The 115,343-nt window shown below is 36.5% G+C and carries 108 protein-coding genes and 1 riboswitch (1 of these 109 running past the window's edge); of the genes, 54 read left to right on the forward strand and 54 right to left on the reverse strand.

Translation table 11 applies throughout. From position 1 onward, the window contains the following. Positions 1 to 55 precede the first annotated feature (55 nt). Complete coding sequence (locus tag IO90_RS01260) at positions 56 to 1,105, reverse strand: acyltransferase family protein (protein ID WP_034963190.1); 1,050 nt, start codon at positions 1,103 to 1,105, stop codon at positions 56 to 58. Between the two features lie 327 nt (positions 1,106 to 1,432). On the opposite strand from IO90_RS01260, the gene IO90_RS01265 reads away from it, so the two are divergent. Continuing rightward, the gene (locus IO90_RS01265) at positions 1,433 to 3,682 is read left to right on the forward strand and encodes a TonB-dependent receptor domain-containing protein (protein ID WP_034963192.1); all 2,250 of its coding nucleotides are present in this window, start codon (positions 1,433 to 1,435) and stop codon (positions 3,680 to 3,682) included. Between the two features lie 61 nt (positions 3,683 to 3,743). Here the strand turns inward: IO90_RS01265 and IO90_RS01270 are convergent, their stop codons facing one another. From IO90_RS01270 to IO90_RS01325, 12 genes are all read right to left on the reverse strand, one after another. Continuing rightward, positions 3,744 to 4,754, reverse strand: coding sequence for a hypothetical protein (locus IO90_RS01270; RefSeq protein ID WP_228374630.1), 1,011 nt, complete (start codon positions 4,752 to 4,754; stop codon positions 3,744 to 3,746). Positions 4,755 to 4,761: 7 nt separating this feature from the next. Then, a complete protein-coding gene (locus tag IO90_RS01275) occupies positions 4,762 to 6,363 on the reverse strand; it encodes an NAD(P)/FAD-dependent oxidoreductase (RefSeq protein WP_228374631.1) in 1,602 nt (533 codons plus the stop codon). A 15-nt stretch (positions 6,364 to 6,378) separates the two neighbouring features. Next, the gene (locus IO90_RS01280) at positions 6,379 to 7,893 is read right to left on the reverse strand and encodes a polyamine aminopropyltransferase (protein WP_034963195.1); all 1,515 of its coding nucleotides are present in this window, start codon (positions 7,891 to 7,893) and stop codon (positions 6,379 to 6,381) included. Beyond that, positions 7,886 to 8,101, reverse strand: a complete 216-nt coding sequence (locus IO90_RS01285) for a DUF350 domain-containing protein (protein ID WP_034963198.1) — start codon at positions 8,099 to 8,101, stop codon at positions 7,886 to 7,888. The genes IO90_RS01280 and IO90_RS01285 overlap by 8 nt, the downstream gene beginning before the upstream one ends. Before the next feature lie 24 nt (positions 8,102 to 8,125). Next, complete coding sequence (locus tag IO90_RS01290; protein WP_228374632.1) at positions 8,126 to 8,320, reverse strand: hypothetical protein; 195 nt, start codon at positions 8,318 to 8,320, stop codon at positions 8,126 to 8,128. Beyond that, a complete protein-coding gene (locus tag IO90_RS01295; RefSeq protein WP_228374633.1) occupies positions 8,320 to 9,759 on the reverse strand; it encodes a DUF4178 domain-containing protein in 1,440 nt (479 codons plus the stop codon). Before IO90_RS01295 ends, IO90_RS01290 begins: the two co-directional genes overlap by 1 nt. Next, a complete protein-coding gene (locus IO90_RS01300) occupies positions 9,756 to 10,118 on the reverse strand; it encodes an S-adenosylmethionine decarboxylase family protein (RefSeq protein WP_034963200.1) in 363 nt (120 codons plus the stop codon). Before IO90_RS01300 ends, IO90_RS01295 begins: the two co-directional genes overlap by 4 nt. A 94-nt stretch (positions 10,119 to 10,212) precedes the next feature. Further along, entirely contained in the window at positions 10,213 to 11,130 is a 918-nt protein-coding gene (ctlX, locus tag IO90_RS01305; RefSeq protein WP_034963202.1) for a citrulline utilization hydrolase CtlX, read from the reverse strand. Positions 11,131 to 11,236: 106 nt separating this feature from the next. Further along, positions 11,237 to 12,151, reverse strand: a complete 915-nt coding sequence (locus tag IO90_RS01310; RefSeq protein ID WP_034964167.1) for a dimethylarginine dimethylaminohydrolase family protein — start codon at positions 12,149 to 12,151, stop codon at positions 11,237 to 11,239. Between the two features lie 179 nt (positions 12,152 to 12,330). Next, on the reverse strand, positions 12,331 to 13,617 hold the full coding sequence (locus IO90_RS01315; RefSeq protein ID WP_034963203.1) for a citrate synthase: 1,287 nt from the start codon (positions 13,615 to 13,617) through the stop codon (positions 12,331 to 12,333). Between the two features lie 219 nt (positions 13,618 to 13,836). Further along, positions 13,837 to 15,129 (reverse strand): phosphopyruvate hydratase, encoded by a 1,293-nt coding sequence (gene eno / locus IO90_RS01320; protein ID WP_034963205.1) that lies wholly within the window; start codon positions 15,127 to 15,129, stop codon positions 13,837 to 13,839. Between the two features lie 120 nt (positions 15,130 to 15,249). Next, positions 15,250 to 15,645, reverse strand: coding sequence for a septal ring lytic transglycosylase RlpA family protein (locus tag IO90_RS01325; RefSeq protein WP_051878165.1), 396 nt, complete (start codon positions 15,643 to 15,645; stop codon positions 15,250 to 15,252). A 133-nt stretch (positions 15,646 to 15,778) separates the two neighbouring features. Here IO90_RS01325 and IO90_RS01330 point away from each other — a divergent pair, with 133 nt between their 5' ends. The 4 genes from IO90_RS01330 (at position 15,779) to IO90_RS01345 (ending at position 18,546) form a co-directional block, all read left to right on the forward strand. Continuing rightward, positions 15,779 to 16,546, forward strand: coding sequence for an enoyl-CoA hydratase/isomerase family protein (locus IO90_RS01330; protein ID WP_034963207.1), 768 nt, complete (start codon positions 15,779 to 15,781; stop codon positions 16,544 to 16,546). 9 nt (positions 16,547 to 16,555) lie between these two features. Beyond that, entirely contained in the window at positions 16,556 to 16,987 is a 432-nt protein-coding gene (locus IO90_RS01335) for a deoxycytidylate deaminase (RefSeq protein ID WP_034963210.1), read from the forward strand. Positions 16,988 to 17,029: 42 nt separating this feature from the next. Beyond that, positions 17,030 to 17,941, forward strand: coding sequence for a site-specific tyrosine recombinase XerD (gene xerD, locus IO90_RS01340; RefSeq protein ID WP_034963212.1), 912 nt, complete (start codon positions 17,030 to 17,032; stop codon positions 17,939 to 17,941). Between the two features lie 89 nt (positions 17,942 to 18,030). Then, the gene (locus IO90_RS01345; RefSeq protein ID WP_034963215.1) at positions 18,031 to 18,546 is read left to right on the forward strand and encodes an NUDIX hydrolase; all 516 of its coding nucleotides are present in this window, start codon (positions 18,031 to 18,033) and stop codon (positions 18,544 to 18,546) included. A 78-nt stretch (positions 18,547 to 18,624) separates the two neighbouring features. Here IO90_RS01345 and IO90_RS01350 read toward each other — a convergent pair whose 3' ends face one another. Both IO90_RS01350 and miaA read right to left on the reverse strand, forming a co-directional pair. Continuing rightward, the gene (locus IO90_RS01350) at positions 18,625 to 19,179 is read right to left on the reverse strand and encodes a thioredoxin family protein (protein ID WP_034963216.1); all 555 of its coding nucleotides are present in this window, start codon (positions 19,177 to 19,179) and stop codon (positions 18,625 to 18,627) included. 108 nt (positions 19,180 to 19,287) lie between these two features. Beyond that, a complete protein-coding gene (gene miaA, locus IO90_RS01355) occupies positions 19,288 to 20,190 on the reverse strand; it encodes a tRNA (adenosine(37)-N6)-dimethylallyltransferase MiaA (RefSeq protein ID WP_034963217.1) in 903 nt (300 codons plus the stop codon). Positions 20,191 to 20,425: 235 nt separating this feature from the next. Between miaA and IO90_RS01360 the strand changes: the two genes are divergently transcribed. Together IO90_RS01360 and IO90_RS01365 are read left to right on the forward strand one after the other, a co-directional pair. Continuing rightward, a complete protein-coding gene (locus IO90_RS01360) occupies positions 20,426 to 21,580 on the forward strand; it encodes a methionine aminotransferase (protein WP_034963218.1) in 1,155 nt (384 codons plus the stop codon). 3 nt (positions 21,581 to 21,583) lie between these two features. Then, complete coding sequence (locus IO90_RS01365; protein WP_034963219.1) at positions 21,584 to 22,150, forward strand: DUF2911 domain-containing protein; 567 nt, start codon at positions 21,584 to 21,586, stop codon at positions 22,148 to 22,150. Between the two features lie 59 nt (positions 22,151 to 22,209). On the opposite strand, the gene IO90_RS01370 is transcribed toward IO90_RS01365, so the two are convergent. The 8 genes from IO90_RS01370 to IO90_RS01405 all read right to left on the reverse strand — a co-directional run bounded on the left by IO90_RS01370 (position 22,210) and on the right by IO90_RS01405 (position 32,979). Further along, the gene (locus IO90_RS01370; protein ID WP_034963220.1) at positions 22,210 to 22,833 is read right to left on the reverse strand and encodes an HAD family hydrolase; all 624 of its coding nucleotides are present in this window, start codon (positions 22,831 to 22,833) and stop codon (positions 22,210 to 22,212) included. After that, on the reverse strand, positions 22,830 to 24,056 hold the full coding sequence (gene hutI, locus IO90_RS01375) for an imidazolonepropionase (protein ID WP_034963221.1): 1,227 nt from the start codon (positions 24,054 to 24,056) through the stop codon (positions 22,830 to 22,832). The genes IO90_RS01370 and hutI overlap by 4 nt, the downstream gene beginning before the upstream one ends. Positions 24,057 to 24,199: 143 nt before the next feature. Further along, a complete protein-coding gene (gene metF / locus IO90_RS01380) occupies positions 24,200 to 25,159 on the reverse strand; it encodes a methylenetetrahydrofolate reductase [NAD(P)H] (RefSeq protein WP_034963222.1) in 960 nt (319 codons plus the stop codon). A 38-nt stretch (positions 25,160 to 25,197) separates the two neighbouring features. Next, a complete protein-coding gene (metH, locus tag IO90_RS01385; RefSeq protein ID WP_051878167.1) occupies positions 25,198 to 27,861 on the reverse strand; it encodes a methionine synthase in 2,664 nt (887 codons plus the stop codon). 76 nt (positions 27,862 to 27,937) lie between these two features. Next, on the reverse strand, positions 27,938 to 28,948 hold the full coding sequence (locus IO90_RS01390; protein WP_034963223.1) for a homocysteine S-methyltransferase family protein: 1,011 nt from the start codon (positions 28,946 to 28,948) through the stop codon (positions 27,938 to 27,940). Positions 28,949 to 29,248: 300 nt separating this feature from the next. Next, positions 29,249 to 30,409: an O-succinylhomoserine sulfhydrylase gene (locus tag IO90_RS01395; RefSeq protein ID WP_034963225.1), complete on the reverse strand. Its 1,161-nt coding sequence runs from the start codon at positions 30,407 to 30,409 to the stop codon at positions 29,249 to 29,251. An 84-nt stretch (positions 30,410 to 30,493) separates the two neighbouring features. Continuing rightward, positions 30,494 to 32,032, reverse strand: coding sequence for an ACT domain-containing protein (locus IO90_RS01400; RefSeq protein ID WP_034963227.1), 1,539 nt, complete (start codon positions 32,030 to 32,032; stop codon positions 30,494 to 30,496). Further along, positions 32,032 to 32,979, reverse strand: coding sequence for an alpha/beta fold hydrolase (locus IO90_RS01405; RefSeq protein WP_034963229.1), 948 nt, complete (start codon positions 32,977 to 32,979; stop codon positions 32,032 to 32,034). The genes IO90_RS01400 and IO90_RS01405 overlap by 1 nt, the downstream gene beginning before the upstream one ends. Before the next feature lie 51 nt (positions 32,980 to 33,030). Then, a riboswitch (SAM riboswitch) is annotated at positions 33,031 to 33,138 on the reverse strand. A gap of 162 nt (positions 33,139 to 33,300) precedes the next feature. Here IO90_RS01405 and IO90_RS01410 point away from each other — a divergent pair. Further along, on the forward strand, positions 33,301 to 34,107 hold the full coding sequence (locus IO90_RS01410; RefSeq protein ID WP_034963231.1) for a glucose 1-dehydrogenase: 807 nt from the start codon (positions 33,301 to 33,303) through the stop codon (positions 34,105 to 34,107). A 425-nt stretch (positions 34,108 to 34,532) separates the two neighbouring features. After that, positions 34,533 to 37,139 carry an MGH1-like glycoside hydrolase domain-containing protein gene (locus IO90_RS01415; RefSeq protein WP_034963233.1) on the forward strand — a complete coding sequence of 869 codons (2,607 nt, stop codon included), beginning with the start codon at positions 34,533 to 34,535 and terminating at the stop codon, positions 37,137 to 37,139. Positions 37,140 to 37,147: 8 nt separating this feature from the next. Here the strand turns inward: IO90_RS01415 and IO90_RS01420 are convergent, their stop codons facing one another. From IO90_RS01420 to IO90_RS01455, 8 genes are all read right to left on the reverse strand, one after another. Then, positions 37,148 to 37,666, reverse strand: a complete 519-nt coding sequence (locus IO90_RS01420) for a hypothetical protein (protein WP_034963234.1) — start codon at positions 37,664 to 37,666, stop codon at positions 37,148 to 37,150. 27 nt (positions 37,667 to 37,693) lie between these two features. After that, a complete protein-coding gene (locus IO90_RS01425) occupies positions 37,694 to 38,113 on the reverse strand; it encodes an OsmC family protein (RefSeq protein WP_034963236.1) in 420 nt (139 codons plus the stop codon). Positions 38,114 to 38,134: 21 nt separating this feature from the next. Continuing rightward, complete coding sequence (locus IO90_RS01430) at positions 38,135 to 39,466, reverse strand: DUF58 domain-containing protein (protein ID WP_034963238.1); 1,332 nt, start codon at positions 39,464 to 39,466, stop codon at positions 38,135 to 38,137. 18 nt (positions 39,467 to 39,484) lie between these two features. Beyond that, positions 39,485 to 40,429, reverse strand: a complete 945-nt coding sequence (locus tag IO90_RS01435) for an AAA family ATPase (protein ID WP_410492583.1) — start codon at positions 40,427 to 40,429, stop codon at positions 39,485 to 39,487. A gap of 244 nt (positions 40,430 to 40,673) precedes the next feature. Beyond that, the gene (gene tnpA / locus IO90_RS01440) at positions 40,674 to 41,141 is read right to left on the reverse strand and encodes an IS200/IS605 family transposase (RefSeq protein WP_034963243.1); all 468 of its coding nucleotides are present in this window, start codon (positions 41,139 to 41,141) and stop codon (positions 40,674 to 40,676) included. 918 nt (positions 41,142 to 42,059) lie between these two features. Then, entirely contained in the window at positions 42,060 to 43,229 is a 1,170-nt protein-coding gene (locus IO90_RS01445) for a hypothetical protein (RefSeq protein WP_034963245.1), read from the reverse strand. A gap of 24 nt (positions 43,230 to 43,253) precedes the next feature. Further along, positions 43,254 to 44,024 (reverse strand): hypothetical protein, encoded by a 771-nt coding sequence (locus IO90_RS01450; protein WP_034963247.1) that lies wholly within the window; start codon positions 44,022 to 44,024, stop codon positions 43,254 to 43,256. Positions 44,025 to 44,050: 26 nt separating this feature from the next. Beyond that, positions 44,051 to 45,043, reverse strand: a complete 993-nt coding sequence (locus tag IO90_RS01455) for a stage II sporulation protein M (protein WP_034963249.1) — start codon at positions 45,041 to 45,043, stop codon at positions 44,051 to 44,053. Positions 45,044 to 45,063: 20 nt separating this feature from the next. On the opposite strand from IO90_RS01455, the gene IO90_RS01460 reads away from it, so the two are divergent. The 9 genes from IO90_RS01460 to IO90_RS01500 all read left to right on the forward strand — a co-directional run bounded on the left by IO90_RS01460 (position 45,064) and on the right by IO90_RS01500 (position 53,845). Then, a complete protein-coding gene (locus tag IO90_RS01460) occupies positions 45,064 to 45,816 on the forward strand; it encodes an RDD family protein (protein ID WP_034963251.1) in 753 nt (250 codons plus the stop codon). A gap of 105 nt (positions 45,817 to 45,921) precedes the next feature. Then, a complete protein-coding gene (locus IO90_RS01465; protein WP_131450800.1) occupies positions 45,922 to 46,329 on the forward strand; it encodes a hypothetical protein in 408 nt (135 codons plus the stop codon). A 172-nt stretch (positions 46,330 to 46,501) separates the two neighbouring features. Beyond that, entirely contained in the window at positions 46,502 to 47,944 is a 1,443-nt protein-coding gene (gene miaB, locus IO90_RS01470; protein ID WP_034963255.1) for a tRNA (N6-isopentenyl adenosine(37)-C2)-methylthiotransferase MiaB, read from the forward strand. A 4-nt stretch (positions 47,945 to 47,948) separates the two neighbouring features. Continuing rightward, on the forward strand, positions 47,949 to 48,725 hold the full coding sequence (locus IO90_RS01475; protein WP_051878171.1) for a Fic family protein: 777 nt from the start codon (positions 47,949 to 47,951) through the stop codon (positions 48,723 to 48,725). Positions 48,726 to 48,732: 7 nt separating this feature from the next. Then, positions 48,733 to 49,224 (forward strand): hypothetical protein, encoded by a 492-nt coding sequence (locus tag IO90_RS01480; protein ID WP_034963256.1) that lies wholly within the window; start codon positions 48,733 to 48,735, stop codon positions 49,222 to 49,224. After that, a complete protein-coding gene (locus tag IO90_RS01485; RefSeq protein WP_034963258.1) occupies positions 49,196 to 50,020 on the forward strand; it encodes a tetratricopeptide repeat protein in 825 nt (274 codons plus the stop codon). Before IO90_RS01480 ends, IO90_RS01485 begins: the two co-directional genes overlap by 29 nt. 73 nt (positions 50,021 to 50,093) lie before the next feature. Next, positions 50,094 to 51,389, forward strand: coding sequence for a sigma-54 interaction domain-containing protein (locus IO90_RS01490; protein ID WP_034963260.1), 1,296 nt, complete (start codon positions 50,094 to 50,096; stop codon positions 51,387 to 51,389). Positions 51,390 to 51,399: 10 nt separating this feature from the next. After that, positions 51,400 to 51,951, forward strand: a complete 552-nt coding sequence (locus IO90_RS01495) for an LptE family protein (protein ID WP_081871771.1) — start codon at positions 51,400 to 51,402, stop codon at positions 51,949 to 51,951. A 4-nt stretch (positions 51,952 to 51,955) separates the two neighbouring features. Next, positions 51,956 to 53,845, forward strand: a complete 1,890-nt coding sequence (locus IO90_RS01500) for a hypothetical protein (protein ID WP_034963262.1) — start codon at positions 51,956 to 51,958, stop codon at positions 53,843 to 53,845. Positions 53,846 to 53,881: 36 nt separating this feature from the next. On the opposite strand, the gene IO90_RS01505 is transcribed toward IO90_RS01500, so the two are convergent. Further along, positions 53,882 to 54,703, reverse strand: a complete 822-nt coding sequence (locus tag IO90_RS01505) for a GLPGLI family protein (protein ID WP_034963264.1) — start codon at positions 54,701 to 54,703, stop codon at positions 53,882 to 53,884. 47 nt (positions 54,704 to 54,750) lie between these two features. Beyond that, a complete protein-coding gene (locus IO90_RS18235; RefSeq protein WP_076768748.1) occupies positions 54,751 to 55,689 on the reverse strand; it encodes a GLPGLI family protein in 939 nt (312 codons plus the stop codon). A gap of 230 nt (positions 55,690 to 55,919) precedes the next feature. Here IO90_RS18235 and IO90_RS01515 point away from each other — a divergent pair, with 230 nt between their 5' ends. From IO90_RS01515 to IO90_RS01550, 8 genes are all read left to right on the forward strand, one after another. Continuing rightward, complete coding sequence (locus IO90_RS01515; protein ID WP_034963266.1) at positions 55,920 to 56,249, forward strand: HesB/IscA family protein; 330 nt, start codon at positions 55,920 to 55,922, stop codon at positions 56,247 to 56,249. A 96-nt stretch (positions 56,250 to 56,345) separates the two neighbouring features. Beyond that, positions 56,346 to 57,794 carry a Fe-S cluster assembly protein SufB gene (gene sufB, locus IO90_RS01520; protein WP_034963268.1) on the forward strand — a complete coding sequence of 483 codons (1,449 nt, stop codon included), beginning with the start codon at positions 56,346 to 56,348 and terminating at the stop codon, positions 57,792 to 57,794. Between the two features lie 28 nt (positions 57,795 to 57,822). Continuing rightward, positions 57,823 to 58,035, forward strand: a complete 213-nt coding sequence (locus IO90_RS01525; protein WP_034963270.1) for a DUF2281 domain-containing protein — start codon at positions 57,823 to 57,825, stop codon at positions 58,033 to 58,035. Next, positions 58,025 to 58,411, forward strand: coding sequence for a type II toxin-antitoxin system VapC family toxin (locus tag IO90_RS01530; protein ID WP_034963272.1), 387 nt, complete (start codon positions 58,025 to 58,027; stop codon positions 58,409 to 58,411). The genes IO90_RS01525 and IO90_RS01530 overlap by 11 nt, the downstream gene beginning before the upstream one ends. A 39-nt stretch (positions 58,412 to 58,450) precedes the next feature. Further along, positions 58,451 to 59,194 carry a Fe-S cluster assembly ATPase SufC gene (sufC, locus tag IO90_RS01535; RefSeq protein WP_034963274.1) on the forward strand — a complete coding sequence of 248 codons (744 nt, stop codon included), beginning with the start codon at positions 58,451 to 58,453 and terminating at the stop codon, positions 59,192 to 59,194. A gap of 49 nt (positions 59,195 to 59,243) precedes the next feature. Next, a complete protein-coding gene (gene sufD, locus IO90_RS01540; protein WP_034964174.1) occupies positions 59,244 to 60,551 on the forward strand; it encodes a Fe-S cluster assembly protein SufD in 1,308 nt (435 codons plus the stop codon). A 251-nt stretch (positions 60,552 to 60,802) separates the two neighbouring features. Then, positions 60,803 to 61,324 carry a hypothetical protein gene (locus IO90_RS01545; RefSeq protein WP_034964175.1) on the forward strand — a complete coding sequence of 174 codons (522 nt, stop codon included), beginning with the start codon at positions 60,803 to 60,805 and terminating at the stop codon, positions 61,322 to 61,324. Between the two features lies 1 nt (position 61,325). After that, entirely contained in the window at positions 61,326 to 61,670 is a 345-nt protein-coding gene (locus IO90_RS01550) for a tRNA-binding protein (RefSeq protein WP_034963275.1), read from the forward strand. A 9-nt stretch (positions 61,671 to 61,679) separates the two neighbouring features. On the opposite strand, the gene IO90_RS01555 is transcribed toward IO90_RS01550, so the two are convergent. From IO90_RS01555 to IO90_RS01570, 4 genes are all read right to left on the reverse strand, one after another. Further along, positions 61,680 to 62,024: a DUF1801 domain-containing protein gene (locus IO90_RS01555; protein ID WP_034963277.1), complete on the reverse strand. Its 345-nt coding sequence runs from the start codon at positions 62,022 to 62,024 to the stop codon at positions 61,680 to 61,682. Then, positions 62,024 to 63,862, reverse strand: a complete 1,839-nt coding sequence (locus tag IO90_RS01560) for an ABC transporter ATP-binding protein (protein ID WP_034963279.1) — start codon at positions 63,860 to 63,862, stop codon at positions 62,024 to 62,026. The genes IO90_RS01555 and IO90_RS01560 overlap by 1 nt, the downstream gene beginning before the upstream one ends. A 218-nt stretch (positions 63,863 to 64,080) precedes the next feature. Beyond that, positions 64,081 to 65,007: a M28 family peptidase gene (locus IO90_RS01565; RefSeq protein WP_034963281.1), complete on the reverse strand. Its 927-nt coding sequence runs from the start codon at positions 65,005 to 65,007 to the stop codon at positions 64,081 to 64,083. A gap of 140 nt (positions 65,008 to 65,147) precedes the next feature. After that, positions 65,148 to 65,537 (reverse strand): DUF4293 family protein, encoded by a 390-nt coding sequence (locus tag IO90_RS01570; protein ID WP_034963283.1) that lies wholly within the window; start codon positions 65,535 to 65,537, stop codon positions 65,148 to 65,150. A 173-nt stretch (positions 65,538 to 65,710) separates the two neighbouring features. On the opposite strand from IO90_RS01570, the gene rho reads away from it, so the two are divergent. Further along, positions 65,711 to 67,498 carry a transcription termination factor Rho gene (gene rho, locus IO90_RS01575; RefSeq protein ID WP_034963285.1) on the forward strand — a complete coding sequence of 596 codons (1,788 nt, stop codon included), beginning with the start codon at positions 65,711 to 65,713 and terminating at the stop codon, positions 67,496 to 67,498. Between the two features lie 76 nt (positions 67,499 to 67,574). Here the strand turns inward: rho and IO90_RS01580 are convergent, their stop codons facing one another. After that, complete coding sequence (locus tag IO90_RS01580; protein WP_034963287.1) at positions 67,575 to 67,868, reverse strand: GNAT family N-acetyltransferase; 294 nt, start codon at positions 67,866 to 67,868, stop codon at positions 67,575 to 67,577. Between the two features lie 75 nt (positions 67,869 to 67,943). Continuing rightward, positions 67,944 to 69,155, reverse strand: a complete 1,212-nt coding sequence (locus IO90_RS01585) for a DUF5103 domain-containing protein (RefSeq protein ID WP_034963289.1) — start codon at positions 69,153 to 69,155, stop codon at positions 67,944 to 67,946. 44 nt (positions 69,156 to 69,199) lie between these two features. On the opposite strand from IO90_RS01585, the gene IO90_RS01590 reads away from it, so the two are divergent. Then, positions 69,200 to 69,838 (forward strand): MBL fold metallo-hydrolase, encoded by a 639-nt coding sequence (locus tag IO90_RS01590; RefSeq protein ID WP_034963291.1) that lies wholly within the window; start codon positions 69,200 to 69,202, stop codon positions 69,836 to 69,838. Positions 69,839 to 69,847: 9 nt separating this feature from the next. Beyond that, the gene (locus tag IO90_RS01595; protein WP_034963293.1) at positions 69,848 to 70,600 is read left to right on the forward strand and encodes a hypothetical protein; all 753 of its coding nucleotides are present in this window, start codon (positions 69,848 to 69,850) and stop codon (positions 70,598 to 70,600) included. Between the two features lie 49 nt (positions 70,601 to 70,649). Here the strand turns inward: IO90_RS01595 and pckA are convergent, their stop codons facing one another. The 10 genes from pckA to IO90_RS01645 all read right to left on the reverse strand — a co-directional run bounded on the left by pckA (position 70,650) and on the right by IO90_RS01645 (position 85,102). Further along, positions 70,650 to 72,263 carry a phosphoenolpyruvate carboxykinase (ATP) gene (gene pckA / locus IO90_RS01600; RefSeq protein ID WP_034963295.1) on the reverse strand — a complete coding sequence of 538 codons (1,614 nt, stop codon included), beginning with the start codon at positions 72,261 to 72,263 and terminating at the stop codon, positions 70,650 to 70,652. Positions 72,264 to 72,381: 118 nt separating this feature from the next. Further along, positions 72,382 to 73,284, reverse strand: a complete 903-nt coding sequence (locus tag IO90_RS01605; RefSeq protein WP_034963297.1) for a GYDIA family GHMP kinase — start codon at positions 73,282 to 73,284, stop codon at positions 72,382 to 72,384. A 42-nt stretch (positions 73,285 to 73,326) separates the two neighbouring features. Continuing rightward, entirely contained in the window at positions 73,327 to 74,202 is an 876-nt protein-coding gene (fabD, locus tag IO90_RS01610) for an ACP S-malonyltransferase (RefSeq protein ID WP_034963299.1), read from the reverse strand. A 129-nt stretch (positions 74,203 to 74,331) separates the two neighbouring features. Further along, positions 74,332 to 76,317 carry a LysM peptidoglycan-binding domain-containing protein gene (locus IO90_RS01615; RefSeq protein ID WP_051878176.1) on the reverse strand — a complete coding sequence of 662 codons (1,986 nt, stop codon included), beginning with the start codon at positions 76,315 to 76,317 and terminating at the stop codon, positions 74,332 to 74,334. 58 nt (positions 76,318 to 76,375) lie between these two features. Continuing rightward, a complete protein-coding gene (locus IO90_RS01620) occupies positions 76,376 to 76,648 on the reverse strand; it encodes a type II toxin-antitoxin system YafQ family toxin (protein WP_034963301.1) in 273 nt (90 codons plus the stop codon). Beyond that, positions 76,648 to 76,860, reverse strand: coding sequence for a hypothetical protein (locus tag IO90_RS01625; RefSeq protein ID WP_034963303.1), 213 nt, complete (start codon positions 76,858 to 76,860; stop codon positions 76,648 to 76,650). Before IO90_RS01625 ends, IO90_RS01620 begins: the two co-directional genes overlap by 1 nt. A 71-nt stretch (positions 76,861 to 76,931) precedes the next feature. Beyond that, positions 76,932 to 78,554 (reverse strand): bacillithiol biosynthesis cysteine-adding enzyme BshC, encoded by a 1,623-nt coding sequence (gene bshC, locus IO90_RS01630; RefSeq protein WP_316931161.1) that lies wholly within the window; start codon positions 78,552 to 78,554, stop codon positions 76,932 to 76,934. Between the two features lie 116 nt (positions 78,555 to 78,670). Then, the gene (locus tag IO90_RS01635) at positions 78,671 to 80,593 is read right to left on the reverse strand and encodes a putative porin (protein WP_034963304.1); all 1,923 of its coding nucleotides are present in this window, start codon (positions 80,591 to 80,593) and stop codon (positions 78,671 to 78,673) included. Positions 80,594 to 80,682: 89 nt separating this feature from the next. Continuing rightward, a complete protein-coding gene (locus IO90_RS01640; protein ID WP_034963305.1) occupies positions 80,683 to 82,242 on the reverse strand; it encodes a RagB/SusD family nutrient uptake outer membrane protein in 1,560 nt (519 codons plus the stop codon). Then, complete coding sequence (locus tag IO90_RS01645) at positions 82,229 to 85,102, reverse strand: SusC/RagA family TonB-linked outer membrane protein (protein ID WP_051878178.1); 2,874 nt, start codon at positions 85,100 to 85,102, stop codon at positions 82,229 to 82,231. Before IO90_RS01645 ends, IO90_RS01640 begins: the two co-directional genes overlap by 14 nt. Before the next feature lie 221 nt (positions 85,103 to 85,323). On the opposite strand from IO90_RS01645, the gene IO90_RS01650 reads away from it, so the two are divergent. After that, positions 85,324 to 85,995, forward strand: coding sequence for a hypothetical protein (locus IO90_RS01650; protein WP_034963308.1), 672 nt, complete (start codon positions 85,324 to 85,326; stop codon positions 85,993 to 85,995). 69 nt (positions 85,996 to 86,064) lie between these two features. Here IO90_RS01650 and infB read toward each other — a convergent pair whose 3' ends face one another. The 3 genes from infB to rimP form a co-directional block, all read right to left on the reverse strand. After that, a complete protein-coding gene (gene infB / locus IO90_RS01655; protein WP_034963310.1) occupies positions 86,065 to 88,929 on the reverse strand; it encodes a translation initiation factor IF-2 in 2,865 nt (954 codons plus the stop codon). A gap of 109 nt (positions 88,930 to 89,038) precedes the next feature. Next, a complete protein-coding gene (gene nusA, locus IO90_RS01660; protein WP_034963312.1) occupies positions 89,039 to 90,274 on the reverse strand; it encodes a transcription termination factor NusA in 1,236 nt (411 codons plus the stop codon). Positions 90,275 to 90,345: 71 nt separating this feature from the next. After that, positions 90,346 to 90,813 carry a ribosome assembly cofactor RimP gene (rimP, locus tag IO90_RS01665; RefSeq protein WP_034963314.1) on the reverse strand — a complete coding sequence of 156 codons (468 nt, stop codon included), beginning with the start codon at positions 90,811 to 90,813 and terminating at the stop codon, positions 90,346 to 90,348. A gap of 178 nt (positions 90,814 to 90,991) precedes the next feature. Here rimP and IO90_RS01670 point away from each other — a divergent pair, with 178 nt between their 5' ends. From IO90_RS01670 to IO90_RS01760, 19 genes are all read left to right on the forward strand, one after another. Then, positions 90,992 to 92,158: a nucleotide sugar dehydrogenase gene (locus IO90_RS01670; protein WP_034963316.1), complete on the forward strand. Its 1,167-nt coding sequence runs from the start codon at positions 90,992 to 90,994 to the stop codon at positions 92,156 to 92,158. A gap of 33 nt (positions 92,159 to 92,191) precedes the next feature. Further along, complete coding sequence (rfbB, locus tag IO90_RS01675; protein ID WP_034963317.1) at positions 92,192 to 93,271, forward strand: dTDP-glucose 4,6-dehydratase; 1,080 nt, start codon at positions 92,192 to 92,194, stop codon at positions 93,269 to 93,271. A 15-nt stretch (positions 93,272 to 93,286) separates the two neighbouring features. After that, a complete protein-coding gene (rfbA, locus tag IO90_RS01680; protein WP_034963319.1) occupies positions 93,287 to 94,147 on the forward strand; it encodes a glucose-1-phosphate thymidylyltransferase RfbA in 861 nt (286 codons plus the stop codon). Positions 94,148 to 94,171: 24 nt separating this feature from the next. After that, positions 94,172 to 95,008 (forward strand): ABC transporter permease, encoded by an 837-nt coding sequence (locus IO90_RS01685; RefSeq protein ID WP_076768749.1) that lies wholly within the window; start codon positions 94,172 to 94,174, stop codon positions 95,006 to 95,008. Between the two features lie 6 nt (positions 95,009 to 95,014). Continuing rightward, the gene (locus tag IO90_RS01690; RefSeq protein ID WP_034963321.1) at positions 95,015 to 96,259 is read left to right on the forward strand and encodes an ABC transporter ATP-binding protein; all 1,245 of its coding nucleotides are present in this window, start codon (positions 95,015 to 95,017) and stop codon (positions 96,257 to 96,259) included. Continuing rightward, positions 96,252 to 97,160 (forward strand): hypothetical protein, encoded by a 909-nt coding sequence (locus IO90_RS01695; RefSeq protein WP_034963323.1) that lies wholly within the window; start codon positions 96,252 to 96,254, stop codon positions 97,158 to 97,160. The genes IO90_RS01690 and IO90_RS01695 overlap by 8 nt, the downstream gene beginning before the upstream one ends. A gap of 2 nt (positions 97,161 to 97,162) precedes the next feature. Further along, positions 97,163 to 98,014, forward strand: a complete 852-nt coding sequence (locus tag IO90_RS01700) for a polysaccharide pyruvyl transferase family protein (RefSeq protein WP_051878181.1) — start codon at positions 97,163 to 97,165, stop codon at positions 98,012 to 98,014. An 11-nt stretch (positions 98,015 to 98,025) separates the two neighbouring features. After that, complete coding sequence (locus IO90_RS01705) at positions 98,026 to 99,291, forward strand: glycosyltransferase (RefSeq protein ID WP_034963325.1); 1,266 nt, start codon at positions 98,026 to 98,028, stop codon at positions 99,289 to 99,291. Beyond that, positions 99,284 to 100,162 (forward strand): glycosyltransferase family 2 protein, encoded by an 879-nt coding sequence (locus tag IO90_RS01710; RefSeq protein ID WP_051878183.1) that lies wholly within the window; start codon positions 99,284 to 99,286, stop codon positions 100,160 to 100,162. Before IO90_RS01705 ends, IO90_RS01710 begins: the two co-directional genes overlap by 8 nt. Before the next feature lie 3 nt (positions 100,163 to 100,165). Beyond that, positions 100,166 to 101,068 carry a glycosyltransferase family 2 protein gene (locus IO90_RS18240; protein ID WP_051878185.1) on the forward strand — a complete coding sequence of 301 codons (903 nt, stop codon included), beginning with the start codon at positions 100,166 to 100,168 and terminating at the stop codon, positions 101,066 to 101,068. Positions 101,069 to 101,102: 34 nt separating this feature from the next. Beyond that, positions 101,103 to 101,936: a glycosyltransferase gene (locus IO90_RS01720; RefSeq protein WP_034963327.1), complete on the forward strand. Its 834-nt coding sequence runs from the start codon at positions 101,103 to 101,105 to the stop codon at positions 101,934 to 101,936. A 4-nt stretch (positions 101,937 to 101,940) separates the two neighbouring features. Beyond that, positions 101,941 to 102,867 carry a glycosyltransferase gene (locus tag IO90_RS18245; protein WP_051878187.1) on the forward strand — a complete coding sequence of 309 codons (927 nt, stop codon included), beginning with the start codon at positions 101,941 to 101,943 and terminating at the stop codon, positions 102,865 to 102,867. Between the two features lie 142 nt (positions 102,868 to 103,009). Next, complete coding sequence (locus tag IO90_RS01730) at positions 103,010 to 103,687, forward strand: alpha-1,2-fucosyltransferase (protein ID WP_165570233.1); 678 nt, start codon at positions 103,010 to 103,012, stop codon at positions 103,685 to 103,687. Beyond that, positions 103,687 to 104,523, forward strand: a complete 837-nt coding sequence (locus tag IO90_RS01735) for a glycosyltransferase (protein WP_051878189.1) — start codon at positions 103,687 to 103,689, stop codon at positions 104,521 to 104,523. Before IO90_RS01730 ends, IO90_RS01735 begins: the two co-directional genes overlap by 1 nt. A 7-nt stretch (positions 104,524 to 104,530) precedes the next feature. Then, the gene (locus IO90_RS01740; protein ID WP_034963331.1) at positions 104,531 to 105,313 is read left to right on the forward strand and encodes a glycosyltransferase family 32 protein; all 783 of its coding nucleotides are present in this window, start codon (positions 104,531 to 104,533) and stop codon (positions 105,311 to 105,313) included. Between the two features lie 29 nt (positions 105,314 to 105,342). Continuing rightward, entirely contained in the window at positions 105,343 to 106,422 is a 1,080-nt protein-coding gene (wecB, locus tag IO90_RS01745) for a non-hydrolyzing UDP-N-acetylglucosamine 2-epimerase (protein ID WP_034963333.1), read from the forward strand. Continuing rightward, the gene (locus IO90_RS01750) at positions 106,419 to 107,102 is read left to right on the forward strand and encodes an NAD-dependent epimerase/dehydratase family protein (RefSeq protein WP_034963336.1); all 684 of its coding nucleotides are present in this window, start codon (positions 106,419 to 106,421) and stop codon (positions 107,100 to 107,102) included. Before wecB ends, IO90_RS01750 begins: the two co-directional genes overlap by 4 nt. A 6-nt stretch (positions 107,103 to 107,108) precedes the next feature. Then, positions 107,109 to 108,395 (forward strand): nucleotide sugar dehydrogenase, encoded by a 1,287-nt coding sequence (locus IO90_RS01755; protein ID WP_034963339.1) that lies wholly within the window; start codon positions 107,109 to 107,111, stop codon positions 108,393 to 108,395. Next, positions 108,396 to 109,406 (forward strand): glycosyltransferase family 2 protein, encoded by a 1,011-nt coding sequence (locus tag IO90_RS01760; RefSeq protein ID WP_034963341.1) that lies wholly within the window; start codon positions 108,396 to 108,398, stop codon positions 109,404 to 109,406. 2 nt (positions 109,407 to 109,408) lie between these two features. On the opposite strand, the gene IO90_RS01765 is transcribed toward IO90_RS01760, so the two are convergent. Further along, positions 109,409 to 110,416, reverse strand: coding sequence for a glycosyltransferase family 2 protein (locus IO90_RS01765; RefSeq protein WP_034963344.1), 1,008 nt, complete (start codon positions 110,414 to 110,416; stop codon positions 109,409 to 109,411). 75 nt (positions 110,417 to 110,491) lie between these two features. On the opposite strand from IO90_RS01765, the gene IO90_RS01770 reads away from it, so the two are divergent. The 3 genes from IO90_RS01770 to IO90_RS01780 are packed head-to-tail and all read left to right on the forward strand — an operon-like array spanning position 110,492 to position 112,992. Further along, on the forward strand, positions 110,492 to 111,055 hold the full coding sequence (locus IO90_RS01770; RefSeq protein WP_034963346.1) for an acyltransferase: 564 nt from the start codon (positions 110,492 to 110,494) through the stop codon (positions 111,053 to 111,055). 11 nt (positions 111,056 to 111,066) lie between these two features. Continuing rightward, complete coding sequence (locus tag IO90_RS01775) at positions 111,067 to 112,185, forward strand: glycosyltransferase family 4 protein (RefSeq protein WP_034963349.1); 1,119 nt, start codon at positions 111,067 to 111,069, stop codon at positions 112,183 to 112,185. A gap of 3 nt (positions 112,186 to 112,188) precedes the next feature. Continuing rightward, on the forward strand, positions 112,189 to 112,992 hold the full coding sequence (locus IO90_RS01780; protein ID WP_051878191.1) for a glycosyltransferase family 2 protein: 804 nt from the start codon (positions 112,189 to 112,191) through the stop codon (positions 112,990 to 112,992). A 36-nt stretch (positions 112,993 to 113,028) separates the two neighbouring features. On the opposite strand, the gene IO90_RS01785 is transcribed toward IO90_RS01780, so the two are convergent. Continuing rightward, complete coding sequence (locus tag IO90_RS01785) at positions 113,029 to 113,805, reverse strand: class I SAM-dependent methyltransferase (RefSeq protein WP_034963351.1); 777 nt, start codon at positions 113,803 to 113,805, stop codon at positions 113,029 to 113,031. A gap of 82 nt (positions 113,806 to 113,887) precedes the next feature. On the opposite strand from IO90_RS01785, the gene IO90_RS01790 reads away from it, so the two are divergent. Both IO90_RS01790 and IO90_RS01795 read left to right on the forward strand, forming a co-directional pair. Next, entirely contained in the window at positions 113,888 to 115,039 is a 1,152-nt protein-coding gene (locus IO90_RS01790) for a glycosyltransferase (RefSeq protein ID WP_034963354.1), read from the forward strand. Continuing rightward, positions 115,039 to 115,343, forward strand: the beginning of a protein-coding gene (locus IO90_RS01795; RefSeq protein ID WP_034963356.1) for a glycosyltransferase family A protein. Its footprint extends 595 nt past the window's final position; only the first 305 of its 900 coding nucleotides appear in the window; its start codon is at positions 115,039 to 115,041; its stop codon lies off the right edge, out of view. The genes IO90_RS01790 and IO90_RS01795 overlap by 1 nt, the downstream gene beginning before the upstream one ends.

Raw genomic sequence — 115,343 nt, forward strand, 5'->3', positions numbered from 1 at the left:
AAAACAACACAGTTACAGGAGTGATAGACTTGCACGAATTAATAGTTAAAATTAATTAAATTTTCTTTGCAAAATCCATTAATGGTTTCTCAATATGGCGAAAGCTAAATTTGGAAAAAACGATTGTGAAAATTGTGCCAGATGTAATTGTTAGAACTGAAAAGAGAAGTGGGTCTTCAATATTAAATTTCAACAAAATAAAAATTACTATATAAAAAACGATAAGGTGAATACAATACATTGAGTAAGAAATTTTACCAAGATCGATGAGAAATTTACTGCTAAAAATCTTGTGAAATTTATGATTTGCCTGCATCAATAAAACCATTGAGAATATAGCTATCATAATAGAAATTTGAAAATCAATAAAACAAAGACCTAATGTTACCAGCGATAAAAAATAGAAAACATAATATTTACCAGTCTCCAGATACATCTTAAAAAAATAGTAGGCAATGTAACCAATTAAGAAGTATTGAATCATATAGGGTAGAAATGATTTTTGAGGCATGTGTAAATGAGAGTAAACTATTAATGGCATCATCAATATTAATGGAATCACTGACAGTATATTTTTTTCTTTAAAATACTTCCAGATGAAGGGAATGAATAGATAAAACTGCCATTCCAACGTCAAAGACCAAGACTGACCCATTAGTGTGTAAGTAAAGGGATATTTGTTATCGGGAAACACTCCGTGCAACAACAATACATGACTTATGATGTTAATCCAAAAATGGTCATTAAATGCAGTTTCAATAAGTTTTATTCTTGTTTTAATATTTGGATTTTCAAAAGGTAGTTGAGTAAGAATATCTAAAGAAAAATTGAGAGCAAAAATACTGATGCCTAGCGCTACAAGATATATAGGAAATAATCTGAAAGCTCGTCTGATAATGTATCTGGTGAATATTTCTCCTTTATCAAGTAAAATATGAGTGACAAAGCCACTCAGAATAATAAAAGCTACAACAGGAAGATATCCATTGTAAAAGAAGTCAGTCAAGAAGTTCTTAGGCAATAAAGGCAAAAACCCGAATCCGTGTAGTAGCACTACCCATAATGCCATCAATCCTCGAAATGATTCTAAGTAATTGTACTTCATTAATTAGTTTTCAGCAAAAATAGCAAAAACCCTTTAAACATTCTTTAAAGGGCTTTTTTTTGGACATTCAGTTTGGAATCTGTGGACGTTCAGTTTTTGCGATTATACAGAGGCTTTTTTTATTAATTTATTTTTTGATGTAACAAAATATTGCGTTTGGTTGTCTAGTATATAAATTCCTAATAAAAAATTTTGTTTCTGAAAATCAACACTTTAAAGACAATAATAAAATTTATTTACTACTTTGTATTGCATAATACTAATTTAATTATATATCTTTGCAATATCAAATAGTAAGAAAAACAAACTACTCTAATAAAATAAATTATGAAAGCTCAAATACTAATCGCAGGTCTCTTCTTCTCCGGAATGATTTCTGCCCAGCAGATCACAACAGATTCTACTGCTACAAAAAATATAGAAGCGGTTACAATTACGAAACAAGTTTTTAAAAAAGAGAGCGACCGTTTTGTTTATGATGTTGCCAACTCCCCTGTTGCAAAAGGAAACACTACTTTTGAAATTTTGAAACAAACACCATTGCTCTCTTCCACAGACGATAAAACTTTGAGAATCGCAGGAAAAAACAACGCTTTGATTTTCATCAACGGAAGAAAAACGAATATGGATGCTGAATCTTTGGCTCAGTTTCTAAAAAATACGCCAGCGGAAAACATTCAGAAAATCGAGGTGATCACAACACCAGGAAGTGAATATCAAGTTGAATCTTCCGACGGGATCATCAACATCATTCTAAAGAAAAAAATGACCGACGGAACGAACGGAAACTTGAGAATGTCCAACTCTCAAAACAAATACAACGCAAGCTCTGCAAGTGCCTCTGTCAATTACCGAAAAGATAAATTGGGAATCTCTGGAAATATTAGTACAAGTGACAATATCCAAGCGCAAGATTACACCCTGAGAAACAGAAACGGCGAATACTCCAACGAATCAACGGGAAGCATAGACGATCCGAACAAAAATCTTGGTGGCTACATCAACATTGATTATCAATTGAATGACAACAGCAACTTGGCTTTGACTTGGAATTCTTGGGCAAACAGAAGTCATGATTCAAGGGTTGATCTTTTCAACATCTCGGAGGGTCCAAATGTGGAAACCGGATTGTTGGAAAAAAGATACACCCTCTCCAGAAACCGCGAAAATGCAAGGTCATACAACAATTCATTAAACCTGAATTATGAATTGAAAACCGATACGTTGGGCAGCAAATTGAATTTGAATGCGGCCTATCTCAATTACAGGAGATTTCAAGTGACAGACAACAGAACGATTTTCTCCGATGTTTTTAGAAACGACCTAGGACTTAGTAAACAAACCATTCAGGATTTGCCACAATACATCAACAATTTTTCTGGAATGGTAGATTATATCAAGAAATTCAAGAACGATTTTACCGTTTCAGTTGGTGGGAATTATAATAAAACAAAAACCGATAATGATACAAAAAATGACACCTATTTTGTAGATCCGGCTAGACCAACTAAAAATGAACCTAACCATTTTGTATATGATGAAAACATCTATGGTGCATATTTGACTTTAGAAAAGAAACTTTCGGAAAAATTTTCTGGGAAAGTTGGAGCACGATATGAGATTACGAACAGTCTTGGAACATCCGACAATTCATCGAATCCAGCTTATGCAAAAATCGAAAGAAACTTCAATAATTTCTTGCCTTATCTAAGTTTGAACTACGCCATCAATGACAAGAATAACATTTCCTACGCCTTCTCCAGCAGAATGAGAAGACCAAGTTTCTGGGAAATCAATCCTGTGAGAAACATCTTGACGGATGACAATTACACTCAGAATGATCCTTTTGTAAAAGCGTCTTCCGTTTATAATCAAGAGATGACCTATATGTTCAAAAACTCTTACTTCTTGGTGGTGAATCACTCTTTTGTGAAAGACCAAATCACGCAGGTTCCGTTGCAAGGGATTGTTCAATATGCGAATGGACAAATAGGAACTAAAAACGAGTTGCGATACATCAGAACCAACTTTGGAGACAGACACGAACTATCCGCAATGCTAGGACTGCAAAAATCATTTTTCAAACAATATTGGAGCACCAATTTCAACATCGGAATCCAATATAATAAGAACAAAGGAAGCTTGAGTATGGACCCAACGACTGGCGATATTTTCCCAACTTATGAGAATAACATCAGCTCCACAAGTCTTCTAATTCAGATGAACAACAACATCCGACTAGACAAAAAGAAAACCTGGTTCCTTGGTGTCAACGGATTCTATGTGGACAAACAACAGATTGAATTAGGTTTGTTAAAAGACTTAATGAGCCTTGACCTTAACCTTAAAAAAATCTGGAACAGCTGGACTTTTGCAGTCGATGTGAGAGATGTATTGAGAACAAATGTTGTAGAAATCGAGGATTATCAAGCGAATGGAAACTACAACTACATCAAAAATGACCAATTCCGAAGAGGCGTGATGGTGAGCTTGACTTACAACTTCGGAAACAATAAAGTGAAGAAAGTGAGAGACATAGAAAGTGCTTCCGACGCTATTAAAAACCGCACCAGATAACTACATTATATATCACGTTAAATTTTTTCAAAGGAAACTCCTAATGCAATTTGGGAGTTTTTTATTTTTTCTGATTTCGCCAAATGAAGCCATCCAGCAAATAATGCGTCAATTGAGGCACGACCAAAAGCGGAACCAGAAACTGTTGCCAAGATATGGAAACTTCGAAGTTTTGAATTGAAAAATGTTCGCGCCAAACCAAGATTTCCCACATCAATTCTTCGAAAAAAGCAAAGCCCAGAAGAATCAAAACAAACAAGAAAATCCCAAAGCTGGTTTTAAAAATAGAAAGTTTTTTTAAGCTTAAATTATCTTTCTGCTCAATTTCACGAATGTAGATCAAAGCGATGTACGGAATGCCGTGAGAAATGACATTAAGCAAGGTGAAAATCAAATCATTATTAAAATAGACAATCCCGAAATACCAAGACAGATAAGTTCCAACAATGATAGTATTTTTCGGAATGTTAAATGATTTTTCATTAATGAAAAAATAAATGGTTTTCAAAATCCAAATCGCAAGAATCACAAAATAAATCACCGTAATCGCAGGCACATAATTGGGAATCGAGCTCGTCCAACTGAACTCATTTTCCACAAACCAATTGAACGCTCTGGGCGTCTTAATCCAATAAAGCATCGGAAAAATCGTGGCGGAATAAATCGCTAAGCCGTCCCAAAATTTTGAAAAACCTTTTTTCTCAAATCTAGCGTAAAGCCTCATAAAACCATATTGCTGACGCACAAAATGAAACACTGCGACCAACGCCAAACCTGACCAGAAAAACAAACTCCCAAGCTGATAGAAAATCAAACCGAGAATCAAACTGATTGCCGGAATTCCCAAATACAAAAGTTTCCTTTTATGGAATTCGTCCTTAATGAAATAAGTTTTGAATAATGTTGAGTAAACGTGCGCCACATCCACGAAAACGATGAGAATCAACCAAGTGTAGAACGAGTAATGATTTTCCAGATTTTGAATCTGACTTTGAAACAAATCACCACCGCCAACACCAAAAATGGCGGAGACAAGATGAAACGCCAATCCGTTTTCGCATTGTGAATCCAAGGCTGTCTCATCGTTTTAGCATTTCTTTTACCGCATTGATGCCTTGATGAAAAGCCTCTTCGAAAATGGAAATTCCTGATAAATCTGAGTGCGCAAAGAACACTTTCCCATCGATATTTTGTTTCGCCAAAGCTCTTTCCACTCCGAAAATAAAATCCGGAACCGGCGAAATCATCCCGTGACCCAACTTATGAAACTGAATATCAAGGATGAAATCTTCAATCTCGGGATGAGCGACTTTCAAATCTGCAAGAACCAGTTTTTTCAAATCTTCATCTTTCTGATAGTATAACTTTTTTCGTGCTTTTTTGCAGTCGTCGGTAGAAAAACTTCGGTAATAGGTGATGACTTTTTTGCCCATATTTTGATTGAGGTTTTGATGTTGGTCATTGATGTAACCCAAACCTTCCGTTCCAAAAATCACGTTGTCCCAAGCCAATTCTTCTCCTCCACCAAATTCATTTTTCAATGTTAAAGTCGCCAATAGCCAAGGCACATAATTGAAATTCTTCAGTTTTCTGTCTTTGAAAATATGTTGATTCACGAATTGTGGCGTTGCAAAAAGCACTTTTTCGGCAATAATTTCTTTAGAGATTTTAGTTTGATTATCAAAAACCAAAACCTCCACATTTTCCGCATTCCAAGAGACATCATAAACCAAATGTTGTGATAGATTTTTGCCTTCCACAAACTTCGAAAGATGCTTCGCTAATCGCGCATTTCCTTCTGGCCAAGTGAAAACCTGGTCGTGGCGGTTGGTCGCCCAATTGTTTTTTCGTCCGGCGAAATAATGGATTCCCGCCCACGCAGAAACGTATTTCATTCCCAAACCATAGTCGTCTTTGCAGGAATAATCCATTAGCCAAAGCAATTCTTCGGATTCAAAATGGTTGGATTGAAGCCAGCTTTCAAACGTGATTTTATCAAGATTTTTTGCTTCAGTTTCTTGGCTGGATTTGTCCAATGGAATATCAAACCAATACTTTCCAGACGCATCTTTTCTGGTTCGGAATTCGTCCATTAATTTGAAAAAACGCTCGAATTCTTTTTTAGTTTTTAGTGAAATTCCATTTTGTGGTGTGAGGTCATTTTGCCATTCATTTTTGAAGAAAAGTCGCTCTTCTTTTGGGAACGTGAGTTGCTCGACATCGAAGGTTGGCAATCCATTTTCGTCATCGCCGAGGTAGATTTTGCATTCCTTCAAAAACTCAATCAACTCCAAATCTTCTTTGTTGGGAATCGGCAGATAATGGGCGCCGAGCGGGAATTTTGAGAATTTGTTTTCGCCGTTGGAAGCATTTCCTCCCAAATGATTTTCCATCTCGACCAGAAGAAAATCCGTTTCGTTGTTCTTGGTCAAATGTCTGCAAGCGGATAGTCCGGAGATTCCGCTTCCGACAATCAGGAATTTGACTTTAATTTCTTCCGTAGATTTAGGAAAATCCTTTGCCCAAAGTTGATGTCCCAAAACATAATTGGTTCCTGTAATCTTCAATAAAATCGATTTTGATTTTTGCTTGCAATACTGCAGAAAAGGCAACATCGCGCCAGCCCACAACATTGTCGTAAGAAAAGATTTTCGCGAAATTTGGTTTGGGCTTTGAGACAATTTTAAGGATTTAAATTACTGAATTTTGCCCCATTCTTCATCAAAATATCGAACTAAAATCTGATTATCCAAACGATTAACTTCCGGATTTTCAGCCTTCATATCTTTGCTGAAGTAGGACATTTGCTTAAAATTATAATCATAAAATTTCAAATCAGGAATTTTTCTAACGATTTTATTATCAATCGGTTGGAACGATGCGAAACAAAATCCCCATTCTCCAAAACTCGGAACATAAGTGTGATAAGCCGTTGTGAAAGGGAAAATTTGATTGATGGTTTTCTCGATGCACCAAAAAGATTTCGGCGCGAAATAAGGCGAAGTTGTTTGCACTACGATTTTGGTATCCGGCGTGGTGACTTTCTCCAATTCATTGTAAAACTGAACCGAATATAATTTCCCCAAACTGTAATTGGAAGGGTCCGGAAAATCGATGATGATGACGTCGTACTTCTTCTTGTTTTCCTTAATCCAAATGTACGCGTCCTTGTTGACGATTTGTAATTTCGGATTGGAAAGTGCGCTGTGATTCAATTTTTTCATTGTTTCGTTGTCTTTGAAAAAATTGGTCATCTGCCCGTCCAAATCTACGAGTGTGATATTCTTAACGTCTTTATATTTTAAAACTTCTCTCACCGCAAAACCGTCGCCTCCGCCCAAAATCAAAACGTTGGAAATATTCTTGGCCATTGACATTGCTGGATGAACCAATGCCTCGTGATAACGGTATTCGTCGGCGGAAGAGAACTGCAGATTGTTGTTAAGATAAAGCCTGAAATCCTTGTCGTTCCGCGTCAAAACGATTCTTTGATATGGAGAATTGTTTGCGTAAACAATATTTTCACCGTACAATTTCTCTTCAGAAAACGCCAAGAGTTTATCAGAAAAAATGAATAAAGCGACCAATCCTAAAAAGGCGACAATGGATTTGGCCTTCAAAGCGATTGGATTTTTCAGTTCTTTTTCCAGATAGAATGAAAGGAAAATGGCAATTGAAATATTAATCAAACCAAAAAAAAGTGGCGTTTTGATAATCCCCAAACTTGGAATCAAAACCAATGGAAAAAGGATTGATGCTAATAAAGCACCAATATAATCAAAGGCAAAAACGTTGGAAACCAAATCCTTGAAAGCAACTTTATCCTTCAAGATATTCATCAGCAATGGAATTTCCAATCCGACCAAACATCCCGTGACGAAAACGAAAAGGTACAAAACCGGCTCAAAATGCTGAATTGTATTAAACAAAAAGAACAAAACCACAGAACTAATTCCGCCAATCACGCCAACGAGAATCTCAATCTCAACAAATTTGTTCAACAAATCCTTGTGAATAAACTTGGCAAAATACGACCCAACGCCCATCGAAAATAGGTAAACGCCGATGATGAAAGAAAACTGCTTGACAGAATCTCCCAAAAGATAACTCGCCAAAGCGCCTGCAACCAACTCATAAATCAGTCCGCAAGTCGCAATGACGAACACCGAAAAAAGCAGAAGCAATTCAAAAGAAATGCGTTTTTTATCCATGAATCGCTCCGCTGATAATGATGGAAATCCCGATGATAAACGCGCCCAGGATAATTGCCAAAGCGGTATTGTTGTTTTTTGAAATCTCGTGCCACGTTTTTTCCGGCGTCAATTTCTCGATGATGAGGTAGCAAACCAAAAGAATGGCGACTCCCAAAAAAGCGTATAATATTGAATTGACTATCGGTAAATAATTAAATTCTCCCATTGTTTTTTATTTTTTTAATCAAAGTTATTTGTGATAATATCTGTAAACGGACGTTCCGTGTGAGCGATATCTCGAGGTTCCGTCCCTGTATTTTTCGGTCTTTGCGCAATCGCAGAACTGATTTCCCGTGTAGGTCAAATAGAGAAACCAACCAAGAAAAAACACGCCTGCGAAGACTACAAGTTTATATTTCTTGATGTAATTAATGATTTTTTCCATCAGCTTGTGTAATCGTTAAAAGGTGAATAGTTGCTGTTCTCCCATTTGGTCTTATCAAAAAGATATTTTCCCCAATAATTGAGTCCAACAAGTAAGGTCATAATTCCAAGAATGATAAAGTAATTCCAGAAACTGACCGGTTTCCAAAACGCCTGAATGGCGAAATTGGGATTGGCAGAATCCGTGTCTGGAATGTTTGTCGAGAAATTTGGATTTTTCAGTTTGAAAGCCTTCGCCTGTTCCAATTCTGCGTAGGTTGTTGAATCATTTTGTTGAAGATTTTCGAGATTCACCGCTGTTTTTTCTCCCGATGGCAGGATGACATCTACAAAGCCATCGCCTGTGTAAGCAAACGTCTTTTTGCCATCTGGCGCATAGAATGTTTCTCCCGCTGGTTGTTCAAAGCCTTGTTTTTGGGCGCTGATTGAAAAGTGATATTTTCCGGGCGCAACACCACAGAAATTGAATTCTTTTTCCTTACCACCTTCCGACCAGCTTTCGCCACTTTCGTAGCCGTGGTATTGTTCGATGTCTTGGGATGTGCATTCGATTTCGTTGGAATTTTCATTAATCAAACTCAACTCTATATTCGCCCAAGAATTATCGACGTTGGAAGACAATTTGACATTAAGCGGAGCCGACGCGCCACTCAAATCAAATGATTTGGAAATCAATTCCTTACTTCGGACAGAATCAAATCTAATATTATCGCTGAAAACCTCATAATTGCTTCTGGAAACCGTGTTATAAAACTGAAACAGACTCATTATCAACGCCACAACGACGAAGACATTCAATAGCTGTCTTGAATTCACATAATAAGGCTGAACAATACCAATCCCCGAATAATTGGGCAGAGACGACAGCTTGAACGCTTTCTTGACTTCACTTTTCGGAACGTGTTTTCCCCAGAGAAAAGTTTTTTCTGTTCCAACCTGTTCCATAGAAACCATCTCGGTTCCGTTGACAAACTCCTTGTAAGTCGCTAAGCTGAACTTCAGTTTATCTTCGAAGAAACCCGTTGCCGAGTCAATGTTATTGGGTGTGGATTCGTACCAGCGGTATTTTTTGCCTTCAAACTCTGCGTGGAATTTGAATTCTTTGTTAGGCATTGCCTTTGGAAACATTATCACCCAATGACCGTTGCTCTCGCTGAGGAATGCTTCGTTGAGATTTTTATCTCTTAGGTGATACTCGCGCCAGAAAACAGAATTTCCATATTTCTTAACCACAATGGCAACCACTGTATATTCTGTTCCGTCTAATTTCCCTTTTTGACCAACTTCCAAAACCACATTCTCAGTTGGTTTTCTGACATTTTTGATGATTTTCCCTTGCTCGCTCAACATCGAGCAAGACTTACAGATGTAGCTCTCAACAGTGAAATCGAGGTCTAAGGTATTTTCTTTTTTGCAACTTGGACAGGTGTAAATCATCATCTTCGGATTTTGTGTTCTTTGATGATTTGTCCCGAGAAATAGTCGGTCACAGCCTTGGCAATCGTTTCGGTCTTGTGAGAATTGTCGCCGAAGTAATTGCACAACAAAATATCGAAAGTCAGTTGCGAAAATTCTGGCCAAGTATGGATGCACAAATGAGATTCTTTGAGAATGACAGCCGACGTGAAACTGCCGTTTGAGAAGATGTGATGCGTCTCACCAACCACTTCTGTTTCATTTTCCGATAAGATTTCCTTTACTCTTTTGATGAAAGAATCGTAGTCTAATAATAGATTCGCCTCGCTTACTTTTAACGTTAATAAGATGTGTAAACCTTCGCTATAAGTTTCTAATTCCATTTGTGCTAAATAATGACAGCAATATCTTATTTTTTTGGAAGATTTACAATAGAAAAATAAAAAAGCTACAAAAATCTGTAGCTTTCATTGAATTTTATTTCTTCGGTAAGAAAACCTCCGCCAACATACAGCGGGCGCTTCCGCCACCGTTGGTTTCTATGGTTTCCAAATCTGAGTAAATGATTTCTGAATATTTTTCAATTGCTGAAACTTGTTCTGGTTTCAAAGATTTGTAAGCACTTTGGCTCATTATCAAGAATTTTTCTCTATTTTCATTCTGAACTTGAAGCATATTTCCAGCGAAATTCTGCATTTGGTCTTCGGAGATTTCTATCAATTCTTTCCCGGAATTTTTGATGGAATCGATGACGTTTTGTCTTTCAGTTTCATCATCGATACAATCTAAACAGATGACAACAAATTTGTCCGCCACACACATCATAACATTCGTATGGTAGATTGGCAATCTTTCTTCGCCAGCAGTTTGATAAGAATGAAAAACGACGGGCGTAAATCCAAAATCAGCACAGAATTTCCTGAAAAGTTTCTCATCCAACCTCAACGAAACCGAGCCATAGGCAATCTTGTTGTCGTGGTCGAAAATCATACTTCCGGTACCTTCCAGATATTTGTCCTCGTTTTCAATCTTGGAATAATCGATGATTTCTGTGACGTCAAATTGTTCTTTGATTTGATTGATGATATCCTCACGTCTCTCCAAACGTCTGTTTTCAGCAAACATTGGATACAAAACGATTTTTCCATCAGCGTGAAAACTCACCCAGTTATTTGGGAAAATAGAATCTGGCGTTTTTGGTTCAATCGTATCTTTGATGGTAATGACGTTGATGCTTTTCGCTCTCAGTTTCTCAACAAAAGAATGGAATTCCTGCAAGGCTTTTTCCTGCACATTTCCTTCCTGCTGTACTTGGAAATAATTGTTGACTGCCGTTTGCTCGTTGAATCCGAAAGCAATTGGCTCTATCATTAGAACTGTATTGGTTGTCTGCATTTCTATTTAAAATATAAATTTTATTGCTCTCGCAGATTTTTCAGATTTAGCAAATTATCTTAAAGAATCAGCACAATTTGCTTTATTTGCGAGAGATTATTTTTCATTACTCTCTTACCAACGGCAATGTCGAACATCTCAAAAGTCCACCCATTTTGGAAATTTCTCTATATGGAATTTCTTCTACCGTAATTCCCCATTCGTTGCGGAAATGGTCATTCATTCTGGTGAAAGCTTTGTCGGAAACTACAACGTCTGGTGCAATTGAGAAGACATTCGGGAACATTTGGAACATCTCTTCGTCATTGACATTGAAGCAATTTTCTTCACCAAAAATATCGAGAACCAATTGGTAATCATCTTCGTCCACAAATCCATTTTTGTAAATCACACATTTGTCCTCCCCAATCGGGTTGAAAGTACAATCTAAATGCAGAATTCCTTCGTAAGGTTTGGTATCACTTTTCTTCAAATCCAAATCGATGATTCTCTTTTTAGGGAAATATTCTTTTAGGATTTCAATCGCATATTCGTTGGTTCTGGCGGTTTTCAGATTTCTGTAATCTGGACTATAACTGGTTCCTATAAAAAGGAATTCGTCCCAAACAATCACGTCACCACCTTCGATGTGCGCTTTTTCTGGCAAGTTGATAACATTTCTCCAAGAGACTTTATCGATGATGTGTCGGTAAGCTTCCTGCTCATCTGCACGGTCTGGGATGATATTCGAAATAATCATTTTATCCTCAATCACAAAAGCGACGTCGCGGGCAAAAACCTGGTTGTAATCTTTGATGATTTTCGGACGGAAAACCTCAACATCATATTTCTTCAGAACTCTCTCGAATTCTGACATTTCGAAGACAATATCTTCCTCTTTCGGATAGATATCATTTTCGATGGTGTTATATGATTTGGCGTCGTAGCTTTCTGCAAGCGTAGGAATTGGTCCGTTGGATTTTGGTTGGCCCAGAACCACAGACTTCAGTTTTCCCGTTTCGTTTTTAATATTGAGGTTGATTCCCATAAAAATGTAAGTGTCGCAAATATAATTAAAGCTATGCAATAACCGAAAATTCAGGAATAATATCTGTTTTAAAAATTTATTAAATCGTTTTGCATTACGGTTATCAGTTGTCACCAAAAAATAATCCCCAAAACCAGAGTTTCAGGGATTATTAATTTTATTAAAAAAAGATATTATCTGCTTTTGATGTCAAGATAATCTCTTTCTGTAGCACCTTGGTAGATCTGTCTTGGTCTTCCGATAGGATCACCTTTCAATCTCATTTCTCTCCACTGAGCGATCCATCCTGGCAATCTTCCTAATGCGAACATTACGGTGAACATTTCTGTAGGGATTCCCAAAGCTCTGTAGATGATTCCTGAGTAGAAATCTACGTTTGGATATAATTTTCTTTCGATGAAGTATTCGTCTTCCAAAGCTACTTTTTCCAACTGCATTGCAATATCAAGCGCTTTGTCTTGGATTCCTAATGAATTTAAGATATCATCAGCTGCTTTCTTAATGATCTTCGCTCTTGGGTCAAAGTTTTTGTAAACTCTGTGTCCAAAGCCCATCAATCTGAAACTATCGTTTTTATCTTTTGCTTTTGCTACCCATTTGTTAACATCACCACCATCTTTCTCGATCAATTCCAACATTTCGATAACTGCTTGGTTTGCACCACCGTGAAGTGGACCCCAAAGTGCAGAAACCCCAGAAGAGATAGACGCAAAAAGACCTGTGTGAGCAGAACCTACCATTCTCACTGTAGAAGTAGAACAGTTTTGCTCGTGATCTGCGTGAAGGATTAATAATTTATCTAGCGCTGCAACCACAACTGGATCCATTACAAACTCCTGATTAGGAAGTTTGAAAGCCATTTTGTAGAAATTCTCTACATAGCTAAGGCTGTTATCTCCGTGGTTGATTGGCAAACCTTGAGTCTTTCTGTAAGTCCAAGCACATAAGTGAGAGAATTTTGCGATCATTAATTCTGATGCGTAATCCAATTCTTCTTTAGATTTCACATCTACCGCTTTCGGGTTGAAAGCTGTAAGCGCAGAAGTCAAAGAAGATAGAACACCCATAGGATGCGCAGAACGTGGGAAAACATCAATTAATTTCTTAAGCTCGTCTGCTACAAAATTATATTTTTTGATGTTGTTGTCGAAGTTGGTGAACTGTTCTGCTTTCGGTAATTCGCCGTGAAGTAAAAGGTACATTACCTCCGTGAAATTTGATTTTTCAGCAATTTGATCTATCGGATAACCTCTGTAGAACAATTCTCCTTTATCACCATCTAGGTAAGTAATTTCACTAATTGTAGCACCTGTGTTTTTGTAACCAAGATCCAAAGTGATCAATCCCGTTTGGTCTCTCAATTTGGAAATATCAATTCCTCTGTCTCCGATTGTACTATCTACGATAGGATATTCGAAACTCTTCCCATCGTAATTCAATATAACTTTGTTATCTGACATATTAAAAAATATTTATGTGTTAAATATAACACTTTACTTGGAAATGGTCAACTGACAAAAGTCATATCACCTGATTGATTTGATTGATGCTGATAATTTAACAAATGAAATAATTTTTTATTGATAATTAACCAAAATAAAACATTGATTTACAATTACATAAAAAAAAAAGCATCTGAATTTCTTTCAGATGCTTCTAATTATAAATTTTTGTTAAAATTATCTCTTGATTTTAAAAGCGTCCAATCCTGGGAAAACCGCAGTTTCTCCAAGAGCTTCTTCAATTCTCAAAAGCTGGTTGTACTTCGCCATTCTGTCTGATCTTGAAGCTGAACCAGTTTTGATCTGTCCACAGTTTTGAGCCACCGCAAGATCTGCGATTGTAGAATCTTCAGTTTCTCCAGATCTGTGAGACATCACTGTTGTATATCTGTTTTGTTGAGCCATTTGAACAGCCGCCATAGTTTCAGAAAGAGAACCGATCTGGTTTACTTTTACAAGAATTGAGTTCGCTGTATTTTCCGCAATACCTCTAGAAAGTCTTTCAACGTTTGTCACGAACAAATCATCTCCTACCAACTGCACTCTGTCTCCAATTTTATCTGTAAGTTCTTTCCAACCTGCCCAGTCGTTTTCCTGCATTCCGTCCTCGATAGAGATAATTGGATATTTGTTTGCAAGATCAGCCAAGTAAGAAACCTGCTCGCTGCTTGTAAATTTAGGTGCGTCCGGAGTTTGGAACTTTGTATAATCGTAGATTCCGTCTTTGTAGAATTCTGAAGCTGCACAATCCAAAGCGATCATAATATCATCACCTGGTTTGTAACCTGCTTTCTCGATTGCTTGTAGCAAAGTGTCCAAAGCATCTTCAGTTCCTTTGAAAGTTGGAGCAAATCCACCTTCGTCTCCAACAGCGGTTGACAAACCTCTCCCGTGAAGAATAGATTTCAGGCTGTGGAAGATCTCAGTTCCTTTTCTCAATGCGTGAGAGAAAGAATCTGCTTTTACCGGCATCACCATAAACTCCTGGAAAGCGATTGGCGCATCTGAGTGAGAACCACCGTTGATCACGTTCATCATTGGAACAGGAAGTGTGTTTGCGTTTACACCACCTACATATTTATACAATGGCAATCTAAGTTCGTTTGCCGCCGCTTTTGCAACAGCCAAAGAAACACCTAAGATCGCGTTTGCCCCTAGTTTCCCTTTGTTTGGCGTTCCATCAAGGTCGATCATTACAGCATCGATTAGATTTTGTTCAAAAACCGGAAGACCGATTAATTCTGGAGCGATGATCTCTTTCACATTTTCAACCGCCTTCAAAACACCTTTTCCAAGATATTCTGGCGCGCCGTCTCTTAGTTCAACTGCCTCGTGCTCGCCTGTAGATGCACCAGAAGGTACAGCCGCACGACCCATTGCTCCACTCTCTGTGAAAACATCTACTTCAATTGTTGGATTCCCTCTAGAATCTAATATTTGTCTTGCTTCGATAAATGAAATGTAACTCATTGTCTTGATGTTATTTTTAAGATTTTTATTTGTTTACTTTTTTTAAAGCATTGCAAATTTAAACATTTTAAATATATTATGTATTGAATCCTATGATACTTAATCTATGTTTTGTAGGATTTATTTCAAAATCTTGTATTTCACTTTTATGATGCCATCATTCAGCTTGCCGATTTTTTTGAAAGCACCTTGGCTAAGGTCAAATTCCCGCGAAGGCTTCAGAGGACCCCTGTCATTGACTGTGATAATGACTGATTTGTCATTTTCGATATTTATGATTTCCACCCTGGTTCCGAATGAAAGCGATTTGTGCGCACCTGTCATTTTGGAATGCCTGTAAGTTTCACCGCTGGCAGTTCTATTTCCATTAAATTTATTAGCATAATAAGAAACGTTGGTCGTCCTGTAGCCGGAACTATTTGATGAATTTCTGCTTCCACAGGAAATAACAAAAAGCGCAAGTAGGAATATGTATATTTTAAACGTAGTTCCTATTATTTTTAATAAAGTTTTCATTGTTATAATTTACATAGGTTAATAAATAGCTTGTAAAAATGTTAAATATTCATTAATATTTTGTTTATTTTACAAAAACGTCTATATTAGATTCGAAATTAATTTAGAAATCAAAACATAACCTTCTTTTTGAATGAATTACGAAAGTATAAAATTATCAATAGAAAGAAAAATTGCCATAGTGACAATCAACAGACCGGAGAGTTTGAACGCGCTTAACACTCAAGTCTTTAACGATCTGGAAAAAGTGTTTGATTTTTTAGAAAATGAAAAAACTGTAAATTGTGTCATCATAACAGGAAGCGGAGAGAAAGCTTTCATAGCTGGTGCAGACATCAAAGAATTTTCATCTTTTAGCCAAAACCAGGCTACGGACTTATCAAAAAGGGGACATTTTGTTTTCGAAAAAATTGAAAATTTCAGCAAACCTGTCATTGCAGCTGTCAATGGTTTTGCATTAGGTGGCGGATTGGAATTAGCAATGGCTTGTCACATTAGATACGCTTCTGAGAATGCCAAATTAGGTCTACCCGAAGTGACTTTGGGATTAATTCCTGGTTACGGCGGAACACAAAGATTACCTAAATTAGTAGGCAAAGGCATTGCAAACGAAATGATTTTCTCTGCTAAAATGATTTCTGCTGAGAAAGCCAAATCAATTGGTCTGGTAAATGAAGTTTTTACTTTGGAAGAATTGCTTCCGAAAACGCAAGAATTGGCTGAGCAAATTGTAAAAAACTCACCGCTAGGGATTACAAAAGCGATAACAGCTGTCAATGCAAGCGACTCCGAAAAAGGAATGGAGAGCGAGATCAATTCTTTTGGGGAATTGTTCGCAGAAGGAGATTTTAAAGAAGGCGTTTCGGCTTTTCTTGAAAAGAGAAAACCGGCTTTCAACTAGATATTACAAATGAATTATAACAAATTCGACATTGCATATCTCAAGATGGCTTCCGAATGGGGAAATCTGTCATATTGCAAGAGAAAAAAAGTGGGAGCGCTTATCGTGAAAGACAGAATGATAATCTCCGACGGATACAACGGAACGCCTTCTGGTTTTGAAAACAACTGTGAAGACGAAGACGGAAAAACAAATTGGTTTGTGCTTCACGCAGAGGCAAACGCCATTTTGAAAATAGCAAGCAGTACACAATCCTGCAAGGGCGCAACATTATACATCACAATGTCGCCTTGCAAGGAATGCAGCAAATTGATTTTGCAGGCAGGCATTCAAAAAGTAGTGTATATGACGGATTACTCCGACAATAGTGGGTTGGAGTTTTTGAGAAATGCTGGGATAGAGACATTAAATATAACCGAACAAGAATTATATATTTTATGATGAAATAATACTTATTAAGAAACAATTTTTAAAAACACAAATATGAACTGGTCCGAAAAAATTACAGACTTCTCGAATTTTCTAAAATTTGAGAAAAACTTCTCTGACAACACGCTTGATGCGTACCTCAGAGACATCAAAAAGTTGGAAAGCTTTGCGACTAATGATTTAGGAGAGATTGCTCCACACATCATCAGCTACGAAAATCTTCAGGAATTCATCTATCAACTTTCGAAAAAGAAAATTAGCGAACGTTCGCAAGCAAGAAGCGTATCGTCCATCAAAGCTTTCTTCAAATTCCTTTTGGAAGAAGAATACAGAGCAGACAATCCCGCATCTTTATTAGAAGGCCCGAAACTTGGCCTCTATCTGCCAGATACGCTGAGCATAGAAGATATCGATAGAATCATAGAGCACATAGACAAGAAAACCGATATGGGCAAAAGAAACCAATGCATCTTGGAAGTTTTGTACGGATGTGGCTTGCGCGTGTCTGAATTGGTTGATCTTAAGATTTCTAACATCAATTTCAAAGAAAACTTCATCATCGTAGAAGGAAAAGGTGATAAGACAAGACTTGTCCCGCTAGCAAAATCAACAGCTGAATACATTTTAGAATATATTACTACTGTGAGAATTAATGCGAAAGTCAACAAGAAATTTGAAGATATTCTTTTCCTAAACAGCAGAGGAACGAATATGTCACGAGTGATCGTCTTCATCATCATCAAGGAAATGACACAGAAAGCAGGCATCAACAAGAGTATTTCTCCACACACATTCCGTCATTCTTTTGCTACGCATTTGTTGCAGAATGGTGCAGATCTCAGATTCATTCAGGAAATGTTGGGTCACAGCAGTATTACGACAACTCAGATTTACACGCATTTGAAAACCGAGGAATTGAGAGACGTCATCATTCAGTTCCATCCTAGAAATAGAAAAGCAGTTTAATCGAAGGCTTAATATAATCCCTAAAACCATCTTGAAATTTCAGGATGGTTTCGTTTTTGAAATTGACCTTATTTCATTAATTTTATCCAATGGAAATTCTAAAATTCTGCCCAAAATGCGGACACGAAACTTTGACATGGAATAATATAACTAAGTTTAGTTGTAGTAACTGCGATTTCGTTTTGTATCACAATACGGCCGCCGCCGTTGCAGTCATCATCAAACATGAAAATGAATTATTTTTCACAGTCAGAAATCAGGAACCAGGAAAAGGAAAATTGGATTTGCCAGGCGGTTTTTGTGACCCGAAAGAAAGTGCCGAAGAAACCTGCGCCAGAGAACTTTTTGAAGAATTAGAATTGAGAATTAATGTAGAAAAACTGAAATATCTCGGAAGCCGACCGAACATTTATCCATACAAAAACATCAGTTACAATACAATGGATTTGTTTTATGAATATGAAGTCAATGAAAAATTTGAAGTCAAAATAGAAGAATCCGAAATCTCTGAAGGCATTTGGATTCCCATTTCTGAAATTGATATCGACAAAATCGCTTTCGAATCCCAGAAAAATTTTATTAGGAATAATATTGAAAAACTTTAGTTAAAAAACCCAGAAAATAATTTCTGGGTTTTTTATATCAATAAAGCAATTTGCGAAAAGCAAACCGCCAAAAGCCAATTATTTCCACTTGATGTTACAGCCCAAACTTGGTCTTTGGAAATCTTCCTGGTCTTGTCCGGCCAAATGATTTTCAAAAGCAATCACCAAATCCTCGCCTGTAATCTCCTTTTGATTTCCAGGTCTTGAATCGTCCATTTGACCACGATAGATTAATTTTAAATTCTCATCAAAGAAATAAAAATCTGGCGTACAAGCGGCGTCGAAAGCTTTTGCGACGTCTTGACTTTCGTCGTAGAGATAAGGGAATTTCAAAGTTTTTTCTTCTACAAATTCTACCATCATCTCTGGAGAATCAGCTGGATATCTGTCAACGTCGTTTGAATTAATCCCGATAAACTCGATGCCTTGAGACTTGTAATCTTCATACAATTCCTCCAAAACATCGATGATGTGAAGCACAAACGGACAATGATTGCACATAAAAACCACCAAAGTTCCTTTTTTCCCTTTCAAAGATTCCAGAATTTGAACTTTATTAGTAACAGGATTTAGAAGGCTGAAGTCTGGTGCTTTCGTTCCTAAAGCCAACATATTTGATTGTGTATCTGACATATTTATTTTTTAATTAAATGATTAAAAGATTTGATAATTAAAAGATTAGCATTCCCAAAGTCAGGAAATTCAATAAAGACAAAAATAATTTTTTAATCTTTGAATCCTTTAATTTTTTAATGTTTTCAGCAAAGATAATGCTTCTTCTACAGAATTATCATAATTTACCCAATTCACATTTTCCAATTTTCTGTTCCAGGTCATTTGGCGTTTTGCGTATCGGCGGGAATTTTTTTTGATTTCAGAAACTGCAAAATCCAAATCCCATTCGCCATCAAAATATTTGAACAACTCCGAATAACCAACTGTTTGAAGCGCAACTTTATCTTTATGAACTATCAATCCTTTGGCTTCTTCCAACAGACCATTTTCCATCATTATATCAACACGTCGATTGATTCTTTCATAAATCACTTCTCTCGGTGCCTCAATTCCAATTCTAAACGTCTCAAAATGACGCTGGGATTTTGGTAAACTAAGATTTTCGGTGTAGGTTTTTCCAGTCTGCCAAATGATGTCGATTGCTCTCAACAAACGCCTTGAATTGTCTTTATCAACAACTGAAAAATATTCAGGGTCAAGTTCTGACAATAATTTTTGTAACGGTTCAATTCCTTGAGTTTCAAAAATTTCAATCAGTTTTTTCTGATTTTCTTCGTCGGCTTCTGGTAAATCATTCAATCCTTCTACTACTGCTTTCTCGTACATTCCGCTTCCGCCAACCATTATGGCAATATCTTTTTCGGCGAAAATCTCATCCAGCTTTTCAATCGCTTCGTGCTCGTACAAACCAATGGAATAATAATCATCGATGCTGAGATTCCCGACAAAATGATGTTTTGCCTCGGCCAATTCGGATTCCGTCGGCATTGCAGTTCCGATTTTCATCTCACGATAGAACTGACGAGAATCGCAGGAAATAATTTCCGTATCAAGATGATTTGCCAAATCGATTGCCAATCTGGTTTTCCCGATTCCTGTAGTTCCGACGATTGAGATAAGACGTTTCAAAAAATTATTTTTGCAAATTTACGAAATGTGAAATTCTTCGCGCATTATATTTCAACGCAAAGGCGCAAAATTGTTATCAACCTACCTGTTGCAAGTCGCAAATCAAATCGCTTTAAGAATAACAGAATACTCAAAATTGGCGACTTGTAGCATTTGATTTTAAAAATAGATTTGCGCCTTTGCGATAAAATTTCTTTTAGATTTAAAATAATTATTACTTAATTTTACCATCATTATGGCTTTAAGATTATCTGCATCCAAACTTCCGGACGTGAAAACCACGATTTTCACAGAAATGTCTTTGTTGGCGCAACAGGAAAATGCCGTCAATCTTTCGCAAGGTTTTCCCGATTATCAAGCTGATGAAAATCTTCTGAAATACTTGGGCGATTTTGCAAAAGAAGGTTACAATCAATATGCACCGTTGTTTGGAATCAAGGAACTTCGGGAAGAGATTTCGAGGAAGTTCAGTTCTCAATATCAGGTTGATTATCATCCGGATTCTGAAATTAATATCACAGCTGGTGCAACGCAAGGAATTTTCACCGTCATTTCTGCTTTCGTTGAAAAAGATGATGAAGTGATTATCTTCGAACCTGCCTACGATTGCTACGAGCCAGCGATTATTCTGAATGGTGGAATCGTGAAAAATGTCAAAATGCTTTATCCGGATTACAAAATCAATTGGAATGAAGTGAAAAATCTGGTTTCCGAAAAGACCAAAATGATTATCATCAACAATCCCAATAATCCTTCTGGGAAAATCTTGAAACAATCCGATATTGATGAATTAATCAAGATTGTAAAAGACACTAACATTATTATTCTAAGCGATGAAGTTTATGAAAACATTACTTTTGACGGAAAATCTCATTTGACGTTAGCCAAATATTCAGAATTGAAGGAACGCACTTTTGTTGTTGGCTCATTTGGAAAACTGCTTCACATCACGGGTTGGAAAATCGGTTATATTCTCGCGCCCGAACAACTGATGAATGAGTTCCGAAAAGTCCATCAATACAATGTTTTCTGCATAAATACGCCTGCTCAATTTGCGATTGCAAAATATCTTCAAAACATTCAGGATTTTTCTCAAACCTCCACATTCTTTGAAGAGAAAAGAAATTATTTGAAAAGTGCTTTGTCAGAAACACCATTTGAATTGTTGGATTGTGAAGGCACCTATTTTCTGTCCGCCAATTTTGGTTCGATTTATGATATGCAAGACAAGGATTTTTGCTATTGGCTCACAAAAGAATACAAAGTCGCAACAATTCCATTTTCAGCATTTTACAAAGATAAAACTGATGAAAAGGTCATCCGATTTTGTTTCGCCAAAAAACAGGAAACTTTGGACAAAGCCATTGAACAATTAATAAAATTGAAATAATAAATGAAAAATTTAATCGTAACCGCTTCTTTATTAATCGGTATCAGCGCATTTTCACAAGCTAAAATTGACCCGACAAAACTAAACTTTTCGTCTGTAGATGTGAGTCCGTTGGATGTGGTTTATTATCCGCTTCAGGTCGCTTCTTCCAAATCGGAAACTCCGAAAGTAAAAGTGGTTTATTCGCGTCCGCAAAAGAAAAATCGCGTGGTTTTCAACAATCTTGTGAAGTTTGGAGAAATCTGGCGCTTTGGGGCGAATGAAAATACAGAAATCAAATTCTATACGCCGGTAATGATTGGTGGAAAAGAAATTCCCGCAGGAACTTACAGCCTTTTTGCGATTCCAAGTGAGAAAGAATGGACTATCATTCTGAACTCAGATGTTGACAAATGGGGCGCATACGCTTATGACAAAACGAAAGATGTTGGAAGATTTACGGTAGCTGTAGAAAAAACCTCGGCTCCGATAGAATATTTTTCAATCACTTTTGTACAGACCAAATCTGGCGCAGATTTCTACGCTGGCTGGGACAATTCTCAAATCAAATTCCCGATTGAGTTTAAGTAATCAACGAGATTTATAAAAAATTGAAGCCTTATCAAAATTTGATAAGGCTTTTTTGTGGACTAATATTTTAATAAATCTTCGAAGTTTCCTATTTGAAATTCAGCGTTATCTATTTTTCCAAAACCATAAGTGGCATAAATAAAATCGACCCCAGCTTTCTCACTTGACTCTTTGTCCCATATTGTATCGCCGACATAGACTGGATTTTGAAGGTCATTTCTTGTGACAATCAACTGAATGTTTTCATCTTTTGGCAAACCACGATTTCCAAAACATTCGAAATCCTCGAAATATGGATTGAGGTCGTAATAGTCCAGAAAACTCTCGATGTAGCCCGAAAGACAATTGCTGACAATGAAAAGACGATGTGTCTTGCTGAGTTTTTCTAAAGTTTCTCTGACTTTTGGGAATAATCTTCCGCCCGACTCATTTAGATATTTCTTCTCTCGCGTGCTGTAAATAGTTTCAAAATTCTGAAGTTTTTCTTTTGGAACAAAATTGAAATGCTGAGCGAAAATATCACCCATCTTCATCCCGGAAAAATTTCTGATATCCAAAGCATTCAAATTAATATCAAAACCAATTTCTACAATGCTGTCATTGAAGGCTCTGACAACGGTTTCCGAAGCGTCCCAAAGCGTTCCGTCCAGGTCAAAAATAATACTGTCTCTTTCTTCTATCATAAAATTTGTTCTCCGTTGATGTAAACTTTTTTTGGTTTCAAGCTTCCTTGATGATAAAGGATATTGTGAAAATTATCTGTTTCATAAGTGATGAAATCTGCCTTTTTTCCCTCTGCGATAATTCCTCTGTCGTACAAATCCAAGGCAAAAGCACTTCGAAAAGTGATGGCTGACAAAACTTCTGCGGTTGATAATTTTTGATAAGTTGCTAAGATTGAGGCTTGCGTTACGAGATTTCCCATCGGTGCAGAACCTGGATTCCAGTCTGTTGCGATGGCAAGAATTCCGCCTTTGTCGAGGATTTTTCTGGCTGGTGAAAATGGTTCGCCCAAACCTAAACTTGCGCCTGGAAGTGCAATCGCAACGGTTTCTGAATTGGCAAGAAACTCAATATCTTCATCAATTGTTGCTTCCAAATGGTCGGCAGACTTGGCACCAACTTCCACCGCAATTCTTGAACTTCCGACCGTGAATTGGTCTGCGTGAACGGTGATTTGAAATCCTAATTCTTTAGCTTTCAAAAGGAAATTTTTACTTTCTTCCAGCTGAAAAGCTGATTTCTCAATGAAGATATCAACTCTGTTTGCGAGGTTTTCTTCTTTTACTTTTGGCAAGATTTCATCAAGAATATAATTAAGATAATCCTCGGAAGAACCTTCAAAATCTCGTGGCTTCAGGTGAGCTGAAAGGCAAGTTGGAATCAAGGTGGCTTTGGTTTTTGTCTGAGCTTTTTTAATTGCTCTCAACATTTTCAGTTCCTCGTCAACATTCAGTCCGTAACCGCTTTTAATCTCGATGGTTGTGATGCCTTGATTTAATAAAATATTGATGCGTTCCAAGATTCCATCAATCAAATCTTCCTCAGAAGCTTTTCTGGTGTGTTGCACGGAACTCCAGATTCCACCGCCAGATTCTGCGATTTCTAGATAGGTTTTTCCTGCATTTCGCATTGCAAAATCATTAGCCCGATTTCCTCCAAAACAAATATGCGTGTGTGCATCCACAAAAGCAGGAAGTGCAATTTGTTCATTTTCAATCAAATCGATTTCTGAATCGGGGAATTTTTGTTTTAAAACTTCGAAATTACCAACCGCGATAATTTTTCCATTTTCAGTTAGAATTCCTCCATTGGAAATTATTTCTAAAGAGTCGTCGTTTAATTTTCCTTTGAGTGGAAGATTGTCGAGCGTGACGATTTGCTTGAAAGGACCAGATAATTTCACTTGTAGATATTTATTGTTTTTTAAATGACAAATGCAATCGCTTCTTTTCTATTGACTTATTTGTTTCCAGATGATAGCGATTTCATAAAAATGCTTGAATCGTAAAATTAAAAAAAGAGATGCAAACTACATCCCTTTTTGTCTTAAAATACTTCTCTTCCAATTTTCAAAATGTTATCGCTTTTCCCCATCGAGTAAAAATGCAGAACCGGAATTCCAAAATCCAACAATTCTTTGCATTGATTGATGGCCCATTCTATCCCGACTTCGCGAACATCGCTGTTGGTTTTGCATTTCAAAACTTCAGAAATTAAATTCTCAGGCAAATCGATTTTGAAAACTTGTGGCAACATTTGCAAATGACCTTTGGTAGCAATTGGTTTGATGCCCGGAATGATTGGAACATCAATCCCGATTTCTCTGGCTTGTTTTACGAAATCAAAGAATTTTTGGTTGTCAAAGAACATCTGAGTGACGATGTAATCTGCTCCGGCTTCCACTTTTTTCTTCAACATCTGGAGGTCGTAATTCATAGAAGGTGCTTCGATATGTTTCTCCGGATAACCTGCGACGCCGATGCAGAAACTGCTATTTTCCTCGCATTGCACGATTTCCTCGTGAAGGTATTTTCCGGTTCCTAAATCGTGAATTTGTTTTACCAAATCCGAAGCATATTTGTGTCCACCTTTTGACTGCTCAAAGTATTTTTCACCTTTCATCGCATCGCCCCGAAGAGCAACAATATTATTGATTCCCAAATACATACAATCCACCAGAAGATATTCGGTTTCTTCTTTCGTAAATCCTCCGCACAACACGTGTGGAACTGTATCTACGTTATATTTATTTTGAATCGCGGAACAAATCCCCAAAGTTCCAGGACGCATCCTCGTGATTTTGCGCTCCATCAAACCATTTCCTCTTTCCAGAAAAATATATTCTTCGCGAGACGTAGTCACATCAATAAAAGGCGGATTGAACTCCATCAACGGGTCAATATTTTTGTATAAATCTGCGATTCCGACGCCTTTTTGTGGCGGAACAATTTCGAAAGAGAAAAGTGTTTTTCCGTTGGCGTTTTTTATATGGTCAGTAATTTTCATTATTTTAATTCAAAAATTCAAGGTTTAAAATTCAAGGTCTAATCAGCTAAATTCGGGCTCAGCCATTTTCTCGCATATTCCAAATCGACATCTTTTCTGTCGGCATAATCTTTCAATTGGTCTTCATCGATTTTTCCAACACCGAAATATTTTGATTTTTCATTTCCGAAATAATAACCGGAAACCGCCGCGGTTGGCCACATTGCTAAACTTTCGGTTAAAGTCACGCCTATTTTTTCATCAACTTTAAGCAAATCCCAAATCGTCAATTTATCCAAATGGTCAGGACAAGCCGGATAACCAGGAGCGGGACGAATTCCTAAATATTTTTCCTTAATCAAATCATCGTTGGTCAAAGTCTCATTTTCTGAATAACCCCAATATTCGGTTCTGACTTTTTTGTGGAGAAATTCTGCGAAAGCCTCTGCAAAACGGTCGGCCAAAGCTTTTACCATAATTGCATTGTAATCGTCCATTTTATCTTCGTATTCTTTCGCCAATTCATCCGCACCAAAACCTGTACAAACACAAAAAACACCGATATAATCTTCTTTCCCAGAATTTTCAGGAGCAATGAAATCTGACAATGCGAAATATTCTTTGCCCTCAGATTTTTTATGTTGCTGTCTCAAAGTTCTGAAAGTCGAAATCACATTTTGATTGTCATCATAAACCAAAATATCATCACGTTCAGTCGCATTCGCAGGGAAGATTCCGAAAATACCTTTTGCTTTGAAACTTTTTTCTCGAAGGATTTTTTTAAGCATTGCTTTGGCTTCATTAAACAAAATTGTCGCTTGCTCGCCAACCACATTGTCCGTCAAAATATCAGGAAATTTTCCGAACAATTGCCAGCTTCTGAAAAATGGTGACCAGTCGATAAATTCTACCAATTCGTCTAAATCTTGGTCCTCGATAATGGTGATTCCTAATTTATTTGGCTTGTGAATCTGTTCATTTTCCCAATCGATTTTAAACTTCTGCTTTCTCGCTTCATCAATTGTCACGTATTCTTTATCAACTTGTCGGTTCAGGAATTTCTCACGGAAATCGTCGTAATCTTTTTTTAATTCCAAAGAATAAACGCTGGATTTATCTTTATTTAAAAGCGAACTTACCACACCAACAGCTCTGGAAGCATCGTTCACGTGAACAACTGTATTTGCATATTTCGGAGCGATTTTAACAGCTGTGTGCGCTTTGGAAGTTGTTGCGCCTCCAATTAATAATGGAAAACTAAGATTTCGTCTTTCCAATTCTGAAGCGAGGTGAACCATTTCGTCCAAACTTGGAGTAATCAATCCGCTTAAACCGATGATATCCACTTTTTCATCAATCGCAGTTTGGATAATTTTATCAGCCGGAACCATCACGCCGAGGTCGACGATGTCATAATTGTTGCAACCCAAAACCACACTCACAATATTTTTTCCAATGTCGTGAACGTCGCCTTTTACGGTTGCCATTAAGATTTTTCCGTTAGCTGGTCTAGTTCCATCCTTTTCAGCTTCGATGAAAGGTTGCAGGTAAGCCACAGCTTTTTTCATTACTCTCGCCGATTTTACAACTTGAGGCAAGAACATTTTTCCGCTTCCAAAAAGGTCACCGACAACGCCCATTCCGGTCATCAAATTAATTTCTATGACGTGAAGCGGTTTTTCTGCCTGCAATCTTGCTTCTTCCGTATCTTCCTCAATAAAACGGTCAAGTCCTTTGACCAAAGAATGTGTGATTCTTTCTTGCAAAGGCATATCGCGCCAAGCCAAATCTTCGGCTTTTTCTTTTTTGGTGGATTTTACTCTTTCGGAATAATCGAGCAATCTTTCGGTTGCATCGTCTTTTCTGTCGAGCATCACGTCCTCGACCAGTTCTAAAAGTTCTTTCGGGATTTCGTCGTAAACTTCCAGCATCGTTGGGTTTACGATTCCCATATTCATTCCCGCTTTTATCGCGTGATAAAGAAAAACGGAATGCATCGCTTCACGCACAGAATCATTGCCTCGGAAAGAAAATGAAACATTTGAAACGCCACCGCTAACCGATGCGTAAGGAAGATTAGTACGAACCCAACGCGTTGCCTCGATAAAATCGATGGCATTTCTGCGGTGTTCTTCCATCCCAGTTGCAACAGGGAAAATATTTAAGTCGAAAATAATATCTTCTGCCGGAAAATCCAGTTGATTGACCAGAATATCATAAGAACGTTTGGTAATTTCCAGCCTTCTTTCAAAATTATCAGCTTGCCCAACCTCATCAAAAGCCATCACAATCACCGCGGCGCCGTAACGTTTGATTGCTCTGGCGTGCTTGATGAACTCTTCTTCGCCTTCTTTTAAACTAATTGAATTAACAACCGCTTTTCCCTGAACGACCTGTAATCCGGCTTCCAAAATTTCCCATTTTGAGGAATCAATCATAATCGGGATTCTGGAAATATCTGGTTCCGAAGCAATTAAGTTTAGGAATTTTATCATTGATGCTTTCCCGTCAATCAATCCGTCATCGAAATTGACATCCAGGATTTGTGCGCCACCATCTACCTGATGACGGGCGATATCAAGCGCTTCGGAAAATTTTTCTTCCTTAATTAATCGAAGAAATTTTTTGGAACCGGCCACATTGGTTCTTTCCCCAACATTGATGAAGTTGGATTCTGGGGTTATAATTAGAGGTTCTAAACCTGATAATTTTAAGTATTTCATAAGTTAATTTACCAATATATCAGTTTACCAATGTAACAATCTTGAGCTCGCAACTTATTGGTAAAGTGACACATTGTTATATTGTTACATTGATTGTCCTAGGTTCGTAGTTATTTGCCAAATCAGCAATCGCTTTAATATGTTCCGGCGTTGTTCCGCAACAACCACCAATAATATTGATTAGTCCTTTTTCCAGATATTCTTGCACTTGCTCTGCCATTTGACTCGCTGTTTCGTCGTATTGACCGAAAGCGTTCGGTAAGCCGGCATTTGGATAAGCGGAAATCCCAAATTCTGACTGGGAAGAAATCGCTTCCAAATAAGGCGTCAGCTGTTTTGCACCCAAAGCACAGTTGAATCCGACACTCAATAAGTTAAGGTGAGAAACTGAAATCAGGAAAGCTTCGGCGGTTTGTCCGCTCAAAGTTCTTCCGGAAGCATCGGTAATTGTTCCGGAAACCATAATGGGGATTTTAATATTTCTTTCTTCCTGAATCTGGTCGATGGCGAAAAGTCCGGCTTTTGCGTTCAATGTGTCGAAGATGGTTTCTACTAACAAAATGTCGGAACCGCCGTCCAGCAAAGCTTCTGCCTGTTGTTTGTACGCAATTCTCAGTTCGTCGAAAGTGATTGCGCGATAGCCCGGGTCATTCACATCTGGGCTAAGACTTGCGGTTCTGTTGGTTGGTCCGATGGAGCCGGCAACAAATCTTGGTTTGTCGGGATTCTGAGCGGTAAATTCATCGCAGACTTTGCGGGCGATTTTGGCTGACTCGTAATTGAGTTCGTAAACCAAATCTTCCATATGATAATCGGCCATCGCAATCGTGGTTCCGGAGAATGTGTTGGTTTCGATGATGTCTGCGCCTGCTAAAAGATATTTTTTGTGGATTTCTTCAATTGCTTCGGGTTGCGTCAAAGAGAGCAAATCGTTGTTTCCTTTGAGTGAGGATTCCCAATTTTTGAAACGCTCACCGCGATAATCTTCTTCCGAGAAATTGTAGCGCTGAATCATTGTTCCCATTGCGCCGTCCAAAATCAGGATGCGTTCGGAAATGGCTTTATATAATTGTTCTGAATTTTTCATTATTTCATTTTTTCGTTAACGTGTCAGAATGGATTCCAACGTTTGTTATCTATTTTTCGTTAATCGTTAGAATAAATTCTAACGCTAGAATATCGGTCGTTCCTTAGGAACTTGTTTTCTAATCGTCGATTGAAAGAGTAAACCTCAACATAGCCCCGATGGGAACGGCATCCTTTTTTTGCTTTGACTTAATTTTCTTTTTGACGACCAATCGTCGTAGCAAAAAAAGATATAGTGGACAGCGGGTTGGAATCGTGATTCGAAGACGAAAACTTGTTGCTCCAAATTCCTTCGATTCTGCTAGTCCAAAGCCTGTTTCAAATCATTGATAATGTCATCAATATTTTCCAATCCGACGGAGCAACGCACCAATCCGGCGGTGATTCCAACCTCGTTTCGCTCGTCATCGGAAAGCTTGGAATGCGTTGTGGAAGCGGGATGCGTGACAATCGTCCGCGTGTCGCCAAGGTTTGCGGAAAGGGAACACATCTTGATTCGGTTGAGGAAATTGCGACCGCCCTCGATGCCGTTTTTGACCTCGAAAGCGACGATGTTTCCGCCTAACTTCATTTGTTTTTTGGCGATTTCGTAGCTTGGGTGGGACTTCAGGAAAGGATATTTTACCAATTCGACATTCGGATGATTTTCCAGAAACTCGGCAACTTTCAAGGCATTTTCGCAATGTTTCTCGACACGAATCGCCAAAGTTTCCAGACTCTTGCTCAAAACCCACGCGTTGAACGGCGACATCGCAGGGCCTGTGTTTCTTGCGAAAAGGTAAATCTCACGAATCAAATCTGCCTTCCCAACGGCAACGCCACCGAGCACACGACCTTGACCGTCAATGAGTTTCGTCGCGGAATGTACGACAATATCTGCGCCGTATTTAATCGGCTGTTGTAAGTAAGGTGTTGCGAAACAGTTGTCTACAACGAAAATCAAATCGTGTTTTTTGGCGATTTGTCCAAAAAATTCCAAATCTAAAATTTCGATTGCGGGATTTGTCGGCGTTTCCAAGTACAATATTTTTGTATTTGGTTTGATATATTTTTCAATATTCTCGGCGTCTTCTGCTTTGAAATAGGTGGTTTCGATGTTCCATTTTGGGAAATATTTCGTGAACAATGTGTGCGTGGAACCAAACACAGACTGACAGCTCACGATGTGGTCGCCAGCGTTGAGCAAAGTCGCAAAGGTGGAATAAATCGAAGCCATTCCCGTTGCGAAAGCGTAACCGGATTCTGCACCTTCCATTTTCACTATTTTATCTACGAATTCTGTGACGTTCGGATTGCTGAAACGGCTGTAAAGATTCTTGTCTTTTTCCTCCGCAAAGCTCGCGCGCATATCTTCCGCATCTTCGAAAACGAAGCTTGAAGTGAGGTATAAAGGCGTAGAATGCTCATCAAACTGAGTTCTTTCGGTTTGGGATCTGATGGCTAATGTTTCGAAATTTTCCATAATTTAATGTAACAATGTATCAGTTTAGCAATTTACCAATGTCATTGTTACATTCTTTACATTGGTAGATTGGTACATTAAAATTTATTTTGTTTCGCTCAGTCTTAAAATATCTCCGAAAACGCCTCGGGCAGTCACTTTTGCTCCGGCTCCGGCGCCCATAATGACGATTGGATTTTCTCCGTAACTTTCGGTATAGATTTCGAAGATAGAATCGGAGCCTTTTAATTGTCCGAGTGCGGAGTTTGCTGGAACTGAGATTAATTTGACATCCAGTTCTCCTTTTTCTTCCTGAAGGTTTCCGTGCAAATCGCCGACGTAACGTAGAACGTGGTCAGGCTTTTGGTTTTCTTTGATGTTTTGATATTCTGAATCTAATTCTTCCAATCTGGAAATGAATTCATCTTTGTTGATATCCAAAAGATTTTGTGGAACGAGATTCTGGATATTAATATCTTGGAATTCATTAATCAAATCTAATTCTCTTGCCAGAATCAACAATTTTCTCGCGACATCATTTCCAGATAAATCTTCGCGTGGGTCTGGTTCTGTAAAACCTTTTTCCATCGCTTCTCGGATGATGACGGAATATTTGTCATTTCGGAGGGAGAAATTATTGAAAACATAACTCAAAGTTCCGGAGAAGACACCTTTGATTCTGGTGATATTTTCGCCTGAAAGATGGAGAAGTTTTATCGTGTCAATCAAAGGCAAACCTGCACCGACATTGGTTTCGTACAAATATTTCTTTTTGTTTTTTTCTAATAATTTTCTGAAATCACGGTATTCTGAAATTGGAAGCGTATTGTAAATTTTGTTAGAGCCTACGACATCAAAACCATTTTCTACAAATGTTGGATAATGTTTTACGAAATCTTTGCTCGCTGTATTGTCCACCATTACAAGATTTTCCAAGTGATGTTCTTTTGCGAATTCAACCAATTTTTCTATGCTGGATTCTGTTTGGGAAAACTTGATTTTCTGTCTCCAGTCGCTTCCGAATCCGGCTTGGTTGAAAGCTATTTTTTTGGAATTCGCAATTGCAACGATTTTCAAATCCACTCTTTTTCTTTTCAGAATGTCATAAGCCGAATCTAAAATTTGCTCTACCAAAGTTCCACCGACATTTCCGTGGCCAATCAAAGCGAGATGAACGGTTTTTGGTTTTCCGTAGATTTCGGTTTCGATGATGTTTTTGGTGATTTCGGTCTGGTTTTCGGTCACAACAATGTTCACTCTTCCGGCAGATGCGATTTGACTTAATAATAAAGGAAAAATCTTATTTCGCTGAAGTTCTGATAAAATCTTATTGTAATTATCCGAAACAAATCCGATAACACTAAGATTATCAATACTATAAATATTATTAACGTGACCTTCCTTCGTTTCCTGTTCGAATTCTTTTTTCAAAAACTTCACCGCATCTTCGGCATCAACTTCGTCGACAAGAACAGAAATTCCGTTTTCTATCGCCTGCTGGGAAATGACGCCAACGCTAATTCCGCCTCCATTTAAAGCTTGGAAGATGCGTGAATCCACACCGATTTGTCCAAGGAAATTTTTCCCTTCGAAGTTGACCAAAGCTTTGTTTCTATAAATATTAATTGCGTTCTTGTCTGTCATCAGTTCAAAAATAGGGGTGTTAAAATTGTGTTCAGCTGTTCATATTCCATCAGGAAAGCGTCGTGTCCGTGGATGGATTTGATTTCGTGGTAGTGAACGTTTTTGTTTTTATGTTGTAAAAAATCATAAGTGTTTTTAATCTCAAAGGCTGGATAAAAAAGGTCTGAGTCAACCGAAACCAAATGGATTTCTGAATTGATGTTTTCCAGTTCATTTTCCTTTCCGTTGATGTTCATCAGAAGATGATTGACGAGTTTGTAAGCTTTTAAACTAAATCTTTCGTTTAATCGATTTCCGTGGAAGTTTAGCCAGTCGTGGGACTTTAAAATCTGCTTTTCAGAATCGGTTTCTCTTTTGAATCTTGAGTTAAGCGATTCTGGTGTTCTGTAGCACAACATTGCGTGAACTCTGGCTTTTTCCAATGGTTTTTCTTCAGATTCCAAAAGATATTTCTGAACCAGACATTGAGAATGCAACCAATCCGAAGTTTTAAAATCTGTAGCAATGGGGATGAATCTTTCTGCTAAATTATTCTCCAAAGCCAACATTTCCCAACCTATTGAACCACCGACTGAACCGCCAACTAAAGCGAACAGTTTTTCAATTTTTAAGAGCTTTAAACCTTCAATGAAGATTTTGGCGATGTCCTGAACGATAAAGTTTTCATAATCATCAATGAAAAATCCGTCAAAACCATTTCCTGGAATGTTGAAACAGATGATTGTAAATCGGTTTGTGTCGATTACTTTTTCGTCTCCGACCAAGGTTTTCCACCAGCCGTTTTCGCCCGCAACATCGGAGTTTCCTGTGAGCGCGTGGTTTATCAGAATGATGGGAGCAGAATACAATTCTCTTCCAAAAAGCTGATAGCTTAATGGAATATCATAAACCTTTCCGGCTTGTGTCGTGAAATGTAATGTCTGAAGATGTTGTAACTTATTTTCCAATTTTATCTGATAAAAAATTGAAAATGCTACGGGAAATGTAGAATAAATGTTTGGTTATCTTTTCCCGAATAAATTGGGATAGAATTTAGCACCTTCTTCGTTTCCGAAGGGTTGCCAAGGTTTCACAGAGTCTAATCTCTCCACCTTTCTCGATAACATTTTCAATATGTAAATGAACAATTCTGACTGCAAATATACTTCACAAAGTTTACTTTTTCCAAATTTCGCTTGAAATTTCTAAAATAATTATTTGTTAATATTCTATTTTCCCAGAACTTGCGTATAATATTTGTATTAAAAATTTCTTTTTACAAATAAATTATGGAAATCAATCTAAATAAACAAGTCGCCATCGTAACGGGTTCCAGCAGTGGAATCGGGAAAGGAATTGCTGTTAGTTTGGCAAAATCCGGCGCCATCACCATCATAAATCATTCATCTGAACATTCTCGTCCGGAAGCGGAGGAAACTTTAAAAACCATTGAGGAAAATGGTGGCGAAGGTTTCATTATTCAGTGTGATGTGAGCAAGGAAGACCAGGTTCAGGATATGTTCAAAACAACTATTGAGAAATTTGGAACTGTTGACATCCTTGTAAATAATGCTGGTTTGCAACAAGATGCCTCTTTCATTGATATGACTTTGGCGCAATGGCAAAAAGTGATTGATGTGAATCTGACCGGACAATTTCTTTGTTCGAGAGAAGCCATTAGAGAATTTTTGAAGCGTGGAATGAATGACAAATCTAAAGCTTTGGGAAAAATTATCAACATCAGCAGTGTTCATGAGACGATTCCGTGGGCTGGACACGCGAATTATGCTTCCAGCAAAGGGGCGCTGAGAATGCTGATGCAGACTTTGGCTCAGGAATATGGGAAGGATAAAATCAGAGTTAATAATATTTGTCCGGGCGCAATTCAAACGCCAATCAACAAGCCGGCTTGGGACAACAAAGAGTCTCTGGATGCGCTGATGACGCTGATTCCGTACGACAGAATTGGGCAACCGGAAGACATTGGAAATTTAGCCGTATTTTTGGCGAGTGATTATTCGGATTACATTACAGGAGCGAGTATTTATGTGGATGGTGGAATGACGACGTTGGAGAGTTTTGCGGACAACGGGTGATTATGAATGATAAATGATTGGTGATAAATGATTTTTTTTACTTGAAAATAATTTTTGTGGGATTTTAAGCGCAAAGATTTTTAAGAGCGAAGGAATTTTTTAAGTGAGCAAAGTTTCGATGAATCGATTTTTGGAGCGGATGGAAATTTTTGTGAATCTTTAATTTGAGGCATTAAAAGTTTCAATTTCATTTATATCATTTATCGACTATCATTTATATCGTCGGAGAATGACAAAACCTCAACATAGCCCCGATGGGAACGGCATCCTTTTTTTGCTTTTGAGAAAGTTTTCTTTTGGATGACCAATCGTCTGAGCAAAAAAAGATATAGTGGACAGCGGGTTGGAAACGTGGAACGAAGGTAGAAACGTGATGCTCCTAAATAAGAAAAACGAATAATTATCCAAAAAATAATTAGAAACATATGAACGAGGAAGAAAAATTGAGGAATCCGCGTTGGAAGAAATGGGGACCTTATGTGAGCCATCGCCAATGGGGAAATGTGCGGGAAGATTACAGTACAAACGGCGATGCGTGGGGATTTACAGGCCACGACACAGCAGAAGCTTGGACCTACAGATGGGCCGAGGAAGGCATCGCAGGAATCTCGGATGAGAAGCAACAGATGTGTTTTGCCTTCTCATTTTGGAACAAAAAAGATATTAGAATTAAAGAACGTTTTTTCGGGCTGAGCAATCATCAGGGAAATCACGGGGAAGATATAAAGGAGATTTTTTATTATTTGGACAACACGCCGTCTCATAGCTATATGAAGATGGTTTACAAATATCCAATCAATGAATTTCCGTACGAGGAAATCATCAATGTGAATGGCCAACGTTCCAAAAATGAGATGGAATATGAAATCATCGACACGGGAATCTTCGACAACGATGAATATTTTGATATTTTCATTGAATATGCAAAAGCTGGTGAGGATGATTTTTTAATTAGGATTGATGTTCATAACCGAAGTGATAAACCTGCGCCAATCGTGGTTTTGCCAACGGTTTGGTACCGAAACAACTGGGTTTGGGGCTATAATGATTATAAAGCGAATCTTGGTTTTTCCAAGCAAGGTGAGATTGATATTCACCACGATAGCATCAGCATCAAGAAGTTATATTCCAGAAACAGAAATGTGGACGCTTTGTTTTGTGAAAATGAGACGAACAGAGCGCGACTTTTCAATCTTCCTAAGACGGAAGGTTTCTTCAAAGATGGAATCAATCAATATATTACGAAAGGTTTAGACACCATCAATCCTAAGAAAACCGGAACCAAAGCGTCTTTGCATTGCGAAGAAATCGTGGAAGCGCACAGCAACAAGGTTTTCGAATTCCGATTGTCGCCTCATATTATGGAGGATGCGTTTTGGGATTTTGATGAAATCATCAACCACAGAAAGCAGGATTCGGATGATTTCTATGCGAACATCCAAAAAGATATTGAAAACGAGGACGAGAAAAATGTACAAAGACAGGCTTTTGCAGGTTTGCTTTGGAACAAACAATTTTATCATTACAATGTTGGAAAATGGCTGAAAGGCGACCCGAATTTCCCGATTCAAAGAAAAGGCTACGTCCGAAACAGCGATTGGGAGCATCTTCACAACAAAGACATCATCTCGATGCCCGACAAATGGGAATATCCTTGGTATGCGACTTGGGATTTGGCGTTCCATTGCGTGAGCTTCTGTGTGATTGATTCGGAATTTGCTAAAAACCAATTGATTACACTAACGAAAGAATGGTATATGCACCCGAACGGGCAAGTTCCTGCGTACGAATGGAACTTCGATGACGTGAATCCACCAGTTCACGCGTGGGCAACTTTCCGGGTTTTCAAAATCGATGAAAAAAATAATGGAAAGCCTGATTTGGCTTTCTTGGAACGGGTTTTCCAAAAATTATTATTGAATTTCACTTGGTGGGTCAACCGAAAAGATTACAACGGAAATAACATTTTTGGTGGCGGATTCTTGGGTCTTGATAATATCGGAGCCTTTGACCGAAATATGGAATTCAATGAAGGTGAGCACTTGGAACAAGCCGACGGAACAAGCTGGATGGCGATGTATGCATTGAATATGATGCGTATCTCAATGGAATTGGCAATCCACAATCCAGTCTATGAAGATATGGCCATCAAGTTTTTCGAGCATTATCTTTACATTGCAGAAGCGATGGAAAATATTGGTGACGGCAAACAAGGACTTTGGAATGAGGAAGATGGATTTTTCTACGATGTGCTTCAGCTTTCCAATGGAGACAGTGTGAGTTTGAAACTTCGAAGCATCGTTGGATTGATTCCAATGTTTGCGGTAGAAGTTGTGGAACACAGTATGTTGGAGAAATTGCCAGAGTTCAAAAAACGAATGGAATGGATTCTGAAAAACAAGCAAGACCTGACAAAACTCGTTTCCCAATGGTACGTGGAAGGCGAAGGAAACAAGCATCTTTTGAGTATTCTCAGAAAAACCAGATTGACTAAAGTTTTAACAAGATTGGTAGATGAATCCGAATTTTTAAGTGATTATGGAATTCGTGCGATGTCCAAATTCTATGAAGAAAATCCGTTCCGATTTACCGTTCACGACCAGGAACACATTGTTTATTACACGCCTGCAGAAAGCGACAGTCGAATGTTCGGAGGAAACAGCAACTGGCGCGGACCGATTTGGTTTCCGATTAACTTCCTGATTGTCGAAAGTTTACAGCGTTTCCATTTCTTTTTCGGTGATGCGTTGACGATTGAATATCCGAAAGGAAGTGGTGTTCAGAAAAATCTGGAAGAAGTTTCCAAAGACATCAGCGACAGACTTTGTGGTATTTTCCTGAAAGACGAAAACGGAAACAGAGCGTTCAACGGTGGTGTTGATAAATTCAATAACGACCCGCATTTCAAAGATTACATTATGTTCTTCGAATATTTCCACGGTGACAATGGTCGGGGCGTTGGTGCTTCCCATCAAACCGGATGGACTTCTACGGTAGCTAAGTTGATTCAACCGAGGTTGACGCATAGATAAAATAAATCTTACTTATTTAGAGTTATCAAGGGAAATATATCCTTGATAACTTTAAATCCTAAGTTTCCTTCGGACTCTATAGTTTTTATGTCTGTTATATCATTTATATAACTTTCTTGTCCTGTGGTTAGAAATAAGGTTTTGTTTTTATGCTTTGTCAATTTTAAATCCACAATGGCTACAAATTCTCCAGTTATTAGTTTATGAATATTTTTCTTTGATACTATTTTATAAACTCTAGTCTTTGTTTTAGTATCTGTAAAACTATTATTTATAGAAAAGAAACTAAAAACGATAATATTTCCAGCAATAAGATAAGTGAAAAAATAAAATAGATAATTTTGTTTTAATAATGATTTAATACTTCTATTAAATACATTACCTAATATTATTCCTACTAAAAATAAAGTTAAGATAAAAGTAATAGGTACGATTGTTCTAAGATGTAACCGAAAATTAACTAAAGCCAGGATACTAAATAACAATGAGAATACAAGCAATATTAAGATTTCCTTTTTGTTACTCATCTTGCAATTTATTTTCCAAAATTAGAATTAAACTTTTTCTCCATTAACGTGGACTTCGTAAGTAATCTCAACATTTGGTTCAAGCGTTTTGGAAACCGAGCAATATTTTTCGAAAGATAATTCTCCTGCCTTCTTGGCTTTTTTCGGGTCGATTTCGCCTTCGAGGAAAAATTTTACTTTGATGGATTTAAAAGGTTTGGCTTCGTCCATCTGAACTCTTTCGCCTTCGACTTCTGCTTTGAAATCGGTGATGGTTTGGCGTTGTTTTTTTAATATTGAAACGACATCAATTCCGCTACAACCAGCCACTGCCATTAATAAAGATTGCATTGGCGAAACACCTTTTGCGCCAGGCAAAGTTGTATTGTCAAGCAAAATTGAGTTTCCTTGTTCATTGGAACATTCGAAAAGGAAATCGTCGTTGATTCTATTGAGTGTAATTTTCATTATGTTAAATTAAGTTCAAATTTACAAAATTCCTCTTGCTTTTATCTCCAGATATTTATTGATGACATCTATGTTGAGGTTTTCCGGCAATGTATAAATACTGTAAATTCCGTATTTTCTGAGTTCCTGAATAATCAGCTTTTTCTCGAACTCGAATTTTTCTGCAATGATTTCGTCATAGATTTCCTGCATATTTTCAGGATTCTTATTAAGCAGATTATGAACTTCGGAATTTTTAAAAAATATAACTACGAGAAGATGATTTTTGGCAATTCCTCTCAGATATTTCATCTGTCGATTCAGTCCATCCAGCGTTTCAAAATTTGTGAATAACAAGACTAAGCTTCTTTGATTCAGATGAAATTTCGTTTCCTGATAAAGCCTTCCAAAATCACTTTCGAAGAAATTGGTTTGAACATTATAAAGCGCTTCGGAAATTTTTTTCAGTTGACCGGATTTGTTGTCTGCAACGACTTTGTTCTCAGTTTTTTTTGAAAACGTCATCATTCCGGCACGGTCACCTTTTTTCAGAATGATGTGGGAAAGCGCCATTGTTGCATTAATGGAATAATCCAACAAACTCAATCCATTGAAAGGCATTTTCATCGTTCTGCCTTTATCGATGAGCATCATAATTCGCTGAGATTTCTCGTCTTGAAACTGATTGACCATCAATTTGCTGGATTTTGAAGTCGCTTTCCAGTTGATGCTTCGAATGTCATCGCCCTGAACATAATCACGAATTTGCTCAAATTCCATCGTGTGCCCCAATTTTCGGATTTTCTTGATTCCGCCCAGCATAAATTCGTTTTGAAGCGCCATCAATTCATATTTTCTGAGATGAATGAACGAGGGATAACTTGCCAATTTCGCATCTTTCTGAAAAGTAAATCTTCTGGAAACGAAACCAATAGGAGAATTGACGTAAATATTCAAATTTCCAAAACTGTATTCGCCACGTTCTTTCGGCTCGAGAATATATTCGAAAAAAGTGTTATTTCCGCTTTCAATCTCTTTCTTAATCAGGAAATCCCGCTTTTGAAATTGAAAGGGAATTTCGTCTATGATTTTTGTGTTAATATTAAAATTATAATTATTTCTAATCTCAATTTTCACTGAGTTTTCATCGCCGTTTGATAATTTTTCCGGTAAAATTCTTTGAGCGTTGATGCCTTCTTTATTAATGAAAAGAATCAAACCATCAATCGCCATCAACAGTAAAACAAAAATCAATAATGAATTGGCAATCCACATCATCATAGGAAAGAAAAACGCCAAAACATAGCAGATTCCAACGCCGAAGAGGGCGAAGAAGAATTTGTTATTGATATATAATTGTTTTAGTATTTTCATTTCTAACTAAGTCAAATATTACCTTGGAACCTCGATGCTTTCTAAGATTTGGCGAATGATTTCGTCTGCAGTCAAACCTTCCATTTCGCGCTCTGGAGAAACAATAATTCTGTGTCTCAAAACTGCAAATGATGCTTCCTTGATATCTTCCGGCGTCACAAAATCACGACCACGAATTGCGGAAAAAGCCTTACTAGCCGTCAACAAAGCCAAACTTGCTCTTGGTGAAGCTCCGAGATATAAAAACTGATTTTCTCTTGTATTGACAATGATTTTCGCAATATATTCCAGAAGATTTTGTTCTACGACGATTTCTTTTACCAATTGCTGATATTGTTTCAATTGCTGGCCGGAAATTACGGTTTCAACCACGTCGGTTTTATCTTCTAGTCTATTGTTGTGTTGGTTTTTGATGATTTCAATTTCCTGCTCCAGATTTGGATAACCAACTTCAATTTTGAAAAGGAATCGGTCAAGTTGCGCTTCCGGTAATCTGTATGTTCCCTCGTGTTCGATTGGATTTTGAGTCGCAACAACCAAGAATGGTTCTTCCATTTGATATTTTACGCCATCCATCGTGATTTGTTGTTCTTCCATTACTTCGAACAAAGCGGATTGCGTTTTTGCTGGCGAACGGTTGATTTCATCAATCAAAATAAAATTTGAGAAAATCGGTCCTTTTTTAAATTTGAAATCCGCTTCTTTTACATTGAAAACGGAAGTTCCCAAAATGTCGGAAGGCATCAAATCCGGCGTAAACTGGATTCTGCCGAAATCCACAGAAATTGTTTTGGCTAATAATTTTGCCGTAATAGTTTTCGCTACGCCCGGAACGCCTTCGATTAAAACGTGTCCGTTGGATAAAAGTGCCACCAACAAATGCTCAATCATATTTTCCTGACCGATGATGACTTTTCCTATTTCTGCTTTTACGCGTTCCAGACTATTTCGCAAGTCCGTCATATCCAGCCTTGACTGGAATTCGGGGGCTTTGTCTTGATATTCTTCTTCCATAGTTTTTCTAATATTTTATGACCTCAAAGGTGTATTCTGTTTAATCAATTTGGCGAAGCTCCGTAGGAGCAATATGTCTTTAGTTAATCCGAAGCCTAATTCATCTGAATGTCGTAGGCGGAGCTCCGTAGGAGCGGTATGTTTGTAGCAAAGTTTGAATCTACCCCCAACAGAGCTCCGTAGGAGCGACACATCACCCATCATAAAACTCAAACAAATATTTCTCATCAAATTGAATTTCAAATTTATTCAAAAGCTCAAGATATTCCTCTCGAAAACTTTTCTTTTTGTGATGCTCTTCTTGATTATTAATATAATTAATGACCTTATCAATCTGACTTTTCGAATATGAAAATGCACCATAACCTTCTTGCCAATTGAATTTCCCATCAAACCAATTCTCCTCATTGATAAATTTTGAAGAATTTGATTTTATATCACGAACCAAATCCGGAATTTTAAAATTCAAACTATTGAAGCCAATCAAAAGATGAACGTGGTCTGTATTGGCATAAATTGACAATAGTTTTTGGTTATTATTTTTAACAATTCCCGCAATATATTTTTGCAATGATTCTCTCTTTGTGGGATGTATCAGATTTTGTCGTCCTTGCACTGCGAAGACAAATTGAATGTAAATCTGAATGTATGTGTTCGCCATTTTGTTTTGTGTTTTTGTGTCGCTCCTCCGGAGCTTTGATTAGAAATCTTGTTTTTTCTACAAACATTTCGTTCCTACGGAACTTTTCAAAATATTTTTTTTAATTGTTTTTCTTTTTCCAAATTTTCCTTCTGCGGAACTCTGAAATTATGTTGTAAATCTTTGTACAAACTTTTTGCTCATCGGAGTGTTTTTTCTAAAAACATTTCGTTCCTGCGGAATTTTTCAATATTATTTTTTCTTTTTTTTCTTTTCCAATTTCCCTTCTGCGGAACTCTGAAATTGTGTTGTGAATCTTTGTACAAACTTTTTACTCCTCGGAGTGTTTTTTCTAAAAACATTTCGTTCCTACGGAACTTTTCAAATATTATTTTTTAATTTTTTTTCCTTTCCAATTTCCCTTCTGCGGAACTCTGAAATTATGTTGTGAATCTTTGTACAAACTTTTTATTCCTCGGAGTGTGTTTTCTAAAAACATTTCGTTCCTGCGGAATTTTTCAATTATTATTTTTTCTTTTTTTCTTTTTCCAATTTCCCTTCTGCGGAACTCTGAAATTATGTTGTGAATCTTTGTGCAAACTTTTTATTCCTCGGAGTGTTTTTTCTAAAAACATTTCGTTCCTGCGGAATTTTTCAAATATCATTTTTCATTTTTTTTCTCTATCCAATTTCCCTTCTGCGGAACTCTGAAATCATGTTGTGAATCTATGTACAAACTTTTTACTCATTGGAGTTTTTTTTAATTGCGATTATCATTTCTACAAACATCTGGTCTCTACGGAATTCATCTCTTAAAGCTCCGTAGGAGCTAAATGTTTGTAGTCAAAATTCCTTCAGTGATGCGGAGCTCCAGAGGAGCGAAATATTTGTAGCCCAATGTCTCACCTATGCGAAGCTCCGGAGGAGCGACACATTCCATCATTTCAAAATATCATCCAAAACTTTATTCATTCTTATCAAATCCTCTTTCATTACGCTCGCATACGGGCTCTGCCCCTTCTTCACAAGTTCAACAGCTTCAGTTATTAGTTCTCTACTTTTCCCAGTTTTCAGATGCAGTTTATTAATGAATTGCTCGTCCAGATTATGTGTGTCGATCATCAAATCCATTCTTACTTTATTCAAAAAATACTGTGCTTTTTTCGCCATCATCTCGTGGAAATCACCTTCCTGCAAATAGAGATTTCCAATACTTCGGATAAATTCTACCGAAGTATTTTTCAGAGGTTCAACAATTGGAACGATGCGCTGTTTCCTTTTCGCATTGAAAACGACAAAAACCGCCAGACTTGCAAGCAGCAAATACCAAGCATATTTCAATGGTGGATTACTATTGATAAATCTCATCGTCGACATAGAAAGTGGCGCATCATTTTCTACAAACCAAACTGTTTCCCTGTTTGGCAGATAAGATAAAACACTTTCCGAATATTTGTTTTTTGAATTTAAAAGATAATAATTCGTCAAAACCAGCGGCTCGGAATGGATGTAAAAATGACCTTTTCCAAATGGAACTTTGACGAAATCTACATTCATAGTTGTCTGTCCATCTTTGTCCTTGCTAAATGTTTTTCCAAGAACTTCAATACCTTCCTTAAAATAGGTAAAACCTTTGTTGTCTGGGATTTTGTCAATCAGCAATCGGTTATTTGACAACTTTTTATCCGTCAATTGCAAATAATAATTACTTTCGAAACTGGCTGTTTTAAATCTAAAACCCAATGTGTCTCGCAATGGCGCAGTTGTATTGTTGGTAAACCACATCACATCGGAACCGTTCGAGACTTCATCCAAAATATACTTCCAAGAAACTTTGTCCAATTCTTTTTGGATGATCAAGATGTTGTGTGGCTTTTTCTGATTGTTTTTTTGATAATAATGATAAGGAGAAACACCAACTTTTTCTAATTTTTTATCAAACAAACGATCCGATTCCTGATTGAAAATGTAAAGTCCGAAAGGAGTTTTCTTCTCAATATTAAAGTTTTTTCGCCAATCCAAAACCGACTGTTTGCCAATCTGCAACAGACCCACGATAACAAGTATGAGGATAAAAATTGGAGCGAATATTTTGAATCGGTTAGTCATTAATTATAGTCGATAAAGATTTGATCAGAATTTTTCGAAGTAGGTTTTATAATGTTGATAGTCAATTTCTTGCGTGTCAAATTCTCCATACCATATGTAATCGTAAATATAGATCACGCGTCGGAAATCTTCTTGCAAATTTTTGTCTTTCAGTTCTTTAAGGTAATCTCGGTTTGTTTTTTCCGGATTCAAGTTGATGAGGTTTTTGTCTGCTAATTTTTTGAGTGAATAAAGAAAATGATAACGAATGGCCGAACGGAAATTATTCTCCTTTTCAAATTTCAAAATGCTTTGTGGAAAGTTGATTTCGTGGATATTTTCTTCGATATCTTGGGCTGAGATTTTAATTTTTTTATTCTTCTTTCCAAATAGGAAATTCCCGTCTTTGGACATCAAATATCTTATCAAGATGAACAATAGAATTGCGACGATTGCAATCCCGAAAAATCGCAAAATATTAACCGTATAAATACTGGCTTTATTCGGATCAATGTTTTTAAAGAACAATTGTGCGATTTTTCGTTTTATCAAATCCAAAAGAGATTCTTTAGACTTCAGCGTCTCATAATTGAAATCGTCTCCGCTGTACTTACTTTTGAAATTTGGAGCGAAGTTTTTTGGATGGAGATTGTTATCTGTAGAATAATTCGTTTTCAGCAACGAATCTGCCGAGATGTACACAGTCTCATAATCTATCGAATCTACAGTCACAACTTCCTCAGCCTCTTCGTATTGTGAAAAGGCGAAAGTTCCGAACAAGGAAAATATTAGTAAAAGAAAAATTCTAAATCTCATCTATTCTCCAATAATTATTGATAAGATTAACGAATCTTTCCTCCGAGTTTAATTGCATTCTGGTTTAGTTTTCTGATGACAATATGAGGATAAATAAAATAATAAAAAGCAATCACAGCCAAAGTTCCGAAAATGATAACGATGTTCAAAACCAACGGCATCGTCTGCGCATATCTCGTGACGAATCCTTCTATCAATCCAGCAAAAATGGTAAATGGAACGGTACTCAGATAAATCTTGAAACTATTTCGAAATCCAAGTTTGAAAGATTCTAACCTTGATAAAGTTCTCGGAAACAAAATAGACGCACCCAAAATCAACCCGGCCATCGCCTCTACAACCATTCCGAAGATTTCGAAAACGCCGTGCAACCAGATTCCTTTGGCACTTTCCAACAAGGCATTTTGCGTCTTGAAGAAAAACTGAAACGCGCCCAGCATAATGCTATTCTGCATCAAAACGTATAAAGTTCCCAAACCTCCTGTTACGCCGTAAATGTAAAGTTTTGCACCAACCACAAGATTGTTGACGATGATCATAAATGATGAGCCCCAATTGGAACCAGAGCCGTAAATCGCCGTTGCATCGCCTTTTTTGATATTTTCCAAAGTTTGGTTCACATAGCCTTCTCCTAAAATTAATGTGGCAAAATCTTTATCATAAATGGAAGAAATCACACCAATTCCCACAAACAAAATAAAAAATATAAAAGCATAATAAAGATAACGCCGATATTCGTAAACCGTCATTGGAACTTCTATGGTGAAAAAATGTTTGATACGGTTTTCTTCGATTCTTTTGGTCTTATAAATTTTCTGAAAAATCTGAGAAGACAAAAAATTGAGATAGATCGTGGTTTTACTTTTTGGATAATAAGTTTGCGCAAAAGAAAGATCGTTGATCAGATTGATGTAAAGCGACGAGAGATCATCCGGATTTTTTTTCATTTTTCCGTTGATAAGATGTTCGATTTCCAACCATTTTTCTTTATTTTGCTTTATAAAAGCCACTTCTCTCATTAGGCTAAAATAATAAAAATATGAATCAAATCGCCATTAATACTTCACAAAATGTAAATGTAAATTTTGCATTGGCTGGAGCTGGAGAAAGGATTGTTGCATTTTTTATAGATCTTTTGCTGAAGGGCATTTTCATTTTCATTTTATCTTGGTTCCTGCGATCGGTCGTGGAATTTTCAGATTTCACTCAAGGGATGGACAGCTGGTCAATTGGCTCATTGATCCTGATGATCACGCTTCCAATCCACGTTTACACTTTGGTTTTAGAAAGTATGATGGAAGGACAAACGTTTGGAAAAAAATTAATGAAAATAAAAGTCGTGAAAATAGACGGCTATCAGGCGAGTTTTGGAGATTACCTGATGCGTTGGGTTTTCCGATTGGTCGATATTTTTGGAAGTTTCGGATTTGTGGCGTTTGTCACGACTTTGTTATCAAAAAACCACCAGCGATTGGGTGATATGGCAACTGGAACTGCCGTGATTTCGCTGAAAAACAATATCAATATTTCACACACCATCTTGGAACAGCTGAAAGAGGATTACATTCCGACCTTTCCGCAAGTTATTTTGTTGACCGATAATGACGTTAGAATCATCAAAGAAAATTTCCAAAAAGCAATCAAAGTTGACGACCGTCAAATCATCAACAGATTGACACAAAGGATATTAGATATTCTAAAATTAGAGCCAGATTCTATACAAATCACTCAGAAACAATTCCTTAATACAATCATCAAAGATTATAATTTCTATACGGGGAAAGATTCTTAATGCTATTTCTGATTTTAATTCAATGTTATATGTCCGATATTAAAGTGATAGCAATTCATTTCCAGCATCATTTTTATATATTTGAAAAAAACTTTTAAAATTAAAATGAAACATCTCTTATTAATGATTGCGCTGTCCTTCAGCACCGCTTACTATTCTCAAACCGAAACACCACAAGAAAAAACACTTATCAATTCCAAAGCAGAATATCCTGGTGGACAGGAAGTTTTCCGCAATGAGTTTATGAGAATGGTTTATGCATATGTAGATCTCACGGCTTATGCAGTGAATGGAAAATTTTCTTTCATCATTACAATTGATAAAAATGGAAAAATGAGCGAAATGAAAATCCATCCCAAAGTAAAATACGATGAAGAGTTCAAACAAGATATGAACTTCGCAATGAAAAGACTCAAGAAAAAATGGAAACCAGCAATTCAAAACGGTGTTCCTGTAAGTTCTAATATTATTTTTGATATTAATTTTTCATCGGAACACGCGGATCATGATTAATTTTATCAAAAAAACAACGACATTTTCAATTCTGGAATAATTTCAATCCCTGCCATTCTGTCACAATATTTTGTATCTTTGCGAACTCATTCGTTCAAAGTTATAAGTTCTTGGTTCAAAGTTTTTAACTTAAAATCCAAAACTTGAAACTCGGAACCTTAAACTGTTTATTGTGCAAGAAAAATATATAGACGAAACCAAACAAGGCGAAGCATTTGCCATTCTCGAAAAACCTGAAAACGGCAAAAAACTGTTCTTAGAAAGCTACGGCTGTCAGATGAATTTCTCTGATTCTGAGATTGTTGCATCCATCCTCAACGAGCAAGGCTACAACACCACTTTGAACGTGGAAGAAGCAGATTTGATTTTATTGAATACTTGCTCCATCCGCGAGAAAGCTGAACAAACCGTGAGAATGCGTCTGGCGCAATTCAAAAATCTGAAAAAAGAACGTCCAAATATGACGGTCGGCGTTTTAGGTTGTATGGCGGAACGATTGAAAACTAAATTCTTAGAGGAAGAACAACTCGTCGATTTGGTCGTAGGTCCCGATGCTTACAGAGATTTACCCAATCTATTGAAAGAAACTGAAGATGGAAGAGATGCCATCAACGTCATTCTTTCGAAAGAAGAAACTTATGCCGACATCAATCCAGTTCGTTTGGGTGGAAATGGCGTGACGGCTTTCGTAACCATTACAAGAGGTTGCGATAATATGTGTACTTTTTGCGTGGTTCCATTTACGAGAGGTCGTGAGAGAAGTCGTGACCCGCATTCTATCATTGAGGAGTGCCAAAGTCTTTGGGATAATGGTTATAAAGAAATTACCCTTCTTGGGCAAAACGTCGATTCTTACCTTTGGTACGGTGGCGGTCCGAAAAAAGACTTCGCCAAAGCATCAGAAATGCAAAAGCTGACAGCGACTAATTTTGCTCAGTTGCTTGATATGGTTGCCGTTGCTGTTCCGAAAATGAGAATCAGATTCTCGACCTCAAATCCGCACGAGATGACGGAAGAAGTTTTCAGAATGATTGCAAAGCACGATAACATTTGTAATTATGTTCACCTTCCCGTTCAAAGTGGAAGCGACAGAATTCTTCAGTTGATGAATCGCCAACACACGCGTCAGGAATATTTAGATTTAATTAAAAAAGGAAAAGAGATTGTTCCCGATATTTCATTTTCACAAGATATGATCATCGGATTCTGCACCGAAACCGAGGAAGACCATCAAATGACAATGAGCTTGATGCGCGAGGTAGAATATGATTACGGTTATATGTTCTCCTATTCCACAAGACCTGGAACACCAGCTCACAAAAAGATGGAAGATGATATTCCAGCCGACGTAAAACAACGCCGTCTAGCGGAAGTCATTGCTTTGCAAGGCGAACTTTCCAGAAAAAGAATGCAAGGTTACGTCGGCAGAGTTCACGAAATTTTGATTGAAGGTATATCCAAGAAAAATAAAAACCAATGGAAAGGCAGAAATTCCCAAAACGCTGTTTGTGTGTTTGATATGAAAGAAGACCAGAAATTGGGCGACATTGTGTCTGTTTTCGTACACGGCAATACGCAGGGAACGCTTTTGGGGGAAACGGTTGAATCTAATTAGAATAATGCCAGACCTTCTATCCATAAAAAAATTACTCTTTAAGGAATATCTTCAACACCAAAAAGATATTTCCAAGAAATTCTATAGATTGAAGGATGCGAAAATCTCTACAGAAAATTTCAGTTTTTACACATCAGTTTCTTCAGTTTTTTCAAGTAAAATTGAGGGTGAAGATATTGATTTGGACAGTTTTGTAAAACATAAAAACTTCAGAATCGAGTTTCAGCCAGATTACACCAAAAAGATTGATGATTTGTATGAAGCTTATCAGTTTGCAAAAATCAATCGTTTGAATGAAGAAAATTTACTTCTCGCACATAAAATTTTAACTAAAAACATTCTTTCTGACCATCTACAGGGAAAGTTGAGAACAAGCAACATGTATGTGTTGACGGATGATGGTCAGATTGAATATGTTGCGACATCTCCATTTGAAGTTGAAAATGAGATGAAAAAATTTCTTTCAGAATTGAAAATTTTAATCAATGAAAATCTGAATACTGAAGAAGTTTTCTTCTATGCATCGCTCATTCACTTGGTCTTTGTGAAAATACATCCGATGAATGATGGGAACGGAAGATTGGGAAGATTGTTGGAAAAATGGTTCATTGCAGAAAAATTAGGCGAAAAAGTATGGTTTCTTCAAAGCGAAAAAATGTACTACCAAAATCATCAAAACTATTATCAAAACATCAGAAAATTAGGCTTGGAATATGGAAATTTGGATTATTCTAAAGCTTTGGATTTTTTATTAATGTTGCCGAAATCCTTAGAATTGTAAAATATTAATGAACAAATTTTTATACATAATATTTCTTTTACCAACTTTCCTGTTCCCTCAAAGTTCAAAATGGGATTACATTGGGAACATCAATTTTGATGAAACAACGGATAGAAAAGATTTTATTTTATGTAATGAGAATCAGATTTATCAATACTTTAATGACTCAAAAGGATTTCAATATGAAGGTGAAAAGATTGCGATTGAAGATGAATTTCAGAAAAAATACAATTCTGGAAATGTAAAAAAGGAAAATGCTTGGATTAGAATTCGTTTCATTGTGAATTGTATGGGACGGTCTGACAGATTCAGAATCTTGACAGCAAATTACGATTACGAACCAATTGAAATCGATAAAAATATTACATCTCAACTTTTAGAAATTACAAAAAATCTGAAGGGCTGGATTCCTAAACAGGAAAGAGGCGGAAAAATCGACTATTATCAATATTTAATTTTCAAAATAAAAGATGGAAAAATCAACGAAATATTGCCTTAGTTTTCAGCTGATTTTAGTTGCGTTTTTCACTTATGGACAATCTTTGAACTGTAACGTTTTCCGTATGGAAGGCGATTCTGTGAAATTCAAAGCTTGCGAAAAAGCGATTGAAACTGTTTACAACAACAGACTTTATCAATTCGATCAACGGTTCCTCGATGGATTATCCGAAGCCATAAAAATCGACCCAAATTTCGATTATCCTTACAGAGAACAATCGGTTGCTTATCTCAAAAGTGGCGATTTCGTTTCTTGGAAAAATCTGATTGACAAAGCTGTAGAACTTAATCCTAAAGGAAATCTCGGTTACAGAGCTTGGTGCAGATACCAATTTTTCCGTGATTACAGAGGCGCAATAACAGACATTGAAGCATTAGAAAAGATTTACCCGACTGGATATTTGGGATATTCTGCGAATGGTGATTATGAATTGCACATCGCAAAAGCCCTTTGTTATTCAGCGATTGGGCAAAAGGAAAAGGCAATTTCTATCATAGAAAATCAACTTTCCAACAAAGATCATAATGTTGGCTTGTACGACCATTACCAATTGGGCGTCACGTATTTCGAAACTGGAAAATATGACAAAGCCTTAGAAAACTTCGAGAAACAAAGCAAAGTTTACGATTTTGCGGAGAATATTTATTTTAAAAGTAAAGTTTCGAAAATTAGAAACAAAGATTATTTGGATTTGAAAAATCTTGCCTTAAAATCTTATGATGAAGGCAAAACAATGTTGGAAGGCTATACGCATCATTTCAACAAAGTTTACAGAAAGCAAATTGCTGAGCTGTAAATATAATTTAAAATTCAAATTCAAAAAATCTTCTGAATTCCATCATCGGAGTTCGTACAAAAAATTAAAAATTATGGCAGAATTACAATCCATAAAAGCACGCTTCGGCATCATCGGGAATTTTCCTGCACTTAATAGAGCTTTGGAAAAGGCAATTCAGGTCGCTCCAACCGACATTTCAGTTTTGGTAATGGGAGAAAGTGGCGTTGGGAAAGAGTTTATCCCAAAAATAATCCACGGTGAATCCAGAAGAAAACACCAACCATACATTGTCGTGAACTGTGGTGCAATCCCAGAAGGAACGATAGATTCCGAACTTTTCGGACACGAGAAAGGGGCTTTTACAGGCGCGACTTCCACAAGAAAAGGCTACTTCGAAGTGGCTGATGGTGGGACAATTTTTCTTGATGAGGTGGGTGAATTGCCTTTGCAGACGCAGGTTCGTTTGCTTAGAGTTTTAGAAAGTGGCGAATTTATGAAAGTTGGTTCTTCCCAAGTTCAAAAAACGAATGTCAGAATAGTGGCCGCGACCAACGTGAATATGATGAAAGCGATTGGCGACAACCGTTTCCGTGAAGATCTTTATTATCGTTTGAATACGGTTCAGATTGATATGCCGGCTCTTAGAGAAAGAAAAGGCGATATCCATCTTTTGTTCAGAAAATTTGCGATAGATTTTGCTGAAAAATACAGAATGCCCGAGTTGAAATTGACAGACGATGCGGTTTCTTACTTAGAAAATTATGCTTTTCCTGGAAACGTTCGTCAGCTAAGAAATTTGGTGGAACAAATGACTGTGGTTGAACAAAACCGAGAAGTGAATTCCACAAAATTGGCAGAATACATTCCGATGAATGCGAATTTGCCTGCGGTGATTTCTAAAACCAATACAACTGGAACCTCCACTGATTTTAGTTCAGAACGGGATATTATGTACAAAATCCTTTTCGATATGCGAAGCGACATTAATGATTTAAAATCCTTAACTTCGGAACTCATAAAAAATAAAGGAAATTCGGATCTCAGTCTGCAGGAAAAAAATCTGATCAACAGAATTTATACGCCTGATACGCAACAGGCTACGAGTCCAAATTCTCTGCTTTATTTTGAGAATAATAACAGTCAGCAGAATCAGATCCACCATCCAACGATTGTTTCTGACAACGAAGATCACGACTACAATGATGTGGAAGATATTGAAATCGAAGAAAGCAGACCAGAATCTTTGTCACTTCAAAACAATGAAAAAGATCTGATAATCAAGGCTTTGGAAAAACACAAAGGCAGAAGAAACAAAGCGGCCGACGAATTGGGAATTTCCCAAAGAACGCTTTACAGAAAAATAAAACAATACAATCTTGAGGAATAAAAAGAATCAAATGATCTCTAAATTTAAAAATCAAATTTCACTTAGCATTTTCAAGACATGTCTATTTTTACTTGTTTCTTGTTTGATGTTTTCATGTTACAAATTCACAGGTTCATCACTGGCTCCAGAAATGAAAACAGTGAAAATCAATATGTTCCCAAACAACGCTGCAAATAATCTCCCGAGTTTGAGTCAGGATTTCACAGTGGCTTTGCAAAATCGGTTTCTTCAAAGATCTGGTTTGAAAGGCGCAACAGACAATCCACATCTCCTGATCGAGGGCGAAATCAGCGATTACAACATCACGCCAACCAGTATTGGAACGCCCACGACGACTGAAACTGGAAATACGATTCAGGCACTTCAGAACAAACTGACCATCACGGTGAAAGTACATTACGAAAATAGCATAGATCCGACTTTGAGTTTTGACAGAACTTACAGTGACGAAGCGGTTTTCAACAGTGATTTGGACATCAACACGATAGAAACTGCACAAGTGAGAATTGTGAACGAGAGGATCATCAACAAAATTTTTAACGACATCGTCGCCAACTGGTAAAAGTATGAATACGAGAGTTTTAGAATTAATAAAAAATCCAAAGATCATCACTGAGTCTGACCTTAATATTTTGGAATCAGAATCAGAAAAAATGCCGTACGCACAAAGTATTCGCGCACTTTATCTCTACGGAATCAATCTCTACAAATCAGAAAACTATAAAGAAAACCTTTCTAAAACTGCAGCTTACACGACTGATAAAAAGATACTTTATCAATTTATCAATTCTCAAAAAACCAGTCAAACAGAAGTTACGCCTGCACCGAACATAACCGAGCAAGTTACTGAAAATCAAATCCCTAACAAAAAAACAACTGCAGAAGACATTATCGAAAAAACTTTAGAAAATCCCGAAGATTTTGAAAATAACTCTGTGGTTTTGAACAAGTTTGATATTGATAAGATCATCGAAACCGAAGAGGCGAAAAACTCAGAATTCATTGTTGTTGAGGGAGAAAAGAATCGTTTGCTGTACGAAGGTGAAGAAAATTTCCTTGAAGAGAAATCTGAGGAAGTAGATATGGAAGCGACGAAAGAATCGGGCGTCATTACAATTAAAGATGATTTGGAAGTCAGAGAAAACTTGATCGTCATTGATGAAAATCGTTCGGAAGAAACCATTTCTGAACATCTCGAGGTACAAGAAGTTCTGGAAACTCCGCAAGAAAAAGCGCCTGGACCTAAAGCTGATACACAAGTTCAGGATGAGGATTCTTCAGGAAATATTAGTTTTAATGGTATCGAAGATTTTTTACCTCAAGTGAAATTCTCGGTTCCGAAAAATCATTTGGATTATTTGAATCCACCAAAGAAACAGGCGAAGAAGGAAGAGAATTCAATTCAAGAAAAACCAGTTTCGAAATCAGATTACAAGGAACCAACAGCTTCAGAAGTTTCTGAAAACGAAATAGATAATACTCAAATCAGTTTTGGGAAAACACAAACTTTCGAAGTTTCAAAATCAGAAGAAGTTGTAGAAATTGATTCTGACATTACTGAGAACATTAATGAAAATGAAATCAATTTTGAAAATACACAAACTTTCGAAGTTTCGGAATCGAAAGAAACTGTAGAAATTGAAAAGGAAATTGAGACTCAGCTAGAAGAGAAAATTAGTGATGATCAAATTAGTTTCGAAAACACGCAAACTTTTGAAATTGAAAAACGAAAAGAGAATGTGGCTGAAAATCAAATTCAGGAAGTTGAAAATGTCAAAATTGAAAAAGAAGAAATTGCAGAACCAGTTTCTACCTGGAAACCAATGTCTTTCAATGCAAATACGCCGGATGCTTTAATCGGTAAAACTGCGGAAATTGAAAAGCCAAAACAGGAAATCAAAATTGAGGAAAAGCTCGAAACGCCAGAAGTAATCGAGGAAGTTATCATTAATGAAAAACCAATCGCAGAAGAAAAGCCTCAAAAACAAGAAACGGAAAGACCAGTGATGAATGTCTCCTTCTTCGGAAATGATGTTTCGAAAATCAAAGAAGAAAAAGAAATTCCGTCAATTCTCGACAAGCCAGAAGTGAAGGAAACTGTTGACAGCAACGTTGGAACCTTCATCAACACCTGGCAAAGCTGGCTGAAAATCGACAGACCAAAATCTGATGAATCACCAGAAAAAACAATCATCGTAAAAGAAAAGATTATCGACCAATTCATTGAAAAAAATCCTCGAATCTCTCAGCTCAAGGATGAAGTGAATTTTGTGGTGAAAGAGAAAAAAGACGACATTTCGCACTTGATGACGGAGACTTTGGCGAAGTTGTACGTGGAGCAAAAACTCTACTCAAAAGCCATCAAAGCCTACGAAATCCTCTCGGAGAAACATCCGCAGAAAGCAGATTACTTCAATGAAAAAATTGAGGAAGTGAAGGAAATCAGAAAATCATAAAAAACAAAAATCGTCCCGAATCTCAGGACGATTTTTTCATTTCAATTCTATTGGATTGTTTCTGCTTTTGGCTTCGGTTTCCAGTCGTTTCACCATTTCCTGCATTTGCTTTGGATCCACTCCAGGTCTGTTTCCGCCACCACCTCCAGGGCCTCTTCCGCCACCGGATCTCTGTGCAGAGTAGAAACTTGCTGGGTCTTTTTGTGCTTTCTTCTCCATTTCGGCATATTTCGATTTGGAAAGTGCAATAATCTGTCCTCGGTTCAAAGGTTGATGTATTTCTGCGATTTTTTTTGTTTGCATCAAATCGAAGGAATAATCGCCTTTATCATCTTGGACTTTTACAATCAATCCCGGCAAACCACTGAATTTATATGGTCCATCCTGCAAAGGAATTTCTTGCGTGAACCAAGCGTACCAAGTTCTTCCGCCGAATTTTGTTTCTGCTTTTTGCGTTTGATAATCTCCAATCTTAATTGTTTCTGGTAGGATTTTCCATTCAAAAACAGGTGTTTCTGAATAAGAATAATTATCTCTTCCGATTCTGGATTTGTAAACCAAACTTTGATTGGTCAGATCTTTTTCAATCGTAAACTGCATATTGCTTCTCAAATCCTGCAATTGAGTTCTATCAAAATTTCTCGTGGCGCGCATTCTTTCCATCAAAGAATCTCTCTTCAAAGAATTTTCTGAGTAGAAAATCGATTTTTTGCCGTCTGTGTCCAGATATGCTGACTCTGTTTTTTTCTCCACATTAGTAGAATCCGGCGTCAATGTTACCTGGTAAACGAATCTTGTACTTTGCTGAGCCATCACAAGTGGCATTGCGAGCAGACTTAATATTTTAAGTATTTTCATTTATTACTGATATTTTATTTTTAAAGCTATTAGCAAAACACCAAAAGCTATCTATTTCTCAATTCAATCGGATTTGTATTCCCGAAATTCATCACACTTCCACTGTTTGACGGAGATTGCGGAGAAGGATTTCCCATTTGAATGTCTGGTTGTCCGCCCATATCGCCGTTTGGCATTCCAGATTGATTTCCAAATCCACCGTTCATCACACCATTTCTTTGATTCATTCTGTTGAAACTATCGAAGTTGATTTCTGGGTCTTTATTAGTTATCATTTCCATTCTTACAGACGCTTTGTCACCTTGAAAATTAATTCTGGTTGATTTTCTGGCATCCGGTTTTATGGTTTCAGAAAAGGCTTTTTCGATATTGATTTTCTTCACAAAACTGAATCTATAATCGCCTTTGTCATCTTCCAATTTCAAGATTAAACCCGAAAGACCTGAGAATTTGTAAGGTCCATCAGCGATTTTGATGTCTGGCGCAAACCAAGCGGTCCAAATTCTACCTCCGAAATTCATCGTTGCTTTTTGGATTTTATTGCCATTAAATTCAGAAACCTGACTGGAGATTTCCCAATCCATTTTTCGGTCTTCCTGATAATAAATTTGCTTCGAACCAATACTTTCAACAAAATTCACCGATTTGTCTTCTCCATTTTTTATGATAAAATAATCAAAGAAAGTCGGCTGGATAGATTTTCCGTTGGGTAATTTTGGGAATTCGGATTTGTCTTTTTTTGATTTTTTGATTTCCGTAATACCTTGCTGTCTCAAAACATTGGTCAAAGAATCCCTCAACAATTTGCTTTCGCTAATGAACAATGATTGATTTCCTTTGATGTCCAAAAACGTGTTCTCAACTTTCATATTCACAAGGTTGATGGTATCTGGATTCACTTCGGTCTGGTAAATGTATCTTTCGGTTTGGCTCCACATTTTTCCGGAGAAGCAAAAAAATAACATCAAAATAATTAGCTTATTCATAACTTAAGGACTGATTGTTTGATTAACAAAATCAAGCAAAGTTAATTATTAGAAGCAACAGAATTAATAATTGTTCATTTTTTGACAACAATTTAACATTAACAGACTGTTTCTCATCATCAAACGAATATCAATTCATCTTCAGAAATCATCAAAATAGACGTCATCGATTTGAGATTGCGGAAATTAGTTCGTACTTTTGTACACTCAAATCATTCTAAATAAAAATAATGATACAAGTAAGTGATCAGGCAAAATCCAAAGCAGCTCAGCTAATGACTGAAGAAGGTTTTGACCCTACAACAGATTATATAAGAGTTGGCGTAAAATCTGGCGGATGTTCCGGTCTGGAGTACGTTCTCAAGTTTGATAATATAAAAAATGAAACAGACACCATATTCGAAGATAACGGCGTAAGAGTTATTATTGAGAAAAAATCCATCCTTTATCTTGCAGGAACAGTCCTGGAATATTCTGGCGGATTGAACGGGAAAGGTTTTATTTTTAACAACCCAAATGCCAGCAGAACTTGTGGCTGTGGGGAGAGTTTCAGTCTTTAAAAAATAAGAAACTTCGAAGACATTTGCTTTATTAAGTTTTGTGCTTAAAAAGAAATAATATTTAAAAATCTTAACGCGCTTTGCGTTAAAAATATAATGGCAAAATATACTGAGGACGATTTAAGGGAAGACCTTAAAACAAAAGAATATGAGGCGGGCTTTTATACCGATATCGAGTATGATGATTTCCCGACTGGACTGAATGAAGACATCGTGCGCGCTATTTCTGCAAAGAAAGAAGAGCCAGAATGGATGACGGAATGGCGTTTGGAATCTTTTCGAATCTGGCAGAAAATGACAGAACCGGATTGGGCCAACATCAAATATGAAAAACCCGATTTCCAAGCGATAAGATATTATGCAGCTCCGACCAAAAAACCGGAATTGGCAAGTCTTGACGAAGTTGACCCAGAACTTTTGGCAACTTTTGCTAAACTAGGAATCAACATCGAAGAGCAAAAAAGGCTTTCAAACGTAGCAGTCGACATCGTAATGGATTCTGTTTCAGTGAAAACGACTTTCCAGGCGACTTTGTTGGAGAAAGGTGTGATTTTCTGTTCTATTTCCGAAGCGATCAAGAACCATCCAGACCTCGTTAAAAAATATCTTGGAAAAGTAGTTCCTAGAGGCGATAACTTCTACGCAGCACTTAACTCCGCAGTTTTCTCTGACGGAAGTTTCTGCTACATTCCAAAAGGTGTGAAATGTCCTATGGAATTATCAACCTATTTCCGAATCAATCAGTCAGGAACCGGACAGTTCGAGAGAACTTTGGTTATCGCTGATGCAGGAAGTTATGTTTCATATTTGGAAGGCTGTACAGCACCATCAAGAGATGAAAATCAATTACACGCTGCTGTTGTGGAATTAATTGCGATGGATGACGCTGAAATCAAATATTCGACTGTTCAGAACTGGTATCCAGGAAATGAAGAAGGAAAAGGAGGTGTTTTCAATTTTGTGACGAAGAGAGGACTTTGTGAAAACAGAGCTAAGATCTCTTGGACTCAGGTAGAAACTGGTTCTGCAGTGACTTGGAAATATCCATCTTGTATCTTGAAAGGTGATAACTCAATTGGAGAATTTTATTCGATTGCAGTGACGAACAATCACCAATACGCTGATACAGGAACTAAGATGATCCACATCGGTAAAAATTCCAGATCGACAATTATCTCTAAAGGAATCTCTGCTGGGAAATCTCAAAACTCATACAGAGGATTGGTAAAAGTGATGCCTTCTGCAAAAGGAGCGCGTAACTTCTCCCAATGTGATTCATTGTTGATGGGTAACGAATGTGGCGCACACACTTTCCCATACATCGAGATCAAAGATCCAACAGCACAATTGGAACACGAGGCTACAACTTCGAAAATTGGTGAAGATCAGATCTTCTATTGCAACCAAAGAGGAATTGACACAGAAAGAGCGATTGCATTGATCGTGAATGGATTCAGTAAAGAGGTTTTGAACAAGCTTCCAATGGAATTTGCGATTGAAGCTCAGAAATTATTGGAGATTTCATTGGAAGGTTCAGTAGGATAGAATTTTGTAAATTTGAAAAAGTTTAGATATGGAAAATACAATTTTAATTAATAAGATAAAAATATTGCCCAATTCATTAAAGGAAGAGGTCAATGATTTTATTGATTTTTTGTTATCTAAAAAAAATAAAAAATCGATTCCTACAATCGAAGAATTTTCTGGAATTTGGTCTAAAGAAGAATCAAATGAAATCGAAAGTATTATTAAGAAAGGGACAGAAAATATAGACAATGAGTGGTAATGTATTAGATACAAATATCATCATTGATTTGTTTCGGGGAGACGAAAAAACAAAATCATTTTTGAAGAATTTTGATTTTGAAATTCCAGTATTTGTAGTTGGAGAATTGTTCTACGGAGCAGAAAACTCGTCAAAAAAAGAAAAGCATTTTGAGCAAATAAAGAAATTTACTGAAAATGTTTCTATTATTAATTCTACCGAAGAAACGGCAAGAATTTATGCTTCTGTAAAATCTTTATTAAAACAGCAAGGAACACCAATTCCTGAAAATGATATATGGATTGCTGCAATTTCTATTGAGAACGATAAATCTTTGGTGACAAATGACCAACATTTTTCATTGATAAAAAATTTGAAAATCATTAATTTAAAATAAAAAATCATATTTCACGAAAAGAAATGTGTGTAAAATAATATGTTACAAATCAAAAACTTACACGCCAAAATTGAAGATGGCGCAGAAATATTAAAAGGAATCAATCTTGAGATCAAACCAGGCGAGGTTCACGCAATCATGGGACCTAACGGTGCTGGAAAATCTACACTTTCTTCTGTGATCGCAGGGAAAGAAGATTATGAAGTAACCGAAGGAAATATCCTTTTCGAAGGCGAAGACATTGCTGAAGATGCACCAGAAGAAAGAGCGCACAAAGGGATTTTCCTTTCATTCCAATATCCGGTTGAGATTCCTGGCGTTTCCGTTACCAACTTCATCAAAGCAGCGCTTAATGAAACCCGAAAAGCAAATGGCCTTGAAGATATGGGTGCAAAAGAAATGCTTGGCCTGATCCGTGAAAAATCTGAGCAATTGGGCATCAAAAAAGATTTCCTTTCCAGATCTCTAAACGAAGGTTTCTCTGGAGGGGAGAAAAAAAGAAACGAGATATTCCAAATGATGATGCTAAATCCAAAATTGGCAATCCTGGATGAGACCGATTCTGGACTCGATATCGATGCTTTGAGAATTGTTGCAGATGGTGTAAACAAATTCAAGAATGAGGGAAATGCAGTTTTGTTGATCACGCATTACCAAAGACTTCTAAATTACATTCAGCCAGATTACGTTCACGTTTTGGCAGATGGAAAAATCATAAAAACAGGAGATAAATCTCTGGCACTAGAACTTGAAGAGAAAGGTTACGATTGGCTTTTAAACTAATTCAAAACTTAAATTAATCTTCTAAACGATGCAAAATCAAACCATTACAATGGCTTTATTTGAACAGACAATAACTCAACATTCGGACTTTTTGGAAACACTTCGTCACAGATTTTTGGACGAGGACAGAAAAACCGCTCTTCAGAAATTTGAAGAAAAAGGTTTTCCGACCAAAAAAGACGAAGAGTACAAATACACGAATCTAAAGGAAATCACGGAAAAGGAATACAACTTTTTCCCGACAGAAGAGCATCACATTTCGAAAGAACAATTGGATGCGCTTCAGTTGGGCGAAGAACACTTTGACCGAATTGTTTTCATCAACGGAAAACTTCACAAAGAATTTTCCAAGATCTCTATCGGAAATGCAGAATTTCTTTCGTTCAATCACGCATTGAATGACCCATCTTACAAAGAAGTTTTCGACAAATATTTCAACACGATTGCCAACAAAGATTTGGCTTTCACGAACTTGAATTCAGCTTACTGCAAATTCGGATTCTTCTTGAGAGTTCCAAAAAACGTGGTCATCGAGAAACCAATCCACGTTTTCTATATTTCTCAAAATCAAGAAGAAAATACGTTTTACAACACAAGAAACCTCTTGATCGTAGAAGAAAGTGCCAAAGTTGAAATCATAGAAAGCCATCACAATTTTGACGAATCCTTTGTCTTAACCAATTCTGTGACAGAGATTTTCACTTCTCAAAATGCAAAATCTGACTGGCACAAATTGCAGAATGACAGCGACACTTCGTACCTCGTAGACCACACATTTGCAAAGCAGGAAAGAGACAGTCTGACAACGGTGAACACCTTCACTTTCGGCGGAAAATTGGTTCGTAACAATCTGGATTTCATCCACAACGGTGAGAACATCAACTCGTTTATGAATGGGATCACGATCATCGGAAAAGACCAATTGGTAGATCACCACACGGCCGTTCACCACAACACGCCGAATTGCGAATCTTACCAGAATTACAAAGGGATCTTCAAAGACAGATCGCACGGTGTTTTCAACGGGAAGGTTTTCGTGAACAAGATCGCTCAGAAAACCAATGCATATCAGCAAAACAACAACATTTTGCTGGACGAAGGCGCAAGCATCGACACAAAACCTCAGCTTGAGATTTTTGCAGATGATGTCAAATGTTCGCACGGTTGTACCGTTGGACAGCTCAACGAAGACGCCATGTTCTACTTGAGAGCAAGAGGGATTTCCAAGAAAGAAGCCAGAGCCTTGTTGCTTTACGCTTTCGCCAACGATGCAATGCAAAATATTAACATCGAACAACTTAAAACCAAAGTATCCAAACTTCTCGCCGAAAAACTGGAAGTTCAAATGGAATTCTAAAATAACTCTAATCGCATCATCAAGGTGCGATTTTTTTATTACTATTGAGATGATTTGGGCGCCTTTATCCGCGCTCCACTCCCGCTTTTTTGCAATTGCGAAAGACGTTTGTCCATCAATAGAAATTTTGCACCATCGCAATTGCAAAAAGAGCTCCGTTCAGCTCGGGGCGCAGGTTACCATATATTTTGAACATTCTGGGTTAAATTGTAAATTTGAATTTCTTCAGAACAATTTTTATTTTAACACAAATGAACTACGAAAAACTACAATTCAACCTCAACGCTTACAAAGAAACCGGCGAAATCCTAGACGGCGCGAAATTCCTCATTCACCAGTTCGATTTGGACGACGACAACTTTGCAGGATTTGGTTTCCGCGATGAATTAGAAAAGAACTCAATTCTCTTAACCGCAAACGGAGAACTCGGAGAATTGCAACACGTGATGATCCCAAGAAACCTCTTCGATTTTGATTTGACCTTGGTTCTCAATATGCTGGCTCACGAGATGTTGCACGTCCGCCAGAAATCACCAAGAATGATGGTAACGGACAAGAACGAACGCGAATGGCAAGCTTACTACGAAATGCTTTTCCACACCAACTTTCCACAGATTCCAGAACTTTCTGATTATTATAAAAAATTCTTCGGGGAAAAAGCGTTGATCTATTATTCAAGAATGGGCGAAGGAAGTGAGCTTCAAATAAAGTATGCTGAACAGAAATTGGAAGTTGAAACACTCTTAGAAGACTTAATTAACAAAGAAAAATAAAATGACAAAACCAGAAATAACTTGGCACGATTTTGAGAAAATCGACATTAGAGTCGGAACTATCATTTCCGCAACAGATTTTGAAAAAGCTAGAAATCCGTCTTACCAATTGGAAATCGATTTTGGAGATCTGGGAATTAGAAAATCTGCGGCTCAAATCACGGCTTTGTACAAGAAAGAAGATTTGATTGGAAAACAGATTATGGCCGTTGTCAATTTCCCGAAAAAACAAATTGCAAATTTCTTCAGCGAGTGTCTGGTGATGGGTGTTTATGGTGAAAATAAAAGTGAAGTAACGCTTTTGACATCGAGTTTGCCTGTTAAAAATGGATTGGAAGTTGGCTAATTGCTTTGATTACTTAATATGAGTTTTAACTTCCTTTAGAATATCAAAAATCAATTCCATTGGCAAATCCTCATCCATATCCAAAAGTAGGATTTTGAATTTCTTTCTGCCTTCGGATAAAAGCTCGGGATGATGCAATCTATCGCCGTGGTAGAAACTGAGATAATGTTTATGATGCTGTTTGCTGTAATAGAAATAGCAGAGCATTTTCTTTTTGTATTTTAAAAAAGGAAGTCCAAAACTGAGGGTTTCGGTAATCAATTCATCGGATTCCAAAATCTTTTTTCTAAGAAATAGAAGAACACTTCTCGCAGGCTCATCAATCCGAAAAAGATATTCTTGAATGGGATTCATTAGTCAAAATTCTGCAACTCTACCAATTTGCGGTACGTTCCGTTTTTGTCCATCAATTCCTGGTGAGAACCTTGCTCTATGATGTCACCTTTTTCCATCACGACAATGTGATCCGCTTTTTGGATTGTCGATAATCTGTGAGCAATGATCAATGACGTTCTGTTCTCCATCATTTTTTCCAGCGCGTCTTGAACATATCTTTCAGATTCTGTATCCAAGGCAGAAGTTGCTTCATCGAGAATCATAATCGGTGGATTTTTAAGAACCGCTCTCGCTATGGAAACACGTTGTTTTTGTCCGCCGGAAAGCTTGTTTCCATCGTCTCCGATATTGGTGTAGTAGCCATCCTGAAGCTGAGAAATGAACTCGTGGGCATTTGCAATCTTAGCGGCTTCTATCACTTGAGCTTCGGTCGCGTCTGGATTTCCCATCAAGATATTGTTGTAAACCGAATCATTGAACAAGACCGATTCCTGAGTTACCATTCCTAACAATTGTCGGTAATCTGTCAGTTTTAAGTTTTTGATATTGTGACCATCAATTAAGATCTCACCTTCTGAAACATCATAGAATCTTGCTAATAAATTGGCTATTGTCGTTTTTCCACTTCCGGATTGTCCCACCAAAGCAACGGTTTTTCCCTTAGGTAAAGTGATAGAAACATTTTTTAGAATCAAATTCGATTTCTCGTAATAGAAACCAATATTATTGAATTCGATTTTATCTTTAATCTCGGAAATCGGTGTTGGATTGGCAACTTCTTCGACTTTCAAATCATAATCTAAAACTTCCGAAACTCTTTCCAAACTCGCCATTCCACCCTGGATTGCTGAAATTGCATTGGACAAACGCTTCGCTGGATCTAACACCTGAAAGAAAACACCTATGAAAGCCAGGAAAGTAGCAGGGTCTTTATTGGTTCCATTGATGATCTCTGTTCCCGCATAATAGGTGATGATCAACATTGTTACAGATCCAAGAAATTCACTCATCGGAGAAGCTAATTCTCGTCTTCGACTCATAGAAATGGCATGATGTTGCCATTGGTCTGTTGTTTTATTAAATCTGTTTTTAAGGATTTTATCGGCGTTAAAAATCTTAATCACCTTTGCCGATTTGAGGGTTTCATCAACCAAAGAAAAAAGATTTCCCAATTCTTCCTGAGCAAATCTGGCCTGTTTTTTCAAGCTTTTCCCAACCCACGAGATAATCCATCCCATAATCGGAAAAACCACCAATGAGAACAAAGTCAATTTTGGGGACAGAAGAAACAATGCTGTCAATGACGAAATGATCATAAACGGCGAGTTCACGATATCTACCAAAGAGCCCATAATGCCGCCTTCTACAGCGCCAATATCATTGGAGATCCGAGACATCATATCGCCTTTTCTTTGTTCGGTGAAAAATGAAACAGGTAATTTTAGGAACTTATCGTACATCAAAGTCCGAAGATCTCTTGTAATCCCAACACGATAGTTCACCAATAGATATGAGCCTAGATATCTGAAAATATTTCTTAGTAAAAATGCAACCGCTGTGATAGAACACAGAACAGCCAAAACTTTTATGCCACCGTGTTCGTCCATATTAATCTGAATCGTATAATATGCCCAATCCTTAACATACCCAAAATAATCTGCAATTCTACCGCTCCAAATTGGTGCTTTTGAAGTGTCAACTTTGTCCACAGTTCCGAACATCACACTCAGAATTGGGAGCAAAGTTCCAATGGAAGCAATTTGTAAAAGGGAGTATAAAATATTAAAAAACATACTGCCCCACAGGAATCTCTGATGTGGTTTGGCAATACTGATGATGCGCTGAAATGGTTTCATTCAAAAAAATTGGAAATGCAAAATTACGGAAAATAAATAGCTTAGTTTAAAGCCTATTAAAACAATCAATTGAAAAATTCATTAACCACATAGGCACATAGTTTTTGTGAATCTAAGATAAAATAGATAAGCGTTCAATTCTATTTTGTCTTTTTTAAATTTACTATGCGTTTTTCTATGTGGTTTTTATCAATAGCGAGAAGTCTTTTATCAAGACGTTAGAAATCGTATTTTACTTTGTCGTTGTATTTTGGCGTGAAGTTTTTGGTATTCAATTTCTCGATTGTTTTTGCAAAGTTGTTGATGATGTTTGTCAAATTTTCTGCATCAACAATATTAATATCGTCATTCACAGCGTGATAGTGCGTCGCTTTGTTCATGTCAACTGTTGAGATCGAGTGCGCGATGATTTTCTTTTTGACGAAATTCACATTGTCTGAACGGTAAAACAATTGCTGACCTTGATATGGGTCGGAATGAACTTTCAAACCATTTATTGCATTGGCGTTAATCAATTCGTCAAAATCAGAAAACTCGTCACCGGTCATAAACACGGCATTTTTCCCGAATTGGGATTCTGTTGCCAGCATTTCGAAATTGAAAAGTGCTTTGATATTATTAAAAACCGGATTCAACTTTTCATTTTCAGCCAATGCTTTTGAACCAATCAATCCAATCTCTTCTGCATTGAAAGCCATAAAAACCATTGAGTAATCTGTCTTTTTATCTTTGAAATAATCTGCCAAACCGACTACGGTCGCAACGCCACTTGCATCGTCATCTGCACCATTGTAGATATTATCGCCAGATTTTGTATTGGTTCCGATGTGGTCAAAATGTGCTGAGTAAGCCAAACTTTGCTCCGATTTCCCTTTCTTAATCCCACAGACATTGAAACCTTTCTGTCCTTTATATTCGAATGGAATCAGATAAGAATCTCCGACACAGTAATCCAGATTATTTTTTTTGAATTCATTTGCGATGTACTCAGCAGATTTGTCATTTTCCGGCGTTCCGAATTTTCTGCCTTTCATCTCATCCGAAGCTAAAGTTGAAACAATGCTTACAACTCTTTCTTTGGAGATTTCTTGAGCGAAAGAAAATGTGGAAAGCGTGATAAAAAGAAACAGGTTGAGTTTTTTCATAATGGTTGATTTATTTATAAGACAAAGATATAACTGATATGTCAGTGATTCTTTGGTTTTGTTACCATTAATATTAATAAAAATAAAAAAACAGCCTCCAAAAAGGAAGCTGTTCTTACTCAAAAAAATCGTCGTCAAGTTTATCGAAGTCTGTCTACAGATTTTACGAGCCTCTCATCTTTTTTGATGTACACATTTGCCAAGAGCAAACATACAATCGCAATTGCTGAGAAAATTGGCTCAATACCCTTCTCAGGAAATTGAATTCCTCCGGATAAGTTTTGTAGCCAGTAAATCAAAAAACCAAGCAACAAAGCGTTTATAAAAATGCTGATGTTATTCAGCAAGATTTGTCTTTTGCGGTTTTTGAAACTGAAAATACTTAGCAATCCTAATAATATTAATAAAACCGTAGAAATATTGATTAGAAGATTTCCACCTAATATATCAAAATCCTGCGCTGTAAGATTGAGGAACAAAGCGCCTAATACAGCTAATAATATCCAGATTGTTTGTATTCGTTGTAACATTTTTTCTTGATCAATTCCGTTTTGAATGGGAATAAATTGTCTGCAAAAGTAAAATAATTTTTGCGTAATTCAAAAATTAATGTAGATTTGCATTGTAATCACCTATTAAAAATGATAATCGCCTGATTTTCATTCTTACTTTTACAAAATTAATTTACTTTTTTACGCATTATATGTTTAATATTGAAACGCTAAAGTCAAAATCCGACGAGGAATTGGCTAAACTTTCTAAAGATTTAGGCGTCAATTTGGCAAAGAAAAGCTCTCCAGAAGAAACCGTTTTCGCAATTCTGGACTATCAGGCTTCGAATCCAAAAATCATTAAAGATTATCTAAACGCCAATCAGGAAAATATGAATAAAAAGACAGAAGAAAATTCTGAGCAGAAAGCTGTTCCCGCCAAAAAAAGAGGTAGGAAACCTGCAGAGAAACCGAAAGAAGAAACGGCAACTCCAACTGCAGAGGTAGCAAAAGAAGAGGTTCCTGTAGCGGTAGAAACGCCGGTTGCGACGGAGGAAGTCAAGAAACCAAACCCGCCGAAGAAAAAACAACCAAGAGCAAGAGTGGTAGCCAACGAAAATCAAGAAGTCGTGGCAGAAGCTAAACCAGCAGAACCAACTCAACCAACAGAAACCGCTCCTAAATCTGACGAAAAACCAGAGGAAACAAAACAACAACCTCAACAAAGACAGCCTCAACAGCAAAACAATCGGCAGCAACAGCAAAAGACCAATAATAACAATAGAGGTCAACAAAAAACACAAAATCCCAATTCTCCTCAACACAACAATCAAAAAGAACCATCCGAAAACCAACAGGACAATTCGCCAAAGAAGGAATTCAACTTTGATGGATTGATCACGATTGAAGGTGTTTTAGAAATCCTTCCGGACAATTACGGATTCCTTCGTTCTTCAGATTTCAGTTACATCTCTTCTCCAGACGACGTTTACGTTTCTACCAATCAGATCAGAAATTATGGTTTGAAGACGGGAGACACCGTAAAAGGATTCGTAAGATTGCCAAAAGAAGGCGAGAAATATTTCTCACTTTTGAAACCGACTGAAGTTAACGGACGAGATCTGGCTTTCATCAAGGACAGAGTTGCTTTCGAATATTTGACGCCACTTTTCCCTCAGGAGAAATTCAATCTAGCAGGAAAAGGTTCTACACTATCTACAAGAATTGTTGACTTGTTCGCACCGATCGGAAAAGGACAAAGAGCAATGATCGTTGCACAACCAAAAACTGGTAAAACGATTTTGCTTAAAGATATCGCCAACGCCATCTCTGCTAATCATCCGGAAGCTTATATGATGGTTCTTCTTATTGACGAACGCCCTGAGGAAGTAACTGATATGCAAAGAAGTGTGAACGCAGAGGTGATCGCATCTACTTTTGATGAAGCGGCAGACAAGCACGTAAAAGTGGCGAACTTGGTTCTTTCAAAAGCGCAAAGAATGGTGGAATGTGGACACGATGTTGTAATCCTTCTTGACTCGATCACAAGATTGGCAAGAGCTTACAATACGGTGACTCCAGCTTCAGGAAAAATACTTTCTGGTGGTGTTGATGCCAATGCGCTTCATAAGCCAAAACGTTTCTTCGGTGCGGCTAGAAAAATCGAAAATGGTGGATCTTTGACAATCATCGCAACAGCTTTGATCGATACAGGTTCAAAAATGGACGAGGTGATCTTCGAAGAGTTCAAAGGAACCGGAAATATGGAATTGCAATTGGACAGAAAAATTGCGAACAAAAGAATCTATCCAGCTGTGGATTTGGTTTCATCCAGTACAAGACGAGACGATCTTCTTTTGGACGAGGCGACTATGCAAAGAATGTGGATTATGAGAAAATATCTTTCTGATATGAACCCTCTGGAGGCAATGGAATTTGTACAAAAACAAATACAAGGAACAAAGAACAATGAAGAGTTCTTGATGTCTATGAATAGATAATTCCTTGATTAGATCATAAAAAAGTTCGGCTCGCAAATGCGAGCCGTAACTTTATAGTAAAGTAAAATCTTTACCATTAATTCATAAAAACGTCCTCGACATCTGGTTTTCTTTTCAAAACAGAATGTGCGTAAGAACAATGTGCCTTTATCTTCCAGCCATTTTTTCTGGCAAAGTCCACGGATTTTTCAACCAATTTTTTCCCCAGACCTTGTCCTTCAAATTTTGGGAAAACCATCACGTAACTAACAATTAGTTTTTTAAGTTCGGGAACAATCGTGTAAGTCAGTCTACCGACATCTTCTGCGCTGTTCTTCAAAGTGATGTAACCTCCGTTTCCGGATTTGTTATTTTCAAAGCTAAGATCCATAATAGTTTGTACTTTTTTATGATATAGCCAAAAATATTCCAAACAGCTATTTAGCTCTATTAAATTAACACAAAATTACCTGACAGGTGTTCTAAATTCTCCATAACCCATTAAACCATCGAAATTTCTACCAAAAGGAGTATAATATAAAAATGCTTGATAGAGATTTTCCGTTTGCCAAAAGTTTCCGTTGACTTCACCGTAATTGAGTTGTCCATCTGATCCTTTGGTTGCAAGAATATAACTGTAGAAACCTTGTTTTAGATATATTTTCGCAATGTATTTTTGTGCTTTTTCGTCGTAGATCATTTGACTTTTCGCATCAGCTTTGTAATCATTGAACATTCCTAATACATAGAATTCTTTATCAGATTTCTGACTATCCAGTGCAAAATAAACCCAAGAATAATCACCTTCCCTGTTCGCATCTCTCTCGATTCCAAGGTCATTTCTTCTGAAATAAAACGCACCATTTACATCAGGCTGATATTGATAGTCGCCCGGAAAGGCCCAAACAGGATGAAGGTAAGTGTAGTTTTTCCCATCGATGTTTTCTGTGTTTGCCACCATATCCATCGCTTGGTTCATAATTTTGTTATCAAAATAATAGAACTCATTATTTCCTGGAAATGCCAAACCTAATTGCTGAAACAAAAGTTGATTCCCCATCGTAGAACTTGGTCGAATATTGGCTAAAGAAATTCCCCAATTGTTATTTTGAATCACACTTAATGACAACGAAGAAATATTATTTGTAATTCCCGCGCCATTTCCCGTAGCTTGGATTTCCAATCTTTGTTTGGCGTTCGGATTCTTGGCATCGATCAAACGGGTGACATTGATTCCAAGATTAGCATTGTTTTCATAGATAGAAAATCTTTTCTTGAACAATGGTTTGTCCTGAGAATCTTTGTAAACGATGATTTCGTAATTGCCAGAAATCTTTGGCCGAATTTTTTCGTTTGGGAAAACCAAGTCGTAATGCGTATATTTTTGATAAGTATTGAAAGAATATTGAAACTGATCTATCAGCGCATTCATACTTCCGTCGGCATATTCTGTGAAGAACAGTCCGTCATCTTCCCAATTTCGGTTGTAATGTTTGTAGGTATATCGGTAAAGTTGACTGGTGTTGGAAAGATCATCAAATCTCAAAATCAACTGTTCGCCTTGCGCAATGATCGGCGTTTCGTCATTGGTCTTAGGATTGAAAACCTGTACGCTTCTGATTTCCTGAGCGAGAGAAATTGTGCTTAAAAAAATAAAAAATAGTCTAAGTATGTTCATATCGCTAAGTTAATGTTTTATATTTTTACAATTAAATTAAAAAAATGTTACACGTAGAATCCTTCACTTTCAATCCCTTTTCGCAAAACACTTATCTTATTTATAACGATGAAAAGCAGGCTTTTCTTATAGATCCGGGAAATATGCCGGACGCAGAAACTAAAGTTTTAGGTGAATTTATAAAATCTAAAGATTTGAAGATTCAAAACATTCTTCTAACGCACGCTCACATCGACCATATCATCGGTTTACAATGGGCTTACGACGAATTCAAAGTTCCGGTTTTGCTCCATTCCAATGAAATCGAAATTCTAGAGCAAGCACCTTTCACAGCTAAAAAATATGGTTTCTTTTTCCCAGCTTTCACAGGCGAGACGCAATTGATCAAAGAAGGCGACGAAATCAAATTAGGCTCAGACCTTTTTCAAATTTTCGATGTTCCGGGACATTCGCCAGGAAGTGTAGCTTTTTATAATAAGGAGAATGAATTTGTGATTTCCGGCGACGCACTTTTTATGATGAGCATCGGCCGAACAGACCTTTACAAAGGTGATTTCGACCAATTGATCACCAGCATAAAAACCAAATTACTGACGCTTCCAGAAGCTACAAAAGTTTTCAGTGGACACGGAGAATCTACGACGATTGGTTTTGAGAAAGCACACAATTCATTTTTGAAATAAATTTAAATAATGAAATACAAAATCCTGATTCTTCTATTATTGATTTTCAATCTTTCGTTTGCTCAAAATGATTTGGATAAAACTGAAATTGAGAACATTCAAAAGTTGATTAATTTATTTAAAACTAAAAACATCGATGGAATTTCGAAGGTGATTACTTATCCTTTGAATAGAGAATATCCAATTCCATCAGTCAAAAATGAAGCAGATTTAAAGAAAAGATTCAACCAGATTTTTGACAAAACAATCATTGATGAGATTTCAAATTCGAAAATAGATCAATGGAGCGAAGTTGGTTGGCGTGGAATAATGCTAAATAATGGCGATCTGTGGATAGATTCCGATGGGAAAATTACAGCACTTAACTATCAAAGTCATTTTGAATTGACTCAGAAAAAGAACATAATCCTGAATGATAAAAGCAAATTACATTCATCCTTAAAGATTTTCAAATCACCAACTTACAAAATCCAAACAAAAAGTTATCTGATCAGGATTGATGAATTAGCAAATGAAAAATACAGATACGCTTCTTGGAAAATCGGTAAATCCGAGGCTTCAAAACCCGATTTGGTCTTAACTAACGGAACTGTCAGAATGGAAGGAAGCGGAGGCAATCACACCATTATTTTTAAAAAGGGAGAATATAATTATAAGATTTACAGAGGAATCATCGGCGAAAAAGGCGCGCCTGAAATATCGTTGACTGTTGAGAAGAATGAAAAACAAATTCTGTATCAATCTGGCAAATTATTAGAATAAAAAAACGCTTCCGAGTTGGAAGCGTTTGATGTTTTACAATTATTTTATATTAATCTTGATGAACTTCTGACAAAACAGGGCCAGAAGAAATCAGTTCACGCGCTTCGTCATTATCGGCAAACTGCTCAAAATATTTGATATATTTTTTGGCAAGATCTTTCGCTTTTTTCTCCCAATCAGAATTATTCTCATAAGTATCTCTTGGATCCAAAATATGTTCGGAAACATTCGGAAGAGAAGTTGGGAATTCCAAATTCATAATCGGAACGTGATCCGTCTCCGCTTTATCAATGCTTCCATCAATGATTGCATCGATGATTGCTCTTGTATCTTTCAGAGAAATTCTTTTGCCAGTTCCGTTCCAGCCGGTGTTTACCAAATAAGCTTTTGCATTGTGTTCCTTCATTTTCCGGATCAAAGTTTTGGAATACATTGTTGGATGAAGCGTCAAAAATGCCTCACCAAATGCTGGCGAAAAAGATGGCGTTGGTTCAGTAATTCCACGTTCTGTTCCTGCTAACTTTGATGTATAACCGCAAAGGAAATGATATTGAGCCTGACATTCTGTCAAAATAGAAACCGGAGGCAAAACCCCAAAAGCATCGGCAGAAAGATAAATGATTTTGCTTGCGTGACCAGCTTTTGATGGTAAAACTATTTTGCTGATATGATAAATGGGATAAGACACTCTCGTATTTTCTGTGATAGATCCATCGGTATAATCTACGTTTCCTTCATCGTCTGTAATTACGTTTTCCAGCAATGCATCTCTTTTGATTGCGCCGTAGATATCCGGTTCTTTTTCTTTGCTAAGGTCGATCACTTTCGCATAACATCCACCTTCGTAGTTGAAAACACCGTTGTTGTCCCAACCGTGCTCGTCATCACCAATCAAATATCTTTTTGGATCTGCCGAAAGTGTGGTTTTTCCAGTTCCGGAAAGGCCGAAGAAAACAGCCACATCGCCCTTCTCACCAACGTTTGCAGAACAATGCATTGAGGCCATTCCTTTCAGCGGAAGGTAATAATTCATAATGGCGAACAATCCTTTTTTCATTTCGCCTCCGTACCAAGTTCCGCCGATGATCTGCATTTTCTTGGTCAAATCAAACATTACGAAAACTTCGGAATTCAAGCCGTGTTGTTCCCAATTTGGATTCACAGATTCAGAAGAATTGATGACCACAAAATCTGGCTCGCCATAATTCTGAAGATCATAATTGGAAGGACGGATGAACATATTCATCACAAAATGCGCTTGCCAAGCCACTTTCGTTACGAATCTCACTTTCAGTCTGGTGTCTTCGTTGGATCCGCAATAAGTATCGACCACATAGATACTTTCGTTGGAAAGATCTTTGGTGACAATGTCTTTCAGCTCATCAAAAACTTCCACGGTCGTTGGTCGGTTGATGGTTCCGTCCCACCAGATCGTATCTTTTGTAATACCGTCGTTGACAATGTATCTGTCTTTTGGAGATCTACCAGTGAAAATGCCTGTTTTTACAGCAACAGCTCCAGATTTGGTCAAAACTCCTTTGGCAAAACCGGAATTTTTTGGATCCAATTCTGCTTGGAAAATTTCTTCGTAAGTTGGATTGTGTAAGATCTGTTTGGGATTGAAAATGCCCTGACGTTCAAGATAAGATTTTAGCTTGTCCATTTTTAATTTTTTTTGAAGATTAAAGGTGTTGGGACAAATGTAAAAATATCAGCGAACTATGAAAGTTTTTATTAGCTGATTTTCATCAGTTTAATTTTTATTCATAATTAATTAACAATCAATTAATTAAATCGCGCCAAGAAAATATTTTATCGTAACCTTGCTGTTTGAAATAGGCTTGATAATCTCCAAATTTGGACGTAAGAACGAAATCTCCGCCCCAAGCGCCCAAACTTTTGAAAAAGCTGGGACAGTTTTGGAAATATTTTTCCTTCACAGTTGGAATTTCGAGAAAATCGGAAAGTTTTTCTTCGTGCAACGCCATTAATTGCGAAAATTCTTCTAAATCTTTACTTTTAAGAATAGCTTTCGTCAAATTAGAATATTCGTTGATCAAATCCTGAGATCTCGGTTTTGATTTGTAATGCGAAATTCCCTCTCTCGTATCTTGCTTTTGATTGAGGTGGATGAAGATCAAATCATCTTTGAAAATTGGATCGAAAATTACTTTTTCATAAACCCTTTCCGGAAAACGACTGTAGAGAATTGCCGACTTTTCTTTGGCAACAGCAACATCGTAACCACTTCCGCCAAGACTTATTTCATTTAAAATAAACGAATCGATTTCTGCCCATTCTCCGAGATTGCTCATCAAAGTAGAACTGCTTCCCAATCCGAAATCTGATGGGAACTGGAGATTGGTTTTGAGATGATAGGATTTATTAGTTTTAAATTTAATATCAGAAAGCTCCTGCACATTTTTCAAAACTTTCAGGATGAACTCAGACGCTTTTTGATCATTGGTTTTAATGATGGTCCAAGTTTTATAATCAATGACCGTTTCTAGCCACAATTGATCTTGATGAAATGCGTTCCAATAGATCAACGATCTCTCATCATTGTGTTCATTAAAAAAAAACTCTTGTCCTAGCTTTGTGGGAACAGCCAGGACAAGAGCACCATCTACAGCAACATATTCTGAGGTCAGCATCAGCTTTCCGGGTGAAAATATCCTGTTCATTTATGGAAATTTTATTTTTAATAATATCAGATCGGCCGAAATTTACATCGCAGAAGATGCAGAAACTTCAGAATTGATTTTCTTAATCAAACCTTGAAGTGTTTTTCCAGGTCCAACTTCGATGAAATTAGTTGCGCCATCTTTAATCATATTCTGCACACTTTGTGTCCATTTTACAGGACCCGTCAATTGTGCAATTAGATTTTTCTTAATTTCTTCCGGATCAGTCACGGCCGTTGTGGTAATGTTTTGATAAACCGGAATTGTCGCTTTACGGAAATTAGTTTTTTCAATTGCAGCCGCCAATCTCTCTTGAGCCGGCATCATCAAAGGTGAATGGAAAGCGCCATTTACAGGCAAGATCAAAGCTCTTTTTGCGCCAGCAGCTTTCAATGCTTCACAAGCTTTTTCCACGGCAACAGTTTCGCCAGAAATCACCAATTGTCCAGGACAGTTGTAATTCGCAGGAACCACGATTCCTTCTATCTCAGCGCAGATCTCCTCTACTTTGGAATCTTCAAGGCCAAGAATTGCAGCCATAGAACTTGGATTGATGTCGCAAGCCATTTGCATTGCTTGGGCTCTTTCGTAAACCAACTTCAGTCCGTCTTCAAAAGACAAAACACCGTTTGCCACTAAAGCGGAAAATTCGCCCAAAGAATGTCCTGCAACCATCTCTGCGCCCAACCCATTGGCAACTTTCACTGTTGCTACAGAATGTAAAAATATCGCAGGCTGGGTAACGCTGGTTTTTTTGAGGTCTTCGTCTGTTCCATTGAACATTGTAGAAACAAGGTCGAAACCAAGAATCTCATTGGCAGAATCCATCAAGTCTTTCACATCTTTTCGGGAATCGTACAATTCTTTTCCCATTCCTACATATTGTGAACCCTGACCAGGAAATACAAGTGCTTTCATATATTTTTATAAATGATAATTGATGAATGATAAATGATTATTTCATCAATGTTTTAAATTTTATTTTAATATTAATCTTGAAATTACGAATCCTGAATCGTCTATCATTCATCGCTTATCAACTATAATCTACTGCATCAATCTAACAACTCTGTAACCGTTGTTGATGTACGCACCGTTTGGTTTCGCTTTTACAAATTCGAATTTTGTGGCAAGCTGCGTCTGTGATTTATTGATCTGTTTAAAAATTTCTCCTTTTTTGTTTTCTCTTGTCAGCATATCATTCATCACATCAAAACCGATCACGGCATATTTGGATGGTGCTTTGCAATATTTTGATTTGTAGGCGGCAAGAATTTCTTTTTCAAAATCGCCGTCGTAGTTGATTTTTCTGTCCATTAGATAAACCAGACTTGTCTTGGAAAGATCATCTACATTTTTCTCAAAACTTGCATTGTAAAACATACTGAACGCTTTCACGCCGTCGTTTTGTTTCCCAAGGCTGATCAACTTTGAAGCAAAAGCATTTCCGGCAGAATCGTCATCGTCTGTCAAAACTGCGATCACAGGAACCGATTGTCCGGTCATCATATTGTTTTCCAATTGGATTTCGTTTGATGAATTTACAATTACGATATTCGCTTTAGACAAAGACTTTTCCAGTCCAGCTTTGATGGCGTTGGCGTTCGCTTTGGAATTATCCGCAACGATATAAATTTTTTGATCTTGATAAACCTGTGCAACCTCTTTCACGATTCTATCTGAATAAACAGAGTTTTCAGTTTCTACAATGATCAAATTGCTGTAATCAAAAAGATCCGCAGAATTCGCGAAAGGCGCAACTACAGGGATTTTCTTTTCTTTTACATAATTAAGAACCTCCAAAACACTTGATTTGAAAAATGGTCCGACAATCAGATCCGTATTATCCTGGTTGATTTGTGAAAGGCTATTTTTAAAAGTATTTTCGTTACCAGCATCTACAACTTTGATGTCTAGTTTTTGTCCAGTATTTGCATTTCTCTCAGCGGCCAATTTGGCACCAGTCAAGAAATCCATAGACATCGTTCTGTACTTTGCATCGTTGGCATCAAAGCCGAAAGGCAACATCAAGACCACGCTCAAAACATCGCCCGCTTTTTTGGAGTACATCGGATCTTGTTTCTTGATCTTCAAAGTCATTCCGGCTTTCAAACCACCAGAAAGACTTGGATTAAGCGTAATCAATTGATCCAAAGTGACATTGAAATGATTCATAATACTGAACATCGTATCACCACTTTGAACTGAATAAGTCACATAATCATCTTCTGAAGTCGAAGTATTTCCAGAAGCAGAAGACGTAGCACTTGGCGCTGAAGTCTGAGTTGTCGTAACCGTTTTTGTTACTGGTGCAGACGTTGAACTATTTTGAGAATTATCCTCAACATTGATCAAATCAGACCCTGAAACTTTGATGGTTTCGCCTGGTTTCAAACCTGTAGATTCCAATCCTGGATTGAGTGCAAACAGTTGTTTCTGAGTCAGATTGAACTGCTTGGAGATTTTGTAGTAATTATCTCTCGCCTGAACAACATACAAACCTTTTGCAGGATCAGAAGTTACAGTTTCGGTTTTAGTCACTGTTTTTACCTCAGGTTGAGTTTCAGCTACCGTTGTTTGTGCAACATTCGAGGCAGAGTCTGCATATTTCTGAATACTGTCCAAAGGCAAAGTGATCTTGTCCCCTATTTTCAGATTTGAATCCAATTGCGGATTTAGTTTTCTGAGGTCAGCTTCTGAGATTTTATATTGTTTTGTGATGCCGTAAACGGTTTGCTTTGGTTGCAAAGTAATTGTTCCGGTTTTCCCAGAACTTGTTACAGCAGTTGCAGGCGTTATTTTCGTTGTTACAGATTTTGTAGCGCTTCCAGCTTTGGCAACCACCAAAACGTCACCAATTTTCAAACCTCCTTCTTTCTTGGAAGGATTCAATTGGTACAATTCGTCGATGGACAAACCGTATTGTCTGGAAATTCCATAAGGCGTTTCTTTTGGCGCAACGGTGTGCGTTTTCTGTGCGGACAAGCCTAAAAAGGCAGTAACTGCGGATAAAATGAAAATTTTCTTTATCATTCTTTTTTAATAATGATACAAAAATAATGCTTTCAGATTAAATGGGCGAAATTTTGTTTCAGAACAAATCAGAATGTGTTCCTGTTCTTACTAAAGTGATTAATTTAATTTCCTCTTCTTGATCCCAAACCAAAAGCCAATCAGGTTTTAAATGACATTCCCAATATCCTTCATAGTTTCCGGAAAGTTTGTGAGGTTTATATTTGGACGGAAGTTTTTCTTCCATTACTAATAATGTTACAACTTCATCAAGCAATTTCATATTCAAACCAAGTTTTTTTGCTAGCTTGATGTCTTTTTTAAATTGATTAGATTGTTCTAAACGATACATCAAGAATACAATTGCTTTCTAAAATCTTCTAGACTTATGGGATTTGTTTTTCCAGCACGCGCTTCTTTCATTGCCTTCTCGGTTTCACTGTTATAGCGAGGTTTTGTCTCGTCAATCGTAACTCCACTTTCTTTTTTCTCAGAAAGTATCTTTGCCATTTCGAAAAGTAATTTTCCCGCTTTTGTTCGTTTATTAATTGTTATCGTTGTCATAGCAGAATTATTTATTCAAAACAAATATACAAAATTTGGAAACCTAATTTTTTCTAAATATTACTATCAGATTAAATGGGCGAAATTATTAATTCGGATTTTTGAACATTCATTTTTTGGTAGCTGTCTTCAATCCATTGTTTGCCAAAATCTGCATAAAACACACTGAAATTGAAAACCCTTTCCTGCCAATTTCCGCCGGGATGAACTTTTAGAAACAAACTTTGCATCTGGTCAAAGCGTTCGGATTGCTTTGTTTTTTCGGCTTTCAGAAGACGTTTTTGCATTCTTCGGAAAGATTTCAGTTGTCTGGTTTCTTCTGCTTCTACCAGATTGTAGAATGTTTTTTCGGTTTCGGACGCTTTGTTTTTTAGTTCTGAAAATGAACCGATTAATTGAAGTTCTTTTTCTGTCAGAAGTAATTTGACTTCGTTGTTCTCAAGAATTTTTTGATTCAAAACTTCGGCGAAATTTTCGAAGAAGTTTTCAATTTTAAGTCCTGAATTTTCAATTTTTCTGAAAGTTTTTTCTTCAATGAACAACATTGAATTTCTTGGAACCAAAATCGGAAAAGGAAGATTGATGGATTCGAAAAAATTTTTCAACTCGATCCAGTACATAATTTCTGCATTTCCGCCAATATAGGCCAGATTTGGCAAGACAGATTCCTGGTAAGCCGGGCGAAGAACCGCATTTGGACTGAATCTTTCCGGATGATTTTCCAATTCATTTAAAATCTGTTCCTCAGAGAACTCCAGATCGGTGTCGAGAATTTGATACTCATCATTGATTTTCTCAATTCGGTTTCTGGTTTCTGAAAGATAGAATAAATTGATCTCTCTCGGATTGACCTGAACTTTGTGATATTCATTTTCCAGAAATTCTCTTTGCGTTTTCGTGGTTTCGAAAAGTTGGTTAGATAATATTTCTTTCTTGAAAATATCTCTAACCTGAGATTTCAATTCTTTTGAATTTCCATCGATGGTCAACAATCCGTACTCTGCAAACAATTGATTCACCAAATATCGAACCGCCTGCGTGTGTGAATTTCCTTTTTTGTAAGCATTTTTGATCCAAAGAATCAATTCGGTTCCGTAGAGATGGTCTTTGAATTCTTTTTCAAATTCCTGAATGAAATATTGGTCTTCAATTTTGATATTTCCTACATCGCCTCCAGAATTTCCTTTGATTTCGTAATAATGTTCGCGCGTTTTGAAATGATCGATCTCTTCGAAATCGTGGTCTTCTGTGGCCATCCAAAATAGGGGAACGAAGTTGTGATCTGGGAAATTTGATTTTAGAAATTCTGCGGTTTTTATGGTCTGCAAAATTTTGTAAACGAAGAAAACCGGTCCGGTGAAAAGATTGAGCTGATGTCCTGTTGTAATCGTAAATGTGTTGCCTTCTTTCAATGAGAAAAGAAACTCCAACTGTTTTGGTGACAATTGAGATTCTTGATTTTGCGAAAAAATAGTGTCGTAAAGAACTTCCCTTTTCTCATCGGAAAATGAATTTTGTTTTTCAGTGATTTGATTTCTGAAGTTTTCCAAATCAAAAACTTTGTTCTGAAATCCGTCCAGTTTTTTTCCTAAAAAATCTTTGATGAGTTTTGGAATGCTGGTTATATTTTCGAAATCAATGGTCATTTGGTTGATTGTTGTTGGTTGATAGTTGACAGGTGTTTCTGATAACAAATCTTCGTTTTTTGCAGAATCCCGCAGCCCGACTTGAGTGGAAATCCTTTTTTGTGGCTGGAAAAGCTAGGCAAAAAGATTGGGAACGGAAGGCGGAAATAGCTGCCATAATTGAATTAGTGGAAAAGATACCAAACGATGCCCAGATTGAGCCTAAAATCGTACAATGGATAATTGGGCGACGTGAAGGATTTGTTTTGCATAAAGGTTTCGTTGATATGCTGGCCTTCTATGTAAAAATACATTCGCTTGACTCTCATATTGATGTAAACGTCAGCAATCGGTTGTCCACCAATTGAATATGCAGTTGCACTTGGCAAAATATACTCATTAAGAATCGGTGAATATTCTCGTGAGGCAAACTTAGTGAAGTAATACAATTTGACTCCAGCCTGGATCTCCGCCGCTTTTTTGAACGCCTTGGTCTGATAGAAAAAATTGACTCTCCCGATGAAATCCGGCATTGGCAAAAGGTCTTCGTTGTTCAAAGCTTTTTGGAACATTGCCTTTCCATTGAGGTTAAATTTTCCAAACTTGACAGTGCTTTCTCCGCCAATCTGCGAAATATTGAGTGAAGACGAACTTTGTTGTGGCTTGGAATCGTTGTCGAAATAGGTGTAATTATCTATCTTGAAAAAATCTACAAACAATTGTGTGTCAAACCATTTCGCCAATCTCACTGTTCCTCCAATTTGGGTGACGATCTCGTTGTTGGGATTTTGAAGGTAATAATTGTAATCTATATAATGTGAAGAGTTGACGAGATAATTAAAACTCGGATATGCGGATTGGAAATTGACTCTTCCCTCCACCAAATAATCTTTGATGGGTTCGAAAACCAATTGGTTGGTCGTCTTTATGTAATCTCCAAACTGCGAACCTTTGGAAATCTCGAGGAAAGATTTCAGTTGGATTTTGTCTAATAATTTGATCTGCAAATTCCCGACTGCGCCAATTCTCTGCTCTTTGAAATAGCCTGGAATATTGAAAAACTGATAGGCATTTTTGTTTCCAAACGTCAGATATTGATGGCGAAAACCTGCATCCAATTTGAACTTCTCATTGTCCCAAACCAAACTGAAAGTGTTGCTGAGATTGTCTGTAAATTTCTTGTTGTTAAGCGGGAAATTCGTAATGCTTTCTGACCCGAAGAATCCTATATTTGGAGAAGTTTCCGAGAAATAATATTTGTTGCCTTGATGGTAGATCGTGTGTCTCAGTTTGAACTGATATTTCTCCGGATCGAAAGGCGAAAATTCCTGACTGAAATAATATCTTCTGTAGGAATATCGGGATTCTGCTCCTTCTAAATTAGTCTGTATATTTTGTCTGTTGCTGAATCTGGAATCACCGCTTAGAAAAACATCGAGGTCGGCAATGCCACCATTCTCTTGGTTGTTGATATTCTGATGGATGTAATGTGCATAGGCTTCGTACTTGCCATTCTTGGAAAGATAATGACCGCTGAAAATGGTGTTGTTGCTGGAAGCCAAACTATTTCTGTACAACCCTTGCGATCTAAGTCCCATATACTCTATTGCAAAGTTGAAATTCTTGCCGACATTCTGAGTATACGTGGTTTGCAATTGTCCGCCATTTCGCATCGCGTTGTTGTAGAAAAATGTGGTGGTCGGGGTTTTTACATCATAATAGTTGATTTCATTTTCCCCTTTGATGTAGAAAGATTTGTTTTCTGGAAGAAGCGTGAGATTTTGTGCCGCATTTTTCTCGTAAACCAAGTTTTGAAATCCAGAACCTATATTGGCAGATTGGATTTTTCCGAAGTTATCTTGTTTGTTGTATTGTGTTACAACGTACGACCTGTCGATTGCGAAAGTGGTGTCATAGATTTTCTTTTCGGAGAATCTGGTTTTGACTTGGTAATCGTTGATCGTAGGTTTGTAGATCTCCAAAGAATCCTGTTCCCCAGAATCTACTTTGAGCGTATCTGAAGTTGGCGTATTGGAATCTGTTTTTTTGATCTGCTGTCCATTTGCAGAAATACCGAAAATGAATAGTAGTAAGAATAAATATTTCATCGAGGAAATTTGGGTACAAAAATACTAATTATACTGAAATAAAAAATCCCGCATAGTGCGGGATTTATATAATCTATGTTATTTGAAAATTAATAACCTGGATTTTGTTGGACAATTTTATTCACTCTAGTTTCAGACTGTGGAATAGGAAGTGCCCACTTATAGCTATCTAAAGGTAAATTAGCAGGGTTTGCGCCAGGATAGTTTGCTGAGGTCGATGAGTAATCCGCTGGATCTCTATCAATCCCCTGTCCTGCCAAAGTTCCTAATCTTTTTATATCAATAAATCTATAGGCCTCAAAAGCAAATTCAATTCTTCTTTGGTTGAGAATATATGACCATGCCACTTGTGCATTAGAAAATGTAGGAGCATTTTGAGCAGTTGTAAATCTCCTATCCAAAACTTGCTTTAAAACAGTTCCAGCTCCAGTAAGATCCCCTGCATTAACTCTAGCTTCGGCCTTTATAAAGTACATCTCTGAAATTCGAGCGAGTTTAAAATCAACATTCAAAACACCTCTAGCTGAATTTCCTCGATGCTTACCGAGAATTAATTTATCTGTATTTCTAAAATCGGGTGATGTTGCATAATTAGGATCAATAATTGATGAATTATGCACAATCGCAGTATACCTCACGTCATTTGTAGGTATTTTGTTGAATAATGCTCTTCCAATTTCAAAATATGGTGATCCGTTAACAGTGGAGGTAGCGAATGCATAACCATTACCTAAATTTGTAGTTTGACTATTCTGTTGTTGTGTCCTTTTTAATCTAAAAATTACTTCTGTATTAGCAGGCTCTGTATCAGTAAAAAACAAATTAGTATAATTTGCTGTACTTGCTAATACAATTCCTGAGTTAGCTATTACGTCATCAGCCCATAATTCAGCGTTTGTATAATCACCCTTATACGAATAAGCTCTGGCTTTTACAAATTTAGCGAGATTTAGTGAGGGGAAAATTGTCGCTGAACCAACAGGATTTGCTGGTGGATTTACAGTATTGTAAATAGATATTGCACTATCCAAATCCGCATGTATAAAACTATACATTTCACCATTAGTAACCCTTGCATGATCTGTTTCAATAGATATGTAAACTCTGTCAGATTTTATTCCAGCTAGTGCATTATCATCTTTCATATCAGTTGTAAAATATGCTAACACTTTTAAATGAAGATATGCTCTCAACACCAATGCTTCTGCTTTGTAGCGTGCAATGACTTTGGCATCATCAGGATTTGCTGGAGTAATTATATCTGCATATTCTATTATTCTATTAATTCTAGCTATTGCGATATACGAAGAATTCCATATTGAGCTAGGTCCAGATGAAGTAGGCGCAGCAAAGAATACCCAATCATCCGTTAAACCTTGTCCCCCATTCACAAATCCTATTCCAATCTCATCAGTAAATACCGAATTAAAAAGAGTTTCTGATCGACTACTAATTATTCCTAAAGTAGAATTCAATAGTCTTTGCAAATCAGAACTATTAGTTATTGCAACCTCTTCTGTTAAAGCCCCTGGGGTATAATTTTCTAGATAATCATTACTACAAGAATTAATAGTTGTAGTCAATGTACCCGTAATTAATATACTATATAATATTCTTTTCATGTTTTCTTTTTTATTAAAATTTAACATCAAAACCTAATGTAATGATTCTTGGTGTAGGATATTGATACACATCAAGATTTCTATTGCTCTCAGGATCAAAACCTTTCCATTTTGAGAATGTCACAAGATTCTCCCCTTGTAATGTGATAGATAAATCCTTTACAAAAGTATTTGTTAAGAGGCTTGATGGCACTCTATATCCTAACTGAAAATTTCTAAGTCTAACATATGATGCATCCACTAAAAATCTATCTGAAAAATCAGCGGCTGCATAATTATTTGCTGTTAATGAAGGAACATTCGTATTAGTATTTGTTGGAGTCCATGCATTTAATAAATCACTAACAACATTAAAGTTGTTAATATTTCCTGCAGGAGTATAATAACCATCCATATCTAAATCAAATCTTGACACCCCAGCAACATAAGTAAAGGTTGTTGACATAAAAAAGCCTTTATAATTTAAATCAAACCCAAACCCTCCTTGATATTTAGGATAGAAATTCTTTCCTGTATATCTTCTGTCTTCCAATTTCGGAGTTTCGGTTGGATTACCATTTATATCTTCAAACCACATATTTCCAGTAGCCGGGTTTACTCCCAAATACTTATAAACAAAAAACTCATACATTAAATGATTAGAATTAATGATTAACGTTCCGTCTGGAGATTCATAAGGTGTTCCAACTTCTAAAACACGTTGATTATTTAAAGCTCCATTAGCTCTAATAGTAAACAACCAATCTTGCGACTTAACTATATCATAACCTAAGTTTAGTTCATAACCTTCATTTCTTACAACAATATCTGTATTTTTATTAATTGATAAAGCTCCTAGTGTTGGTGAAACCGGGTCGTCATAAAAAAGGTTTGTAGTTCTTCTCTCATATCTATCGAATGTCCCTCTTAATCTCTTATTAAAAAGTTCAAAATCCAAACCAATATTATAAGATCTAGTAGTTTCCCATGTTAACGGCAAATATCCAAAAGCAATATCAAGTCCTTGACCAGAATAAGCAACATTATTATAGAGAGTACCCGCGTTGTAAGCATTGTAACCTATCGTATAAGTATCTTGGTATCCTGGAGGATTAAGACCCGCATAAATAGTACCATCAATATACCTTTGGTTACCTGTTGTACCATAGGAGCCTCTCAATTTTAGGATATTAACAAAGTCTAGATTTTTTATGAAATTCTCTTCTTCTAAATTCCAGTAACCTCCGGCAGACCAGAAAGTGCCCCATTGATATCCTTTGAAAAATCTATTCGTACCATCTGTTCTGACTGTACCAGTTACACCAAATCTTTTTTGGAAATTATAATCGAAAGATCCAAAATAAGAAATCATATTTAATTTCAACCTCAAGTTACTTACTGTTTGAGGAATATAATTTGCTCCTCCTGGATTTGGGATATAACCAGCCCCAGTATCAAAAACATAAGTTAATGGATTTAAACCATTTTGTCTGAATCCAGTTGACTGAACTGTAGAATGATTAAATTCTGAGTTTGCAGCAACCTCAAAAGTATGATCTCCTAAAACTTTTCTATAACTTAATGACAACAAATTATTAAACAAAAATTCTCTCCTAGTTGTAATTTGTTCAAAACCTTGATAATTGTTCTGTGGTGCAAAATAGATTTCGTTCCATGAGTATGGATTCTGTGCAGTTGCTGTTCTTGTATGTAATAACTGTCCCGAAGCTTTTACTCTTGCCGTAAGCTCAGAAGTTAATTTATAAGATAAATCCGTAGCAACATCTATTCTTGTCTCTTCAGTAAGATTATTAAATGTTTTTAATTTATCCATTAAATAAAGTGGCGTATACAAAAAACTTCCACCAGCAAGATCAAATAGCTGTTGTGAATTCTGATACATGCTAGGCGAAATATATGGAGCAGCTTTGAAAGCACCTACAACATAATTTTGGTTTACCCCCCCTGTTCCAATATTAGTAGCTAAATTATTTTTAGAATGACCTATTGCCGTACTAACAGAGTATCTAATTTTACCACTTTCATTTTTTCCGTTCAAATTATTTCTCAATGTAAATCTCTTCAATCCAGTAGATCTTAAAATACCCTCCTGATCAAAATAGCCTAAAGAGGTAAAAGAAGATAGATTTTTGCTACCACTTTCAAAATTGATGTTATGACTATTTGTCAAAGCTGGTTTAAAAAAATAATTAAGCCAATCTGTTTGAATTGGATAATTTTGAATTTCATCGTCAGTTAAGGTTAATCCCAAACCAACTCCAAATCTTTTTTGCAAGGTCAATAACTCAGATGTAGATGCCAAATCATATTTTGCTTTTTGCAAAATAGACACCCCTAATTGATTACTGTATCTGATTGATAACGGAGAATTAAACCCACCTCTTTTTGTTCTAATAACAACAACACCATTAGATCCTCTGGAGCCATATTCAGCTAATGCCGCCGCATCTTTTAGAACATCCATACTTTCTATATCATTAGGGTTTAAAGTCCTAAAGTTATCACTATTCGACGGGAAACCATCAATAACATACAAAGGATCAAAGTTACCATTTATGGTTCCTACACCTCTAATTATAATTTCCGGCTTAGCTCCTGGCTGACCGCTCCCCGCAATAATATTAACCCCTGCCAATTGCCCTTGCATTGTATTTAAGACGTTGGCATTTGGTCTGTTTTCTATTGTTTCATTTGTAATTGTCGCGGAAGAAACAGCAGAGGTTTTTTTTGAAACGGTTCTATAACCTTGAACAACTACTTCCTCTATAATCTTTTCAGAAACAGTATCTGTTTTTGGTTTTGTAACAGTTTTTGTTTTTTGTCCCATTAGAGCTTGTCCACAGAAAAACAAAACCCCAACAGTTAAAACAGGTAATTTAACATTCATATTTAACACTTTTTAAATTAACAAATGCAAATATGTTAATAATTCTTAATAAATCCAAATTTTTTTTATTTATTTTAATTTTTTAAGACTCTTTTTGAATAATAACAACATAATACCCTATTATAATTTTAAATACTCATTACCAAGGTAACAATTTTATTAAAAATATTGATTTAGAAAAAACTTTTTTTGTAGCTTTATACCTATTTAAAATCATTAATATGAAAAAGAGTTTTTTTTTACTCACAATAGCAATAAGTGTAAATAGTTATGCCCAAATTACTTTTGGCAGTAGTACCAATTTAGGAACCGTGCTCTTTAAAGACAAAGTTTTTGATATGGAAAATAAGAATAAGAATATCCAAGGGTCGGCTTATGTTTATGAAAACTTTATAGATGCCACTATTAAAGATGTAGATGGCTTCCCAAAAGTAAGATACAATGCTTTGAAAGACGATATGGAGGTACAACAAAACAATAATGCCTACGTAATTCCCCGTGAACCGGCTTTTTCTAGAATAAAAATCATCAGCACTGGCGAAACCATTGTCCTTGAAAAATTTGACTATAAAGGAAAACCGTATGAAGGATATTTATTTGTCATTTCCGAGAAGGATCCAATAACGGTCTACAAAAAAGAAAGAGTAGAGTTCAAGGATTTTGAAAAACCTAGAAACAGTTATGCTGAAGAAACACCTGCCAGATTTATCCCTCAAAAAATAGAATTTTTTATAAAAACTGCCGATGGGAAAATCATGGAACTTCCTAAAAATAAAAAGAAGTTAATAGATTTGCTGCCAGATAAACAAGCGAACATCGAAGCTTATTTCAAAAGTAATAAAGTTGACTTCAGTAATGATAAAGATGTAAAGAAACTTTTCAACAGCATTTAATTATTTTGCGATCAAAAAATAAAAGAGCGGGAAAATTTTCCCGCTCTTTTATTTTATATCAATTTAATCTTATTTTAACTTTTTCTTAACAGCTACTTCCTCATAAACCTCAAGAATATCTCCGACTTCAATATCATTGTATCCTTTGATATTAAGTCCACATTCGTAACCTTTGGTCACTTCTTTCACATCGTCTTTGAAACGTTTCAAACTTTCCAGTTCTCCATCGAATTTCACGATGCCATCTCTAAGAAGTCTAATGCTGGAGTTTCTAGTTACTTTTCCAGTAAGAACCATACATCCTGCGATAGATCCAACTTTAGAAATTCGGAATACCTCACGGATCTCAACGTTACCAATAACTTGTTCCTGAATCTCTGGAGAAAGCATTCCTTCCATCGCCTCTTTCACTTCGTCGATTGCTCGGTAGATGATAGAATATGTTCTGATCTCCACTTCTTCTTTATCTGCAATATCTTTTGCATTTACACTTGCTCTTACGTTGAAGCCGATCATAATCGCATCAGACGCAGCTGCTAGCAACACATCAGATTCTGTGATCTGACCAACACCTTTGTGAAGAATATTTACCTGGATCTCTTCAGTAGACAATCTCTGTAATTGATCTGACAATGCTTCAACCGATCCATCCACGTCACCTTTCAAGATGATATTCAATTCTTTGAAATCACCTAGAGCGATACGACGACCGATCTCATCAAGCGTCAAATGTTTCTTGGTTCTGATAGACTGCTCTCTTTGAAGCTGTTCTCTCTTATTTGCAATGGTTTTCGCTTCTTTCTCATCAGCGAAAACTCTGAATTTATCTCCCGCAGTTGGTGCTCCGTCCAAACCTAGAATCGTTACTGGGATTGATGGCCCTGCACTTTCCATTGCTTTTCCACGTTCGTCAAGCATTGCTTTCACTTTACCGTGGTTTTTACCTGCAAGCACGTAATCTCCCACTTTCAAAGTTCCGTTTTGAACCAACATTGTGGCTACATATCCACGACCTTTGTCCAAGGCGGCTTCTATCACGACGCCGCTTGCCTGCTTGTTTGGATTTGATTTCAACTCCAACATTTCTGCCTGAAGCAATACTTTTTCTAACAAAAGATCTACGTTGTTACCAAACTTAGCAGAGATCTCTTGTGCCTGTACATTTCCACCCCATTCTTCAACCAAGACATTCATTGCCGATAGTTGCTCTCTGATCTTATCTGGATTTGCACCTGCTTTATCTACTTTATTGATCGCGATGATCATTGGAACTCCAGCCGCTTGTGCGTGTGCAATAGCTTCCTTCGTCTGTGGCATTACGTCGTCATCCGCTGCAACAACGATGATAGCGATATCCGTGATCTGAGCACCTCTGGCTCTCATCGCGGTAAAGGCCTCGTGACCTGGTGTATCCAAGAATGTAATTCTCTGTCCACTTTCCAATTTCACGTTATATGCTCCAATGTGCTGTGTAATCCCTCCAGATTCTCCAGCGATCACATTTGTTTTTCTAATATAATCCAGCAAAGATGTTTTACCGTGATCCACGTGTCCCATTACGGTAACAACAGCTGCTCTTGGTAATAGATCTTCTGCCAAATCTTCAACATCGTCTGCTGCTGCTTCTTCAACATCAGCATCAGAGAATTCGATCTTGAAACCAAACTCGTCAGCCACCAACATCAATGTGTCGGCTTCCAAACGCTGGTTCATCGTTACCATTACTCCTAGAGAGAAACAAGCAGAAATCACCTCTGTCGCACTTACATTCATCAAACTAGCCAAATCGCTAACGGTGATGAACTCAGTTACTTTCAGAGTTCTGTCTGCAGCATCGATCTCCTGTTGGATCTCATCCTGCTCTCTTCTCCAAGATCTTTTGTCTTTTCTATGTTTAGAACCTTTAGATTTTCCGCCTTTGTTGGTTAATTTTTCTAAAGTTTCTTTAATTTGATTTTTAACTTGCTCATCTGTCAATTCCACTGGCATTGTACGAGCTTGTCCCTGACCACCTCTGTTGTTTCCACCTTGACGGTTGTTTCCACCTGGCCGATTGTTGTTTCCTCCCGGACGGTTTCCACCTTGTCCTGGCGTACGATTGCCTTGGTTGTTACCTTGTCCTGCAGGTCTGTTAGCACCACCTTGTGTGTTTCCACCTTGGTTGGTATTGGTTTGTCCCGGAACATCTTTGGTAATACGTTTTCTCTTTTTCTTAGCAGCACTAGAATTAGAAGATGGTTTTTTATTGAACTGTGTAAGGTCAATTTTTTCACCTACGATTTTTGGACCGTCTAATTTCTGATAAACAGTTTCTATTTTTTGAGAGTCTTCAGAATCCGGACCTTGAACGATTTCAACAGGTTTTGTTGGTTGTTCTTCAACTTTAGGTTCTGGCTTTGGTTCTTCTTTGATGACAGGTTTTGGTTCTTCTTTCGGTTTCTCAGTCACCTTTGGTTTCTCAGAAGATCTTGGTCTTCCTGTGTCAATTGTAGATAGATCAATTTTGTCAAGAACTTTGAACTCTTGTTTTTCTTCTTTTTTCACAACCTCTGGTTGCACTTCTTTTTTCTCTTCTACTACCGGTTCTGGTGTAGGAGCAACTTCTTCCGTAGGCTTAGCCGTAGGATTCAAGTCGATTTTTCCCAAGATCCTGGTTTCAGGTCTTGCGTTTGATTTGGCTCTTATAACCTCAGGTGCTTTTTCTTCGATCGCTAATTTTTCGTCAGGAACTTTAGAAATAACCACCTCATGAGAAGCTTTTCTCTGTTCTCCATCTTTTCGGAACTCAGCTTCCAATGCAGAAAATGCCTGTTCTTCCAATAGAGCGTTAGGATTACTGTCCACGTCGATCCCTTTTCCCTGCAGATATTCCACAGCTCTTGGGATAGAAATGTTAAGTTCTTTAACGGCTTTATTTAATCTTATTTTTGGCATAAATATAAATTTGCTTTTGGCTTTAGCGTTTTAAGCTTTTGCTTTATTTTTTTCTTTTTATTAAATTTCAGTTCTTCAAAAGTAATTTAAAAAACTGTATTTCATTTTGTTATCCTTCTAATTCTTCTCTTAGAATATTCTTCACATCTTCGATGGTCTCTTCTTCTAGATCCACGATCTTCAACAATGCATCGGTATCTTTGTCCAAGACGCTTCTTGCAGTCGTCAATCCAACTTTTTTGAACTCGTCGATGATCCAAGCTTCGATCTCGTCTGAGAATTCTCTCAATTCAACATCGTCGTCATCAGAAGTTTCTCTGTAAACATCAATTTCATATCCTGTCAACCATGATGCCAACTTGATATTTTGTCCTTGTTTACCAATCACTTTGGAAATCTCTTCCACTGGCGTGTAGACCAAAGCGTAGTTAGACTCCTCGTTTATTTCGATTTTATTGATGATGATATTTCCTAAAGCTCTCTTCACAAAGATTTCTGGATTTTTTGACCATTGGATCACATCAATATTTTCATTTTTAAGTTCTCTCACCACACCGTGGATCCTAGAACCTTTCACACCAACGCAAGCGCCAACAGGATCAATTCTGTCATCATAAGCATCAACGGCGATCTTCGCTTTCTCACCAGGAATTCTCACCACTTTTTTAAGAATGATCGTTCCGTCTTGGATCTCAGGGATTTCAAGCTCCAACAATTCTTCCAAGAACTTAGGTGCTGTTCTAGAAACGATGATCTGTGGTTTTGAACCTCGGAAGTCAACGCTTTCTACAATTCCTTTCACCGTTTCTCCTTTTTTGAAGAAATCAGAAGGGATTTGATTTTCCTTAGGCAAGATGAATTCATTATCTTCATCATCCAAAAGGATCACGTGTTTGTGACGGATATGGTGTACTTCACCAATGATAATTTCTCCGATTCTATCTTTGAATTGCTCATATAAAGAGGCGTTGAAATGCTCCTGAATTTTCGTAGCCAAGATCTGCTTTAAAGTCAAGATACTTCTTCTCCCAAGATTTGCAACTTCGATCTCCTGCGTATATTCCTCACCAACTTCGAAAGTTGAATCGATCTTTCTAACTTCAGAGATCTCGATTTCCAAATCGTCATCTTCAGACATCTCATCCTCAACAATGGTTTTGTTCAAGAAAATCTGAAAATCCCCTTTGTCAGGATTCACGATCACATCAAAATGGTCATCAGAGTCATATCTTTTTCTAAGAAGAGTCTTAAGAGAATCTTCGATAATAGCCATTAAGTCTATTTTGCTGATATTCTTTATTTCTTTAAAATCACCAAAGGCTTCTATTAAAGCTAAATTATCCATATCCTATATATAATTGATAAATGATGGTTGATAATTGATCTTTGCAGAATCAAAATCAATTCATCTAATTGTTAAAATTTTATTACTACTAATGCTTTTTTGATGTCGGTGTAAGGAATCTCTCTTTCTTCTACCACATCTTCTTTTCCTTTTCCGACTAATTTTGGCCTTCTGTATTCCAATCTCAAAACGATCTTCTCGTCATCGACTGATAAAAGTTCGCCTTCAACTTCGGAAGAATCATTCAACATCACTTCGATCTCCCTGCCAATATTTTTTCTAAATTGTCTCGGATATTCAAGTGGTTCGCTCAATCCTGAAGACATTACCTGCAGACTGAAATCGTGGATCTCGCGATCCATATTGAACTCAATCGCTCTGCTGGCATCCAGACAATCTTGAAGCGTCACCCCATTGTCACCATCCAAAATCACTGTGACATCGAATGTTGCAGAGATTTTCAGATCCACTAAAAAAAGATCCGGTCTAGTTTCTAGAAACTCATTAAGTAATCGACTTAATTCTGTTTTAAATTCCATAATATTACCTCCTAATTACATCTACGAAAAAAGGCATTCTTGCGAAAGCCTTCCCATTTTCCCGTAAATCTTTGGCAAAGATAATCAAATTTATTAAAACAAACAAAAAGCTAATATTTCATTTACATACACTTCAAGTAAATTTTCTTATTTTTGCCGAAATTAAAACTTATTCACTGTGAATATAACAATTGTTGGCACCGGCTACGTTGGTCTTTCTAACGCTGTTTTACTAGCGCAACACCATGATGTGATTGCGTTGGACATTATCCCGGAAAAGGTAGAGATGATCAATAACAGACAATCTCCCATCGATGACCATGAAATTATAGAATTTCTGAAAACGAAGAGTCTCAGCTTGAAAGCAAGTCTTGATAAAGAAGAGGCTTATAAAAATGCTGACTTTATTATAGTAGCTACACCAACTGATTATGACCCTGCTACAAACTACTTTAACACGCGCAGTGTTGAAAATGTTATAGAAGAAGTAAAACAATACAATTCGAAAGCAATAGTCATTGTAAAATCCACAGTTCCTGTTGGTTTTACAGAAAACCTGAAAAAAGAACTAAATTTCAACAACATCATATTTTCTCCAGAGTTTCTGAGAGAAGGAAAAGCTCTTTATGACAATCTTTACCCATCAAGAATCATAATTGGCGAGCAAAGTGAGCGGGCAACTATTTTTGCAAACCTTTTGAAAGAGGGTGCCATTAAAAAAGACATTCCCACGCTCTTCACCCACCCAACAGAAGCAGAAGCCATCAAATTATTCTCGAATACTTATTTGGCAATGCGTGTGGCCTACTTCAATGAACTGGACAGTTATTCCCAAATCCATGGATTAGATAGCCGTCAAATTATAGAAGGTGTAGGGTTGGATCCGAGAATTGGTTCTCATTATAATAATCCGTCTTTTGGATATGGAGGATATTGTCTTCCGAAAGACACCAAGCAATTGCTTGCCAACTACAATTCGGTTCCTAATAACCTCATCCAAGCTATTGTGGATGCCAATCGTACGAGAAAAGATTTTATTGCGGACTCTATTTTGGCAAAACAACCTAAGAAAGTTGGTGTTTACAGGCTAATAATGAAATCCGGGTCAGACAATTTTCGGGCTTCTGCCATCCAAGGCATAATGAAAAGAATCAAGGCAAAAGGAGTGGAGGTCGTTGTTTACGAGCCTGTTATGAAAGAAGATGCCTTTTTCGGGTCAAAAGTTTATAGAGATCTGGATGCTTTTAAACAAGAATGTGATGTCATTATAACCAACAGAAAAACACCGGAGCTGGATGATGTTAAAGAAAAAGTTTATACCCGGGATTTATTCGGGAACGATTAAAATTTAAAAAACTAAAAACAATATATAGTATTTATGAAAAATATTATCATTACCGGAGGAGCCGGTTTCATCGGATCTCACGTCGTAAGAGAATTTGTAAAAAATAATCCAGATTCAAAAATCATCAATCTTGATGCTTTGACTTACGCAGGAAATCTTGAAAATCTAAAAGACATCGAAAACGAACCAAATTACGTTTTCGAAAAAGCAGATATCACAAAACCTGAAGAACTAAGAAAGGTTTTTGAAAAATACAATCCAGATGCCGTTGTACACTTGGCTGCTGAAAGCCATGTAGATAGAAGTATCACGGATCCTAATGCATTCATCAACACGAATGTAAACGGAACTGCAAATCTTCTTAATCTTTGTATAGAATTTTGGACTTTGAATCCAGATCATACACATGGAAGATTCCCTAATGAACCTAGACAAAATTTATTTTATCACGTTTCTACGGATGAAGTTTACGGTAGTTTGGGAGAAACTGGTTTCTTCTTGGAAACAACGCCTTACGATCCACAATCTCCATATTCTGCAAGTAAAGCGGCCTCTGACCACTTGGTGAGAGCTTATGGAAACACTTACGGAATGCCGTTTATTCTTTCAAACTGTTCTAACAATTATGGTCCAAATCATTTTCCAGAGAAATTGATCCCTCTTTGTATTTCGAATATCATTAATGAAAAACCATTGCCAATCTATGGTGACGGAAAATATACGAGAGATTGGTTATTCGTAATCGATCATGCGAAAGCTATCCACCAGATTTTCAATGAATCTAAAACAGGAGAAACTTACAATATTGGAGGTTTCAACGAGTGGCAGAATATTGATTTAGTAAAGGAATTGATCAAACAAATGGATGAGAAGCTTGGGAAACCTGCTGGACATTCAGAAAAACTGATCACTTATGTGAAAGACAGACCAGGCCACGACAAACGTTACGCTATCGACGCTACAAAACTTAATAAAGATCTTGGCTGGAAACCATCTGTAACCTTCGAACAAGGTCTTGGAAAAACCATCGACTGGTTCCTTGAGAATAAAGAATGGCTGGAGAATGTAACCTCTGGCGATTATCAAAAATATTACGACGGACAGTATAATTAATTTAATATCAAATTTATGAAAGGAATTATATTAGCCGGAGGATCCGGAACCAGACTTTTCCCATTGACGATTGCAGTCAGCAAACAGTTGATGCCAGTTTACGACAAACCAATGATTTATTATCCACTTTCAACATTGTTGTTAGCTGGTATCAAAGATATTTTAATCATCACAACGCCTCACGATCAGGCAGGATTTATCAAACTTTTGGGCGATGGATCTCAATTGGGCTGTAATATAGAGTATGTGGTTCAGCCAAGTCCAGATGGATTAGCACAAGCCTTTATCCTTGGTGATAAATTCATTGGTGATGATTCTGCAGCTTTGGTTTTGGGAGATAATATCTTCTATGGTTCCGAAATGGGAACTTTGCTTAAGAATAAAACCAATCCAGACGGCGGTGTTGTTTTCGCTTATCACGTTTCCGACCCTGAAAGATATGGTGTTGTGGAATTTGACAACGATTTCAAAGCACTTTCTATCGAAGAAAAACCAACTGAACCGAAATCTAACTACGCCGTTCCAGGACTTTATTTCTATGATAATGAAGTAGTTGAAATCGCTAAGAATATCAAACCATCTCCAAGAGGCGAACTAGAAATCACGGATATCAATAATGTTTACCTCAGTAAAGGTAAATTGGAAGTTGGCGTTCTCGACAGAGGAACGGCCTGGCTGGATACTGGAACTTTTGATTCATTACAAGACGCATCAGAGTTTGTTAGCGTGATTGAAAAAAGACAAGGCTTCAAGATTGGTTGTATCGAAGAAATTGCTTTCAGAAACGGTTTCATCAATGAAGAAAAACTTCTGGAAACCGCTTCAAAATATGGAAAGAGCGGATATGGACAGTATTTAAAAGATCTCATTAAATAAAATTTGAAACAAACACAATGAAAGATGCAAATAAAAATTTACGAACCTACCAAAAGAAATAACAACATATTTTCCTTGGTAAGGGAGATGTTTAAAGATTTATTTTCTTCTTTAGGTTTAGCAAAAAGACTTTTCATACGCGATAAAAAAGCTGAATACAGGCAATCTGTCTTCGGAGTTCTTTGGGCGTTCATAACCCCTTTGACAAATGCCTTGGTTTGGATTTTCCTAAGTGCTTCTGGAGCTGTCAGCATTCCCGGAACAGGAATTCCCTACCCTTTGTTTGTATTTATAGGAACAATGCTGTGGAGTATTTTCACGGAAAGTGTTGGAATGCCTCTGCAGCAAACGACTGCATCTAAATCTTTGATATCCAAAATTAATTTCCCGAAAGAAGCAATCCTCATTGCAGGCTTTTATAAAACGATGTTCAATACGGGGATCAAAATAGCTATTTTGATCATTGCTTTGCTTTTTTTTAAGATTAGTTTAGGATTGTCAATCATCGGATTTTTCTTAGGAATTGTATTTTTGGTCATTTTCGGTATTGCTGTAGGTTTATTCATTACTCCAATTGGTTTGTTATACACTGATGTGGGGCGTGGAATCCCAATGATTTTATCTTTTCTAATGTATCTAACTCCCGTTGTCTACAAAGAAACTAAGATCAAGGGTTTGCAAGCTTTCATTGATCTCAACCCCCTGACTCCCATCATCAATACGTTGAGAAATTTCGCAACTACGGGAGGCTTTGATAATCCTACGTATTTGCTGATAATAGTTATCAGCACCTTCGTTATCGGACTTATTGGATGGATTTTTTATCGGGTTTCTATCCCTATCATTGTAGAACGAATGTAATTCATTATGGAACAGGAAGTATTAATAAAAGCAGAAGGCGTTTCCAAAAAGTTCTGCAAAGATCTTAATCTCGGACTTTTCTATGGTTTGCAAGATTTGGGAAGCAGTGTTTTTGGCTCAGGTAAAAATGAGCGTGAACTGCGTAAAAAAGAGTTTTGGGCGGTAGACGATATTAACTTTGAAGTTAGACGGGGAGAATGTCTTGGTTTATTAGGTCACAACGGTGCTGGGAAATCCACATTATTGAAAGTGATTACAGGGTTGATAGCTCCAGATCGTGGAAAAATCACGATGAAAGGTCGCGTAAACGCTTTGATTGAATTAACAGCCGGCTTCAATCCGATTCTTACAGGACGAGAAAACATCTATAATAATGGTGCTGTTCTTGGTCTAACTGATAAGGAAATCAGGGCAAAATATGATGATATTGTAGCTTTCTCTGAACTAGAAGAGTTTATAGATACACCTGTACAATATTACAGTTCTGGGATGAAGGTACGCCTAGGTTTTTCTGTGGCCGCTTTTACAGAACCGGATGTGTTGATCTTGGATGAAGTTTTAGCAGTAGGGGATGTAGGTTTTAGAACCAAATCATTCAATAAGACCTTGGAAATTATGCAAAAAGCGGCGGTGATATTTGTAAGCCACTCAATGACAGATGTTGCCAGAACTTGTAATCAAGTGATGTTTATGCGACATGGAAGATCCTACTATCATGGCACCAATATTCATAAAGGAATTGATTTGTATCTAAATGAATTTAACAACAGCAAATTAGGATTGATAGAAACACAGGATGGTGCAGCGTTATCCAATTTTGTTGTTAATAATCAAAATATAAATTTCGAAAAGGATGCAAAACAAGTTGTAAACATTCCATTTGGTGATACGATTCAATTAAAATTTGACGTAGCTTTGAAAAAAGATTACAGTGAATATTTTGCCATTATACGTATTAGTGATAAAGATATGAAGATTGTAGGATCTGTTTACACAAATCGTTTTAATGGATATTTTAAGGGAGCAGATCAATCAACAATTTCAATCGATCTTTTGAATACGAGATTAATAAACGGTGAGTATTCTATTACCTATATGCTGGCTGTAAATAAGAAAGATAATAGTTTCCAGATCGAGGAATTCTTAACCATTTACAGAGATTATGTTAAATTTAAAATAGAAGGGCTGGAGTTTGCAGAATTCTCTCCAGTTTTCTATGAGGTTAATACAAATCAAGTTGTAAATGATTAAGAGGGTAGAAAATTATTTGCATCGTAAATACAACCAATTTTTATTAAAAAAAAGATTAGCTTCTTTTAGAAAACGGAGAAAAGTAATCAATAGTATTGCAATTGTATATTACGTACCGAAAACAAATGTAGAAAAGTACAATCATTGGGAAGATGGCTTTACAAAAGCTGTTGAACTACTCTCTAAAGATTTTGATGTAAAGTGGTTCAACTTAGAAGATGTAAAACCAACTGCAGAAGAACTTAATAAGTATGATTTAATTTTAGCTAAAAGTTGCTGGAATTGGATCGTTGATGATTATATCAACTCATTGGAAGGTATCAACTCATTAAAAGGGATTGCTGTTTCTTGTTCTGTTGCTCCCAAATATAAAAGTGATATTTGGAAATTCGATATCATTTGGTATGAGACGGATGAGTATATTAATAAAATTTCAAGCCATCCAAATAAGTTCCAAGCCTTTGGTGTAAACACAGACAAATTTTTTCCTCAGAATTTAGAGAAGACTATAGATGTTCTTTCAGTAGGAATGTTGGAGCCTTATAAACGATTTGAAAAATTAAACGATATTGAAGGAAATGAAAAGCTGATAATTGGTAACAAGAATTCAATTAATTCAGATTCTGTTTTAAGCAAATTAGACCCAAGTATCAAGATTATTGATTATGTTTCTCAGGAAGCATTAGCAAAATACATAAATTCATCGAAATTAGTTTACATCCCTGCAAGCTTACATGGAGGTGGAGAAAGGGCTGTTTTAGAAGCAAAAGCTTGTGGTGTAAAAGTTCTAATTGAACCAGATAATCAAAAACTTAGTAACTTACTTTTATCTGATAAAGATTTTAGTATAAACGGTTATTATCAGTCTTTGCTTAATTCTATAAAATCATTATACTCATAGCGATGAATCTAGCTTACTATAAATCAGAAAACGGTAATTTTGGCGATGATTTGAATCCATATTTATGGAACCAGCTAATTCCGAATTTCTCAGAAGTGAACAATGAGGTTAATTTTGTGGGTATTGGCTCAATCTTATTGGATCAATTTTTAGATGAGGAAAAAACAAATTTAATTTTTGGATCCGGCTCTAGAGATTTTCTTTATCAGCCAAACGAGAAGTATAAACTAGATATTAGATTCGTCCGAGGACCACTGACTGCAAAATCACTAAACATTGACAGCAAGTTTATCACCGACTCTGCATATTGTCTTGCATTAGAAAAAAATGCGATGTCCGCTCTCGACAATATTAACAAAAAATATGAGGTATCATTTATGCCTTATTTTAGACATATCGATTTGATAGATTGGAAATTGGTAGAAAAAGTAACTGGTATTCATATCATCTTTCCTACAGGAAATGTTCAATTCATATTAGAAGAGATAGCAAAATCTAAGACAATCATAGCTTCTGCAATGCATGGGGCCATCGTAGCAGATGTGCTTAGGGTACCGTGGAAGAGGGTTTTCATGGGTGAAGTGTATGGAGAATCTTTATTGACTTCAGAATTTAAATGGACAGATTGGTTATTGAGTATCGGCGTGCAAAACAGCACTAAGATCTCCATTCCAACTTACACTTCTTACAGTGGAAACAAAGCCATCAGACAGTCTCAGAAACTAAGTAATTTTGTTAAAATAATCAAATATTTCAAATCACATTCTAAAAGTGGCTTTAGTCTTTCTAATGACATTGTTTACGGCAACATCATGAATAAATTAAATGATGAACTGAATTTAATTAACCGTTAATTTTTTTTAGGATGATTAATAAGAAGATAAAACTACTGATCCTAACAAGTGATATTCCTTACCCATTGAATGTCGGAGGGAACATAGCGCAATTCGGCTTTACGGATTATCTGAGAGAATTTGTTGATATTACTTACATCTTTCAAATCAACAGTAGTTCAGATCAGGCAAACTCCGATAGCTTGAAACTCAAATGGAAAAATGTCAACATCATAAATGTAGTTACTGAGAACGAGAAAGTAGAATATTCTGTCATCACAAAGATTTATAGACTACTCAAGAAGCGTTTTCCAAAATACTCACAAGATAAAATACAAAAGAAAAAGAATAAAACTATTTTTGATATAGCGCTATGGTACCTCCGTCCTATATCTGAGCAATACATATTACAAGTTGAAAATTTTCTGAAAGACAACAAGGTAGACTTGATTCAGGTAGAACAAGTTCCTTTTTTGACTTTATCTTCTCTGGAAACTACGATCCCAAAATTGTTCGTACATCATGAGATCCAATCTGAGCTATTAAAGTCTGCAGAAAAAAACACAGCTTACTCCAATTCATTCACCACATACAATTATGAATTGACAAAATCTATTGAAGACAGTTTGCTGAAAAAATTTGACCACATCATTGTCTTCAGTGATAATGACAAACAGCATTTATCAAATCATCACATTGATAATGTGTCTGTTATTCCTTTCCCTTTCTTAGAGACAGAAAACGACAGTAAAAATAATAATCTTGACAGTATTGACAAATTGACCTTTGTAGGAGGAGACAACCACTATCCCAATTTTGATGCAGTACAATGGTATTATGAGATAGGGAGAGAAATCTATGAAAAGTCTGGTTTAAAACTTCACGTCATTGGACATTGGAAAACAGAAAATATCTTAAAGTTTGAATGTGACCATATCGTATTTGAAGGTTTTGTAGATAATCTATCTGCTTCATTGCGTAAAAGTATAAACATTGTTCCTTTAAGGATCGGAAGCGGAATTAGAACCAAAATCCTAAGTGCTTTCCTGATAAAAACGGCTGTGATAAGTACACATATTGGCATCGAGGGCATTAATGCTACAGAGAACGAGATTTTCTTATCCTTCCAGAATCCAAGCGAACTGATAGAAAAAATATTGTTTTTAAAAAATAATGGTGAGCAGAGAGCAAAATTAGTAGAGCAGGCATATCAATTCGTCAACACCAATTTCAGTCCAAAATTTTTATCGGAAAAGCGTTTAGAGTTATATAATCAATTAATAGAGAACAATGAATAAACTGGCTATTGTTATTCCCTTCTATAACATTGATTTTTTTGAAGAAACTCTAAAATCTGTTGCCAATCAAACAAATAAAGGATTTACATTATATATTGGTAATGATGCCAGCCCCAATGATCCTTCGCCTTTGATTGAAAAATATTTTGCGCAGGAAAATTATAAATATTACAATTACAAAACAAATCTCGGTGGAGAGAATCTTGTAAAGCATTGGGAACGCATTTTGGAAAATACCACAGAAGAATGGTTTCAAATTCTAGGTGATGATGACACGATCGCAGAGGATTTCGTTGCCGAATTTTATAACTCGTTGGCAAGATTGAATGAGGAACAAATCAATGTTTTGAAATATCCAATCAACATTGTAGATGCAAAAAGTAATTTTATAAAAAAATCTTCATTTAGTACCGATATTCTCGACAGAAAATCGTTTATCATGTCCAGAATATGCCACTCTAGCCTATCTTCACTTTCAGAAAATATTTTTAGGACAGCTGGTTTTCAGAAATTTAAATTCAGACACCTACCATTAGCATGGCATAGTGATGATCTTCTTATATTTGAAGTGGCGGAAAACAATAAGATTTTATACAACAATACGTCGTATGTCAATGTAAGATCTTCTGGAATCAACATCTCATCAAAATCTGACAATTTAAAAACAAAAGCCCTGGCAACTAGCGAGTTTTATAAATGTATCATCTTAAATTATTATACTTTATTTACTTCAAATCAAAAAGAAGAAATTCTTAATAATTTAAAAAAACACTATTACAATTCAAAACAGAAAGTCAATCTTGATATTCTATTTGAGGTTTTAAAAGATAATGTCTCACGAGGGTTAAAACTTACAAAGTATTTATTTTAAATTATGAATAATCTAGTCTCCATCGTCATCCCCAATTATAATCGCGAATCTCTTATCGGAGGGACGCTGGATTCGATCATTGGACAGACCTACGTAAACTGGGAATGCCTAATCGTTGATGATGGATCAACAGATAATTCTGTGGCCGTAATCCATACATATCTCGAAAAAGACCCACGTTTCAAACTATTCCAGCGTCCTGCACAATATCCGAAAGGTGCAAACGCTTGCAGAAATATCGGAATGAGTAAATCTGAAGGTGATTATATCATTTACTTCGATAGTGATGATCTCATGACTACAGACCATCTCGAGAAAAAATTGAATTTTGTAGTAAGAGCTGATTTGGATTATGCCGTTTTCAAATCCAAGCACTTTGGTCAGCCATCGGATGAAGATGAGTATATAGATTATTCTTACTATCAAACATACGAATTCACAGCAGACAATTACCTCACCAACAAAATGAGGTTTTTCACAAACGATCTCATTGTAAAATCAGCATTAGCAAAAGAAAGTCCTTTTTATCAGAAATATCAATCAGACTTAGAAAATGTTCTGATGACACAATTGGTGCTTAAATCATCTAAAAATGGATTTTGTGATGAAATCGTAACACTCAAAAGATATCATCCCGATAACATAACCCAGGGTCTGGCTCAAAGTGAGAAAAAAACATTGATCCATGTTTTCTTTTTTTACTACAATATCTTAGATTATTTGTATCAGCTAAATGCATCAGAAACTGCAAAATCTTTTGTACAGGATCAATTGATATATTTTTACAGGAAAATAAATTTTAAATTAGAAGTTCCCTTCTTTGATTTCTTATTTAAAATCATAAGACTTGGGTCACCAAAAAACATAGTTGCAATCACCAATAAAAGGTTAAAGAAATTGGGTTAATTCTGATGATCTTTTATTTTAATATCCAACACAAATGCTTTCAATCATTATATCCTCATATCAAGAAGATTACTACAAAAACGTTTGCAACAGTATCTCACAAACCATTGGAAATACTGCCTACGAAATCATAAAAATAGAAAACCCTGGCTTGATGGGTGTTTGCGAAGCCTACAACAAAGGTGCTGCCCAGTCAAAACATGACTATCTCCTATTTATTCATGAAGACATTCTCTTCCAGACCGATAACTGGGGAGAAAAACTAATATCCCATTTTTCTAAGCTGGAAAATCCAGGAATATTAGCTGTTGCAGGTACTTCCTACAAATCAATCGTCCCAGTAGGATGGTGGTCATTCTTAGAACATCGTTTTTTACATCTTGATCAAATAACCAAAGAAAAAGAAACCCACTCGCACAGATTAGAGAATCCCAAAAAAGTAATAATTACGGATGGCGTTTTCTTGGCAATGACAAAGGAAAAATGGGCTGTCACAAAATTTAATGACAACAATAAAGATTTTCACGGCTACGATGTGGAGATTAGCTTGGATTTCTCAAAGAACAGTCAAAACTATGTTATCCCAGACATTCTCATTACGCATTTATCTTCGGGTACCATCACAAGACAATGGCTGGACAGGATCATTAATATCTATTCTAAGCATATCTTCAAACCCTCAAATTTTTCTCACTCAAATGAGTTATCTTCTTATGAGATATTTTTCCGATATTTAAATAGGTTCAAATATTCGAAATCTGAAAAAATAGCAGTTTTTTTCAAATTTTATAGACCTTTACTATTTAGTTTACGCGAAAATTATAAAATTCTACACATGTTTTTTTATTATATTAATACTAAAAATTGATCTTATGAACGATAGCAAAGCCTTGGTTTCTGTCTTCATGATTTCGTACAATCAGCAAGATTATATTATAGAAGCATTAGAAAATGTACTCAATCAAAAAACTGATTTTGATTTTGAAATCATACTGTCAGACGATTGTTCCACGGATAATACCAAAAATGTAGTTCAGGATTTTCTAGCCAGCCATCCAAATAAAAATTTGGTCACATTCTTTTCTCAAGAAAAAAATCTTGGATGGATGCCGAATTTCATTTTCACATTACAAAAATGTAAGGATTCTGGTGCAAAGTACATCGCGATGTGTGAAGGAGACGATTTTTGGACCAATCCAGACAAACTGCAAAAGCAAATAGACCTATTAGAAAATAATCCAGATGTAGTACTCACGTGTCACCAATATAAAGAATTGTACAATGATGGTTCTACAAAAGATTATCCTTACTTCAGAAAAGATTTCTTTCTAGGGCAAGAGAGTTTCAAATTTTCTCAAGAGGATTTTGAGGCATTTCTCAGAATTCAAACCATGACAATTGTTTTCCGAAATTCTGCTTTGGATTTGGAATTGCGACATAAGTACCAATATTATTGTGACACACACATTAAGCATCACATCTTGGATCACGGTTTGGGCTTGTACACAAAAGATTTTGATGCAGTCTACAGGATACATGGTAAAAATGTGTTTGCCTCTCTAAAACGTAGAGAACAATCTGAATTTGCTTATAATGTATATCGTGATCTTATCACCAACAACAATTCACAGGGATACAAAAAAACACGTGACATTGTCATGGAAAACCGTGTCAAAATCGAATTAGAAACTCGCAAACACAGTTTTTTTAATAGATACTACCAGCAGCTATTATTACAACAGTTATCTGACAGGCATTCTTTCTTAAAATATTTAAGTAATTTGTGGAAATCGATTTAGGATGAAAGGACTGATCAAAAAACTAGCACGTCAGATCTCGGGAGATTCTTCCGAGGTCTTGATCACACCAAAGGGTGCCCGCTTTGGCAATCTCCTCTATTTTTTTTTGAGAGCATACATTTTTGAATGTCAAGGCAAAACAATGAAAATCTTAGAGACCAAGCACTTCGAAGAAATCTTAAAACTTTTTCCTCAGCTTTCAGAATTCGTTGTCAAAGAAGAAGATATTAGATTTTATCATGAAAAAGACAAAGACAATAACTTCTACCAGGTCTTTGGAACGCATTTTACTTTGGAACAACTCAATGGATTCATAAAAAAATATTTGATCGATAATGTGAGAAACAATTTAAAACAAAGCCAGGAACCCTCCAAACTCTGTATCAACGTTAGACGTGGCGATTTTTACGAGAAGGGAAACTCATCGATATACGGTTATGACCAGATTGGTTTCATCAGGCATGTTTTTGAAGTCCATTTGTCGTCTTCATATTTTCAAAACATCAAAATTGTCTCAGATAATATGATGTGGTGCAGACAGGAATTACAATTTCTAAAAAAATACACTGCAGAACTTACTTTTCCAGATTTTCAAAATCCTGTAACTGATAGTTTCTTGGAAGTGATCAACTCGGAAGAATTGATTCTATCCAACTCTACTTTTTCGTTTTGGGCAGCATACATATCAAATTACATGTACGAAAATACACAGCAAACATATTGTCCTATCTTTGGAAGTAGAAAAATAAAAAATACAGATCTGTACCAGACAAACCCCAATTGGAATATAATCTCTGATTTTAACTTTAATCAATTTTAATGATCTCAATCATCGTTTCTTCATACAACGATCAATATTATAAAAGTTTTGAAAAATCAGTGTCACAAAGCATTGGTGATACAAAATATGAAATAATCCGCATAGAAAACCATGGATTGATGAGCTTAGCACAAGCCTACAACCAAGGAGCACGCCAGGCAAATTATGCAAACTTGCTTTTTGTACACGAAGACACCATTTTTAGAAGTACAGATTGGGGACAAGAGTTAATAAACCTTATTTCTGATACAGATATTGGAGTAGTAGGGATTGCAGGCGAGGACTACGCATCGTATGTTCCATCATACTGGTTCTCTAGCAATTTGAAGAAAATGCATTTTATTCAGAAATATCCAGACAAAGAAGAGATCATATTAGATAGAGTCAATTTCAAAACAGATTCTAAAAATGAAAATGTCAAAAGTCTAGACGGTGTCTTTTTAGCCTGCAGTGCGAAAGTTTTTTCTGAATTCAAATTTGACGAAAGCATTCGTGGCTATCATGGCTATGATATGGATTTTTCTCTTCGTGTATCTCAAAAATACCAAAATATTGTAACTTCTCTTGTTACCTTGGAACACAGATCTACAGGACAACTATCAAAAGAATGGTTATCCTCTTTGATTTTTGTTTGGCAAAAGAATAAAAAAATAAAATTTGCTAAATATGACAAATCTATAGAGTTGGAAAAATTTTATGCCCTGATATTGATGATGAAAAAATTTGATTTCAAAAAATCAGAGATTATAGGCACTACAATCCAATATTTAAATCCTTTTAGGATAGGATATATCAACTCTATCAAAGTAATACTAAGGCTTAGATATTTAAAATAAATAGAAAATGATCCCAAAAAAAATACATTACTGTTGGTTCGGTGGCAACCCAAAACCAGAATCTTTCTACATCTGTCTTGATTCTTGGAAGAAAAATCTTCCGGATTACGAAATCATAGAATGGAACGAATCCAATTTTGACCTCACTTGTTGCGAATATGTCCGTCTTGCGACAGAAAAGAAAAAATGGGCCTTTGTTTCAGATTATGCAAGAGCATTAGCTTTGTTTGAGCAAGGTGGAATCTATATGGATATCGATGTGGAAGTCAAATTTTCCCTGGATGAGTTTTTGGTCCACCGCGCATTTTCCGGATTTGAAATCAAAGGCTCTCCTTTCACAGCACTTTGGGGCACTGAAAAAGACCATCCTTGGCCAAAAAAGGTTTTGGATTTTTACAATCAAAAGACCGATTTTGATTTGACAACGAATACTGTTTTTGTATCAGATCTTCTCACCAACCATTACAAAGCCAATCCTGAAAAAGACGAATATCAAGAACTTGCAGATGGAATAGTCATCTATCCATCCACGTATTTCTGTTTGGATCTTCCGAAAAATTACGCCGCTCATCATTTTGTAGGGACTTGGCACGAGCGAGATACACCGAATCCATTCAAAGATTACGTCCACGCTTACCATCATCTGAAAAATGTAGCGGAAATAAAGCAGGGGAAAAAAGAAATTCATAATGCCGTCAACAATCTCAAAATCATTACAGCTGATGAGATTCTGGATCAATTTCCTTTAAGAATGTTATTTAAACATATTTTAAAACGGATAAAACCATAGGATTTATTATTTTTACACAAAACTAATTGATGAGTTATAAAATTGCAATTGTCTACGGAACCAGGCCAGAATTTCTAAAAGTTTTTCCCGTGATCCACCAGTTTCGTCTGCAAAATGAAGAAGTTATTGTAGTAAATACTGGTCAGCACGATGATCTTCTTACAAAAATGGAAGAAAGCTTCGAAGTGATACCAGATTTCAGACTTTCCGTTCAGTCACTAGATTTTACCAATTCCAATTTGGTAGCAAAACTGATCAACAGCTTGTCCGACCTTGTTCATAAAGAAAACATTACAAAGATTGTAGCTCAGGGGGATACCTTTACGGTTTTAGCTTCGTCCATCGTCGCTTTTATGGAAAAGAGAAAATTCTATCATATCGAAGCTGGACTTAGAACCACAGATATCAGAATGCCATTCCCGGAAGAGTACAACAGAAGAGTTGTTTCTCTTGGGAGCGATGTGAATTTTGCACCCACCACATTATCAGAAAGCAATCTTTTGAAAGAAGGAATTCCGAGAAATAAAATATTGTTGACGGGAAATACCATTGTGGATATGATCCAATACATTCTGGAAAAAGAAAATATCGAAATTGAATATCAAAACAAGGTCTTCATCACAGCCCACAGAAGGGAAAACATTGGTAAACCATTGCAGGAAATTGCTCAAGCCATCAAAGAACTGGCAACAGAAAATCCAGAAATTGTTTTCGAGTGGGCCTTGCATCCAAATCCAAATACAAGAAAAATCATCCTAGATGTTTTTGATAATAAAAAGCCTGACAATCTAATATTTACAGAACCACTTCCCTACTTGGATACGATTAGGAAAATGGCTTCTGCAAAATTAATCATTTCAGATTCGGGCGGGATTCAGGAAGAGGCTCCAAGTCTTAGAAAAAGAGTTTTGATCTTGAGGGAAGAAACAGAAAGACCAGAAGTTTTGGACTGCAATTGTGGTGTTTTGGTCGGTAGCAATTTGCAAAAAATTAAAAATGAGTTTTACAAGATTTGGAATGAGGAGAAAGAATTCATTTTCAAATCGGAGAAAAATCCTTTTGGTGATGGAAAAGCATCAGAAGCAATATTAAAAAAACTTTTACAATGATAATAGGAAGAGGACTTTTAGCATCTATTTTTTTTGAAAATGATAGAGAAGATACTGTTTTTTTTGCGTCTGGCGTATCTAATTCTTTAGAAAGCAGACCAGAAGAATTTTTGAGGGAAGAAAACCTCATCAGAAAAACAATAGGAGAAAACAACGACAAAATTTTTGTTTATTTTTCAACCTGCAGCGTCTACGACTCTTCCAAAACTGGTAGTGACTATGTGCTTCATAAAGTGAAAATGGAACAAATTATCAAAAATCTTTGTGATAGATATTTGATACTAAGGGTAAGCAATGCCGTTGGACAAGGTGGAAATCCAAATCTTCTGATGAACTACCTCATCCGATCCATCAGGAATAACGAAACTATCAATGTTCATACAAAAGCAACCAGAAACCTTATAGATGCAGAGGATATTAAAAAAATCACTTTTAATTTATTAGATAACCAAATCCTTAATAAAATTGTAAATGTTGCATACATTCAAAATTATGCAATCATTGAAATTTTGGAAATCATAGAACGTTTTTACGATACGAAACTTGATCTTAATCTCATAAAAAGCGGTTCTGGATACGACATTAATGTTCCAGATGTCGAAGAATACTTTCGGAATAATGGCCTTACAAATAAAGAATCTTATCTTTGTAATATATTACAGAAATATTATTCTCTTTAAGAAAATATGAAGAAAAAAATTACCGTTATTGGCCTTGGATATGTTGGACTACCGCTTGCGAGATTATTTGCAACAAAATATGCTGTTGTAGGATTCGATCTCAAAAAAAACCGAATAGACGAACTTAAAACAGGGATAGACAGTACACATGAAGTGGACTCCAAAGAATTAACAGATGTACTGGTTTCTGAAAATCCTCAAAAAGGCGAAAACGGATTATTTCTTTCTAATGACATTTCTGACATCAAGGATTCTGAAATCTACATTGTTACAGTTCCAACACCTGTAGATAAAAACAATCATCCTGACATTTCTGCCTTGCGCAAAGCCAGCGAAACAGTAGGTTGCGTGATAGAAGAAGGGAATATTGTGATCTACGAATCCACAGTCTACCCAGGAGCAACAGAAGAAGATTGCATCCCAATCATCGAAAAAAAATCTGGACTAAGATTTAATTCGGATTTTTTTGCAGGTTACTCCCCGGAAAGAATCAACCCCGGCGACAAAGAACACAGCGTAGAGAAAATATTAAAAGTTACTTCTGGCTCGACTCCAGAAATTGCTATTGAAATTGATGAACTCTACAAATCAGTCATCAGCGCAGGAACCCATCTAGCACCAAGCATCAAAGTAGCAGAAGCTGCAAAAGTTATAGAAAATTCTCAAAGGGATATCAATATCGCATTTGTGAATGAGCTGGCAAAAATCCTGAATCTGATGGGAATCGACACCAATGATGTTCTAAAGGCTGCATCTACAAAATGGAATTTTCTCAATTTCAAACCTGGTCTTGTGGGAGGGCATTGCACGGGTGTAGATCCATATTACCTTGCACAGAAAGCGCAGGAGTTTGGATACCATCCGGAGATCATCCTTGCCGGTAGAAGAATGAACGATTCTATGGGACATTACATCGCAAGCGAAACCGTGAAGATGATGTTGAAAAATGACCTCAAAATAAAAGGTTCTGAAGTTTTGGTTCTTGGTTTTACCTTCAAAGAAAACTGTCCGGATGTAAGAAATACAAAGGTGATAGATGTAGTAAGGAGTCTTGAAGATTACAGCATTTGTGTAAATGTCTTCGATCCTTGGCCAAATATAAATGAGGTGAGAGAAACTTATGATATAAACATCATCAACAAAACACCTTTCAAAAAATACGAAGCAGTGATCTTAGCCGTCTCCCACAAAGAATTTGAATCTATCAATATCAAAAATCTTCTCACGGAAAACGGAATTATTTATGATGTAAAAGGAGTCTTGAATCTGGAGAAAAACATAAAAAGACTATAAATGCAACCTTTAGTTTCCGTAATTATCACATATTTTAATTCTGTAAAGCTGGGAAATTTTGTAGAAACATCTATGAATTGTTTGCTAAATCAGACTTACAAAAATTTAGAATTTATTTGTGTGAACGATGGTTCTAATGATTCCACATTGCAAGAATTGGAGAGTTTTGCGAAACTAGATTCCAGGATAAAGGTTTTTTCCAAAGAAAACCAAAAGTATGCTCAGTATTCAAAAGCGTATGGTCAAGATAAAGCATCTGGAGACTACATATTCCTTTTTGATCATGATGACTTAATTAGCTTGGATACGATAGAAAAATGTGTCGAAACATTCAACAGAAATCCTGACCTTGATATTGTAACACCCATTATCAAAGCTCAATTTACAGATAATAAGCTCAAATACATTTCCAATCTGGATCAGATTATCAGTTCCGTAGATAATTTTGAGTTTAGAAAAATAAGTGGCAAAGATGCCATACAGAAAACGGTAGGAAAATATGATATTCATATCCGTGGAATGTATAGAAAAGAGGTATTCAAATCACATTCATTTCGATTCTCAGAACCACTTTTGAATGCAGACGAAATTGTAGAGAGATTAATCTTTGAAGAAGCTAGATTCATTGGGAGTTGTGATGCGGTTTACACACACTACATCCATCCAGATTCCTCTGCAAAATCACTTTCTCCAAAAAAAATTGATATTGTGAGAACAGATTTTTTACTGAGGAAGATATTCATTGAAAAAGGAATTTATGACAACCGCAAATCGATTTTTGAGTTTACAGCTTACAAAAATCTTGTCAGCGCAATCAAAACTTTCCATCATTTTTCTCACACCATGCATTCTGAAGAAAATGTAATCCAAAAAAAAAGGCTTATAGATTCATATTCTCAACTGGATACGAAAACCATAGTTTCACAGTTCCAAGGGATTGCGAAAATTTACAATGGTATCTTGTTATCCAATTTTTCGTTGATGTCCTTATATTACAAATTCAAAAAATAAAATTATCTTTCAAATCGCCAAATAAAGAATCTTGTCGCTGCGTCCAAAGGCATATTTTGGAAAAAATTCTTTTTCTTGACAGATGTGGAGTAAGTAGATTTGAGATAATCCAGAGGTTTTAGCTTGGTCAAAGTCTGCATTCTTGCAATGTTCTGTCTCAAGTAGTCTCTGTCCTTCAGCGCTTTCCACTGCATCACCAAAACCATTTCTTTGAACAAGATGATCTTCTTCTTGATTTGATCTTTCAATTGCGGATTTTTCTCTCTTTTATAGGCCTCTGTAAAATGCTCCAGAATGGTCAGAAAGTTTTCGAAGTTCTTCTTTTTTCTATTAAAAATAACAGACTCCCCATGAAGATAGTATAAATAAGTAATATCATCAATGATTGCCAACGTTTCTGTTTTCAATAACAAATGAAAAAACCAAAGCTCGTCTTGGGCAAATAGTCCGGGCACAAAAAAAATCTGATTATCTGTAATGAATTTTCGTTTAATCAATTTGTTCCAAGATGATGATGGGAAGTCTCCGTTGCTGTAGGCAGAAAATATTTCAATATTATCGTCATAATATCTCTTTACCGACCTTGTTGGAAAACCAAAATCCTTTGTAGAACTATCAAATGTGTTGATCCATCTGTTTTGAGCGATAATAATCTGAGCATCCGTTTCTAGTGACTTTTCTACAAGTAATGATAGACAGTCCGATGTAATCTCATCGTCACTATCTAAAAAATAAATATACTCTCCATCTGAGTTATTAATGCCAGTATTCCTTACTACAGACAGACCGGAATTTTCACTATGTTCAAGAACTTTGATTCTTATTTGGGGATTTTCAGAAACAAATTGCTGAACAATGTCCATACTTTTGTCCGGTGTACAATCATTCACAAGGACTATTTCAAAATTTTTATAAGTTTGACGTTTCACAGATTCCAAACATCGAAAAATAAATTTTTCACATTTGAAAACTGGGATATTGACGCTTACTAAAGTTTGGATTATGCTCATCAAATTTGCTTACTGTTATTAAAATTGCGAAATTATAAAGAATATTTAATACTTTTGACCGAAAAACATTTTTAGATGAAAAGTATTTTAGGCTTAATCTTTATAAAATTAAAAAACCTAGTCAACAATTGCATTGCTTCAAATCAAAGAAAGCTATTTTTCACAGAAAAAAGTAATGTTCATAGTAGTTTCAAAATAGGCACAGACAATTTTTTTGATGTATCTCCTACTGCAGAATTCCAAATCGGGAAGAATGTTACAATCAACCAATCCAACTTCATTACTGTAAAACCAAATGCAAGATTAATTCTAGGCGATAATACCTACATCACAAGAGCCACAATATCTTGCCTAGGCGAAATACAAATTGGGGAAAATTGCATACTTGGGGAAGGAATGAAGATTTTTGACCACAACCATCAGTACACAAAAGAACCGTTCTCTGTATCGAAAACAGATTTCAATATTGGAAAAGTGAAAATGGGCAATAATGTCTGGACAGGCGCCAACGTTGTGATTCTGAAAGATGTCACCATTGGTGACAATGTAATTTTGGGAGCTGGATGTATAATTCATAAAGATGTCCCCAGTAATTCTATCATTATCAACAAACAAGAAAAACACATAATCGATTTGTAATTTTGCAAAAGATGGAAAAGAAAATTAAGATCCTTATTGCAACCCCGGGCAGAAATCGCCCAATGGGACCTTTTGTCAAAAGTTACATAGAATTGCTTCCATTTGAAAAAACGGTATTATTTGGTGGATTTGTACCCTATTTCTACGAAGGAACGAACCTCACCAGACAAAAATTGCTTAGATACCTCTTCACTATACTATCGTTAAAGAATCAGAAATATTTAAAATGGTTAATTAAAAAAAGATTTCAAAAAATTCTTTTGAAAGAAAAGATAGACTGCGTAGTAGCAGACTATCTGATTACCGGAGCAACACTTAAGAATGCATGTGAAGAACTCAACATCCCTATTGTTGCAAATGTTCTAGGTTACGAAATACATAAGCGTGATGTAATTGAACCAAATTCGCAACTTTACAGAGACTTTGCAGATTATAAAACGTACACCATACCCGTTGCAAAGAACATGATTCCTAAATTAAAAAATCTGGGGTTTTCCGATAGTAGAATCATTTATTCTCCTATTGGTGCAAGAGAAGTTTTTTTCAACATCAAGCCAAATTATCATTCACAACAATTCTTGGCCATCGGCAGATTTACACATTCCAAATCGCCGCAGACAACTATTGAAGCTTTTTCCAAAGTTTTAGAAAAATTTCCAGATGCAAAATTGATTTTTGCAGGAGATGGAGAACTAATATCAGAATGTAAAAATCTAGTACATGAGCTGAAAGTAGAAAAATCCGTCATTTTTCCCGGATGGATAGACAGAGACAAACAAATAGAGTTATTAGAAGAAAGCGCTGTTTTTGTTCAACATTCTGTTACAGCACCAAATGGAGATGCAGAAGGAACACCGGTAGCGATCATAGAAGCCGCTGCCGCTGGATTACCAATAATATCCACAAATCATGGTGGAATCGTAGATATTGTAATTAATAATGAAACTGGCTATCTCGTGAATGAGCATGATCTAGAAAAGATGACAGAAAAAATGATCTTCGCTCTAGAAAACCCAAATATTATTGAGGAAATGGGAAGCAGAGGACGAAAATTCATACTTGATAATTTTTCTATGAAAAAACATATTTCGGACGTGAGTACTGCAATTTTAAATTCCATCAAACTATAATCTATGCTATTTTCTATTCTTATTGCCCATTATAATAATTACGATTACTTCAAGGATTGCTATTACAGCATATTGAAACAGACATATCAGAATTATGAAATCATTCTTGTGGATGACTGTTCGATTGATGATTCTTATAAAAAGATCCAAGAACTCACAAAAGACAATCCACGGGTAAAAACATTCCAAAACGAGTCCAATAAAGGCGTTGGCTTTACCAAGAGAAAATGCATAGAGCTTGCAACTGGAGAAATCTGCGGATTTGTAGATCCCGATGATGCCATTGCCGAAAATGCTTTAGAAAAGAGTGTTGAAAATCACATGGGAGACAATGTCGTTACTTATTCCCAATTTTATCTTTGTGACAAACACTTAGAACCACAGCGACTTTTTCAGCATTCACGTGCTATAAAAAATAATGATAAAAAATTCTTCAATATTTTTTTGGAAGCCAATCATTTCTTTACATTCAAAAAATCAGCTTATAGCAAAACATCAGGAATCAATCAGGATCTAACATCAGCGGTAGATCAGGATTTATATCTGAAGTTGTATGATGTAGGGAGTTTCAAATTTATAAAGGACCCTTTGTATTATTATCGTTTGCACGAAAATGGCGTGTCGCAGGATTCATCAAAAAAAGAAAAACTAAATCAAAACTGGCATCATGTCATTATTGATACAGCAAATAGGCGAAACTTAAAAAAGCTCTATGGAAAAAAGATAACGGAGATTAATAATCTACCAGAATTTTTGAAACGTAATCAAAATAATCTCTTTACAAAAATCCTTAGAAAGTTTTCATAGTTTAGCCTAATATAATAGAAAGTATAGATTCTCTTTTTACTCTTTTATGATCACGCCAGCATATTTTCCATCAAATTTTATAATATATGGCTGGTGGCTATTCTTTTCGCAAAAGTCCTTGAACGCTGCATTGTCGCCTACATCATCACTCATAAAGACGCCTCTATTTCTCAATTTGTTCCAGAGCAGATCGTAAGCCCACATTCTCCCATCATAAGTCTTGTCACTATCATAATGCACAACATCGAAAGCGTCTGCTTTGGCGAAAATCTTTGGAAGTGATTCTTTGTCTGCATATCGGAAAAGATCCCAATTATGTCTATAGTCTTCTGGAATTACACAACCAACGAAATCAGAACTGTTATTTTGAAGAATATAAGGCATATCTGAGCTGTAAAGCGTTCCATTTCTTGAAACCAATGAAGCTAACGCCGCAAAGGAAGACCAGCCATACGCTACGCCAGTTTCTATAGATTCCTTAGAATCCGTAAATTCATTAATATAATAAATAACACTCAATGCACCAGCACCACCCATCTTCACAGGTGATTTTGCCTGCGCTTGCAAAGCCATTTCAAATTCTTGTGGAAAAAGTTTTTCGAAAGGGACAAAGGTGATTTTCAGAATATTCTCAATGAATTCTTCTTCGGAAATAGCTTGTGAAGCACACCATTTTTCAGCATCCTCTTTGCCTCGCAAACCAGATGAACGATTGAAAATGTTTTTCCAGATTTTACGTCGCAATTCTGGATAAAGATCTGGACGTCTGAGGTAGGCAAAAAAGGTCGAGCCGATTTCGGATATTTTATTCATGATTTGTGTTTTTGAAATACTAATATACAAAGTTTTCAAGAAACAGTTATATATTTGTATTTTAAATAGAAAAGACACATAAATGAATCAAAAAATAAAAGTGCTTTTCCGACACAGATCAATGGAAATGGGCGGTGTAGAGAAAGTGCTTCTGGATCTTTTGGAACATTTGCCAAGAGATATTTTTGATGTTACTTTATTGCTCACCATTTATCAAGGGGAACTCAGAACAAAAATCCCTGCTGATATCCACCTCATCTCGATGCAAAAAGGCAGAGAAGATATGAGCCAAAATCTGATTTTGAGAAACCTTCAATTGTTTAAAAGAAGTTTCACTCTTTGGTTCTATCGCAAATTCCCGAAAGCGCTTTACAAAAAGTATCTCAATCAGCATTTTGACATAGAAGTCGCGCCTGGATATGGTGATTTTGACCCTGTTTTGGACAGCCCCATCAAATCCAAAAAGATTGGCTGGTTTCACACAGATGTAAGTTACGATCCCAACAAGGAAAGAGTAATGTACAGAATTAATGCTCTGAAGAAATTTGACTGGACCATTTTCGGTTCAAGGCAAACCCGAGAGGTTATCAAAGACCTTTATAACATCACTTATCCCAAGAGTTCTGTGATTTACAACGCCATTAAAATTGATGAAGTAAGAGTAAGAGCTGATGACTTTCCAGTTCAATATGATCTTCATCCCGTATTCTCATCTATGGGAAGATTGCACAGTAGGAAGAATTACCACACATTAATGAAAATCCACAAAAGACTTTTGGATGAAGGTTTTTCTCATTCCATCGCAGTTATTGGCGGTGGTGGCGAAATGGAAAATCTCAGAAACCAAGCGAAAGAACTTGATGTAGAAGAAACATTTTTACTGCTTGATTCTCAGATAAATCCATATCCATACATCAAAAATTCTGATTATTTTGTTCTGCCTTCGGAGTCAGAATCTTATCCATTGACAATTGGCGAAGTGATGGGACTTAATATTCCAATTATCAGCACAAACGTTGGCGGAATCCCCGAAATGATCGACCATAACATTGATGGCCATCTCGTAGATCCTGATGAAAACTCAATCTACGAAGGAATGAAACTTTTCCTCGCAAATCCGGAAATGGTGTCGAAAATAAAATCAAAAATGGAAAAAGGAGTTGAAAAATTTGACAACCAAAAAATCTATGACGACGTAACTGCTGTGTTTCTCAGCCAACATCAAACTAAATAATGAGCAAGCCAACAGTCACCATCCTCACGCCTTCTTATAATCGAGCCCACACTTTGCCACGGGTTTTTGAGTCTTTGCAAAAGCAAACCTACAAAGACTTTGAATGGCTTGTGATAGATGATGGATCAACCGACAATACTAAAGAATTAGTAGAAGAATTTCAGAAGAATTCAGATTTCAAAATAAGATATTACCACCACGAAAATCAACATAAATTCCTGACATTTTTCCGTGGAATTGATTTGGCAGAGGGAAAATATTTTTCGCCTTTGGATTCTGATGATGCTTTATTACAGGATTCAAT

Origin of the sequence: Chryseobacterium sp. FH1, assembly GCF_000735135.1 — a bacterium.
In the GTDB taxonomy this organism is placed as follows: domain Bacteria; phylum Bacteroidota; class Bacteroidia; order Flavobacteriales; family Weeksellaceae; genus Epilithonimonas.

Bases quoted from the DNA above. Each gene is read 5' to 3' on its own strand.
- IO90_RS01350 (WP_034963216.1), bottom strand. From the start codon at position 19,179: ATGTCAGATACACAATCAAATATGTTGGCTTTAGGAACGAAAGCACCA.
- sufD (WP_034964174.1), top strand. From the start codon at position 59,244: ATGGCTTTATTTGAACAGACAATAACTCAACATTCGGACTTTTTGGAA.
- IO90_RS01695 (WP_034963323.1), top strand. From the start codon at position 96,252: ATGATTAAGAGGGTAGAAAATTATTTGCATCGTAAATACAACCAATTT.
- IO90_RS18235 (WP_076768748.1), bottom strand. From the start codon at position 55,689: ATGAATAAGCTAATTATTTTGATGTTATTTTTTTGCTTCTCCGGAAAA.
- sufC (WP_034963274.1), top strand. From the start codon at position 58,451: ATGTTACAAATCAAAAACTTACACGCCAAAATTGAAGATGGCGCAGAA.
- IO90_RS01560 (WP_034963279.1), bottom strand. From the start codon at position 63,862: ATGAAACCATTTCAGCGCATCATCAGTATTGCCAAACCACATCAGAGA.
- IO90_RS01525 (WP_034963270.1), top strand. From the start codon at position 57,823: ATGGAAAATACAATTTTAATTAATAAGATAAAAATATTGCCCAATTCA.
- IO90_RS01430 (WP_034963238.1), bottom strand. From the start codon at position 39,466: ATGAAAATACTAAAACAATTATATATCAATAACAAATTCTTCTTCGCC.
- IO90_RS01465 (WP_131450800.1), top strand. From the start codon at position 45,922: ATGAAACATCTCTTATTAATGATTGCGCTGTCCTTCAGCACCGCTTAC.
- IO90_RS01705 (WP_034963325.1), top strand. From the start codon at position 98,026: ATGATTAATAAGAAGATAAAACTACTGATCCTAACAAGTGATATTCCT.
- IO90_RS18240 (WP_051878185.1), top strand. From the start codon at position 100,166: ATGAATAATCTAGTCTCCATCGTCATCCCCAATTATAATCGCGAATCT.
- IO90_RS01640 (WP_034963305.1), bottom strand. From the start codon at position 82,242: ATGTTAAATTTTAATAAAAAAGAAAACATGAAAAGAATATTATATAGT.
- IO90_RS01360 (WP_034963218.1), top strand. From the start codon at position 20,426: ATGGCTTTAAGATTATCTGCATCCAAACTTCCGGACGTGAAAACCACG.
- IO90_RS01500 (WP_034963262.1), top strand. From the start codon at position 51,956: ATGAATACGAGAGTTTTAGAATTAATAAAAAATCCAAAGATCATCACT.
- IO90_RS01555 (WP_034963277.1), bottom strand. From the start codon at position 62,024: ATGAATCCCATTCAAGAATATCTTTTTCGGATTGATGAGCCTGCGAGA.
- IO90_RS01760 (WP_034963341.1), top strand. From the start codon at position 108,396: ATGCAACCTTTAGTTTCCGTAATTATCACATATTTTAATTCTGTAAAG.
- IO90_RS01395 (WP_034963225.1), bottom strand. From the start codon at position 30,409: ATGGAAAATTTCGAAACATTAGCCATCAGATCCCAAACCGAAAGAACT.
- IO90_RS01475 (WP_051878171.1), top strand. From the start codon at position 47,949: ATGCCAGACCTTCTATCCATAAAAAAATTACTCTTTAAGGAATATCTT.
- IO90_RS01285 (WP_034963198.1), bottom strand. From the start codon at position 8,101: ATGGGAGAATTTAATTATTTACCGATAGTCAATTCAATATTATACGCT.
- rimP (WP_034963314.1), bottom strand. From the start codon at position 90,813: ATGGAATTTAAAACAGAATTAAGTCGATTACTTAATGAGTTTCTAGAA.
- fabD (WP_034963299.1), bottom strand. From the start codon at position 74,202: ATGAAAGCACTTGTATTTCCTGGTCAGGGTTCACAATATGTAGGAATG.
- IO90_RS01625 (WP_034963303.1), bottom strand. From the start codon at position 76,860: ATGACAACGATAACAATTAATAAACGAACAAAAGCGGGAAAATTACTT.
- rfbA (WP_034963319.1), top strand. From the start codon at position 93,287: ATGAAAGGAATTATATTAGCCGGAGGATCCGGAACCAGACTTTTCCCA.
- IO90_RS01345 (WP_034963215.1), top strand. From the start codon at position 18,031: ATGGAAATTCTAAAATTCTGCCCAAAATGCGGACACGAAACTTTGACA.
- nusA (WP_034963312.1), bottom strand. From the start codon at position 90,274: ATGGATAATTTAGCTTTAATAGAAGCCTTTGGTGATTTTAAAGAAATA.
- IO90_RS01450 (WP_034963247.1), bottom strand. From the start codon at position 44,024: ATGAGATTTAGAATTTTTCTTTTACTAATATTTTCCTTGTTCGGAACT.
- IO90_RS01330 (WP_034963207.1), top strand. From the start codon at position 15,779: ATGAATTACGAAAGTATAAAATTATCAATAGAAAGAAAAATTGCCATA.
- IO90_RS01480 (WP_034963256.1), top strand. From the start codon at position 48,733: ATGAACAAATTTTTATACATAATATTTCTTTTACCAACTTTCCTGTTC.
- IO90_RS01735 (WP_051878189.1), top strand. From the start codon at position 103,687: ATGATCTCAATCATCGTTTCTTCATACAACGATCAATATTATAAAAGT.
- IO90_RS01620 (WP_034963301.1), bottom strand. From the start codon at position 76,648: ATGTATCGTTTAGAACAATCTAATCAATTTAAAAAAGACATCAAGCTA.
- IO90_RS01545 (WP_034964175.1), top strand. From the start codon at position 60,803: ATGAACTACGAAAAACTACAATTCAACCTCAACGCTTACAAAGAAACC.
- ctlX (WP_034963202.1), bottom strand. From the start codon at position 11,130: ATGCAGACAACCAATACAGTTCTAATGATAGAGCCAATTGCTTTCGGA.
- IO90_RS01635 (WP_034963304.1), bottom strand. From the start codon at position 80,593: ATGAAATATTTATTCTTACTACTATTCATTTTCGGTATTTCTGCAAAT.
- IO90_RS01325 (WP_051878165.1), bottom strand. From the start codon at position 15,645: ATGAAAACTTTATTAAAAATAATAGGAACTACGTTTAAAATATACATA.
- IO90_RS01750 (WP_034963336.1), top strand. From the start codon at position 106,419: ATGATAATAGGAAGAGGACTTTTAGCATCTATTTTTTTTGAAAATGAT.
- wecB (WP_034963333.1), top strand. From the start codon at position 105,343: ATGAGTTATAAAATTGCAATTGTCTACGGAACCAGGCCAGAATTTCTA.
- IO90_RS01505 (WP_034963264.1), bottom strand. From the start codon at position 54,703: ATGAAAATACTTAAAATATTAAGTCTGCTCGCAATGCCACTTGTGATG.
- IO90_RS01290 (WP_228374632.1), bottom strand. From the start codon at position 8,320: ATGGAAAAAATCATTAATTACATCAAGAAATATAAACTTGTAGTCTTC.
- IO90_RS01400 (WP_034963227.1), bottom strand. From the start codon at position 32,032: ATGACAGACAAGAACGCAATTAATATTTATAGAAACAAAGCTTTGGTC.
- IO90_RS01490 (WP_034963260.1), top strand. From the start codon at position 50,094: ATGGCAGAATTACAATCCATAAAAGCACGCTTCGGCATCATCGGGAAT.
- IO90_RS01415 (WP_034963233.1), top strand. From the start codon at position 34,533: ATGAACGAGGAAGAAAAATTGAGGAATCCGCGTTGGAAGAAATGGGGA.
- IO90_RS01565 (WP_034963281.1), bottom strand. From the start codon at position 65,007: ATGAAAAAACTCAACCTGTTTCTTTTTATCACGCTTTCCACATTTTCT.
- IO90_RS01485 (WP_034963258.1), top strand. From the start codon at position 49,196: ATGGAAAAATCAACGAAATATTGCCTTAGTTTTCAGCTGATTTTAGTT.
- IO90_RS01550 (WP_034963275.1), top strand. From the start codon at position 61,326: ATGACAAAACCAGAAATAACTTGGCACGATTTTGAGAAAATCGACATT.
- IO90_RS01790 (WP_034963354.1), top strand. From the start codon at position 113,888: ATGAATCAAAAAATAAAAGTGCTTTTCCGACACAGATCAATGGAAATG.
- IO90_RS01765 (WP_034963344.1), bottom strand. From the start codon at position 110,416: ATGAGCATAATCCAAACTTTAGTAAGCGTCAATATCCCAGTTTTCAAA.
- IO90_RS01280 (WP_034963195.1), bottom strand. From the start codon at position 7,893: ATGGATAAAAAACGCATTTCTTTTGAATTGCTTCTGCTTTTTTCGGTG.
- IO90_RS01605 (WP_034963297.1), bottom strand. From the start codon at position 73,284: ATGAACAGGATATTTTCACCCGGAAAGCTGATGCTGACCTCAGAATAT.
- IO90_RS01390 (WP_034963223.1), bottom strand. From the start codon at position 28,948: ATGAAAAATTCAGAACAATTATATAAAGCCATTTCCGAACGCATCCTG.
- IO90_RS01645 (WP_051878178.1), bottom strand. From the start codon at position 85,102: ATGAATGTTAAATTACCTGTTTTAACTGTTGGGGTTTTGTTTTTCTGT.
- IO90_RS01530 (WP_034963272.1), top strand. From the start codon at position 58,025: ATGAGTGGTAATGTATTAGATACAAATATCATCATTGATTTGTTTCGG.
- eno (WP_034963205.1), bottom strand. From the start codon at position 15,129: ATGAGTTACATTTCATTTATCGAAGCAAGACAAATATTAGATTCTAGA.
- rfbB (WP_034963317.1), top strand. From the start codon at position 92,192: ATGAAAAATATTATCATTACCGGAGGAGCCGGTTTCATCGGATCTCAC.
- IO90_RS01495 (WP_081871771.1), top strand. From the start codon at position 51,400: ATGATCTCTAAATTTAAAAATCAAATTTCACTTAGCATTTTCAAGACA.
- IO90_RS01775 (WP_034963349.1), top strand. From the start codon at position 111,067: ATGGAAAAGAAAATTAAGATCCTTATTGCAACCCCGGGCAGAAATCGC.
- IO90_RS01260 (WP_034963190.1), bottom strand. From the start codon at position 1,105: ATGAAGTACAATTACTTAGAATCATTTCGAGGATTGATGGCATTATGG.
- IO90_RS01615 (WP_051878176.1), bottom strand. From the start codon at position 76,317: ATGATAAAGAAAATTTTCATTTTATCCGCAGTTACTGCCTTTTTAGGC.
- IO90_RS01435 (WP_410492583.1), bottom strand. From the start codon at position 40,429: ATGACGGACTTGCGAAATAGTCTGGAACGCGTAAAAGCAGAAATAGGA.
- IO90_RS01590 (WP_034963291.1), top strand. From the start codon at position 69,200: ATGTTACACGTAGAATCCTTCACTTTCAATCCCTTTTCGCAAAACACT.
- IO90_RS01770 (WP_034963346.1), top strand. From the start codon at position 110,492: ATGAAAAGTATTTTAGGCTTAATCTTTATAAAATTAAAAAACCTAGTC.
- IO90_RS01570 (WP_034963283.1), bottom strand. From the start codon at position 65,537: ATGTTACAACGAATACAAACAATCTGGATATTATTAGCTGTATTAGGC.
- IO90_RS01785 (WP_034963351.1), bottom strand. From the start codon at position 113,805: ATGAATAAAATATCCGAAATCGGCTCGACCTTTTTTGCCTACCTCAGA.
- IO90_RS01595 (WP_034963293.1), top strand. From the start codon at position 69,848: ATGAAATACAAAATCCTGATTCTTCTATTATTGATTTTCAATCTTTCG.
- IO90_RS01365 (WP_034963219.1), top strand. From the start codon at position 21,584: ATGAAAAATTTAATCGTAACCGCTTCTTTATTAATCGGTATCAGCGCA.
- IO90_RS01455 (WP_034963249.1), bottom strand. From the start codon at position 45,043: ATGAGAGAAGTGGCTTTTATAAAGCAAAATAAAGAAAAATGGTTGGAA.
- IO90_RS01515 (WP_034963266.1), top strand. From the start codon at position 55,920: ATGATACAAGTAAGTGATCAGGCAAAATCCAAAGCAGCTCAGCTAATG.
- IO90_RS01720 (WP_034963327.1), top strand. From the start codon at position 101,103: ATGCTTTCAATCATTATATCCTCATATCAAGAAGATTACTACAAAAAC.
- IO90_RS01410 (WP_034963231.1), top strand. From the start codon at position 33,301: ATGGAAATCAATCTAAATAAACAAGTCGCCATCGTAACGGGTTCCAGC.
- IO90_RS01300 (WP_034963200.1), bottom strand. From the start codon at position 10,118: ATGGAATTAGAAACTTATAGCGAAGGTTTACACATCTTATTAACGTTA.
- infB (WP_034963310.1), bottom strand. From the start codon at position 88,929: ATGCCAAAAATAAGATTAAATAAAGCCGTTAAAGAACTTAACATTTCT.
- IO90_RS01295 (WP_228374633.1), bottom strand. From the start codon at position 9,759: ATGATGATTTACACCTGTCCAAGTTGCAAAAAAGAAAATACCTTAGAC.
- IO90_RS01690 (WP_034963321.1), top strand. From the start codon at position 95,015: ATGGAACAGGAAGTATTAATAAAAGCAGAAGGCGTTTCCAAAAAGTTC.
- IO90_RS01755 (WP_034963339.1), top strand. From the start codon at position 107,109: ATGAAGAAAAAAATTACCGTTATTGGCCTTGGATATGTTGGACTACCG.
- IO90_RS01650 (WP_034963308.1), top strand. From the start codon at position 85,324: ATGAAAAAGAGTTTTTTTTTACTCACAATAGCAATAAGTGTAAATAGT.
- IO90_RS01585 (WP_034963289.1), bottom strand. From the start codon at position 69,155: ATGAACATACTTAGACTATTTTTTATTTTTTTAAGCACAATTTCTCTC.
- IO90_RS01265 (WP_034963192.1), top strand. From the start codon at position 1,433: ATGAAAGCTCAAATACTAATCGCAGGTCTCTTCTTCTCCGGAATGATT.
- IO90_RS01780 (WP_051878191.1), top strand. From the start codon at position 112,189: ATGCTATTTTCTATTCTTATTGCCCATTATAATAATTACGATTACTTC.
- IO90_RS01315 (WP_034963203.1), bottom strand. From the start codon at position 13,617: ATGTCAGATAACAAAGTTATATTGAATTACGATGGGAAGAGTTTCGAA.
- IO90_RS01425 (WP_034963236.1), bottom strand. From the start codon at position 38,113: ATGAAAATTACACTCAATAGAATCAACGACGATTTCCTTTTCGAATGT.
- IO90_RS01370 (WP_034963220.1), bottom strand. From the start codon at position 22,833: ATGATAGAAGAAAGAGACAGTATTATTTTTGACCTGGACGGAACGCTT.
- metH (WP_051878167.1), bottom strand. From the start codon at position 27,861: ATGAAATACTTAAAATTATCAGGTTTAGAACCTCTAATTATAACCCCA.
- IO90_RS01580 (WP_034963287.1), bottom strand. From the start codon at position 67,868: ATGGATCTTAGCTTTGAAAATAACAAATCCGGAAACGGAGGTTACATC.
- IO90_RS01740 (WP_034963331.1), top strand. From the start codon at position 104,531: ATGATCCCAAAAAAAATACATTACTGTTGGTTCGGTGGCAACCCAAAA.
- IO90_RS01335 (WP_034963210.1), top strand. From the start codon at position 16,556: ATGAATTATAACAAATTCGACATTGCATATCTCAAGATGGCTTCCGAA.
- IO90_RS18245 (WP_051878187.1), top strand. From the start codon at position 101,941: ATGAACGATAGCAAAGCCTTGGTTTCTGTCTTCATGATTTCGTACAAT.
- pckA (WP_034963295.1), bottom strand. From the start codon at position 72,263: ATGGACAAGCTAAAATCTTATCTTGAACGTCAGGGCATTTTCAATCCC.
- sufB (WP_034963268.1), top strand. From the start codon at position 56,346: ATGGCAAAATATACTGAGGACGATTTAAGGGAAGACCTTAAAACAAAA.
- IO90_RS01730 (WP_165570233.1), top strand. From the start codon at position 103,010: ATGAAAATCTTAGAGACCAAGCACTTCGAAGAAATCTTAAAACTTTTT.
- IO90_RS01460 (WP_034963251.1), top strand. From the start codon at position 45,064: ATGAATCAAATCGCCATTAATACTTCACAAAATGTAAATGTAAATTTT.
- rho (WP_034963285.1), top strand. From the start codon at position 65,711: ATGTTTAATATTGAAACGCTAAAGTCAAAATCCGACGAGGAATTGGCT.
- IO90_RS01420 (WP_034963234.1), bottom strand. From the start codon at position 37,666: ATGAGTAACAAAAAGGAAATCTTAATATTGCTTGTATTCTCATTGTTA.
- xerD (WP_034963212.1), top strand. From the start codon at position 17,030: ATGAACTGGTCCGAAAAAATTACAGACTTCTCGAATTTTCTAAAATTT.
- IO90_RS01710 (WP_051878183.1), top strand. From the start codon at position 99,284: ATGAATAAACTGGCTATTGTTATTCCCTTCTATAACATTGATTTTTTT.
- tnpA (WP_034963243.1), bottom strand. From the start codon at position 41,141: ATGGCGAACACATACATTCAGATTTACATTCAATTTGTCTTCGCAGTG.
- metF (WP_034963222.1), bottom strand. From the start codon at position 25,159: ATGAAAATTACTGACCATATAAAAAACGCCAACGGAAAAACACTTTTC.
- IO90_RS01700 (WP_051878181.1), top strand. From the start codon at position 97,163: ATGAATCTAGCTTACTATAAATCAGAAAACGGTAATTTTGGCGATGAT.
- IO90_RS01445 (WP_034963245.1), bottom strand. From the start codon at position 43,229: ATGACTAACCGATTCAAAATATTCGCTCCAATTTTTATCCTCATACTT.
- IO90_RS01685 (WP_076768749.1), top strand. From the start codon at position 94,172: ATGCAAATAAAAATTTACGAACCTACCAAAAGAAATAACAACATATTT.